The sequence below is a fragment of the Citrobacter sp. JUb117 genome (assembly GCF_024809055.1).
GTDB lineage: Bacteria > Pseudomonadota > Gammaproteobacteria > Enterobacterales > Enterobacteriaceae > Citrobacter > Citrobacter gillenii.
This window is the reverse complement of sequence record NZ_JANUFB010000009.1, coordinates 57,672-173,014: the sequence shown is the minus strand read 5'-3', so window position 1 is coordinate 173,014 and position 115,343 is coordinate 57,672. Positions and strand designations below refer to the sequence as shown.

At 53.3% G+C, this 115,343-nt stretch carries 107 protein-coding genes and 5 tRNA genes (2 of these 112 cut by a window edge); 55 read left to right on the top strand and 57 right to left on the bottom strand.

Going from position 1 to position 115,343, the window contains the following annotated elements; all coding sequences use genetic code 11:
- The 5 genes in view from lapD to M2374_RS19415 are tightly spaced (at most 9 nt apart) and all read right to left on the bottom strand, a layout consistent with a single transcriptional unit that may run on beyond the window.
- Positions 1 to 934, bottom strand: partial view of a cyclic di-GMP receptor LapD gene (gene lapD, locus M2374_RS19435; protein ID WP_181631916.1) — the 5' portion only. It extends 1,001 nt beyond the left edge of the window; the window shows 934 of its 1,935 coding nt (coding positions 1-934); the start codon lies at positions 932 to 934; its stop codon lies beyond the left edge, outside the window.
- 9 nt (positions 935 to 943) lie between these two features.
- Positions 944 to 1,633 carry a cysteine protease LapG gene (gene lapG, locus M2374_RS19430; RefSeq protein WP_170974770.1) on the bottom strand — a complete coding sequence of 230 codons (690 nt, stop codon included), beginning with the start codon at positions 1,631 to 1,633 and terminating at the stop codon, positions 944 to 946.
- Between the two features lie 5 nt (positions 1,634 to 1,638).
- The gene (locus tag M2374_RS19425; RefSeq protein WP_096755939.1) at positions 1,639 to 2,532 is read right to left on the bottom strand and encodes a transporter substrate-binding domain-containing protein; all 894 of its coding nucleotides are present in this window, start codon (positions 2,530 to 2,532) and stop codon (positions 1,639 to 1,641) included.
- The gene (locus M2374_RS19420) at positions 2,516 to 3,448 is read right to left on the bottom strand and encodes a transporter substrate-binding domain-containing protein (protein ID WP_181688820.1); all 933 of its coding nucleotides are present in this window, start codon (positions 3,446 to 3,448) and stop codon (positions 2,516 to 2,518) included. Before M2374_RS19420 ends, M2374_RS19425 begins: the two co-directional genes overlap by 17 nt.
- Positions 3,441 to 5,633 carry a bifunctional diguanylate cyclase/phosphodiesterase gene (locus M2374_RS19415; protein WP_137399659.1) on the bottom strand — a complete coding sequence of 731 codons (2,193 nt, stop codon included), beginning with the start codon at positions 5,631 to 5,633 and terminating at the stop codon, positions 3,441 to 3,443. The genes M2374_RS19420 and M2374_RS19415 overlap by 8 nt, the downstream gene beginning before the upstream one ends.
- Positions 5,634 to 6,253: 620 nt before the next feature.
- Here M2374_RS19415 and M2374_RS19410 point away from each other — a divergent pair.
- From M2374_RS19410 to M2374_RS19370, 9 genes are all read left to right on the top strand, one after another.
- Complete coding sequence (locus M2374_RS19410; RefSeq protein ID WP_181624647.1) at positions 6,254 to 8,446, top strand: EAL domain-containing protein; 2,193 nt, start codon at positions 6,254 to 6,256, stop codon at positions 8,444 to 8,446.
- Positions 8,447 to 8,511: 65 nt separating this feature from the next.
- Positions 8,512 to 10,602 (top strand): Cache 3/Cache 2 fusion domain-containing protein, encoded by a 2,091-nt coding sequence (locus tag M2374_RS19405; protein ID WP_117343169.1) that lies wholly within the window; start codon positions 8,512 to 8,514, stop codon positions 10,600 to 10,602.
- The gene (locus M2374_RS19400; RefSeq protein ID WP_117343170.1) at positions 10,599 to 11,666 is read left to right on the top strand and encodes a chemotaxis protein CheB; all 1,068 of its coding nucleotides are present in this window, start codon (positions 10,599 to 10,601) and stop codon (positions 11,664 to 11,666) included. Before M2374_RS19405 ends, M2374_RS19400 begins: the two co-directional genes overlap by 4 nt.
- The gene (locus M2374_RS19395; RefSeq protein ID WP_181491035.1) at positions 11,663 to 13,075 is read left to right on the top strand and encodes a protein-glutamate O-methyltransferase CheR; all 1,413 of its coding nucleotides are present in this window, start codon (positions 11,663 to 11,665) and stop codon (positions 13,073 to 13,075) included. The genes M2374_RS19400 and M2374_RS19395 overlap by 4 nt, the downstream gene beginning before the upstream one ends.
- 11 nt (positions 13,076 to 13,086) lie before the next feature.
- Positions 13,087 to 15,213, top strand: coding sequence for a response regulator (locus M2374_RS19390; protein WP_259155705.1), 2,127 nt, complete (start codon positions 13,087 to 13,089; stop codon positions 15,211 to 15,213).
- A gap of 22 nt (positions 15,214 to 15,235) precedes the next feature.
- Entirely contained in the window at positions 15,236 to 15,592 is a 357-nt protein-coding gene (locus tag M2374_RS19385; protein ID WP_117343173.1) for a response regulator, read from the top strand.
- Positions 15,593 to 15,607: 15 nt separating this feature from the next.
- Positions 15,608 to 17,293 carry a diguanylate cyclase gene (locus M2374_RS19380; protein WP_181631919.1) on the top strand — a complete coding sequence of 562 codons (1,686 nt, stop codon included), beginning with the start codon at positions 15,608 to 15,610 and terminating at the stop codon, positions 17,291 to 17,293.
- Positions 17,290 to 17,814 carry a chemotaxis protein CheW gene (locus tag M2374_RS19375; protein ID WP_096755949.1) on the top strand — a complete coding sequence of 175 codons (525 nt, stop codon included), beginning with the start codon at positions 17,290 to 17,292 and terminating at the stop codon, positions 17,812 to 17,814. The genes M2374_RS19380 and M2374_RS19375 overlap by 4 nt, the downstream gene beginning before the upstream one ends.
- Entirely contained in the window at positions 17,798 to 18,157 is a 360-nt protein-coding gene (locus M2374_RS19370; protein ID WP_096755950.1) for a hypothetical protein, read from the top strand. Before M2374_RS19375 ends, M2374_RS19370 begins: the two co-directional genes overlap by 17 nt.
- A 74-nt stretch (positions 18,158 to 18,231) precedes the next feature.
- Here M2374_RS19370 and M2374_RS19365 read toward each other — a convergent pair whose 3' ends face one another.
- The 6 genes from M2374_RS19365 to sitA form a co-directional block, all read right to left on the bottom strand.
- On the bottom strand, positions 18,232 to 19,854 hold the full coding sequence (locus tag M2374_RS19365) for a serine hydrolase (RefSeq protein WP_181688823.1): 1,623 nt from the start codon (positions 19,852 to 19,854) through the stop codon (positions 18,232 to 18,234).
- A gap of 90 nt (positions 19,855 to 19,944) precedes the next feature.
- Positions 19,945 to 20,667 (bottom strand): cysteine hydrolase, encoded by a 723-nt coding sequence (locus tag M2374_RS19360; RefSeq protein ID WP_117343175.1) that lies wholly within the window; start codon positions 20,665 to 20,667, stop codon positions 19,945 to 19,947.
- Between the two features lie 171 nt (positions 20,668 to 20,838).
- Complete coding sequence (gene sitD, locus M2374_RS19355) at positions 20,839 to 21,690, bottom strand: iron/manganese ABC transporter permease subunit SitD (RefSeq protein ID WP_117343176.1); 852 nt, start codon at positions 21,688 to 21,690, stop codon at positions 20,839 to 20,841.
- The gene (sitC, locus tag M2374_RS19350; protein ID WP_048213040.1) at positions 21,681 to 22,544 is read right to left on the bottom strand and encodes an iron/manganese ABC transporter permease subunit SitC; all 864 of its coding nucleotides are present in this window, start codon (positions 22,542 to 22,544) and stop codon (positions 21,681 to 21,683) included. Before sitC ends, sitD begins: the two co-directional genes overlap by 10 nt.
- On the bottom strand, positions 22,541 to 23,362 hold the full coding sequence (gene sitB / locus M2374_RS19345) for an iron/manganese ABC transporter ATP-binding protein SitB (RefSeq protein WP_115257617.1): 822 nt from the start codon (positions 23,360 to 23,362) through the stop codon (positions 22,541 to 22,543). The genes sitC and sitB overlap by 4 nt, the downstream gene beginning before the upstream one ends.
- On the bottom strand, positions 23,359 to 24,276 hold the full coding sequence (gene sitA / locus M2374_RS19340) for an iron/manganese ABC transporter substrate-binding protein SitA (protein ID WP_181688824.1): 918 nt from the start codon (positions 24,274 to 24,276) through the stop codon (positions 23,359 to 23,361). The genes sitB and sitA overlap by 4 nt, the downstream gene beginning before the upstream one ends.
- Positions 24,277 to 24,462: 186 nt before the next feature.
- On the opposite strand from sitA, the gene M2374_RS19335 reads away from it, so the two are divergent.
- Positions 24,463 to 24,807, top strand: coding sequence for a nitrous oxide-stimulated promoter family protein (locus tag M2374_RS19335; RefSeq protein ID WP_181689108.1), 345 nt, complete (start codon positions 24,463 to 24,465; stop codon positions 24,805 to 24,807).
- A 78-nt stretch (positions 24,808 to 24,885) separates the two neighbouring features.
- On the opposite strand, the gene flhA is transcribed toward M2374_RS19335, so the two are convergent.
- The 6 genes from flhA to hypA all read right to left on the bottom strand — a co-directional run bounded on the left by flhA (position 24,886) and on the right by hypA (position 30,802).
- On the bottom strand, positions 24,886 to 26,964 hold the full coding sequence (flhA, locus tag M2374_RS19330) for a formate hydrogenlyase transcriptional activator FlhA (protein ID WP_117343178.1): 2,079 nt from the start codon (positions 26,962 to 26,964) through the stop codon (positions 24,886 to 24,888).
- A 131-nt stretch (positions 26,965 to 27,095) separates the two neighbouring features.
- Positions 27,096 to 28,106, bottom strand: a complete 1,011-nt coding sequence (gene hypE / locus M2374_RS19325; RefSeq protein ID WP_096755956.1) for a hydrogenase expression/formation protein HypE — start codon at positions 28,104 to 28,106, stop codon at positions 27,096 to 27,098.
- Positions 28,103 to 29,224 (bottom strand): hydrogenase formation protein HypD, encoded by a 1,122-nt coding sequence (gene hypD / locus M2374_RS19320; protein WP_096755957.1) that lies wholly within the window; start codon positions 29,222 to 29,224, stop codon positions 28,103 to 28,105. The genes hypE and hypD overlap by 4 nt, the downstream gene beginning before the upstream one ends.
- Positions 29,225 to 29,497, bottom strand: coding sequence for a hydrogenase 3 maturation protein HypC (gene hypC, locus M2374_RS19315; protein WP_096755958.1), 273 nt, complete (start codon positions 29,495 to 29,497; stop codon positions 29,225 to 29,227). It abuts the gene before it with no gap.
- Positions 29,488 to 30,360 carry a hydrogenase nickel incorporation protein HypB gene (hypB, locus tag M2374_RS19310; RefSeq protein ID WP_096755959.1) on the bottom strand — a complete coding sequence of 291 codons (873 nt, stop codon included), beginning with the start codon at positions 30,358 to 30,360 and terminating at the stop codon, positions 29,488 to 29,490. The genes hypC and hypB overlap by 10 nt, the downstream gene beginning before the upstream one ends.
- Before the next feature lie 85 nt (positions 30,361 to 30,445).
- Positions 30,446 to 30,802 carry a hydrogenase maturation nickel metallochaperone HypA gene (gene hypA, locus M2374_RS19305; RefSeq protein WP_096755960.1) on the bottom strand — a complete coding sequence of 119 codons (357 nt, stop codon included), beginning with the start codon at positions 30,800 to 30,802 and terminating at the stop codon, positions 30,446 to 30,448.
- 198 nt (positions 30,803 to 31,000) lie between these two features.
- On the opposite strand from hypA, the gene hycA reads away from it, so the two are divergent.
- From hycA to hycI, 9 genes are all read left to right on the top strand, one after another.
- Positions 31,001 to 31,459 carry a formate hydrogenlyase regulator HycA gene (gene hycA, locus M2374_RS19300; protein WP_096755961.1) on the top strand — a complete coding sequence of 153 codons (459 nt, stop codon included), beginning with the start codon at positions 31,001 to 31,003 and terminating at the stop codon, positions 31,457 to 31,459.
- Positions 31,460 to 31,603: 144 nt separating this feature from the next.
- A complete protein-coding gene (gene hycB / locus M2374_RS19295) occupies positions 31,604 to 32,215 on the top strand; it encodes a formate hydrogenlyase subunit HycB (RefSeq protein WP_096755962.1) in 612 nt (203 codons plus the stop codon).
- Positions 32,212 to 34,038, top strand: coding sequence for a formate hydrogenlyase subunit 3 (gene hycC / locus M2374_RS19290; RefSeq protein WP_117343180.1), 1,827 nt, complete (start codon positions 32,212 to 32,214; stop codon positions 34,036 to 34,038). The genes hycB and hycC overlap by 4 nt, the downstream gene beginning before the upstream one ends.
- 2 nt (positions 34,039 to 34,040) lie before the next feature.
- Positions 34,041 to 34,964, top strand: a complete 924-nt coding sequence (locus M2374_RS19285; RefSeq protein WP_181688826.1) for a respiratory chain complex I subunit 1 family protein — start codon at positions 34,041 to 34,043, stop codon at positions 34,962 to 34,964.
- A 17-nt stretch (positions 34,965 to 34,981) separates the two neighbouring features.
- Positions 34,982 to 36,691, top strand: a complete 1,710-nt coding sequence (gene hycE / locus M2374_RS19280) for a formate hydrogenlyase subunit HycE (protein WP_096755965.1) — start codon at positions 34,982 to 34,984, stop codon at positions 36,689 to 36,691.
- A gap of 9 nt (positions 36,692 to 36,700) precedes the next feature.
- Positions 36,701 to 37,243, top strand: a complete 543-nt coding sequence (gene hycF, locus M2374_RS19275) for a formate hydrogenlyase subunit HycF (protein WP_115257624.1) — start codon at positions 36,701 to 36,703, stop codon at positions 37,241 to 37,243.
- Entirely contained in the window at positions 37,243 to 38,010 is a 768-nt protein-coding gene (gene hycG / locus M2374_RS19270; RefSeq protein ID WP_115257625.1) for a formate hydrogenlyase subunit HycG, read from the top strand. The genes hycF and hycG overlap by 1 nt, the downstream gene beginning before the upstream one ends.
- Positions 38,007 to 38,417, top strand: coding sequence for a formate hydrogenlyase maturation HycH family protein (locus M2374_RS19265; RefSeq protein WP_135911522.1), 411 nt, complete (start codon positions 38,007 to 38,009; stop codon positions 38,415 to 38,417). Before hycG ends, M2374_RS19265 begins: the two co-directional genes overlap by 4 nt.
- Complete coding sequence (gene hycI, locus M2374_RS19260; RefSeq protein WP_259155697.1) at positions 38,410 to 38,880, top strand: hydrogenase maturation peptidase HycI; 471 nt, start codon at positions 38,410 to 38,412, stop codon at positions 38,878 to 38,880. Before M2374_RS19265 ends, hycI begins: the two co-directional genes overlap by 8 nt.
- A gap of 67 nt (positions 38,881 to 38,947) precedes the next feature.
- Here the strand turns inward: hycI and M2374_RS19255 are convergent, their stop codons facing one another.
- The 3 genes from M2374_RS19255 to ascF all read right to left on the bottom strand — a co-directional run bounded on the left by M2374_RS19255 (position 38,948) and on the right by ascF (position 42,283).
- Positions 38,948 to 39,187: a SymE family type I addiction module toxin gene (locus M2374_RS19255; protein WP_115257628.1), complete on the bottom strand. Its 240-nt coding sequence runs from the start codon at positions 39,185 to 39,187 to the stop codon at positions 38,948 to 38,950.
- Between the two features lie 194 nt (positions 39,188 to 39,381).
- A complete protein-coding gene (locus M2374_RS19250; RefSeq protein WP_117343182.1) occupies positions 39,382 to 40,806 on the bottom strand; it encodes a 6-phospho-beta-glucosidase in 1,425 nt (474 codons plus the stop codon).
- A gap of 22 nt (positions 40,807 to 40,828) precedes the next feature.
- A complete protein-coding gene (ascF, locus tag M2374_RS19245; protein WP_181688827.1) occupies positions 40,829 to 42,283 on the bottom strand; it encodes a PTS cellobiose/arbutin/salicin transporter subunit IIBC in 1,455 nt (484 codons plus the stop codon).
- A 263-nt stretch (positions 42,284 to 42,546) separates the two neighbouring features.
- On the opposite strand from ascF, the gene M2374_RS19240 reads away from it, so the two are divergent.
- The 3 genes from M2374_RS19240 (at position 42,547) to hypF (ending at position 46,627) form a co-directional block, all read left to right on the top strand.
- Positions 42,547 to 43,560 (top strand): LacI family DNA-binding transcriptional regulator, encoded by a 1,014-nt coding sequence (locus M2374_RS19240; RefSeq protein ID WP_115257631.1) that lies wholly within the window; start codon positions 42,547 to 42,549, stop codon positions 43,558 to 43,560.
- 144 nt (positions 43,561 to 43,704) lie between these two features.
- Complete coding sequence (gene hydN, locus M2374_RS19235) at positions 43,705 to 44,250, top strand: electron transport protein HydN (protein ID WP_096759340.1); 546 nt, start codon at positions 43,705 to 43,707, stop codon at positions 44,248 to 44,250.
- 142 nt (positions 44,251 to 44,392) lie between these two features.
- Positions 44,393 to 46,627: a carbamoyltransferase HypF gene (gene hypF, locus M2374_RS19230; RefSeq protein ID WP_181688828.1), complete on the top strand. Its 2,235-nt coding sequence runs from the start codon at positions 44,393 to 44,395 to the stop codon at positions 46,625 to 46,627.
- Between the two features lie 117 nt (positions 46,628 to 46,744).
- Here the strand turns inward: hypF and norW are convergent, their stop codons facing one another.
- On the bottom strand, positions 46,745 to 47,878 hold the full coding sequence (gene norW, locus M2374_RS19225) for an NADH:flavorubredoxin reductase NorW (protein WP_096755975.1): 1,134 nt from the start codon (positions 47,876 to 47,878) through the stop codon (positions 46,745 to 46,747).
- A complete protein-coding gene (gene norV / locus M2374_RS19220; RefSeq protein ID WP_181688829.1) occupies positions 47,875 to 49,323 on the bottom strand; it encodes an anaerobic nitric oxide reductase flavorubredoxin in 1,449 nt (482 codons plus the stop codon). Before norV ends, norW begins: the two co-directional genes overlap by 4 nt.
- A gap of 191 nt (positions 49,324 to 49,514) precedes the next feature.
- Here norV and norR point away from each other — a divergent pair, with 191 nt between their 5' ends.
- The gene (norR, locus tag M2374_RS19215; protein ID WP_117343185.1) at positions 49,515 to 51,038 is read left to right on the top strand and encodes a nitric oxide reductase transcriptional regulator NorR; all 1,524 of its coding nucleotides are present in this window, start codon (positions 49,515 to 49,517) and stop codon (positions 51,036 to 51,038) included.
- Here norR and gutQ read toward each other — a convergent pair.
- The 7 genes from gutQ to srlA form a co-directional block, all read right to left on the bottom strand.
- Positions 51,035 to 52,000, bottom strand: coding sequence for an arabinose-5-phosphate isomerase GutQ (gene gutQ, locus M2374_RS19210; protein ID WP_096755978.1), 966 nt, complete (start codon positions 51,998 to 52,000; stop codon positions 51,035 to 51,037). The two genes, norR and gutQ, sit on opposite strands and share 4 nt — an antisense overlap.
- Positions 51,993 to 52,766: a DNA-binding transcriptional repressor gene (locus tag M2374_RS19205; protein WP_115257634.1), complete on the bottom strand. Its 774-nt coding sequence runs from the start codon at positions 52,764 to 52,766 to the stop codon at positions 51,993 to 51,995. The genes gutQ and M2374_RS19205 overlap by 8 nt, the downstream gene beginning before the upstream one ends.
- A gap of 206 nt (positions 52,767 to 52,972) precedes the next feature.
- On the bottom strand, positions 52,973 to 53,332 hold the full coding sequence (gutM, locus tag M2374_RS19200; protein WP_115257635.1) for a transcriptional regulator GutM: 360 nt from the start codon (positions 53,330 to 53,332) through the stop codon (positions 52,973 to 52,975).
- Between the two features lie 101 nt (positions 53,333 to 53,433).
- Positions 53,434 to 54,213, bottom strand: coding sequence for a sorbitol-6-phosphate dehydrogenase (srlD, locus tag M2374_RS19195; protein ID WP_115257636.1), 780 nt, complete (start codon positions 54,211 to 54,213; stop codon positions 53,434 to 53,436).
- 17 nt (positions 54,214 to 54,230) lie between these two features.
- Positions 54,231 to 54,593, bottom strand: coding sequence for a PTS glucitol/sorbitol transporter subunit IIA (gene srlB, locus M2374_RS19190; protein ID WP_096755982.1), 363 nt, complete (start codon positions 54,591 to 54,593; stop codon positions 54,231 to 54,233).
- 13 nt (positions 54,594 to 54,606) lie between these two features.
- Complete coding sequence (locus M2374_RS19185) at positions 54,607 to 55,578, bottom strand: PTS glucitol/sorbitol transporter subunit IIB (protein WP_137399671.1); 972 nt, start codon at positions 55,576 to 55,578, stop codon at positions 54,607 to 54,609.
- Positions 55,575 to 56,138, bottom strand: a complete 564-nt coding sequence (gene srlA / locus M2374_RS19180) for a PTS glucitol/sorbitol transporter subunit IIC (protein ID WP_096755984.1) — start codon at positions 56,136 to 56,138, stop codon at positions 55,575 to 55,577. Before srlA ends, M2374_RS19185 begins: the two co-directional genes overlap by 4 nt.
- Before the next feature lie 262 nt (positions 56,139 to 56,400).
- Between srlA and mltB the strand changes: the two genes are divergently transcribed.
- The 18 genes from mltB (at position 56,401) to M2374_RS19090 (ending at position 73,589) form a co-directional block, all read left to right on the top strand.
- Entirely contained in the window at positions 56,401 to 57,480 is a 1,080-nt protein-coding gene (mltB, locus tag M2374_RS19175; protein ID WP_096755985.1) for a lytic murein transglycosylase B, read from the top strand.
- A gap of 192 nt (positions 57,481 to 57,672) precedes the next feature.
- Complete coding sequence (gene pncC / locus M2374_RS19170) at positions 57,673 to 58,170, top strand: nicotinamide-nucleotide amidase (protein ID WP_096755986.1); 498 nt, start codon at positions 57,673 to 57,675, stop codon at positions 58,168 to 58,170.
- A 92-nt stretch (positions 58,171 to 58,262) separates the two neighbouring features.
- Positions 58,263 to 59,327 (top strand): recombinase RecA, encoded by a 1,065-nt coding sequence (gene recA, locus M2374_RS19165; protein ID WP_115257638.1) that lies wholly within the window; start codon positions 58,263 to 58,265, stop codon positions 59,325 to 59,327.
- A 68-nt stretch (positions 59,328 to 59,395) separates the two neighbouring features.
- Complete coding sequence (recX, locus tag M2374_RS19160) at positions 59,396 to 59,896, top strand: recombination regulator RecX (protein WP_181517900.1); 501 nt, start codon at positions 59,396 to 59,398, stop codon at positions 59,894 to 59,896.
- Between the two features lie 128 nt (positions 59,897 to 60,024).
- A complete protein-coding gene (alaS, locus tag M2374_RS19155; protein ID WP_181624633.1) occupies positions 60,025 to 62,652 on the top strand; it encodes an alanine--tRNA ligase in 2,628 nt (875 codons plus the stop codon).
- 238 nt (positions 62,653 to 62,890) lie between these two features.
- Positions 62,891 to 63,076 (top strand): carbon storage regulator CsrA, encoded by a 186-nt coding sequence (gene csrA, locus M2374_RS19150; RefSeq protein WP_000906486.1) that lies wholly within the window; start codon positions 62,891 to 62,893, stop codon positions 63,074 to 63,076.
- Positions 63,077 to 63,455: 379 nt separating this feature from the next.
- Positions 63,456 to 63,548: transfer RNA gene (locus M2374_RS19145), tRNA-Ser, on the top strand.
- Positions 63,549 to 63,551: 3 nt separating this feature from the next.
- Positions 63,552 to 63,628, top strand: a tRNA-Arg gene (locus tag M2374_RS19140).
- Positions 63,629 to 63,719: 91 nt separating this feature from the next.
- A tRNA-Arg gene (locus tag M2374_RS19135) sits at positions 63,720 to 63,796 on the top strand.
- A gap of 41 nt (positions 63,797 to 63,837) precedes the next feature.
- Positions 63,838 to 63,914, top strand: a tRNA-Arg gene (locus tag M2374_RS19130).
- 41 nt (positions 63,915 to 63,955) lie between these two features.
- A tRNA-Arg gene (locus M2374_RS19125) sits at positions 63,956 to 64,032 on the top strand.
- 268 nt (positions 64,033 to 64,300) lie between these two features.
- Positions 64,301 to 64,867: a fructose-1-phosphate/6-phosphogluconate phosphatase gene (gene yqaB, locus M2374_RS19120; protein ID WP_096755991.1), complete on the top strand. Its 567-nt coding sequence runs from the start codon at positions 64,301 to 64,303 to the stop codon at positions 64,865 to 64,867.
- Complete coding sequence (locus M2374_RS19115) at positions 64,864 to 65,292, top strand: YqaA family protein (protein ID WP_181688830.1); 429 nt, start codon at positions 64,864 to 64,866, stop codon at positions 65,290 to 65,292. The genes yqaB and M2374_RS19115 overlap by 4 nt, the downstream gene beginning before the upstream one ends.
- A 77-nt stretch (positions 65,293 to 65,369) precedes the next feature.
- Entirely contained in the window at positions 65,370 to 66,926 is a 1,557-nt protein-coding gene (gene gshA / locus M2374_RS19110) for a glutamate--cysteine ligase (RefSeq protein WP_115257643.1), read from the top strand.
- Positions 66,927 to 67,075: 149 nt separating this feature from the next.
- Positions 67,076 to 67,591, top strand: a complete 516-nt coding sequence (gene luxS / locus M2374_RS19105; protein WP_135911530.1) for an S-ribosylhomocysteine lyase — start codon at positions 67,076 to 67,078, stop codon at positions 67,589 to 67,591.
- Positions 67,592 to 67,920: 329 nt separating this feature from the next.
- A complete protein-coding gene (locus M2374_RS19100; RefSeq protein WP_181688831.1) occupies positions 67,921 to 69,279 on the top strand; it encodes a glycoside-pentoside-hexuronide (GPH):cation symporter in 1,359 nt (452 codons plus the stop codon).
- A gap of 83 nt (positions 69,280 to 69,362) precedes the next feature.
- Positions 69,363 to 70,733 carry a carbohydrate porin gene (locus tag M2374_RS19095; RefSeq protein WP_115257646.1) on the top strand — a complete coding sequence of 457 codons (1,371 nt, stop codon included), beginning with the start codon at positions 69,363 to 69,365 and terminating at the stop codon, positions 70,731 to 70,733.
- Positions 70,734 to 70,811: 78 nt separating this feature from the next.
- Positions 70,812 to 73,589 (top strand): glycoside hydrolase family 3 N-terminal domain-containing protein, encoded by a 2,778-nt coding sequence (locus M2374_RS19090; RefSeq protein WP_181688832.1) that lies wholly within the window; start codon positions 70,812 to 70,814, stop codon positions 73,587 to 73,589.
- Between the two features lie 50 nt (positions 73,590 to 73,639).
- Here the strand turns inward: M2374_RS19090 and emrB are convergent, their stop codons facing one another.
- The 14 genes from emrB to M2374_RS19020 form a co-directional block, all read right to left on the bottom strand.
- Positions 73,640 to 75,178, bottom strand: coding sequence for a multidrug efflux MFS transporter permease subunit EmrB (gene emrB / locus M2374_RS19085; RefSeq protein WP_115257648.1), 1,539 nt, complete (start codon positions 75,176 to 75,178; stop codon positions 73,640 to 73,642).
- 16 nt (positions 75,179 to 75,194) lie between these two features.
- On the bottom strand, positions 75,195 to 76,367 hold the full coding sequence (emrA, locus tag M2374_RS19080; RefSeq protein ID WP_096755997.1) for a multidrug efflux MFS transporter periplasmic adaptor subunit EmrA: 1,173 nt from the start codon (positions 76,365 to 76,367) through the stop codon (positions 75,195 to 75,197).
- Positions 76,368 to 76,497: 130 nt separating this feature from the next.
- The gene (gene mprA, locus M2374_RS19075; protein WP_096755998.1) at positions 76,498 to 77,028 is read right to left on the bottom strand and encodes a transcriptional repressor MprA; all 531 of its coding nucleotides are present in this window, start codon (positions 77,026 to 77,028) and stop codon (positions 76,498 to 76,500) included.
- 90 nt (positions 77,029 to 77,118) lie between these two features.
- Positions 77,119 to 77,454 carry an L-valine transporter subunit YgaH gene (ygaH, locus tag M2374_RS19070; RefSeq protein WP_096755999.1) on the bottom strand — a complete coding sequence of 112 codons (336 nt, stop codon included), beginning with the start codon at positions 77,452 to 77,454 and terminating at the stop codon, positions 77,119 to 77,121.
- Positions 77,444 to 78,181 (bottom strand): AzlC family ABC transporter permease, encoded by a 738-nt coding sequence (locus M2374_RS19065; RefSeq protein ID WP_115257649.1) that lies wholly within the window; start codon positions 78,179 to 78,181, stop codon positions 77,444 to 77,446. The genes ygaH and M2374_RS19065 overlap by 11 nt, the downstream gene beginning before the upstream one ends.
- 122 nt (positions 78,182 to 78,303) lie before the next feature.
- A complete protein-coding gene (locus tag M2374_RS19060) occupies positions 78,304 to 79,488 on the bottom strand; it encodes an MFS transporter (protein ID WP_181491048.1) in 1,185 nt (394 codons plus the stop codon).
- A gap of 200 nt (positions 79,489 to 79,688) precedes the next feature.
- Positions 79,689 to 80,684, bottom strand: a complete 996-nt coding sequence (gene proX / locus M2374_RS19055) for a glycine betaine/L-proline ABC transporter substrate-binding protein ProX (protein ID WP_181688833.1) — start codon at positions 80,682 to 80,684, stop codon at positions 79,689 to 79,691.
- 69 nt (positions 80,685 to 80,753) lie between these two features.
- Positions 80,754 to 81,818: a glycine betaine/L-proline ABC transporter permease ProW gene (gene proW / locus M2374_RS19050; protein WP_146717380.1), complete on the bottom strand. Its 1,065-nt coding sequence runs from the start codon at positions 81,816 to 81,818 to the stop codon at positions 80,754 to 80,756.
- On the bottom strand, positions 81,811 to 83,013 hold the full coding sequence (gene proV / locus M2374_RS19045) for a glycine betaine/L-proline ABC transporter ATP-binding protein ProV (protein WP_096756003.1): 1,203 nt from the start codon (positions 83,011 to 83,013) through the stop codon (positions 81,811 to 81,813). Before proV ends, proW begins: the two co-directional genes overlap by 8 nt.
- A 354-nt stretch (positions 83,014 to 83,367) precedes the next feature.
- Positions 83,368 to 84,327: a class 1b ribonucleoside-diphosphate reductase subunit beta gene (nrdF, locus tag M2374_RS19040; RefSeq protein ID WP_135911535.1), complete on the bottom strand. Its 960-nt coding sequence runs from the start codon at positions 84,325 to 84,327 to the stop codon at positions 83,368 to 83,370.
- 10 nt (positions 84,328 to 84,337) lie between these two features.
- Positions 84,338 to 86,482, bottom strand: coding sequence for a class 1b ribonucleoside-diphosphate reductase subunit alpha (gene nrdE / locus M2374_RS19035; protein WP_259155688.1), 2,145 nt, complete (start codon positions 86,480 to 86,482; stop codon positions 84,338 to 84,340).
- On the bottom strand, positions 86,455 to 86,865 hold the full coding sequence (gene nrdI, locus M2374_RS19030) for a class Ib ribonucleoside-diphosphate reductase assembly flavoprotein NrdI (RefSeq protein WP_135911537.1): 411 nt from the start codon (positions 86,863 to 86,865) through the stop codon (positions 86,455 to 86,457). Before nrdI ends, nrdE begins: the two co-directional genes overlap by 28 nt.
- On the bottom strand, positions 86,862 to 87,107 hold the full coding sequence (gene nrdH, locus M2374_RS19025) for a glutaredoxin-like protein NrdH (RefSeq protein ID WP_115257654.1): 246 nt from the start codon (positions 87,105 to 87,107) through the stop codon (positions 86,862 to 86,864). Before nrdH ends, nrdI begins: the two co-directional genes overlap by 4 nt.
- Positions 87,108 to 87,332: 225 nt before the next feature.
- Complete coding sequence (locus tag M2374_RS19020) at positions 87,333 to 87,764, bottom strand: carboxymuconolactone decarboxylase family protein (protein ID WP_117343197.1); 432 nt, start codon at positions 87,762 to 87,764, stop codon at positions 87,333 to 87,335.
- Positions 87,765 to 87,854: 90 nt separating this feature from the next.
- Here M2374_RS19020 and M2374_RS19015 point away from each other — a divergent pair, with 90 nt between their 5' ends.
- Both M2374_RS19015 and M2374_RS19010 read left to right on the top strand, forming a co-directional pair.
- Positions 87,855 to 89,189 (top strand): PLP-dependent aminotransferase family protein, encoded by a 1,335-nt coding sequence (locus M2374_RS19015; RefSeq protein WP_174361368.1) that lies wholly within the window; start codon positions 87,855 to 87,857, stop codon positions 89,187 to 89,189.
- Between the two features lie 123 nt (positions 89,190 to 89,312).
- Positions 89,313 to 89,663 (top strand): DUF2002 family protein, encoded by a 351-nt coding sequence (locus tag M2374_RS19010; RefSeq protein ID WP_096756010.1) that lies wholly within the window; start codon positions 89,313 to 89,315, stop codon positions 89,661 to 89,663.
- 35 nt (positions 89,664 to 89,698) lie between these two features.
- Here M2374_RS19010 and alaE read toward each other — a convergent pair whose 3' ends face one another.
- Positions 89,699 to 90,148, bottom strand: a complete 450-nt coding sequence (gene alaE / locus M2374_RS19005; protein WP_096756011.1) for an L-alanine exporter AlaE — start codon at positions 90,146 to 90,148, stop codon at positions 89,699 to 89,701.
- Positions 90,149 to 90,636: 488 nt separating this feature from the next.
- Here alaE and stpA point away from each other — a divergent pair, with 488 nt between their 5' ends.
- Entirely contained in the window at positions 90,637 to 91,038 is a 402-nt protein-coding gene (gene stpA / locus M2374_RS19000) for a DNA-binding protein StpA (RefSeq protein ID WP_115257656.1), read from the top strand.
- Positions 91,039 to 91,073: 35 nt separating this feature from the next.
- On the opposite strand, the gene M2374_RS18995 is transcribed toward stpA, so the two are convergent.
- The 3 genes from M2374_RS18995 to M2374_RS18985 all read right to left on the bottom strand — a co-directional run bounded on the left by M2374_RS18995 (position 91,074) and on the right by M2374_RS18985 (position 92,170).
- Positions 91,074 to 91,253, bottom strand: a complete 180-nt coding sequence (locus tag M2374_RS18995; protein WP_115257657.1) for a hypothetical protein — start codon at positions 91,251 to 91,253, stop codon at positions 91,074 to 91,076.
- 80 nt (positions 91,254 to 91,333) lie between these two features.
- The gene (locus M2374_RS18990) at positions 91,334 to 91,861 is read right to left on the bottom strand and encodes a rhodanese family protein (protein ID WP_181688835.1); all 528 of its coding nucleotides are present in this window, start codon (positions 91,859 to 91,861) and stop codon (positions 91,334 to 91,336) included.
- A 9-nt stretch (positions 91,862 to 91,870) separates the two neighbouring features.
- A complete protein-coding gene (locus M2374_RS18985) occupies positions 91,871 to 92,170 on the bottom strand; it encodes a helix-turn-helix transcriptional regulator (protein ID WP_096756015.1) in 300 nt (99 codons plus the stop codon).
- A gap of 184 nt (positions 92,171 to 92,354) precedes the next feature.
- Here M2374_RS18985 and M2374_RS18980 point away from each other — a divergent pair, with 184 nt between their 5' ends.
- Positions 92,355 to 92,513, top strand: coding sequence for a YqaE/Pmp3 family membrane protein (locus tag M2374_RS18980; protein WP_015585265.1), 159 nt, complete (start codon positions 92,355 to 92,357; stop codon positions 92,511 to 92,513).
- Here the strand turns inward: M2374_RS18980 and csiR are convergent.
- The 7 genes from csiR to M2374_RS18945 all read right to left on the bottom strand — a co-directional run bounded on the left by csiR (position 92,510) and on the right by M2374_RS18945 (position 100,701).
- On the bottom strand, positions 92,510 to 93,202 hold the full coding sequence (csiR, locus tag M2374_RS18975) for a DNA-binding transcriptional regulator CsiR (protein ID WP_135911541.1): 693 nt from the start codon (positions 93,200 to 93,202) through the stop codon (positions 92,510 to 92,512). The two genes, M2374_RS18980 and csiR, sit on opposite strands and share 4 nt — an antisense overlap.
- Before the next feature lie 45 nt (positions 93,203 to 93,247).
- Positions 93,248 to 94,648 carry a GABA permease gene (gene gabP / locus M2374_RS18970; RefSeq protein WP_096756017.1) on the bottom strand — a complete coding sequence of 467 codons (1,401 nt, stop codon included), beginning with the start codon at positions 94,646 to 94,648 and terminating at the stop codon, positions 93,248 to 93,250.
- 144 nt (positions 94,649 to 94,792) lie between these two features.
- Positions 94,793 to 96,076 (bottom strand): 4-aminobutyrate--2-oxoglutarate transaminase, encoded by a 1,284-nt coding sequence (gene gabT / locus M2374_RS18965; RefSeq protein ID WP_117343199.1) that lies wholly within the window; start codon positions 96,074 to 96,076, stop codon positions 94,793 to 94,795.
- A gap of 24 nt (positions 96,077 to 96,100) precedes the next feature.
- The gene (gene gabD / locus M2374_RS18960; protein ID WP_096756019.1) at positions 96,101 to 97,549 is read right to left on the bottom strand and encodes an NADP-dependent succinate-semialdehyde dehydrogenase; all 1,449 of its coding nucleotides are present in this window, start codon (positions 97,547 to 97,549) and stop codon (positions 96,101 to 96,103) included.
- Between the two features lie 23 nt (positions 97,550 to 97,572).
- Entirely contained in the window at positions 97,573 to 98,841 is a 1,269-nt protein-coding gene (lhgO, locus tag M2374_RS18955; RefSeq protein ID WP_096756020.1) for an L-2-hydroxyglutarate oxidase, read from the bottom strand.
- A gap of 19 nt (positions 98,842 to 98,860) precedes the next feature.
- Positions 98,861 to 99,838, bottom strand: coding sequence for a glutarate dioxygenase GlaH (gene glaH / locus M2374_RS18950; protein ID WP_181688836.1), 978 nt, complete (start codon positions 99,836 to 99,838; stop codon positions 98,861 to 98,863).
- 260 nt (positions 99,839 to 100,098) lie between these two features.
- Entirely contained in the window at positions 100,099 to 100,701 is a 603-nt protein-coding gene (locus tag M2374_RS18945) for a short chain dehydrogenase (RefSeq protein WP_115257664.1), read from the bottom strand.
- 98 nt (positions 100,702 to 100,799) lie between these two features.
- Between M2374_RS18945 and M2374_RS18940 the strand changes: the two genes are divergently transcribed.
- On the top strand, positions 100,800 to 101,690 hold the full coding sequence (locus M2374_RS18940; RefSeq protein WP_181688837.1) for a LysR family transcriptional regulator: 891 nt from the start codon (positions 100,800 to 100,802) through the stop codon (positions 101,688 to 101,690).
- Positions 101,691 to 101,786: 96 nt separating this feature from the next.
- Here the strand turns inward: M2374_RS18940 and M2374_RS18935 are convergent, their stop codons facing one another.
- From M2374_RS18935 to M2374_RS18925, 3 genes are read right to left on the bottom strand one after another with little or no spacing between them, the layout of a single operon-like run.
- Positions 101,787 to 103,301, bottom strand: a complete 1,515-nt coding sequence (locus tag M2374_RS18935) for a tripartite tricarboxylate transporter permease (RefSeq protein ID WP_096756024.1) — start codon at positions 103,299 to 103,301, stop codon at positions 101,787 to 101,789.
- A 10-nt stretch (positions 103,302 to 103,311) separates the two neighbouring features.
- The gene (locus tag M2374_RS18930; RefSeq protein WP_181688838.1) at positions 103,312 to 103,746 is read right to left on the bottom strand and encodes a tripartite tricarboxylate transporter TctB family protein; all 435 of its coding nucleotides are present in this window, start codon (positions 103,744 to 103,746) and stop codon (positions 103,312 to 103,314) included.
- 14 nt (positions 103,747 to 103,760) lie between these two features.
- Complete coding sequence (locus M2374_RS18925) at positions 103,761 to 104,738, bottom strand: tripartite tricarboxylate transporter substrate binding protein (protein ID WP_096756026.1); 978 nt, start codon at positions 104,736 to 104,738, stop codon at positions 103,761 to 103,763.
- A 152-nt stretch (positions 104,739 to 104,890) separates the two neighbouring features.
- On the opposite strand from M2374_RS18925, the gene tctD reads away from it, so the two are divergent.
- From tctD to M2374_RS18880, 9 genes are all read left to right on the top strand, one after another.
- Complete coding sequence (gene tctD / locus M2374_RS18920) at positions 104,891 to 105,565, top strand: transcriptional regulator TctD (RefSeq protein WP_115257666.1); 675 nt, start codon at positions 104,891 to 104,893, stop codon at positions 105,563 to 105,565.
- Positions 105,552 to 106,964: a sensor histidine kinase gene (locus tag M2374_RS18915; protein WP_096756028.1), complete on the top strand. Its 1,413-nt coding sequence runs from the start codon at positions 105,552 to 105,554 to the stop codon at positions 106,962 to 106,964. Before tctD ends, M2374_RS18915 begins: the two co-directional genes overlap by 14 nt.
- 297 nt (positions 106,965 to 107,261) lie before the next feature.
- On the top strand, positions 107,262 to 108,677 hold the full coding sequence (locus M2374_RS18910) for an undecaprenyl-phosphate glucose phosphotransferase (RefSeq protein WP_115257667.1): 1,416 nt from the start codon (positions 107,262 to 107,264) through the stop codon (positions 108,675 to 108,677).
- Complete coding sequence (locus M2374_RS18905; protein WP_137399095.1) at positions 108,667 to 109,953, top strand: outer membrane beta-barrel protein; 1,287 nt, start codon at positions 108,667 to 108,669, stop codon at positions 109,951 to 109,953. Before M2374_RS18910 ends, M2374_RS18905 begins: the two co-directional genes overlap by 11 nt.
- A 1-nt stretch (position 109,954) precedes the next feature.
- Positions 109,955 to 110,512, top strand: a complete 558-nt coding sequence (locus M2374_RS18900; RefSeq protein WP_096756031.1) for a polysaccharide biosynthesis/export family protein — start codon at positions 109,955 to 109,957, stop codon at positions 110,510 to 110,512.
- Between the two features lie 2 nt (positions 110,513 to 110,514).
- Positions 110,515 to 112,644 carry a tyrosine-protein kinase domain-containing protein gene (locus tag M2374_RS18895; RefSeq protein WP_181689109.1) on the top strand — a complete coding sequence of 710 codons (2,130 nt, stop codon included), beginning with the start codon at positions 110,515 to 110,517 and terminating at the stop codon, positions 112,642 to 112,644.
- Positions 112,641 to 113,852 carry a capsular biosynthesis protein gene (locus tag M2374_RS18890; RefSeq protein WP_115257669.1) on the top strand — a complete coding sequence of 404 codons (1,212 nt, stop codon included), beginning with the start codon at positions 112,641 to 112,643 and terminating at the stop codon, positions 113,850 to 113,852. The genes M2374_RS18895 and M2374_RS18890 overlap by 4 nt, the downstream gene beginning before the upstream one ends.
- Positions 113,849 to 115,231: a capsular biosynthesis protein gene (locus M2374_RS18885; protein WP_181688839.1), complete on the top strand. Its 1,383-nt coding sequence runs from the start codon at positions 113,849 to 113,851 to the stop codon at positions 115,229 to 115,231. The genes M2374_RS18890 and M2374_RS18885 overlap by 4 nt, the downstream gene beginning before the upstream one ends.
- Positions 115,224 to 115,343, top strand: partial view of a glycosyltransferase gene (locus M2374_RS18880; RefSeq protein WP_115257671.1) — the 5' end (the start) only. Its footprint extends 870 nt past the window's final position; the window shows 120 of its 990 coding nt (coding positions 1-120); the start codon lies at positions 115,224 to 115,226; its stop codon lies beyond the right edge, outside the window. The genes M2374_RS18885 and M2374_RS18880 overlap by 8 nt, the downstream gene beginning before the upstream one ends.

Sequence of the window (115,343 nt, the reverse complement as noted above, 5' to 3'; positions counted from 1 at the left end):
TGCTGTCGAGCGGCGCGTATTTGGCTTTGTGTGCATTCAACAGGTTGGCGATATTCAGCAACAGCTTATCGGTATGTGGACCGCCAAAACGCTGGTTCAGCCCCCCCAAATCCTGAACGCGAACCAACATCAAATAGCCCGGTGCGGTATCCGCATCGCTCAGTCGCGCCTGCAACTGCATATCAAATGCGCGGCGGTTGGCAATACCGGTCTGGCTGTCGAGATAGGCCTCATTGTGCAGGCGCTCGCTGTAGATAGCCTGCTCTTCAAAGAGTGATTTCAGCTTGGTCGCCATCAGGTTCATGGCTGCGACGACCCGGCGCAGTTCCGGCGTTTTTGGCAGTTCAGGCAGCGTCAGGAATTCGCGACGGGTAATCGCTTCTGATTGTTTCGCCAGATAGTTAAGCGGGCGCAGCAGTTTACGCAACAGCATAACCCCCGCCAGCAGGCAGGCCAGACTACAGGACAGCATCCACACCAAATTGCCTACAGTGCTGCTCCACAAACGTTGCACCGCAAAGATGGGGTCACTGGTGACCTCCACGCGGGCGGCCTGCTGCCAACCGCGCATAATGGTGGCATTGCCCGTTTGCGGGACCACATCCACCAGATCAACAAACCAGCCGGGTACATCCGGGATTGACGCCGCCGCGTGACGTTCCAGCATCGTTGTACCGTTGGTCAGATCGACGATGCGGATTTTTTGATAGTAACCACTATCAAAAATAGAGCTCACCATCAGCTCGATCATCGCCGGATCGTTGACGTTCGGTGTGAGTGAAACCCCCAGAGCCGTTGCCGCATCCTGGGCATGCGCCAGCAGCTGGTTGTTGTATTGATGGCGGGAGCTTTCCAGCGTCACAATAAAACTGCCGCTGAAGACAATCATCATGAAAAGAGAAATAGAAAAAAGTAACTGTTTAAAAAGTGACACTGACGTTCCCTATTTATCTATCGGGAAGCCTTCTTCCCGCATTTTGGTGAATACTTGCTGCCAGCGAGAAAGTCTCTTGCTGTCTCCAATACGTTTTGTGTTCTGGTTGCCCGGCAGCCACAGGCCGCTATCGTTAAATGAGTACACCGGTAATAAATCCTGACGCTGGCTGGCCGGTGAAAGGGTGTTTGTCAGACTATCGAGAACCAGAGGGATGGCGTCAGGCGTGGCATACCAGGTCAGTACCATATGTGCGCGGTTTAAACGTAGGGCTTTAACGTAAGTGATACGCAGCTTCTCTTCGGAAACGCCCAACTGCCGCAGCGTGAAATATTTCGCGATGGCGTAGTCTTCGCAGTCCGCTTTACCCTGGCGCAGGGATTCCACCGGCGTCGCCCAGTAATCGACGTTGTGCCAGACGTCGCTATCCTCGGCGTAACGGAGCTGGGTATTAAAAAACAGATTTACCGCGCGCAGCTGTGTTTGCTCATCGGCATGGCGCAGTTGAATTAAGAGCTTTTGCCAGGCGTTGATGCGCTGTTGTGCCGCAGCGCTGGCGGGGCCATAGAGGACATCGGACTTCTGCATGATGGTGGCAAAATCCCACGCCGCGCGCAGCGAATTGACCATCAATAGCAACAACAGCGCCCCAGGGATCTGCCAGAGGCGAAGTAAGCGAGTGAGTGAACAGACGCTTATTTTTTTCAAGGGTGATGCTGACACGGTGTAGGAGGTTGATTTCCCGTATGTTTACAGGCATAAGGCGCCAGCCATTTTTTGCGCAGCTGTACATTAATAGGGGAAGCGAAAATGGTTTTCAGTGAACTGTCGATGAACGCCACAAACTGCGGATCGTTTTTGCGCATCATAATGGCATAGTGCATATCCGCGCCGATGGTTTCGGCTGACACGCTGAATGTGTCAGGCAGTTCACTCTGATTAATCAGCGGCCAGGCCAGGATATCATCGATAAACAGCGCTGCAGATTCATTCTGCGCCATTTTATTAAACGCCCCGTTTATCGTGGTAGTGGTTATTGTTGAAATATTAAGATGCTGTTCCCGGTTCGCCTTGTTGAATTCCAGCAAATCTTTTGAACTACCTGTCAGGCTAACCGTTCGTCCTTTTAAGTCAGCCAGGGAATGGATATTATTTTTACGTAAAGAGATGATGCGCATTTTCGCGATGTAGTAGTTAACGGAAAATGAAACGCTGGAGGTCCGCTCTGGCGCGTTAGTATTTACGCCACAGTCCATGTCTATTTTACGTGTTTTTAATGCAGAAAAGCGTTCCGCAAAATTCACCGGAATATAATGAATGGTTAAGTTATTGAGCTTGAGATACTGCCGCAGTTTGTCCGCAATCAGGTTACACACCGCAATGGTATACCCCGTTACCTTGCCGTTTTGGTCGGTAAAGGAAAACGGCGGCAGCTGGCGATAACCCACGTTCAGTACGCTGCTGATTTGTATGTGTTCCAGCGTGGCGGCATTCTGCTGCGCCATCAACACAGGGGACACGGTGAGGCCAGCCAGTAAAATCAGCCCCTGCGCCACACGTTTTATCCGGGCCATCTCATGCTTAATTATATTTTTCATAATCAAAACCGATCTTCTTTTTTGCTGACGTTAATGCTTTCAGATTATCTGACATGGGAATATTTAAATTGATGGCTTTCGGCGGTATTGGAGACTGAAACCATTTATTGTACAAGGTCGTAAACTCACCGCTGGTCATCAGAGAAGATAACGTGTCATCCACAAAAGCTTTAAATTCTTTATCGTGTAAAGGGAGCAGCAGCCCCGCCGGAAGTGGCGCACTGAGCGCAATACGGGATAGCATATATTCATCCGGGTTGGCGGCCTGCGCAATCATCCCTTTTAATAATACAGTGCTGGAAATCAGCGCCGGATAGGCGCCGCTCTGAACGCCATTGAAGGCGACGTTGTTGTTAGTATCCAGCTCAATATTAATGTTAAGCGCGTTGGCGGTATTAATTTTCTGTAGTTGCTCAACGTAAACTGTGCCGCTTTTTACCAGCACGCTGTGCCCGGAAAGTGCTTGTAGATTGCCATTATAATCATTCCTACGCATCACATAGCGAGTGCTGGAAAAGTAAAATGGTAATGAGAATTCGCTAATGCTGTGGCGACCCTTCGAATAAAAAGCCGGAATGCACATGATATCGGCCATGTGTTTTTTAATGAGCACAAACTGAGATGCCGAGTTTGCGCGCACCCATTGCGTTTTCAATGTTTTAAGCTGCAGTTTGGTTTTCAGCGCAGCGACGATATTTTTACAGATATCAATGGAATAGCCAGCAGGTGACGTGCCTTCCTGGTACGAGAAAGGAAAGGCATCATCCTGGTAACCGAGGGTGATAGTTTTCATACTGGCAATCTTCTCCAGCGTGCGCTGCTCGGGCGAAACATCCGTCGCGCAGCGTGCAGAGAAGGGGATTAACAGCGCAGCGGCAAGCACAATACGCGTTGTCAAACGCAGGCGATTAGTCATGCATAACCTCTTCTGCAAGGGCTTCATCGGCAAAAGCAGACAACACGTCACGCTCGCGCAGCGGATAGCTGAAGAAATATCCCTGCACATGTTGGCACTTAATTTTGCGCAAAATGTTGCGCTGGAGCGGTGTTTCCACCCCTTCCGCGGTGACGGAGATATTGTACTTTTGCGCGAACTGGATAAGCATCACAATCAAGTACTGGCTGGCATTATCCTGCTCTAATTTATCGATAAGCGTGCGGGCAATCTTGATGCGCGTGAAGGGGTAGACCAGCAAATAGTCCAGCGCGGCGTAGCCTGTTCCCAGATCGTCCATTGCGATGTCGATCCCCATCGCGCGGATCTCTTTCAGTACCGGGAGGGCAATAGACTGATCCAGTTTCTCGGATTCGGTGATTTCAATTTCGAGTCGATTGGCTGACAGTTGGCTGGTGCGTAACGCTTCTTTGATGACGTCGACCAGCCCTGGGCTGTGTAGCTGGTTGGCTGACACATTGACGGCAATGCGGATGTGTTCCGGCCATTTTGCGGCGACGGCGCAAGACTGGCGAATGACCCATTCACCTAAACGCACAATCAGGCCCGAGCTTTCAGCAATATTGATAAAGTAATCCGGGTAAATCAGCCCTTTCGTCGGGTGATTCCAGCGGATCAGAGATTCGTAGCCGTGAACCGTTTCATCCTGCAGATTAACGATGGGCTGGTAGTAAAGTTCGAACTGCTCGTTATCAATACCATCAATAATTTCCTGATTAATGAACAGGCTGTGGCTCTGTTTCATCACCATGCCGTCTTCGAAGAAATGGAAGCAACCGCGGCCATGGTGCTTGGAGGCATACATGGCCAGATCGGCATTGATCATCAATGTTGAGGTATTATTGCCCTGATAAGGTGCGCTGGTAATGCCAATGCTGCAACTGATAGAGAACGTGTGGGTGCTCCAGCTAAACGGTGTGCTCAGCGCGCGGAGAATACGTTTCGCCAGCCGGTTCGCCTCTTTAACGGCGTTGTCGCTGACCTGTTGCAGAATCGCAAACTCATCCCCGCCCAGACGTGCCGCCATATCGTTTGGCCCCAGCAATAATTGCAGGCGCTGCGCCACGTTGATTAACACTTCATCGCCGGCTTTATGGCCGAAGGTGTCGTTTACCGGCTTGAAGTTGTCGAGGTCAATCAACAGCAGGTTGAACGGTTTCTCTGCCTGCTGGACTTCACTGACGCGTTTATCCAGCGCCAGTCCGAAAGAGACGCGATTGGGTAAGCCTGTCAGCGAATCATGATGGGCCATATGCTCCATTTTTTGTGACATCTCATGCATACGCTGTAGATAGCCGCGTTCTTTCATCGCGACGCGCAATTTTTCAATGGCGCTGGCGAGATGTCCAATCTCATCATCCTGGTCAAGATAGGGGGTGACAGAGTCGGTTTCTTCGCGGGCAATGCGGGTAATGGAGTTAATCAGCAACGGAACCGGGCGGAACAGACGGCGCATGAACAGCGTCACCAGCGTCAGCGTTGCCAGTAAAATGAGGACGAAAATGATACTGCTTTTTTTCAACATCGCATCATAGGCAGCGTACAGATCACTCTTCTTACCAATGCTGCTTATCAGGCTGCCGAGGATTTCACCTGAGGGCGTCAGAACAGGGACGGCGCTGATGAAGCACGCTTCGCCGTTGATCTGGGCAAATCCGATATAGTCGTTGACCAGCACATCGCGTGGCAAACGCCCGGCGAAGGAGATTACCCCGTCGCCCTCTTCCGACTTATTGTTGATGCCCACGAAACCTTTATCGGGCGTATACAGGAACATCCAGGTGGGATTGTGCGTTTGCGCTGAGGCCAGTGCCAGAACGTCTACCGGGTTATAGCCGGTCTGAATAATGGAGTCGGTATCGCCAAGCTGTCTGTCCGAGACAATACGGGATATTTGCCCCGTGTCGCGGGTTTCAACCGAAACGGTGGTATACACGCTGCGGATGATGTAGGTCATGATCTGGGCGTTGGCTTCTGCTCTCTGTACCCACTGCTGATAAGAAAAGTTGTCGATCAGGCTCCAACTGGTAAAGGCACCAGCACCAAACGCAATAATGATCCCCGCCAGCAAAAACTGTGTTATTTTGCCGGTGATCGAATGTTGCCATCCTTTTATTGCCTTTAGGGAAAACAGAGACGTGGCCACGGATTCTTTTTAATTCCTGAAAATACACATATATGCTGAATTAAATTTTTTTATGACTTAATGAAATAACAGTATGGGTATTTTTGTTACAAGTAAGTAGATGAAAGGTGTGAAACTCTCAGGTACAACATTTAATTAACACTGGAGCTGAATGGCTAACGATAAAATAACGGTGTATAAATATAAGGATCGCTGTACATTTCGTCAACAGGTAAAAATGTACATTAAAACACAATTTCATTCAGTGGTGATGTGTCATATTAATGTTGACATTAATACCTGTAAGGAATGTTTTTTGTACACACGTTAAAGATGTGCGATGGATACGCTGACGGCGCTGTATTTTTACACTATTAATCAATTGATTAGGTGGCTTATTAACTGGTGAGATAAAAATAAAAATATCATGATATGTCCATTTTTATCTATAAATGATGGTTTATTTTCTGATGCGATATGAATAAGATGCACGCTTCAATGTAGAACCTTTTTTATTTTCTCAGTGTGCGGTTAATGTCATCAATTTTACAATGGTTAATGACTGGCCCAAATGGATTTGTTTGCGACATTAGAATCTGGATTAAAGTCCTATTGGTATAGTGTATAGCGGATAAATTGATTTGGACGCAATAATAAATACAAACACTGCAAAAATCACTCGTGAATGGTGTCTGCCGCTTGCTATTCCTGGCCTTTTTTATCCACTGGCACACTATCTTAACGGTTACTGCATTCTTAATAATACTCTATTAACCGTTTACGATCTCAAATTAGCCGTATTTTCCGCCGCATTGGTTCTCTTTGGTTATCGGGTTCTGCCGGGGATAATGCTGTTTCTGGCGGTGATGTTTTGGGTTGGTCCTGCAGGCGAACACGTGGATGCGTTGTGTCTGACGGCGGCATCGACGCTGAGCTATGCCATTTATCGTAAAGTGACGGGCAGACGCAGTAGCGCCAGCTTTAGCCGGATCACCATCAGCCTGAATCGTATGATTTGGCTCTGCGGCTACAACATTTTGCTGTATCTGCTTTTCAGCAAAATTTTCGCCTTTGTGGTTCCCCACAGTCAGCGATCGGATGTGGCGAACCTGCATATTATGAGTCTGGAAATGCTGGTGCGTGTCCAGGGACTTGCTAACGGTTGCCTGACGGGGATCCCCTTTTTCTACAAAGCATTTCGCATCCTGCGCCGACCGTCCTGGTTGTTTACCTTTATTAAGTCGATCGGCGAACAATGCAAAGGCAATGTCACGGTATACGGCGTCATGGCGTGGTGTACCGTGCTTATTGGTCTGATGCTATGTTTAACGTCGCCCTATAACTCGAATATTTTCTTCTCATTCTACAGCCTGATCCTGCTTTTCCCGTTGATGCTGTGGGGAGCTATTAAGATTGGCCACTCATTTACGATGCTGGTGTGGACGGTGGTATTAATTATTCTGGGCAAGCATAACGATAATTATATCGCCAGCGATGAGAGTTTCATGCTGCACCAGGCTATGGTTTCAACGCTTATTTTTATCTTTTCACTCACCATTGTGATTATGGGCGCGCTGGCAAAATTTACCCGTCAACGATTTAGCCAGGCGCTGATATTAGGTCTGACCGACCCGATGACGGGCATGGCAAACTTGCGTGCGCTGAAGACGGAGCTGTTTACGACCGAGCATGCGACGGTGTGCCTGATTCAACTCCCCGAACTGGAGCTTTTTTCCCGTCGCTACGGTTTTCATTTTCGTACCCGTTATCAGAAAATTTTGGCTGAGCATTTGCAAAAGCACTTGGTCGAAAGTGAGAAGGTCTATTATCACGCCGGTTATGATCTGCTGATCAGGCTGGAAAATTGTACCTGGGAGCGGTTGTGTGATTTATACCAGGCTGCTAACGGTTTTCGCCTTTTTCATAATAATCAGCGGCTGGGGTTTCGCAGTGGTTTGGGCTATTGCCTGATTCACGATGTGAGCGATGACATCTATCAGTTGGTGGGGAAACTGGGCATGGTCGCGGGGTTGTCTCTGACCAACGGCAGACCCGAAAACTTGGAAACGCAACATAGCCGCATGCTTGGCAACCATATTGTGGATAAAACCGATATTCGCACGGCGTTGCAAAATGCGTTGGATAACAATGCGTTTGTGCTGATGGCCCAGCCTATTGTCAGCACCCAGGGCGAAGAACACTATCATGAAATATTGATCCGCATGTTAAACGATAAGGGTGAGTTTATTTCGCCAAACAGTTTCCTGCCGGTGGCGCATGATGCGGGGCTGGCACCGGAAATCGATTTATGGGTCATCGAAAATACGCTCAAAGCCATGTGTCACCATCCACAGCGTTGCTTTTCTATTAACCTGGCACCGGTGACGGTGTGTCGTTCAAATATTGTCTCGAAGATCACCCAGCTCTTACAGGAATACGCCGTCGCGCCGCAGCGAATTATTTTTGAGATTACCGAAGCGGATACGCTGTCCGATAAACAACAAACCGTAGAAACGCTGCGTTTAATTCGCCAATTAGGCTGCCGAGTGGCGATTGATGATTTTGGTACCGGGTTCGCCAGCCATGCGCGTTTGATGAATATCGAGGCGGACATTTTGAAAATTGATGGCTCGTTTATTCGGCGGATCACGGAAAGTGAAATCAGCTACTACATCGTTGAATCATTCTGCCGCGTTGCCGAAATGAAAAACATGCAAGTCGTCGCCGAATTTGTGGAAAACGCCAGTATTCAGGCATGCCTGGAGCAAATGAACGTGGGGTGGTTGCAGGGATATCACATTGGTAAGCCGACACCGCTGCTCACGCTGAAATAGCGTGGCGCCAGCACAATTCTGACTCAAAAAAAGAACAGCGCCTTCTCAGACAGAGAATAAAAAATATGAGTGACATGATTAAAGTAAAAGAACGCCCGGCGGCCATATCTTCAGACGGACCCACTGCACGAGTGCTCGCCTGGCTGCACAGTATTCACCTGGGTGTCGCGATGAAACTCGGCATGATTCTGGTGGTGTGCATTGCCACGCTGCTGATTGGCGCCTCTTTTATGTTATCGAATTATCTGTCCAGCGAGCTGCAGGTTAATGCGCTGGAAATGATCAAAACCAACACCCGTATTTTCCACAACAATATCTCTAATGAGTTTCAACGGGTTACCCGGGATGCGGAACATTACAGCAATGTTTACATTAATAATTATCAGAATGTAGCCAATAAGCCACTGCGCTCTATGGACGCGTCTGAACTAAAAGCCGTTTTGAGTAACCCCAATACAAACGACCATTTCACCGAATTAACCAGCGTCTTTGCCAGTACCTTTATTCTGCAGGGCGAGCAGTTTGTTCGCGTCAGCAGCACGTTGCTGGCCAGTTCCGGTAACACGGCGACGGCAACGGTATTGGGGCGCGATAATCCGGCATTGCCATTACTGCTGAAAAATAAACCGTTTTCTGGCGTGGTCACGCTGTTTGGTAAGCAGTTTATTAGCCACTATGAGCCGATTGCCGATAAATATGGTCAGGTGATTGGTGCCGTGGCGGTCGGGTTTGATGTCAAACAGACCCTGCAACCGATCATCAGGCAGTTATTGGATGTGCATATTGGTAAAAATGGCTACGCCTACGTGCTGGATGCCGGGTTCGACCCCGGGCGTATGTTGGCACACCCTTCGCTGGCTAACCAGCAGGCGGTGAATATTACTGATGCCAACGGTTATAAGCTGTTTGCCGATATCCTCGAACATAAAAATGGCATCACCTACTACAACTGGGTGAGTGGTTATGGTGTCGCACCTAAGACCAAAGTTGCCGTCTATGAGTACATTGAAGGGATCAACTGGATCATCGCCACCACCAGCTATGTGGATGATGTCGCCAAGAGCAGCAATCTTGTGCGCAATGGCCTGTTGCTGTTCACCGCGTTGCTGTTACCCATCATTTTATTGCTGATTGCGATTGCCAGCCGCTTCCTGATTTCACGCCGTCTAAACCGTGTGCTGAGAATTGCGCAGACCATCGCGGAAGGTGACTTAACGGTGGATGTGCAGGTCGATCATCCTGATGAAATTGGCGAACTGCTCGGCGCGGTAGAAATGATGCGCCAGCGCCTGCACTCGCTGGTGGGGGATATGGTGTCTCATGCGAACTCAGTGCACCAGGCATCATTGCACATCACCGAGGCGGTAGACGGCCAGGCCTCAACCAGCGTGGAAACCTCATCTTCAGTGGCTGAAATTACCTCCACCATGGAAGAGCTGTCGGCCTCTTCCACCCAGATAGCCGAGCATTCGCGGGCGGTGGTCGATATTGCCAACCAGACGCTTGAGGATTGCAATAAAGGATCGGATTCGATGTCGCAGCTGCTGATGCGTATGACGGATATCGACAACGATAACCAACAAAACATGCGTGAAATCATGATGCTCGGCAACAAGTCGACGGAAATCAGCCGCGTGATGGTGATCATTAACAGTGTGGCGGATCAAACCAAACTGATCGCCTTTAACGCCGCGCTGGAAGCGGCCAGCGCCGGAGAAGCCGGGAAACGTTTCTCCGTGGTGGCGGCTGAAATCCGTCGTCTGGCGGATTCAGTCACCGAATCGACGGTTGAAATCGAGAATAAAATTAGTGAAATCCAGAACGCGATTAATCGCCTGGTGCTGAACGCGGAAAAAGGTGGCGAGAGCATAAAATCGGGGACGAGGGCGTGTCAGCTGAGCGCTGAGCACCTGAATGATATCGTCGTTACCGCAGAGCAAACCTCTACGGCGGCGCTGCAGATCTCGCTGTCTACCCAGCAGCAGAAAACCGCCAGCAATCAGGTGGTCATGGCGCTGCGTGAAATTGTTGTCGCCAGTAACTACACGTCGCAGTCGATCAAAGACATTCTGATTGTGAGTCAGGATATGACACAGCTGTCGAAGGCGCTGAAAGAGGCCTCTGCATCATTCACCCTGATGGATATGGATGCATGAGTAGCCGCGGTATTCGGGTACTGATCCTGGATTTGGGCAGCGTGTCGCGCAACCAACTGGTCAAGCAACTGGAAGATCATCCACATATTTCGGTGGTTGGGCAGGCGGCCCATCGCCGCCAGGCAATGCGGTTGTTGCAACAGTTAGGGCCTGATCTGCTGATCCTGACGCTGGAAACGTCGACCGCCGATAACGTCGAGATCGTCGAAACCATCATGGCGACCAGCGCAATCCCTATCCTGGTCATGCATTTTGGTGGTGAAAATGCAGGCGATGAGGATTACATCTCTCGCGGGGCGCTGGCGGTGTTGCACTATAACTACGACTCCCCACTCGCCATCCGTACACTGCATCGACAGGTGGAACTGCTGGTGGGCGTGAAGGTCATCCGTCATATCAAGGGGTTACGCTACCCTGCAGAACCGAGTGTGTCGGGCACGCGATTGGCAATGGAAACGGTTGAGACCACGGCCGACTGGCCCTATGTGCTGGCGATTGCCTGTTCGACCGGTGGGCCGCAGGCACTGAGCAAACTGTTGCAGGATTTACCCGGTACGTTCCCGTGTCCGGTACTGATTGCCCAGCACATTGCCGATGGTTTCGCCAAGAACATGGTGCACTGGCTGGACAGCGTAACCGATCTGAAGGTACGGCTGGCGCAGGATAATGACCCGGTGGAGGCCGGAAATGTCTATATCCTGCCACCGGAACAGCATCTGATCGTCAAAAGTAACCAACGGCTGGCGACGGTTCCACGACAAGAAAGCGACGTGTATCACCCCAGCTGCAATCTGTTACTGGAGTCGGTCGCTGAGGTGTTCCGCGAAAAAGCGGTTGGGCTGATCATGACCGGAATGGGCAGCGATGGATGTCGCGGCATCGAGCTTATCGTCCAGCGAGGTGGACGAACGCTGGCGCAAGATGAAGAAAGTTCGGTGGTCTTTGGTATGAACAAGAACGCGATTGATAAGCAGCTCATACACCGCACGATCCCGCTGAATGGCCTCGCGAAGGTGCTGCTTTCGATGGCAGGTCACGGGCATTTCGAGAGTACATTGCCATGATACCCAACCTTCCAGAATATGCCCGCTTGATCAAAGAACGGGTGGGTTTGCACTTTGATAATGCGATGGAAGCGCTGCTGAAATCGGCGCTGAGTCAGCGCATGGCTGAGCGTAATATCACTGATTATTATGAATACTATGAAAAACTGCGGCTGTCGCAGGATGAGTTTGATCGCTTTATTACCCTGATTACGATTAACGAAACGTATTTTTTCCGTGAAAGCGACACGCTGGATTTAATCTGCGAAAAATGGGTGCCGCGCATCATGCAACAGCGTAGCGGTCCGGTGCGTATTCTTAGCGCAGGGTGTTCATCAGGGGAAGAAGCCTACTCGCTGGCCATCAAACTGCATGAAAAGTACCAGGATGGGATGGCGGAACGGGTTGAACTCTACGGCTGTGATATTGACCCGGCAATTCTCGCGAAAGCCAGAAATGCCAGCTATTCCAGCTACTCGTTTCGTGGCGTCGATCCGTTAATTCAGCAGCGCTATTTTACCCGTACGGGAAACCAGTTTCGGCTGCATGACGTCATCCGTGAAAAAGTGTCATTCCACCGCACCAACATCATCAAAGAGCAACTGCTGCCGGAAGTGGACATTATTTTGCTGCGCAACGTGTCTATCTATTTCGACACGCCGACCCGCCGCGAGCTGCACGCAAATTTGCAAAAGATGCTGCAGCCGCACGGCGCTCTGTTCTTCGGCAACGCAGAAACGCTGGCGAACAATTTCGATATCCTGAAGCTTGAGCAGGAAGAGAGCATTTTCTATTTTTGCCACCACGCTGAATCTCCTCGGGTTGTGCCAACACCACGGGCTACGCCGCGCGTGACCGTTACCGCCCCCGTTGTTGCCGTCGAGCCTGCCGCACCCGCGACGCTTAAGTCTGACGACTGGCTGAAAAAGGCGCGTGCCTGCCTCGATGAAAAACGTTTTTCCGATGCTGAAAAGTGTATCGCCTGCGTATTACGCAGCGATCCAGGCCATCAGGATGCGCTGCTGATTCAGGGCGTGATTGCGCTTGAGCAGCGAGAGTTCTCGCAGACCACCGGCAATGCGCAAAAGATCCTCGCCCAGGATGAATGGTCGGCAGAGGCAAAAATGTTGCTCGGTCTGGCGATGATGTGGCAGCACCAGACGCAGCAGGCGATTGCCTGGTTCAAACAGGTGGTTTATCAGGAACCGGGTTACTGGCCCGCGCATTATTATCTGGCCGAAATGTATCGCCAAAGTGAACTTCACCAGCCCGCGCAGCGGACTTATCGCGTGGTGATGCAATTACTTAACGATGAAATCAACAATCCTTCAACGGTGTGTCGTCTACGTTTGCCGATGGTCTTTCCCGGCACGACGTTTCGCTTTCTGTGTGAACATCAACTGGCGCAATTCGCCCATCAAAGCGGGTAATAAGAACGATTATGGCTATCGATCTGAAAAAATTCGTTCTGCGTTTTATTGATGAAGGGAGAGGTCATTTGCAGACGCTCAGCGAGGGGGCCTTTCTGCTCTCCGCTGGGGAACATACTGATGCCGGGATCGGTGAGATGTTTCGCGCCGCGCATACCCTGAAAGGGGGCGCTCGGATGCTGAAACTGCAAAGTATCGCCGATGTCACGCATCACCTGGAGGACGTCCTGAGCGAACTGCGGGAAAAAAAACTGACGCCGGACCGGGCGCTGGGCAACCTGATTCATGAAGCGGTGGAGTATCTCTCAAACCAATTGACCCAGCTTTTTGTTAGCGCAGGGGATAACCAGCTGCCGCCTGCGGATGTGGGGCTGTGTGAACGTCTTGCCTATGCGAGCCGTGGTGAAGCCGCTACGTTGGCGGTGGAGGCGGTTATTCACGCGGACAAACCCGCGCCGTCGGCGGCGTCGATTACCGTGGACGGTGGCATTAAGCAGGCTGACTTCGTGCGCGTCAAGCTCAACAAGCTGGATGATCTTATCGACATTCTGGGGGAAGTGGTCGCCGGTCATGACCGCCTGGAACAGCAGATACAGAACCTGAGTCACATTGTGCCGCGGCTGTTAGGGCTAAGCGCAGAGCAACTTCGTCAGCAGATCCGCGATTTCAGCGCCCAGTTAAAAGAGAGCGTCCAGGTTCAGCATTTGCAGATGTTTGAACTGTATGACGTGGCGGCGCGGATCCGCATGCTCCCGCTTTCCACGCTCTTTGAGCCGATTTCATTGCAGGTGAGTGAGCTGGCCTCCACGCTGAATAAGCAGGTGGTCTGCCGCTTTGTGGGCGGGGAAGTGGAGATTGACCGCCAGCTTATTGACCGGCTATCGGAGTCGCTGACGCATCTACTGCGCAACGCGGTCGATCACGGCATTGGTGACATTGATGAGCGGTTGGCGCTCGGTAAATCCACGCGCGGTACGATCACCATCACTACCCAGCAGGATGGCAGCGGAATATTACTGCGGGTGGAAGATGATGGCCGTGGGCTGAACTATCCGGCCATCAGCGCGAAGGCGGTCAGTAGAGGACTGGTTCCCGCGTCGATGGCCGGGCAGCTCTCCGAGCAGGAGTGCAATGAACTTATTTTTCATCCCGGTTTTTCAACCAGCAAAATCGTTTCTGAACTGTCCGGTCGCGGCGTCGGTCTTGATGTGGTGCGCAAAACGGTGGTAACCGATTTGCAGGGGGATTTGCAGGTGTACAGTCGGCAAGGTGTCGGAACGAGTTTCACGCTGCGTCTGCCGGTATCACTGACAATGATGCGTATCCTGCAATTTGAAGAGCAGGGACACCTGTTTGGGTTGCCCGCTCAGTACGTGGTTGAGGTGGTGGAGTACACCCCGGAAGGGATCAGCGATATTGCCGGACGCCCGGCCATTATTTTGCATAACGAGTTTATTCCGGTGGTTTGCGCAGGCCTGCTACTCGGTATACACGCACGTCAGGGAAGCCGTTCTCCGGCGGGGCAGCGCTTAATCATTGTGCAGAATCAGTACAGCAAGATGGCGCTGCGGGTCGATAAGTTGCTCGATGAGCGCAAGATGATGATCAAACCGCTACCGAAGCATATGCAACAGCAATCGCTGGTATCCGGAATGGTCCAGACGCCGGAGAACCAGCTGGTCAGTATTTTACAAGTTCCGGCGTTGATGGCGATGGCGCAGCAATCGCGACAAACCAGTACGCCCGTAAAACCGGTGAGTGTGGCGCAAAACGCCTGGCATGTGCTGGTGGTTGATGACTCGCTGAATACCCGCGAGATAGAAAAAAATGTACTGGAAGCGCACGGCTATCAGGTGACGCTAGCGGAAGATGGGCTGTCAGGCTTGCAGAAAGCGAAACTGACCCAGTTTGATGCGGTCCTGACGGATGTCGAAATGCCGTTTATGGATGGTTTTACCTTCACAAAATCGCTGCGTGGCGAGAAAAACTACCAGCACACGCCGATTATTATCGTGACCTCCCGCGCCAAGGAAGAAGACCGGCGGCGCGGTATTCAGGTAGGCGCGGATGCCTATATTGCCAAGGGCGATTTCGAGCAGGACAGCCTGATAAAAACCTTAAAAATGCTGTTGTGCTGAGGGCACAACACCGAGAGAGACGATGCGAATTTTATTAGTTGATGATGATCTTTTTGCCGCTGAACTGGCATCCGTCTTCCTGGAAATGGACGGCTACGAGGTGGTGATTGTGGAAAGTGCCATCTCTGCCTTAGCGTGCCTGGATTCGGATAAAACACTCGATCTGGTGATTAGCGACCTGCATATGCCAGAGATCAGCGGACTGGATCTGCTGGCGCTGCTGCGTGCCCAGGGCTGGTCTAAACCGTTTATTTTGCTGAGCGCCAATGAAGTGACGGCCAGCGATGTGCCGTATGATCGCTGGGTGAAAAAAGATGAAAATCTGGCGGAAAAACTCGGCGCCGCGGTCAATGCGCTGCTGCAGCCTGCTACTGAATAAGTCAAAAACCTCACGATGAAACAAGAAAATAAGCACCTTGCTATGGCTGCCGCTCAGGAAAAAATCTCACGGCTGAGACAGGGGTTTTTACGCCGCATTCCCGATATGCTGGCACAAGCGGACAGGCTATTGGTGCAACTGGTCGCCGAACCCAGCGAGGTTTGTCGTAAACAGCTGCATATTTTGCTGCACAGTATTCACGGGTCTGCCGGGTCTTTTGGCTTTGCTCCGCTCGCTACTGCCTCCGCGGAAGGTGAGCGATTACTCACCGAGCCGGATCAATGCACATTACATTGCGATGAGCTGCGGAGGATCCTCCGTTGGCTGTATACCCTGACGCAAGAACAGCTCAGTCTTGAGCATCGTATCAGCGACACAGGCTTCAAATTACCGAACCCTGAGGAGCGTCCAGAGGAGGCGTTTGTCCGCCGTACCAGTAAACCGATCTACCTGTGCGATGATGACCTCGATCAGGTTGAGCTGCTCGCCACCCAACTGCGCTGCTTTGGTTTTACCTGCCATGTCTTTGCGAATACCGAGGACTTTACCCAGGCCGTACTGGCGCAACCGCCTTCCGTGGTGATCATGGATGTCAGCTTTCCGGACAACGCCTACGGCGGCCCGCTGACCATGTCGGATCTGAAAAAGAAAGTTGGCACCGCTTTCCCGGTGCTGTTTCTCTCCTGTCACAGCGACTTTACGGCGCGCATTAACGCCATAAAATCGGGCTGCGACGGCTACTTTGTTAAACCGGCGTCTATCACCGACTTAGTGCAGGAGCTTCACCGCTTAACCCAGCCGTCGCTAAAGAAACCCTATCAGATCCTGTTGATTGACGATGAGCCAGCGGTCGCGGAATACAACGCGGAAATGCTGCGGATGGCGGGAATGGACGTGCATGTGCTGGAGAAACCTCAGTATTTGCTGCATGTGCTGAACGCCCAGCCGATTGATCTGGTACTGATGGACTACCACATGCCTGAGTTTAGCGGCGTGGATCTGACCAAACTGATCCGCCAGATCCCGCAGCACATTGGCCTGCCGATTGCCTATCTTTCCAGTGAAACTAATAAGACGGCGCAGTTTGGCGCCATGAGTATTGGTGCGGAGGACTTTATCCTCAAACAGGCCGATCCTCAGGGATTGATCCATGCCGTGTCGATCCGAGCGGAAAGAATGCGCACCCTGCGCGCCCGGATGTCGCAGGACAGTTTGAGTGGGTTATACAACCACTCGACGACCACCCACTTTCTTAAAAGCGCGATCGCCGAATCTAACTACAGCGGTAAACCGTTCTGCATGGTGATGGTGGACCTGGATCATTTTAAAAATATTAACGATACCTACGGCCATGTCGTCGGAGACCAGGTGATTGTCGGCATCTCGCAGCTGTTTTCCCATCGTTTACGCAGCACCGACATCGTGGGCCGCTACGGCGGGGAAGAATTCGCCATCATCATGCCGAATACCACCAGCGAAACGGCAGCCCTGGTAGTGGAACGTTTACGCAAGGATTACGAGCAGGTCGCGTTCTCCGTTAATGATACCTATTTTCACAGTACCTTCAGCGCTGGTATCGCGCAGTGGCAGTTTGGCGATCGTATTGAAACGCTGCGTGAGCGTTCCGATCAGGCGCTGTATGCCGCCAAGCAAAAAGGCCGCAACACCTTCTGTATCGCTGAAGAAAAGGAGAGGGCATGAGTCCACAACTGGAGCAGATCCTGGCGCTGAATCATGGTGAGAAACCCGAGTGTGAAAGCGTCGATGAGCCGCAGTGCACGCTGGTGTTATTTCAGCTGGCGGATAAAAACTTTGCTTTCTATGGCGCGCAGATAAGAGAGATCCTCGCAGAACGTCCTATCTCGTGGGTACCCTGTTGTCCGCCGATGCTTGAAGGCGTGATCAACTATCGCGGGCGTGTGGAGTCAGTCATGAGGCTGGACGGCCTGATTGACAACCCCGTGGCTAACGCCCTGGGAAAACGGACTATCCTGATTGGCTGCGGTGAGAGGATGCAAAGTGGCATCCTGATTGACAGATTGATTGATGTTCTTGAGGTGGTGGAAAGCCAGATTCATTTACCCGGTGATTCGCTGCCTCCGGCGCTACAGCCGATTGCGGTCGGGGTGGTCAAGGTGGGCGACACCTGGTTCACCCTGCTGGATCTGAATCTGGTATTTGACCGTTATCAGGAGACCTGTGGTGATGACGCAACCCGTTAACCTGGCGGCCGTGCGCATCCGCATGGGAACGCAGGAGTTTTACATTCCTGCAAGCCAGGTCCGTAACTGCTCGCGGGTGACGCACGTTTCACCGGCTATCCCGCGCTTTAGCCAGTGGCTGGGCATTGCCGATGAACCGCCAGAGGGCGGACATTTGCATTTTTTTGTTCCGCCAAGTGGTGTTGATACTGGCTGGTACTTATGGGGGCAACTGGAGAATGTCATGCTCTCCAGCGACATCATTTTTGCGCTGCCTCCGCTGCTGGCTCACAGCTGTCGCCTGCCCGCGTTACGGGCGCTGGTGGGGCGCGAAGCGCTCAGCCCGCTGTTGAGCTGGGGCTGATAAATTAGCGCTTTATATGCTGCGGGGCAGGTTCTGACCTCGCAGCGTGGGGGCGTTGAGAATACTAAATCCAGTTACTGGATATAAACATCTACAGACCGACTGACCAGATTAGTCATGAAATTATCAAGACTATCAACGGTCTTTTGGTCCTGGATACCATAAATTTTTGCCACGTCATCAAGGTTTTCATAACTAACCCAAACCCGACCAATCTTATCCTGCCAGACGGAAACACGTAACGGCAGATCAAGCGATATGCCCTGTTTATCCTGCATCAGTTTTGTACCGACTTTAGGATTACCAAATACCAGGACTTTCGTTGGTCTGAGGTTCATGCCAGCGCCCTCGGCATTTTTCTCATGATCAATCTCGGTGAATAACGGAACACCTTCACTATTCAGAATGGTCTTCAGTCGGGAAATAGTCTCATCGACAGAGTATTTACTCTCTTGATTTTTGATTTTCTCTGAATTTAAACCAGAATTCAGTCCGGTTTTGTAGGCTTCGGCAATATCACGTGCCACCTGGGTCATGTCGACACCTTCTTTGTTGGTCAGTATCGTCACGCAAACCAGTTCATCACCGGCGGTAAAGCGGCTCAGATAGGCGCTGAAACCAGCGGTCGTTCCTTTGATTTCAAGGAAACCAGGATGACGGGTAAATTCCCAGCCAGCCATAGCGGGCACGACTTTGCCGTTTTTCAGTTTTGCGGGGCTGTAGATAATATCGCGCAGCTGTTTATCTTTAACTAGCGTGCTGCCTGCAAGACCGATGTCCCATTTACTGATGTCTTCAGCTGATGACCACAAGCCGCCGTACGCGTACAGGTTATCGGTGGCGATAGCGCTGACCGGCTCCAGTTTTTCACCCGCGGCGACATAACCGGTTGCGGGTTCAACCGGGTTGATGTAGGCGATTTCTGCTTTAAATTTAGCGTGTTGGTTGTGTTGTTTGTCGGGTGTTGGGCGATCCAGATAGGCTTTCGTTGGCATATCCTTCGCGAACTGTGTGCTTTGCAGGCCTAATGGTTCAATTTGGTATTTGATAACGAAGTCTTCATAACGCATCCCGCTGACGTTTTCGATAGCCATCCCTAACAAAATAAAGTCGGTCGCACTGGCGTTGATATCAGTACCGTTTTTAAATTCGAGTGGTTTATTTTTGACAAGATCAACCAGCTGCGCAGGTGTATATTTCTGCGCTTGTTTATAGCCGAAGGATCTGAAGTCGGGGATCCCGGAAGAGTGTTGCATTAACTCCAGTATCGTAATGTTATGCCAGCTTTCCGGTAAGCCGGGTATATACTTGCTTACTGGGTTATTAAGATTTAATTTTCCTTGCTCTACCAGCTGCATGACCGCTACGGCGGTAAAAGCCTGAGTGATTGGCCCGATACCCCACATAGTTTTGGTCGAAGCCAATTCATCATTGGTGAGTGTTGCCAGTCCATATCCAGCTGAGCGCGGGATATACGGAGCCTGAACGATCGCCATGGATAAACCGGGCAGATTATTTTTCGCCATCACCTCGGCAATCATCTGATCGATATATTTACCGTTTACTTTTAACTGTGGGTTACCACGATTAACTAAGTAGGTTGTCTCGTTAGAATTAGGGGCGGCAATCACCACGGAGGTTGAAACGGACATGGAAAGTAAAATACATGCCGCAATCACCTTTAACTTAAGCTTCATGGAGGGGTTCCGTTTTATTGATTTTTCTGTGCAGTTGTTGGCGATAACTGCACAGCAATTAGATAATGATATGAAAGGTGCCGATAGTCGTTACTTAGCTGCGGCTTTTACTGTTTCAATCGTCTTTTCAGTGTCCCATAAATCATTAGCAATAATACGGTAGTTGGTGAGTGCGGCGAGATAACCGTCACCTTCCGGAATTCGTGGCCCTGCCGTGGCGTCTTTAACTACGACAACCTCAAAGCCTTGCTCAATCAATTCACGCAAATGGGATTCAATGCACAGATTGGCGGCCATACCTGCCAGAATGACCTGGGAGATGCCACGTTTTCTGAGTTGCAGCACCAGATCGTTGGTTTCTGGTCCAAAAATTTTATGCGGTGATGTAATGACCGTTTCGCCGTCATAAATATAGGGTTTAAACTGCGGCATAAAGTCAGCACCTGAATTTTCGAAATTATCCACGTTCAGCGGTCCCTGACGATCAAACATTCCCGTGCTGTGCATAAATGTTTCGCCTGGTGCGGTCGATACCCATTTATGATCATGTGGGAAATAATAATGTGGAGAGACAAATACAGGAAGATGCTGTTCTTTTGCCAACTTAAACAGCGCTTCCAGGTTTTCTACGGTATTGTTTTCGGTGATGCTGTCTTTAAATACTTCCCAGCCAATTCCCTGCGGACTTAGAAAATCAACTTGTGGATCAACTACCACCAATGCAGCAGTCTTGCTATTAAGTGTAATACCTTTACGCGGTAATCCGTAGGCTTCTGGTTCAGAATATATTTCGGACATGCTCATCTTGCTCATAAAAATTTACCTGTTTGTATTTATTTATATCTGATGTGATAGTTACTATCGTCGCGATAAATAACGTCGGTAAATATGGCATGGTTTCAGAGGGAGTGAGTTGCTCAATACGCTGATAAAATTGTCATTGCGTATTCTAATAACGAAAGTGGGCATCTGAGTGCCCACACGTTAGAGATCGTATTGCTGGCGTCGCCGTTCTAAACGGCGATCGCGCAGGGTGGAATAAATAAAGGCGATAACAAATAGCAGGGAGAATAAGACGACGATGGTCGGGGCCGGTGCGCTGTCGATGAAAAATGACAGGTACACACCCATAAATGATGTGGCCATCGACATGACGACGGCGAGTATCAGGGCGTGGGAAAACTGGCGCGTGAGTAAAATTGCAATCGCGCCCGGCGCAATTAACAACGAGATCGACAGAATAATACCCACCGACTTCAGCGTGGCGACGATGGTGAGCGCGATCATACACAGCAGACCATAATGCAGCAGGGTGGTGTTCAGCCCGCAGGCTTTTGCCTGGTGCGGATCGAAGGCGTGCAGCAACAGATCTTTCCACTTTAACCCGATGACAAGGGCAATCCCCAGCGCAATAACCGCCGTTTGTGCGATATCCCCCAGCGAGACACCGAGCATGTCGCCGAACAGAATATGGTCCAGATGAATCTCAGACTGGATTGAGACGTACAGCACCAGTCCTGCGCCAAACATGCCGGAGAAGACGATACCCATCAGCGTGTCGCGTTTGATGCGGCTGTTATCATCGAGATAGCCGGTCGCCACCGCGCAGAACAGCCCAGCGATAAACGCGCCAATGGCCAGCGGAATGCCCGCGATGTAAGCCAGTACGATCCCCGGAAATACCGCATGGCTCATGGCATCGCCCATCAAAGCCCAGCCTTTAAGCACCAAAAAAACCGACAACAGCGCGCAGGGTATGGCGACGATAACGGAGATGGTCAGCGCGTTCACCATAAAGCTGAACTGAAAGGGTTCCAACAGGGCGGTTAAGAACATGAGGACTCCTTATTCACCTGGCGGGCGCGGCGACGGTTGGCCAACAGACCGTGTTTTGGCGCGAAGACAAACGCCAGCAGAAACAGCAGTGTTTGCAAAACGACAATGATTCCGCCGGTCGCGCCGTCCAGCCAGTAGCTTAGCCAGGCACCGAAAAAGCTGGTCAGGCTACCGATAGCGACGGCGATAGTGAGCAGCCGGGGAAAGCGATCGGTCAACAGCCAGGCCGTGGCACCGGGCGTCACTACCAGGCAAATCACCAGAAATGCGCCGACAGTTTGCAGCGCCGCAACGGTGGAAACTGAGAGCAGCGTAAAAAATAACAGCTTCAGGCGGCCTGGGTTCAGACCGATAGAACGCGCGTGGTTCTCATCGAAAAAAACCACCATCAAATCTTTCCACTTCAACAGCAGAATGGTGAGTGAGATGACGCCGATAATCGCCAGTTGCAGAATATCTTCCGGTGCAATCGCCAGCACATTACCGAGAATAATGGTCTGAATGTTCACCGACATCGGATTGAGCGACACCATAAACAGCCCGATGCCGAAGAAAGAGGAAAAAATCAGCCCAATGATCGCATCTTCCTTCAGGCGCGAACGCTGGTTAAGAAACAGCATACTGCCCGCTGCCAGCCCACCAGAAAGAAACGCGCCAAGCGCAAAGGGGAGCCCTAACATATAGGCCCCGGCAACGCCCGGCACAATCGAGTGTGACAGTGCATCGCCAATTAACGACCAGCCCTTGAGCATTAAATAGCAGGAGAGAAACGCGCACAGGCCGCCGACCATCGCCGAGACCCACATGGCGTTGAGCATATACTGGTAGCCAAACGGTTCTGTCAGCCAGTTCATGGTGATTCCCCCTCGTTAGGCGTACGTCGAGAAATAAACGGCCGTTCATCATCGGTGATTACGTGCTGCTCACCGCCGCTTAGCTTCACATGGCGCAGGACGCCGCTGAACGCCAGCTCGAGATTCTCAGGGGTAAAGGTGGAGTCGGTCGGGCCGCTCGCCAGCACCGTCCCTTTGATCATGACTGTGTAATCACAAAACTCGGTCACCGAACCCAGATTGTGAGTAGAGACCAGCATCGTGCGCCCCTCATCGCGCAGTTCGCGCAGCAGGTCGATGATGCGGGCCTCGGTTTTCACGTCTACGCCGGTGAACGGTTCATCCAGCAAAATGACCTGTCCGTCCTGGGCGATGGCGCGCGCCAGAAAAACACGTTTTTTCTGCCCACCGGAGAGTTCGCCGATCTGCCGATGGCGGTATTCCAGCATATCGACCCGCGCCAGCGCCGCATCCACGCATTGATGGTCGCGCGCGGTTGGTCGTCGCAGCCAGCCCATATGGCCAAAGCGTCCCATCATCACCACGTCTTCCACCAGCACCGGAAATGACCAGTCCACCTCTTCCGACTGGGGAACGTAGGAAATCAGATTCTGTTTTAGCGCCTTGCTGACCGGCTGCTGCAGAATGGAAATTTCGCCCTGCGCCAGGCGGACAAACCCCATCAGCGCTTTAAACAGCGTTGATTTCCCGGAGCCGTTGACCCCGACCAGCGCGGCAATCGAACCACCCGGTACCTGAAAGGTGGCATCGCGCAGCGCGGTGTGTCCGTTGCGATACGTCACCGTCACCTGATTGACGGAAATCGCTGAATGACTCATGGCTGGCTCCCCAAACCTGCGTTAATCCCGCTGACAATGGTTTCCGTTGTCACGCGCAGTAAATCCAGATAGGTCGGTACAGGGCCATCAGCAGCGCTCAGCGAATCGACATACAGCACGCCGCCGTAATGTGCGCCGGACTCACGCGCCACCTGACGGGCAGGCTTGTCGGACACCGTGCTTTCGCTAAATACCGTCGGGATCTGATGAGTTCTGATCGCATCGATCACTTTGCGCACCTGTTTGGGTGTGCCTTGCTGATCGGCGTTGATCGGCCACAAATACAGCTCTTTCAAATCGTTATCGCGCGCCAGATAGGAGAATGCGCCTTCACTGGTGACCAGCCAGCGTTTATCGGCCGGGATTTTTGCCAGCGCCGCATGCAGGGGATCGAGCGTCTGACGAATTTTTGTTTTATAGCGCTCTGCATTGTTCTGGTAGATGGTGGCATTGTCCGGATCGTACTTCATCAGCGCATCGCGGATGTTATCGACGTAAATCAGCGCGTTCTCAGCTGACATCCAGGCATGGGGATTCGGCTTGCCGTTATAGGGGCCTTCGCTGATGCCCATCGGCTTCACGCCGTCAGAGACCATCACCTCCGGCACGCCGGATAAATGCTGGTAGAAGCGGGCAAACCACAGTTCCAGATTGAGACCGTTGGAGAGGATCAGCTGTGCGCCCTGCGCGCGTTTAATGTCGCCCGGCGTGGGCTGATATTCGTGAATTTCAGCCCCCGGCTTGGTAATGGAGCTGACCTCGGCTGCGTCACCCGCTACGTTGCTCGCCATATCGGCAATCACCGTAAAGGTGGTGACCACCTTAAATTTTTCTTGCGCCGATGCAGGCGACAGCGTCAGCGGCGTCAGGACGCAGGCAAGGAGAAACGATTTCAGATGGGGCAGGCGCGGCATAGTATCCCTCACAAGAAAGTGGTTAATTTATCATCGAATATAGCCTTTGCTATGTTATATAGCACAAGGCATGATAAATGAAAATAATTCTTATTTACGTAGGGTGCTAAGGATGTATCACCTTCAGGTAATAGTGCCGCGGATTACTAAGGTGTATTATGCATGCAACTTAAATGTGGAGGCATCATGTCCGGCAAACGTATTGCACGTGAAAAAATGACGATCCAGAAAATGATCTCGCTGTATGAGAGCCAGTGCCCGCAGGCTTCAGACGAGCCGGGGCATTACGATACGTTGTTTGCCTATGCGCAAAAACGACTGGATAAGTGCGTATTTGGTGAGGAGAAACCAGCTTGCAAACAGTGTCCGGTGCACTGTTATCAACCTGCAAAACGCGAAGAGATGAAGCAGATTATGCGCTGGTCCGGGCCGAGGATGCTCTGGCGTCATCCGATCCTGACCGTGCGTCATCTGATTGATGACAAACGCCCGGTACCGGAATTGCCAGAGAAATTTAAGCCTAAGAAGTAATGTTGCGGTGTGCCGGATGGCGGCTGCGCCTTATCCGGCCTACAAAGGCATACGCATCTGCGCCATCAGCCACAATCGTTAAACCAGCGCATCCTTATCAATACCCAGTCGCTTCATGCGTGAGAGCAACGTTGTGCGTTTCAGTCCCAGCCGCTGTGCTGCGCCTTTTGGACCGGCGACCACACCGTTGGTCTCTTTCAGCACGCGCATAATCAACTGGAATTCATCTTCGCCTTCCTGCGCAACTTCGGTCGCCACCGGCGGTGTGCACGGCGCCGGCGTGATGATATCCGGCAGGGACAGTTGCAGCACGTTGCCTCTGGTCAGCAGGACCGCACGTTCCACCACGTTTTCCAGTTCGCGCACGTTACCCGGCCACTCCATGCCGCTCAATGTGCGCAGCGCTTCAGCCGGAATGCTGTCGATATTGCGCCCCATCCGGCGGGCAATTTTAAAGGTGAAGGCTTTCACCAGCAGTGGGATATCTTCCGGGCGCTCGCGCAGCGGCGGCAGATGGATCGGGAAGACGTTCAGGCGATAGTACAGATCGTTGCGGAATTCGCGATCGGCCACCATTTTTTTCAGATCGCGGTTGGTGGCGGCGATCAACCGCACGTCGGTCTGGATCAGCTTGTTGCTGCCCAGGCGTTCAAATTCCTGCTCCTGCAGAACGCGCAGCAGCTTAGGCTGTAGCTCCAGCGGCATGTCGCCAACTTCGTCGAGAAACAGCGAGCTTTTATCGGCCAGTTCGAAACGCCCGATGCGCTGCGTACTGGCACCGGTAAACGCGCCACGCTCATGACCAAACAGGTCGCTTTCCAGCAGTCCGGCAGGCATCGCCGCACAGTTCATCTTCACCATCCGACGGGCATTACGTCCACTCAGATTGTGAATAGCCCTGGCAATCAGCTCTTTACCCGTTCCTGTCTCGCCCAGAATCAGCACGGTGCTGTCACTTTGCGCCACCATCTCGACCTGTTTGAGCACGCTGTACATGGCTTCGCTGCGGCCAATGATTTCACCAAACTCACTGTCCACGTTATTGAGCTGCTCGGTCAATGCCAGGTTTTCATCGACCAGCCGTTCTTTCAGGCGGTGGATCTCCTGGTAGGCGAGGGCGTTATCGACAGCAATGGCCACGCGTTCGGCAATCTGGCGCAGCAGCTTGAGATTGGCGGTAGTGAAGACTTTTTCTTCGCACTGGGCCAGCTTGAGGACGCCAAGCATCGTGTTGCCGGACATCAGCGGCAGCAGACACAGGGTTTGTAGCTGGTTGCCCCAGGTGTCAAACAGCATGCGTTCGTAAGGCGCCAGCGCATCACGTTCGCTCAGGTTAATCAGCAGCATCTCTTTGCTTTTGAATACCCGCTCAGAGAGCGTGCCCGCTTCGTCAACTTCGCTCTGCTCGTGCGCCGGATGATGCTCATCCAGATAGTGGGTGGAATAGATGCTCAGCTTATTTTTGCGATCGCTGCGCAGCACGATGCTGATGGCGTCGATATCGAAGTAGTGGTGGATCTCTTTGGCGACTTCGCTGACCAGCTCATCAATGTCCAGGCGGGAGAGCACCGCATTGGTGATGGCGACCAGGATACGAAAGTTGTCACGCTCACGACACAGCAGATCGTAGTCGACGTTGTTGCTGACCCGGTTCTGGATCTGTTCGGCCACGACGCCGACGATCTGGGTAAAGGTTTGCAGGCGGTTGTACTCTTTTTCACTCCACGGGCTGTCTTCGTGGCGGATAAATTCACAGCCGCCGAAGATGCGCCCATCGGCCGCCAGCGGCAGCAGACAGTAGTGACCAAATTGGGAGTACAACCCGCCGGATGCCAGCTGCGGCCAGGTTTCACTAAACTCATGGTAGCTGCAGTGCAGGGCATCGGGACGAGACAGAATGCGGCGCACCGGACCGTGTGCCAGCACCGTTTCGTCTTCATAATCGATGGGTTTACCATTTTCACGCGTCGCGAAGTAACGCGCACGCTGCGTCTGCGCCTGCCATAACACAATAGCCGCACTGTCGGCCAGCGCCGAACGCTTGACCAACTGAGAAAGCGCCTCACTGAGAGACTGAAGATCGGGCTGCTGTAATAATGTACGAGTGATATCGAACAAGCCTTGCTGTCCGAGGTCGCTCATCGGTGTATACGACATATTGCTTTTCCAGGAAGCACCAACGGTGCAAAAACGGTAAATGAATTATAGGTATAAGTTGAAAATTATTGTCGGATGGCCAGGGTACGCCATCCGTAGGCCCGGTAAGCGAAGCGCCACCGGGCAATATATCAGCATATGCGTGGGAGTGGTTCGGCGTGTGGTAAATCAAGAGTTCGCTTCACGCCGTACAGTCCGGCCAGACGAACGCCTTTACGTTCCACCACTTCACCAATCAGCGCCGCATCGCGGCCCAACGGATGCGCGCGTAGCGCGGCAAGCACGCTTTCTGCGGCCTGGCGTTCCACGGCGATAACCAGTTTGCCTTCGTTGGCAAAGTTGAGTGCATCCAGACCGAGCAGTTCGCAGACGCCACGTACCGCTGGCTTCACCGGCAGGGATGATTCGGACAATTCAATGCCGAAGCCGCAGGCCGCCGCAAACTCGTGGGTGACTGCATTCACGCCGCCGCGAGTGGCGTCGCGCAGCGCTTTCACGCCGGGGATGTCACGCAGCGTCTGAATCAGCGGCGTTAACACCGCGCAGTCGCTGACCAGTTCACCGTCCAGCCCCAACTGCTCGCGCAGGTTAAGGATGGTTGCGCCGTGGTCGCCGAGCGTTCCGCTGACCAGCAGTACATCGCCTGGGCTCAGGGTTTGTGCACCCCAGTGGATATTAGCGGGGATCGCGCCCATTCCGGCGGTGTTGATAAACAGTTTGTCCGCCGCGCCGCGCTGCACCACCTTGGTGTCGCCGGTGACGATGGCAATGCCCGCTTCGCGCGCGGTGGCCGCCATGCTGTTGACCACGGTTTTCAGCGTGTCCATCGGCAGACCTTCTTCGAGGATAAACCCGCAGGAGAGGTAGCGAGGGATCGCACCACTGACGGCGACGTCGTTAGCCGTACCGCAGACAGCCAGCTTGCCGATATTGCCGCCAGGGAAGAACAGCGGATCAATCACGTAGCTGTCGGTCGAAAATGCCAGACGGTCGCCTTCAGCCATCAGTTGCGCCAGATCCAGACGCGCCTGATCTTCTTGTTCCGCCAGCCACGGATTCGCAAATGCTTCCATAAACAGGCTATTGATCAATTGTTGCATAGCCTGACCGCCGCTACCGTGGGCGAGTTGTACGCTGTTCATGCTTCACACTCCTGCTGACGATACTGATACCAGGCGGCACACGCGCCTTCGGAGGAGACCATCAGGGCGCCAAATGCGGTCTCCGGATTACAGGTTTTACCAAATAACGGGCACTGATGCGGTTTACATCTACCGGTCAGCACCTCGCCGCAGCGCGCGCGCGGGTCGTCATACACCTGCTGTGGCGCCGGTTTGAAATGTGCTTCGGCATCAAAACGTTGGTAGTCAGGCGTCAGATGAACGCCGGAAGATTCGATAACGCCCAGACCGCGCCATTCGCTGTCGCCATCGACGCAGAACACCTCGGCGATAGCCTGCTGCGCCAGGGCGTTACCGGCATCCGGCACCACGCGACGGTACTGGTTCTCAACCTGGCTGTGGTCGGCAATTTTCTGCTCAATCAGCATTACCACGCCTTGCAGCAGATCGAGCGGTTCGAAACCGGCGACCACCAGCGGGCGATGGAAATCGGAGGCGATGAAATTATAGGCATCGGTGCCAATGACCATGCTGACGTGACCCGGTGCTAAAAAGGCGTCAATACCGTTATCTGGCTGTTCCAGCAGGCTACGCAGTGTTGGGATCAGCGTAATGTGCTGACAGAAAAAGTAGAAGTTTTGCACGTCACGCTGTCTTGCCTGCTGGAGCGTGATAGCGGTCGTCGGCATGGTGGTTTCAAAACCCAGACCAAAGAACACGACTTTGCGGGTCGGGTTTTCCTGCGCCATCTTCAGGGCATCCATCGGCGAATAGACGATACGGATATCTGCGCCACGCGCTTTGGCCTGCAGCAGCGAACCCTGTTTTCCCGGGACGCGCATCGCGTCGCCAAAGGTGCAGAAAATCACTTCCGGGTGGCTGGCAATTTCTACGCAGCTGTCAATTCTGCCCATCGGCAGCACGCAAACCGGGCAGCCGGGGCCGTGAATAAACTCCACGTTTTCAGGCAGCAGTTGGTCAAGACCGAATTTGAAAATAGCGTGGGTATGACCACCGCAGACTTCCATAATGCGCAGCGGACGTTCAGCGGTGTAGGGGAGGTGAGCGGCACGTTCACACAGGTGGTCAATCAACTGCATCACCTGTTCTGGTGCGCGATATTCGTCAACGAAACGCATTTATTTTTCCTCGCCGTACAGCAACGCGCCGACATCCGGCTCAACGTCAAACATGTTTTGCAGCGCCTCGAGCGTGTCGCGCGCTTCAGCCTCATTAATGATGCTCATGGCAAAACCAACGTGCACCAGGACCCATTGTCCCAGACGTGGTTGACCGTGCTCATCACAACTACCGACCAGCGTCAGGTCGACGTCGCGCTGAATACCGCAAACATCGACCTTGGCCTGGTTTCCCTCAATGGTGCGGATTTGACCCGGAACACCTATGCACATCGCTGCGTCTCCAGCCAGGAGAGCCATTGATCCATGCCTTCACCGCTGGTGGCGGAAATCAGGATGATCTCAATTTCCGGGTTCACTTCCCGGGCGCTGGCGATGCATTGTTCAACATCAAAATTGAGGTACGGCAGCAGGTCGACTTTGTTGAGTAGCATCAGCGAGGCGGCGGCAAACATATGCGGGTATTTCAGCGGTTTGTCTTCGCCTTCGGTAACGGAAAGCACCGCCACTTTATGACGTTCGCCGAGGTCGAAGCTCGCCGGGCATACCAGGTTACCGACGTTTTCAATGAACAGAATACCGTTGTCTGCCAGCGGCAGTCGTGGCGCGGCATCGGCAATCATTTGTGCATCAAGATGGCAGCCTTTACCGGTGTTCACCTGGATGGCGGGTGTACCGGTGGCGCGAATACGCGCGGCATCGTTAACCGTCTGCTGGTCGCCTTCGATCACCGCACACGGCACGCTGTCTTTCAGCTTCATCAATGTTTCGGTTAACAGCGTTGTTTTACCTGAACCGGGGCTGGAGACCAGATTCAGCACCAGATGCTGACGGGCGGCGAAGCGGGCGCGGTTACGCTCGGCCAGACGGTTGTTCTTGTCCAGCACGTCAATTTCCACTTCCAGCATACGGCGCTGGCTCATGCCTGGCGCGTGGGTGCCGGCTTCACCATGACCGTAGTGTAAATCGCCTTCTTCAGTTTGGCTCGGGGTGAAACTGGCGGTCTTCACACCGGTAATATTCAGCGCCGGACGAGCGGCCGGGGCAAATGGCGCGCTGCGAAACGCCGAGTGGGGGTTATGTTCATCACCCTCTATATAAAGGTTGCCTTCAGCGCAACCACATGTCGTACACATCGCTCACTCCTGATCTATTGCTTGTTACTCGCTTTTTGCCGGATGGCGACGCTAACGTCTTATCCGGCCTACTTTGTCACCAGCTTTAATCTTCAGCATCGCCTATTTCAATTCGTCGAATCTGCAGGCCGTCATCGGCCACGATTCTTAGCATGTCGCTGTGACATTGCGGACAACGGCGCACGCGCTGGGTCAGTAAGGTGACGTACTGCTGGCATGTTTCACACCAACATTCGGCTTCTTGTTCTTCGAGGTGGAGTTTACAACCTTCTGCAAGGGTGCCACGGCATACCAGATCAAAACAAAAGGCGAGAGCGCTGGTTTCTACGCAAGAAAATGCGCCAATTTTGAGCCAGACCGCAGTAACCCGTTTTGCACCGTGTTGCGTAGCCTGTTGTTCAATCAATTCCAGTGCCCGTTGGCAGAGGGTTATTTCGTGCATATCGCCTCCCATGTTGTTATCGGGATAAAAGCAAAAAACATGCCAAACTGAATTTTTTCACCCGTGACAATGACGACGATGACGAAATGACATGTCGTCACGACCAGTAATTTATTTATCCATATGAAATATAAGCAATTAAATATTGGCATGAAACGTGCTTAACGCAGAATGTCTCTGCTAAACGGGTAACCTGACATGACTATTTGGGAAATAAGCGAAAAAGCCGATTACATCGCTGAACGGCATCGTCGCCTACAGGACCAGTGGCGTATTTATTGCAACTCGCTGGTACAGGGGATCACCCTGTCGAAAGCGCGTTTACATCATGCGATGAGCTGCGCGCCGGACAAGGACCTGTGCTTTGTCTTGTTTGAGCACTTCGTTATCTACGTCACGCTGGCGGACGGCTTTAACAGCCATACCATCGAGTACTACGTTGAAACGAAAGATGGCGAAGATAAGCAGTTGATTGCACAGGCACAACTGTCTCTCGACGGCAAGGTCGATGACCGTATCAGCAACCGCGATCGGGAACAGGTGCTGGAGCACTATCTCGAAAAAATCGCCAGCGTCTACGACAGCCTGTACACCGCGGTTGAAAACAATATGCCAGTGAATTTAAGCCAACTGGTAGAGGGTCATAGCCCGGTTTAAGCCTCGGGTGTGTCCACGTAAGTCATGATGCGGTGCGTATGCTGCGTCACGACAGTTTAGGGAATGGGCATGTCGATAAGTGTCGAAAATGACATTTGATAGACATGTTTTCGTCAAAAATGACTATCACCTGAGGAATGCCTGGTGAATCGTTTTGTAATTGCTGACTCCACTCTTTGTATCGGCTGCCACACCTGTGAAGCCGCCTGCTCAGAGACACATCGCCAGCATGGCCTGCAGTCAATGCCGCGCCTGAAAGTGATGCTAAATGAAAAAGAATCTGCGCCGCAGCTTTGCCACCAGTGTGAAGATGCGCCTTGTGCCACCGTTTGTCCGGTCAATGCGATTAACCGTGTCGACGGCGCCGTACAGCTGAATGAAAGCCTGTGCGTGAGCTGCAAACTGTGCGGGATCGCCTGTCCGTTTGGGGCCATTGAGTTTTCAGGCAGCCGTCCGCTGCATATCCCGGCGAACGCCAACACGTCAAAAGCGCCTCCTGCTCCGCCAGCGCCAGCTCGCGTCAGCACGCTGCTGGACTGGGTGCCGGGTATTCGCGCCATTGCGGTGAAATGCGACTTGTGTAGCTTTGATGAACAAGGTCCGGCCTGCGTGCGTATGTGCCCAACGCAAGCCCTGCATCTGGTGAGCAATATGGACATCGCCCGCGCCAGCAAACGTAAGCGTGAGCTGACGTTCAATACCGACTTCGGCGATCTCACCTTGTTTCAGCAGGCTCAGAGTGGGGATGCAAAATGAGCGCAATTTCACTGATTAACAGCGGCGTGGCCTGGTTTACGGCGGCGGCGGTTCTGGCATTTCTGTTTTCGTTTCATAAGCCGTTAAGCGGCTGGATCGCCGGTGTCGGCGGTGCGGTGGGTAGCCTCTGTACGGCGGCTGCGGGGTTCCTCGTACTGACCCGCGCCGTTGCGGTTAGCGGCGTGATGCCGTTTATCGGTCATAGCCTGCAAATGTCGCCGCTGAACGCTATTTGGCTGATTACGCTGGGTCTGTGCGGCCTGTTCGTCAGCCTGTACAACATCGACTGGCACCGTCACCCGCAGGTAAAAGCCAACGGACTGCTGGTTAATCTGCTGATGGCGGCGGCGGTGTGCGCCGTGGTTGCCAGCAACCTCGGCACGCTGGTGGTGATGGCGGAAATCATGGCGCTGTGTGCGGTGTTCCTGACCGGGTGCAGCAAAGAAGGCAAGCTGTGGTTTGCGCTGGGTCGTGTCGGTACGCTGCTGTTGGCGATCGCTTGCTATCTGGTGTGGCAGCGCTACGGTACGCTGGAACTGCGCTTGCTCGACCTGCGCACTCAGCAACTGCCGCTCGGTGCTGACATCTGGCTGTTGGGTGTGGCGGGCTTTGGTCTGCTGGCCGGGATTATCCCACTGCACGGTTGGGTGCCACAGGCACACGCCAACGCCAGTGCACCGGCGGCGGCGCTGTTCTCTACCGTGGTAATGAAGGTGGGTCTGCTGGGTATTCTGTCCCTGTCGCTGCTGGGCGGTAATGCACCGCTGTGGTGGGGCGTTACGCTACTGGTGCTGGGGATGATCACCGCGTTTATCGGCGGCCTGTATGCCCTGATGGAGCACAACATCCAGCGTCTGCTGGCGTACCACACGCTGGAAAACATCGGCATTATCCTGCTGGGTCTGGGTGCTGGCGTGACCGGTATTTCCCTTAACCAACCGGCACTGATCGCACTTGGCCTGACCGGCGGTTTGTATCACCTGGTCAACCATAGCCTGTTCAAAAGCGTCCTGTTTTTGGGCGCAGGCAGCATCTGGTTCCGCACCGGTCACCGTGATATCGAGAAACTGGGCGGTATCGGTAAACGTATGCCGGTGATTTCTCTGGCGATGCTGGTTGGCCTGATGGCGATGGCCGCGCTGCCGCCGCTGAACGGCTTTGCCGGTGAGTGGGTTATCTATCAATCCTTCTTCAAGCTGGGTAACAGCGGCGCGTTCATCGGTCGTCTGTTAGGACCGTTGCTGGCTGTCGGTTTGGCAATTACCGGTGCGCTGGCGGTGATGTGTATGGCGAAAGTCTACGGTGTGACGTTCCTCGGCGCACCGCGCACGAAGGAAGCGGAAAACGCCTGCTGCGCACCAATCCTGATGAGCGTGAGCGTGGTTGCGTTGGCTATCTGCTGCGTGATTGGCGGCGTTGCTGCCCCGTGGTTGCTGCCGCTGATTTCTGCCGCTGTTCCGCTACCGCTGGAAACGGCGAATACCACCGTATCTCAGCCGATGATCACGCTGCTGCTGATCGCGTGTCCGCTGCTGCCGTTCATCATCATGGCTATTTTCAAAGGCAACCGCCTGCCGTCACGTTCACGCGGTTCCGCGTGGGTGTGTGGTTACGATCACGAGCAGTCAATGGTGATCACTGCGCACGGCTTTGCCATGCCGGTTAAAGAAGCCTTTGCTCCGGTACTCAAACTGCGTAAATGGCTGAACCCGGTATCCTGGGTTCCGGGCTGGCAGAACGCGGCGGCACCGGTGTTGTTCCGTCGCCTGGCGCTGATTGAGTTGGCGGTGCTGGTGGTGATTGTGGTTTCACGAGGAGCCTGAGAATGAGTGTTTTGTATCCGTTAATTCAGGCGCTGGTGCTGTTTGCCGCGGCGCCGCTGTTGTCCGGTATTACCCGCGTGGCGCGTGCGCGTTTGCATAACCGCCGCGGTCCGGGCGTGTTGCAGGAATATCGCGACATTATCAAGCTGCTGGGCCGTCAGAGCATTGCGCCAGCGGATTCCAGCTGGGTCTTCCGCCTGACGCCGTTTGTGATGGTGGGCGTTATGCTGACTATCGCTACCGCGCTGCCGGTGGTGACCGTGGGCTCGCCGCTACCGCAACTGGGTGATTTGATCACGCTGATTTACCTGTTTGCCATTGCCCGCTTCTTCTTTTCTATCGCCGGTCTGGATACCGGTAGCCCGTTCACCGCTATCGGCGCCAGCCGTGAAGCGATGCTCGGCGTACTGGTGGAGCCGATTCTGCTGCTGGGCTTGTGGGTGGCGGCGCAGGTTGCTGGTTCGACCCACATCAGCAACATTGCCGATACCATTTATCACTGGCCTGCCGCGCGTAGCATCCCGTTGATTCTGGCGCTGTGCGCCTGTGCCTTCGCCACCTTTATCGAAATGGGCAAGCTGCCGTTCGACCTCGCGGAAGCCGAGCAGGAGTTGCAGGAAGGTCCGCTGACCGAATACAGCGGCAGCGGTTTTGCGGTGCTCAAGTGGGGTATCAGCCTCAAGCAACTGGTCGTTTTGCAAATGTTTGTCGGCGTGTTCCTGCCGTGGGGGCAGGTGGAAACCTTCACTGCGGGCGGGCTGCTGCTGGCGCTGGTGATTGCTGTCGTTAAGCTGGTCCTCGGCGTGCTGGTCATTGCCCTGTTTGAAAACAGCATGGCGCGTCTGCGTTTTTGCGCCACTTCACGCGTGACCTGGGCCGGTTTTGGGTTTGCGTTTTTAGCCTTCGTCTCCTTGCTGGTGGCGTGATTTAAGAGAGTTTGAACATGTCTGAAGAAAAAGTAGGTCAACACTATCTCGCCGCTCTGCACCAGGCCTTCCCGGGCGTGGTGCTGGATGAAGGCTGGCAGACCAAAGATCAGCTGACCATCACCGTGAAGGTCAACTATCTGCCGGAAGTAGTTGAATTTCTCTACTACAAACAGGGCGGCTGGTTGTCGGTGCTGTTTGGTAACGACGAACGTCAGCTGTGCGGTCATTACGCCGTCTACTATGTCATGTCGATGGAGCAGGGCACCAAGTGCTGGATAACCGTTCGCGTAGAAGTCGACGCCAATAAACTGGAGTTCCCGTCCGTGACGCCGCGCGTACCGGCCGCCGTTTGGGGCGAGCGTGAAGTGCGCGACATGTACGGCTTGATCCCGGTAGGGTTACCGGACGAACGCCGTCTGGTACTGCCGGATGACTGGCCGGACGAACTCTATCCGCTGCGTAAAGACAGCATGGATTACCGTCAGCGCCCGGCGCCGACTACCGATGCTGAAACCTACGAGTTCATCAACGAACTGGGTGACAAGAAAAATAACGTGGTGCCGATTGGCCCGCTGCACGTCACCTCTGATGAACCAGGTCACTTCCGCCTGTTTGTTGATGGCGAAAATATCATCGACGCCGACTACCGCCTGTTCTATGTCCACCGCGGCATGGAGAAACTGGCGGAAACCCGTATGGGTTATAACGAAGTGACGTTCCTGTCGGATCGCGTATGCGGTATTTGTGGTTTTGCCCACAGCACGGCGTACACCACCTCCGTGGAAAATGCGATGGGGATTGTGGTGCCGGAACGCGCGCAGATGATCCGCGCCATTCTGCTGGAAGTGGAACGTCTGCACTCGCACCTGCTGAACCTTGGCCTGGCGTGCCACTTCACCGGCTTTGACTCCGGCTTTATGCAGTTCTTCCGCGTGCGTGAAACGTCGATGAAAATGGCGGAGATCCTCACCGGGGCGCGTAAAACCTACGGCATGAACCTGATCGGCGGCATCCGTCGTGACCTGCTGAAAGAGGACATGATCCAGACCCGTCAGCTGGCGCAGCAGATGCGTCGTGATGTACAGGATCTGGTCGACATGCTGCTCAGTACGCCGAACATGGAACAGCGCACCGTCGGCATTGGTCGTCTGGACCCGGAAATTGCTCGTGACTTCAGTAACGTCGGCCCAATGGTGCGTGCCAGCGGCCACGCGCGTGATACCCGCGCGGACCACCCGTTCGTCGGTTACGGTTTACTGCCGATGGAAGTGCACAGCGAGCAGGGCTGCGACGTTATTTCCCGTCTGAAAGTGCGTATCAACGAAGTCTATACCGCGCTGAACATGATCGACTTTGGTCTGGATAACCTGCCGGGCGGCCCGCTGGCGGTGGAAGGCTTTACCTATATTCCGCACCGCTTCGCGCTGGGCTTTGCCGAAGCACCGCGTGGCGATGACATCCACTGGAGCATGACCGGCGATAACCAGAAGCTGTATCGCTGGCGCTGCCGTGCGGCCACCTACGCCAACTGGCCGACGCTGCGTTACATGCTGCGTGGTAACACCGTCTCCGATGCCCCGCTGATTATCGGTAGCCTCGATCCTTGCTACTCCTGTACTGACCGTATGACCGTGGTCGATGTACGTAAGAAGAAAAGCAAAGTCGTGCCGTACAAAGAACTTGAGCGCTACAGCATCGAGCGTAAAAACTCGCCGCTGAAATAAGGAATCGCCATGTTTACTTTTATCAAAAAAGTCATCAAAACCGGGGCACCAACGTCGTCTTACCCGCTGGAGCCGATTGCGGTTGATAAAAACTTCCGCGGTAAGCCGGAACATAATCCGCAGCAGTGTATTGGCTGTGCGGCCTGTATCAATGCGTGCCCATCTAACGCGCTGACAGTAGAAACAGATCTGGTCACCAATGAGCTGGCGTGGCAGTTCAACCTCGGTCGCTGTATTTTCTGTGGCCGCTGTGAAGAAGTCTGCCCGACGGCGGCGATCAAGCTATCGCAGGAGTATGAGCTGGCGGTATGGAAGAAAGAAGATTTCCTGCAGCAGTCTCGTTTTGCGCTGTGTAATTGCCGCGTCTGTAACCGTCCTTTTGCGGTGCAAAAAGAGATTGATTACGCCATTGCGTTACTGAAGCACAACGGTGATTCCCGTGCGGAAAATCACCGTGAAGGCTTTGAGACCTGCCCGGATTGTAAGCGCCAGAAATGCCTGGTGCCGTCTGACCGTATTGAACTGACTCGCCATATGAAAGAGGCCAGCTGATGAGCAATTTATTAGGCCCACGTGATGCCAACGGAATTCCGGTCCCGATGACCGTGGATGAATCCATTGCCAGCATGAAAGCGTCATTGCTGAAAAGCATCAAGCGTTCAGCGTACGTTTACCGCGTCGACTGTGGTGGCTGCAACGGTTGCGAAATCGAAATCTTCGCCACCTTGTCCCCGCTGTTTGACGCCGAACGTTTTGGCATCAAAGTGGTTCCGTCGCCGCGCCATGCGGATATTCTGCTGTTCACCGGTGCGGTAACCCGCGCGATGCGTTCTCCGGCACTGCGTGCCTGGCAGTCTGCCCCGGACCCGAAAATTTGTATCTCCTATGGGGCCTGCGGCAACAGCGGCGGTATCTTCCACGACTTATACTGCGTATGGGGCGGCACCGACAAAATTGTTCCCGTGGATGTGTATATTCCCGGTTGCCCACCGACGCCTGCCGCCACGCTGTACGGCTTTGCGATGGCGCTTGGCCTGCTGGAGCAGAAAATTCACGCACGTGCACCAGGCGAACTGGACGCACAGCCTGCGGAAATTTTGCACCCGGATATGGTTCAGCCGCTGCGTGTGAAGGTCGATCGCGAAGCACGTCGTCTGGCGGGTTATCGCTATGGTCGTCAGATTGCCGATGACTATATGAATCAGTTGGGGCAGGGTGAGCAACAGGTGGCGCGCTGGCTGGAAGCGGAAAACGATCCGCGTCTGACCGAGATCGTCACGCATCTTAATCATGTTGTAGAAGAGGCGCGTATCCGATGAGTGAAACGGTGGTGTTCAGTCAACTGAGCCGTAAGTTTATTGATGAGAACGATGCAACGCCCGCCGAGGCGCAGCAGGTTGTCTATTACAGCCTGGCGATTGGTCACCACTTAGGCATAATCGACTGCCTGGAAGCGGCGTTAACCTGCCCGTGGGATGACTATCTGGCGTGGATTGCCACGCTTGCCGAAGGAAGCGAAGCTCGCCGTAAGATGGAAGGCGTGCCGAAGTACGGTGAAATCGTCATCGATTTTAACCATGTGCAGATGCTGGCGCGCGCGTTTGATGACGCGCTCGCCGTGCAGACACCGCAACAGCAGGAATGGAGCAAGCTGGTGCTCAGCATGCTGCATGACATTCACCAGGAAAGCGCCATCTATCTGATGGTGAGGAGACACCGTGACTGACGTTTTATTGTGTGTCGGCAACAGCATGATGGGTGACGACGGTGCGGGTCCGCTGCTGGCAGAAATGTGCGCGGCTGAGCCTAAAGGCAACTGGGTGGTCATCGACGGCGGAAGTGCGCCAGAAAATGACGTCGTCGCGATCCGCGAACTGCGCCCGGAACGTCTGCTGATTGTTGATGCCACTGACATGGGCCTCAATCCCGGCGAGATCCGCATTATCGATCCCAATGATATTGCCGAGATGTTCATGATGACCACCCATAATATGCCGTTGAACTATTTGGTTGATCAGCTCAAAGAGGATGTTGGCGAGGTGATTTTCCTCGGCATTCAACCGGATATTGTCGGCTTTTATTACCCGATGACACAGCCAATCAAAGAGGCGGTCGAGACCGTGTATCAGCGATTAGCCGGTTGGGAAGGCCATGGCGGATTTGCTGAGTTAGAAGCGCCAGAAGAGTAAGCATTCCCAGCGCCGGATGTCAGCCACGCGCGGCATCCGGCCTGTTCCGCCTTTACATATCCAGCCGTTATTCAGTTGCCTGCTCAATAATTAATTTCCCCTGCATCACCGAAACATTCACCTCTGTGCCGGTCGGAAAACCCGCCTGTTCCAGCCAGTCGCCATTCAGCGTTAATGAGGCGTGTCGACTGATACGCAGGGTGAATCCGGTACGGCGATCTTCGTAGCGTCTTCTGACGTAACCCACTTTTAAACGACGCACGGGTTTGGCGATAATCATTGGTGTTTGAACATTATCAGTAGACATGAACGTTTCCTTGTTACGAACGGTGAAAAGTAAAAACTACTGAATAAAATGCCAGTAATAATGCGCGACAGCAAACCGCAGAATGGAATGACGATCCAGAAAAATGAATGTAAAAAATGAAACGGGAAGGAAGGGAGGATGTTTGTGGCGGGTGATCATGTGGGCCGGATAGCAAGCGCCATCCGGCCCGACGATCAGTCCAGATCAGCCCCGTTGCTGGCGATCACTTTTTTATACCACCAGAATGATTTCTTGCGAGTCCGCGTCAGCGTGCCATTGCCTGCGTCATCGCGGTCGACATAGACAAAACCGTAGCGTTTGCTCATCTCGCCGGTGGAGGCGGAAACCAGATCGATACATCCCCAGGTGGTGTAACCCATCAGCGGCACGCCGTCTTCAATGGCGTCTGCCATGGCGCGAATATGGTCGCGTAAATAGCGGATGCGATAGTCATCGTTGATCTCGCCGTTGGCATCGATTTCATCTTTTGCCCCCAGTCCGTTCTCCACCAGAAACAGCGGTTTCTGGTAGCGGTCATACATCATGTTTATGGTGATGCGCAGACCCAGTGGGTCAATGCCCCAGCCCCATTCGCTGGCTGCAATGTACGGATTGCGCAGCGACTTCACCACGTTGGCGGCGCTGGTGTTGCCGGTGTTCATTTCTGCCGAGGCGCAGCGCGAGGCGTAATAGCTGAAGGAGACAAAATCGACGGTATTTTTCAGGATGTCGTCATCTTCCGGGGCTTTCTCAATCACTACACCCTTGTCACGAAACACGCGGGCTGAGTAGGCGGGATAAGCACCACGCGCCTGTACATCAATAAAGAACAGGTTTTCACGGTCCTTTTCCAGCGCGGTCCACACATCTTCAGGTTTGCACGAGTAGGGGTAAAAGTTTCCACCCGCCAGCATGCACCCGACCTGGTTGTGCGGATTGATTTCATGGGCGATTTTGGTTGCCAGTGCGCTGGCAATCAGTTCGTGGTGCGCGGCCTGGTATTTCACCTGATCCTGATTTTCACCCGCTTCAAACACCAGTCCCGCGCCGGAAAAAGGGCTGTGCAGCAGGATGTTGATTTCATTGAACGTCAGCCAGTATTTCACCAGACCATCAAAGGCCTCGAAGCAGGTACGGGCGTAGCGGGTGAAAAACTCCACCATTTTGCGGTTACGCCAGGAGCCATACTCGGTGACCAGGTGCATCGGTACATCAAAGTGGCACAACGTCACCAACGGCTCAATACCGTACTTTTTGCACTCGGCAAACACCGAGCGATAAAAATCAATGCCTTCCTGATTTGGCGTCAGTTCATCCCCGTTCGGATAGAGCCGACTCCAGGCAATTGAGGTACGAAACACCGTGAACCCCATTTCTGCCATCAGGGCGATATCGTCTTTATAGCGATGATAAAAATCAATCGCTTCATGGCTGGGATAAAACTCGTCATCCCGCAGTTGAACGCGCTTTTCCTGACCCAGTTTAACCGGCATTCGATGTGCGCCGTGGGGGATCATATCCACGGTAGTCAGCCCTTTGCCGCCTTCCCGATACGCCCCTTCAGACTGGTTGGCGGCCAGTGCGCCGCCCCATAAAAATCCTTGCGGAAAAACAGACATAATAAACCTCAGTTAGTATCCGTCAGATGCTGGCGCCATTGATATTTCCCGGCTGCAAAGCCTGATTTTTTCTGGCCTGCGCGGCCGCATCTTCGACGGGAATATCCTCAAAGCCGAGCAGCAGCGTTAAGACAAACGACAGCACTACCGCCAGCGCCATGACGCCAAATACCCAGACAATGGTCATCGGATTGGCCGGGTCAAAAAACTGTACGCTGGTGAACAGACCTGGTGCAGCCATCGAGTGGCTTGCCAGTCCGGCCATCCCGGCTACGGCACCGCAGATAAAGCCGCTGATAAGACTGGCAATCAGCGGACGTTTCAGGCGTACCGCCACGCCATACAGCGCCGGCTCGGAAATCCCTGCCATAATGGCGGAGGCCGCCGCGGCTAACGCTGTCTGACGCAGTTCCGGGTTTTTAGTTTTCCAGGCGACCGCTAAAGAAGAGCCACCCAGCGACAGGTTGGCGCCAATTTCAGACGGCATAACCATGCCTTCTTTACCGGTTTCGGCAATGGTTTGAATAATGGTGGGGGTAAAGACGCGGTGCATGCCGGTCATCACCAGAAGCGGCCACAGTGCGCCCATAATGGCCACCGACAGCCAGCCCAGATAACCGTGAATGGTGTACACCAACGCGGAGATCGCGCTGCCGATCCAGATGCCAATCGGGCCAATTAAGACGATGGCGAGCGGGGCGGCGATCAGCACGATCAGCATTGGTTTCAGGAAGTTTTTGGTTACGGCTGGCGTAATGCGATCCACCCACCGTTCGATGTACGACAGGCACCAGGTCATGACCAGCGCCGGGATCACCGTGTAGGTGTATTTCACCGCCGTGACCGGGATCAGCGCGAACTCAACGTGCTCGCCCTGTGCGGCCTTAGCCATCAGATCAATAAAGCTCGGATGCACCAGTACGCCCGCAATAGCAATAGCCAGCGACATGTTGGTTTTGAATTTAATGGCGGCAGAGGCGGCGACCATCAGCGGCAGGAAGAAGAATGCGCCGTCGCCAATCACTGTCAGGATCGTCAGCGTCGAGGAGCCTTTTTGCAGCACGCCGGTCATTTCGAGGATCATTGCCAGCAGTTTCAGCATCGATCCACCGATAATCGCCGGGATCAGCGGTGACATAGTGCCGATCAGCGCATCAAGGATCCCTGCCCCAATACGCTTGAGCGTCAGTTTGGGTTTGCCTGCGGGTTCGCTGGGCTGCATATCGCCCGGCAGCAGGCTGACGACCTCGCGATACGCCTGGGACACGGTATTACCAATAATCACCTGGCACTGATTGTCGCTACGCACTACGCCGAGTACGCCATTAAGCGTTTTTAACGTGGCGCTGTCGACCTGCGAATCATCTTTGATAACGAAACGTAAACGGGTCATGCAGTGGGTTACTGCGGTGATGTTCTCGACGCCGCCCAGAGCCGTCACAACCGAGCGCGCCAGCGCTGCATAATTTTTAGACATCGGATTTAATCCTGTTTTATCAGTAGGGTAGGTAATGTCTTACCGTTTATTTTCGTCTCATGTTGGTGATGATGAAACATTGATAGGAAACCGGTTCCACAAAATCATGTTTAATTTATACTATTTATACAAGATTATATTTTGATCATTTTTTGTATTTGTGACTACGATCACCAGATAACGCGTTCTGCGATTGAGCAGCAAGGACAGCGGTGAAACGGTGCAGTACACTGCGTCACATTGCGTGAAAAGGGATGAGTAAGATGACCACGATGTTGGAAGTGGCGAAGCGTGCTGGCGTGTCGAAAGCTACGGTTTCCCGGGTGCTTTCGGGGAACGGCTACGTCAGCCAGGAGACCAAAGACCGCGTGTTCCAGGCTATTGAAGAGAGTGGCTATCGTCCCAATTTGCTGGCGCGCAGCCTGGCGGCGAAGAGCACGCAGACGCTGGGTCTGGTAGTGACCAACACCCTGTATCACGGCGTTTATTTTAGCGAGTTGCTATTTCACACTGCGCGTATGGCGGAGGATAAAGGACGCCAGCTTCTGCTTGCCGACGGTAAACATAGTGCCGAGGAAGAGCGTCAGGCGATTCAATATCTGCTCGACCTGCGCTGTGATGCTGTCATGATCTATCCGCGTTTTCTCAGTGTGGATGACATCGATGAGATTATCGATGCACACGCCCAGCCCATTATGGTGCTTAACCGACGCCTGCGTAAAAACACCAGCCACTGCGTCTGGTGCGATCAAAAACAGACCAGCTTTAATGCCGTCACGCAGTTGATTCGCGCCGGGCATACCGAGATTGCTTTTATCAGTGGCTCAATGGATTCGCCCACCGGCGTGGAGCGACTTTCCGGTTATAAAGACGCGCTGGCGCAGCACGGCATTCCGTTGAATAATGATTTGATTGTGAAGGGTAAATGGACGCCAGCCTGTGGCGCTGAAGGCGTTAAAACCTTACTTTTACGCAAGGTGAATTTCACCGCGCTGGTGGCCAGCAATGATGATATGGCGATTGGCGCGATGAAGCAGTTGGACGAGCAGGGCATTAATGTTCCCGCGCAGGTGTCGGTGATTGGTTTCGATGATATAGCCCTTGCGCCGTACACCATTCCGGCACTTGCCAGCGTCAAAATCCCGGTCACGGAGATGGTCCAGGAAACCATAGGACGCCTGATCTTTATGTTGGACGGCGGAGCCTTTACGCCAGCGAAAAACTTTACCGGCGAGCTTATCCCTCGCGCCTCTCTTGCCCCGACACTTTCACGCTGATGCTGTCATTTGTCATCGTCACTAGTGACGATGACAGGCATTTTTGCAGCGGAGTAAAATAAAAAACCTTTAATAACAGTGCATTAAATTCTGGCACGATTTATGAATGCTTAGGCAGATAATCTGTCATTGCTGGAGAATTTGATGAACCGTTTCATCATTGCAGACGCCAATAAATGCATTGGTTGCCGTACCTGTGAAGTGGCCTGCGTGGTATCCCATCAGGATAACCAGGACTGCGCATCGCTGACCCCTGAAACCTTTTTACCGCGCATTCACGTGATCAAAGGCGTTAACGTCTCTACCGCGACGCTGTGCCGTCAGTGTGAAGATGCGCCGTGTGCCAACGTCTGCCCGAACGGTGCAATTAGCCGCGATAAAGGCTTTGTCCACGTGATGCAGGAACGCTGCATTGGCTGTAAAACCTGCGTAGTCGCTTGTCCTTATGGCGCAATGGAAGTGGTTGTCCGTCCGGTTATTCGTAACAGCGGCGCGGGTCTGAACGTGCGTGCTGAAAAAGCCGAAGCCAACAAATGCGACCTGTGCCACCATCGCGAAGCCGGTCCTGCCTGTATGGAAGTCTGCCCGACGCATGCGCTGATTTATGTCGATCGCAATAAACTGGAGCAGCTGAGCGCGGAAAAACGCCGTCGTGCGGCACTGGACTCCACCGCATCTTTGCTGTTCTGATTGTCCAAAATCCGCGTAAAATACCTGCGCTAATAGCGCTACGCTTATCAGGCCTACAGGGCAATAACACGTAGGCCGGATAAGGCGAAGCCGCCATCCGGCAAAGGGATATTTCAGGGATACACGATCGCGGGAATTCAACATGATACTAAGCAACCACTCCGGTGTAGAGCTGCGCATTCGCGGTAAGGTACAGGGCGTTGGGTTCCGACCCTTTGTCTGGCAACTGGCGCAGCGGCTACAGCTGCATGGCGACGTCTGTAACGACGGCGACGGGGTGGTGGTGCGTTTGCTCGAAGACGCAGCGCAATTTATTGCCGAACTGCATCAGCACTGCCCGCCGCTGGCGCGGATTGATAGCGTCGAGAGTGCGCCGTTTGTCTGGCAACAACGACCTGCAGATTTCTCCATCCGCCAAAGCGCTGGCGGAACGATGAATACGCAGATCGTACCGGACGCTGCAACCTGCCCTGAATGTCTTGCTGAAATGAACACCCCCGGTGAACGCCGTTATCGTTACCCTTTTATCAACTGTACCCACTGCGGCCCGCGCTTCACCATTATTCGCGCAATGCCGTATGACCGTCCGTTTACCGTCATGGCTTCATTCCCGTTGTGCCCACAATGCGATGCTGAATATCGCGATCCGTATGATCGTCGTTTTCATGCCCAGCCTGTCGCCTGCCCGGCGTGTGGCCCGCATCTGGCGTGGATAAGCGCAGACGAGCGAGCGGAAAAAGAACCGGCGCTACAGGCGGCGGTTACGCGGTTGAAAGCAGGTGGCATTGTGGCGGTTAAAGGCATTGGCGGATTTCATCTGGTCTGTGATGCGCGCAACGACGCTGCTGTGGCGCTACTCCGTCGGCGTAAACATCGCCCGGCTAAACCGCTGGCGGTAATGCTGCCGGGGGATGACGGACTGCCAGAAGCGGCACGGCGTTTGCTGACTACGCCCGCTGCCCCCATCGTGTTGGTCAATAAACAGTATGTGGTTTCACTGTGCGAAGGGATTGCGCCAGGACTTACCGAGGTCGGCGTCATGCTGCCTGCCAACCCGTTACAGCATTTGCTGTTGCAGGAGATGAAGGGGCCGCTGGTGATGACCTCCGGCAACCTTAGCGGCAGGCCGCCAGCCATTACTAATGCGCAGGCGCTGGACGATTTGCACGACATTGCCGACGGCTTTTTGCTGCATAACCGCGAGATTGTGCAGCGCATGGATGACTCCGTGGTGCGAGAAAGCGGGGAGATGTTGCGTCGCTCCCGAGGCTACGTGCCAGATGCCGTGGCGCTGCCGCCAGGTTTTCGCGACGTGCCGCCGATGCTGTGCTTAGGCGCTGATCTGAAAAATACGTTCTGTCTGATCCGGGGGGAACAGGCGGTGATTAGTCAGCATCTGGGCGATCTGAGCGATGACGGCATTCAGCATCAGTGGCGCGATGCGCTGCATCTGATCCAGAACATTTATGATTTTACCCCGCAGCGTATTGTCTGTGACGCACATCCTGGCTACGTTTCCAGCCAGTGGGCCCGTGAGATGACGTTGCCAATTGAAACGGTGCTGCACCATCATGCGCATGCTGCGGCCTGCCTGGCTGAGCACGGCTGGCCATTGAACGGTGGCGATGTTATTGCCCTGACGCTGGACGGTATCGGCATGGGCGAAAACGGTGCGCTGTGGGGCGGCGAGTGCCTGCGGGTGAATTATCGCGAATGCGAATACCTGGGTGGCTTGCCCGCGGTGGCGCTGGTGGGGGGCGATCTGGCGGCAAAACAGCCGTGGCGCAATCTGCTGGCGCAGTGTCTGCGCTTTGTGCCTGACTGGCAGCGTTATCCGGAAACAGCGTTTGTGCAGCAGCAAAACTGGAGCGTACTGGCTCGTGCCATCGAGCGTGGGATCAACGCGCCGTTGGCATCATCGTGTGGACGCTTGTTTGATGCCGTTGCCGCCGCACTGCAGTGCGCACCGCAATCCCTGAGCTATGAAGGTGAGGCCGCCTGTGCGCTGGAGGCGTTAGCGTCACAATGTGCAGGCGTTGAACACCCGGTCACCATACCACTTAACAACAACCAGTTGGATTTGGCGGTTTTCTGGCAGCAGTGGCTGAACTGGCAGGCGACTCCCCCTGAACGCGCCTGGGCTTTCCACGATGCGCTGGCGCGTGGGTTTGCCACGCTGATGCGCCAACAGGCACAGTTACGCGGTATTACGACGCTGGTATTTAGCGGGGGCGTGATGCATAACCGTTTGCTGTCAGCCCGTCTGGCGTTTTATCTGCATGACTTTACGTTACTGTTCCCGCAGCGTTTACCGGCTGGGGATGGAGGATTGTCGCTGGGGCAGGGCGTGATTGCCGCGGCGCGGGCATTGCCGTAGAAATAAAAAAAGCCCCGGGACTGGCGGGGCAAGAAAAGCAAGTCGGGGCATACCGACAAGTGGCAACGCACATCCGTGTGCGTGAGGTTAATAAAACAAGCAATGGCACAACATTGTTTACACGGGCAGTGTTTTCAGCAGCGCGAAGGCCTCCTTCATACGATCTTCGCTCACCACGAAGGCACACAGTTGGCCTTCGCTGTTCATTCCTCTGGCGACCATACCTTCTGCTTCAGCCGCAATATGCCAGTTCAGATCGCGACGCTGGGTTTCCCCTGCCAGGTGTAATGGCAGCTCCGGCGTTTTGATTTTTACCAGCATGGCTGGCAGCTTCAGCGGGGCATTGCCGCCGAGCAGGTTTTTCGCCAGATACATCGCGCTGAGCTGAATCGGCTGCAGGAACGGCAGGACCTGACCATTAATTTCTGCGCAGTCACCGAGGGCGTAAATATCCGGGTGGCTGGTTTGCAGATAGCTGTCAACGCAAACGCCGCGATTGATGGTTAACCCGGCGCGACGCGCCAGCGCGGTTTCTGCACGCAGACCGGTTGCGGCAATTACCGCATCAACGTCTACACTGCGGTTACGATCGAGCGTGGCGCGAATACCGGTGCTGGTTTTCTCCAGACTCTGCAACTGTGATTTCAGCAGCAGGTGTACGCCCATATCGGTCAGACGATGCTGTAAACGGCTGCTGACTTCTGGCGGCATTAACGAGGCCAGAATGCTGGCGGCGTTATCGATAAGCGTCACCGCTTTACCGGCACGGCAGAAATCCATCGCCAGCTCGCTGCCAATCAAACCTCCGCCAACAATCAGGACTCGCTGCGCATCGCGCAGTTGCGTTTCACAGGCGCGATACTCCTGCTGGCTGTTCAGTGTGAGCATTAACTCACGTCCGGTTACCGGCGGTACAAAGGCTGATGCCCCCGTAGCCAGCACCAGCTTGTCATACTGCCACTGCTTGTCCTGGCTTTTCACTACGTGAGCATCGGCATCGATGTCGGTCACCCAGGTGTGCGGGAACAGGCGCAAATTAAACTGTTCGGCAAACTCCCCCGCCGACTGGCGGGTGAGGTCGTCGGCACGCTGTGCCTGGCTGATAACATGGCTGAGATCGGGCTTGTTATACTCATCGATGCTGTCAGCGGCAATCAGGGTCAGCGGGACAGTCGCATCCTGCTTACGGATATTTTTGACTAACTGGCGGGCGGCGAAGCCCGAACCAATAATGACAATTCCGCGGCTCATTTTGCCTCCGTAGCCAGTACGTCGAAGACGTCTTTGCCTAATGAACATTCCGGGCACAGGAAGTTTTCCGGCACGTCGCTCCACGGTGTACCCGGTGCGACATCCTGCAGCGGCTCGCCTTTCTCTGGATCGTAGACCCACTGGCAAACGCTGCACTGCATGCAAGGTCCAAGGTCAGCGGCCGCGGCGGCGGCACAGGCGCACTCTTCCTCTTTGGTTGCGGCTTTGACGCTGGTTTCCGGCAGTGGAGCGAGCGCCCACTGACGTGCAATTTCACGACCGTGCTGACGGCACAGTTCCAGCGCATCCAGATCCGGGCGCCATTTGGCTTTCAGGCTCAGGGACATTTCAAAACCGGCATCCTGCAGACGCGTGGACAGACGGTCTACCGCACCGCCGCTCCAGCCGTGGGAGCCGAAGGCGCTGGCGCGTTTATTGCGAAAACGCAGGCCGGTCATCTCTTCGACCAGACCGGCGATCTTCGGCATCATCACGTTGTTCATCGTGGAGGTGCCGACCAGCACGCCTTTAGAGCGGAAGACGTTCGTCAGGACTTCGTTTTTATCGCTGCGGGCGACGTTAAAGATTTTCACTGCCACATTTGGGTCAACTTCGTTGATGCCCTGGGCAATGGCGTCGGCCATCATACGGGTGTTGTTGGACATGGTGTCGTAGAAAATGGTGATGCGGTCTTCCTGATAATCCGCCGCCCATTTCAGGTACATCTCAACGATCTGCGTTGGGTTGTCGCGCCATACCACACCGTGAGAGGTGGCAATCATGTCAACCGGCAGATTGAAGCCGAGGATTTCAGTGATTTTTGGCGTAACCAGGCGGCTGAACGGTGTCAGGATGTTGGCGTAGTAGCGCTGGCACTGTTCGAACAGTTCAGTCTGATCTACTTCGTCGTTGAACAGACGTTCGTCACAGTAGTGCTGACCAAAAGCATCGTTACTGAACAGCACGGCGTCACCGGTCATGTAAGTCATCATGCTGTCCGGCCAGTGCAGCATCGGGGTTTCAACGAAGATCAGCTGTTTGCCATTACCGATATCCAGTGAGTCACCGGTTTTTACCACGTTGAAGTTCCATTCCGGGTGATGGTGGTGGCCGGTGATGGAGTCAATAGCGTTAGCGGTGCAGTAAATCGGCGTGTCCGGGATGCAGGACATCAGCTCGGTCAGCGCACCGGCGTGGTCTTCTTCTGCATGGTTAATGATGATGTAGTCAATATCTGCCAGGTCAATTTCATTGCGCAGATTCTGCACGAATTCACGGCTAAACTTGTGGTCTACTGTATCGATCAGGACATTTTTTTCTTCACGGATAAGATAGCTGTTGTAGCTGCTACCGCGCAGCGTTTTGTATTCGGTCCCGTGGAAATCACGAACTTCCCAGTCACGTTGGCCAACCCAATGAATGTTATTTTTAACCAGAATAGACATAGCAACCTCAGTAATTAATTTAGCGTGTTTCTAAAAAAGATGTTTTGCTTATTGCAGGTTGCGTGCCAACTTTTTATTTGATTGATTTATAACGGTTTTATGTTTTACCCCTCTAAGTTGGCTGTCAAAATGACTATGCTTTTTGTTGTCAATATGACAATATGCATTGTCAAAATGACAATGAGGTAGCCATGAGTTTTTCCGTTGATGTGCTGGCGGGTATCGCCATTGAATTACAAAGCGGTATTGGGCATCAGGATCGTTTTCAACGCCTGATCACGACGCTGCGTCAGGTGCTGGAGTGTGATGCGTCGGCGCTGCTGCGCTATGAATCACGACAGTTTATTCCGCTGGCGATCGACGGGCTGGCGCAGGATGTTCTCGGCAGACGTTTTACGCTGGAGGGGCATCCGCGTCTGGAAGCGATTGCCCGCGCCGGGGACGTGGTGCGTTTTCCAGCCGACAGCGATTTGCCCGATCCGTACGATGGGCTGATCCCCGGCCAGGAAAGCCTGAAGGTCCATGCCTGCATTGGGCTGCCGCTGTTTGCCGGACAAAATTTGATTGGCGCGCTGACGCTGGATGGTATGGAGCCAGATCAGTTCGATGTCTTCAGCGATGAAGAGCTTAGGTTGATTGCCGCACTGGCGGCGGGGGCGCTGAGCAATGCGCTGCTGATTGAACAGCTGGAAAGCCAGAATATGCTGCCGGGTTCGTCCACCGCTTTCGAACAGGTGACGGAAACGCAGATGATTGGCCTGTCGCCTAATATGATGCAGCTGAAAAAAGAGATTGAGATTGTGGCAGGCTCCGATCTTAACGTCTTAATCAGCGGCGAAACGGGAACCGGGAAAGAACTGGTGGCGAAAGCAATTCATGAAGGCTCGCCGCGAGCGGTGAATCCGCTGGTGTATCTTAACTGTGCCGCGTTGCCAGAAAGCGTCGCGGAAAGCGAACTGTTTGGCCATGTGAAAGGCGCCTTTACCGGGGCCATCAGCAACCGTAGCGGCAAGTTTGAAATGGCGGACAACGGCACGCTGTTCCTGGACGAGATTGGCGAACTGTCACTGGCGTTGCAGGCCAAGCTGCTGCGCGTGTTGCAGTACGGTGATATTCAGCGAGTGGGTGACGATCGCAGCTTGCGGGTGGATGTTCGCGTGCTGGCAGCCACCAACCGTGATTTACGCGAAGAGGTGCTGGCCGGGAATTTCCGCGCCGACCTGTTCCACCGTCTGAGCGTCTTTCCCCTTTCGGTGCCACCGCTGCGTGAGCGCGGTGAAGATGTGGTTTTGCTGGCGGGTTATTTTTGCGAACAGTGCCGGCTGCGGCTGGGACTTTCCCGTGTGGTGCTAAGCCCTGGTGCGCGTCGCCATCTGCTGAGCTACGGTTGGCCGGGTAACGTGCGTGAGCTGGAACATGCTATTCATCGTGCGGTGGTGCTGGCCAGGGCAACAAGGGCAGGGGATGAAGTGGTGCTGGAGCCGCAGCACTTTGCCTTACAGGAAGAGGCGCATACTCCGCAGGCTGAAGCCGACGTCATGGCGGAGATCCCGCTGAATCACAATCTGCGCGAAGCCACGGAGTCTTTTCAGCGGGAGATGATCCGCCGGGCGCTGGCGCAGAATAACCATAGCTGGGCGGCAAGCGCGCGGGCGCTGGAAACTGACGTCGCCAACCTGCATCGGCTGGCGAAGCGTCTGGGACTGAAGGATTAGAGAATGCCCGCCTGATAAAAATCCTGCAGGTTAATTGCGCCGGTGAGTTTGCCGTTTTCATCCACCACCGGTGCGGCAGTGATTTTGCGCTTCATCAGAACCTCTTTGGCGTCAATCGCGCGGCTTTGTGCCTGCAGCGTGACGCCATTCGGGGTCATCGCTTCGCGTACTTCCGTGCTGAGTGCGCCGCCACCAACCAGCCAGCGACGCAGGTCACCGTCGGTAAAGACACCTTTCACCAGAGACTGCTCGTCGCAGACCGCCACCAGACCCAGACCGGTGCGGCTCAGTTCCAGCATGGCGTCCATAACGCTGGTAGTAAGCGTCACCTGCGGTACGGCGTCGTCGCGACGCATCAGGTGGTGCACCTTGTTTAACAGACGAGCGCCCAGTGCTCCGGCCGGATGAGAGCGCGCAAAATCCTCTTCGTTAAAACCGCGCGCTTGCATGACGGCAATTGCCAGCGCATCGCCCATCATCAGTGTGTTGACGGTGCTGGAGGTGGGTGCCAGACGCATCGGACAGGCTTCACGTTCAACCGAAATATCCAGTACGGCTTTGGCGGCCAGACCTAATGGCGAGGTGGGTTTTCCGGTCATCGCCAGCAGCGCGACGGATTTGTCTTCCAGACGCGGAATGATGAGATCCAACTCTTTCGCGCCGCCGGAGTAGGAGATGAAGAGCATCACATCGCGGCTTTCAATCATGCCTAAGTCGCCGTGCAGTGCTTCCGCTGGATGCACGAAGAATGCCGGGGTGCCGGTGCTGGCGAGGGTCGCGGCGATTTTTTTGCCAATATGGCCAGACTTACCAATTCCGGAGACAATTACTTTGCCTTCGCAGTGGATGATAGTATTGGCGGCACGAACAAAGTCATCGCCGAGGCGTTCTGGCAGTCGGCTGGCTTCCTGGAGTTCCAGCATTAACGTCTGACGGCCCGCGTTCAGTAGTGCATCACTCATTGGTTTCTCCGGTTATGATCACTTCTATCCCTTTTGCTTCCAGCGCCTGACGAAATGCAGGGTCGATGCCCGCATCAGTAATCAGCTTGTCGACGCTTTCCAGACTGCATACCACATTGGGGCTTTTGCGCCCGAATTTCGACGAGTCCGCCATCAGAATTACTTCGCGAGCGGCATTGCACATCGCCTTGCTGACGGTATAGACCTCATTAAAAGTGGTCACACCCGCATTCAGATCGATGCCGTCGGTCCCCATGAAGAGTTTATCAAAGCTGAACTGCTCGAAGGCATTTTCTGCCAGCTGTCCGTGAAATGACGCCGATTTTTTGCGAAATGTCCCGCCGGGCATCAGGATAGTTTGCTCGTTGTCCAGTTCCGAAAGGGCGTTAACAATGTGCAGGCTGTTGGTCATCACGGTGATGTTACTAAAGCGGGTGAGCATCGGCACCATCTGCAAAACGGTGCTGCCTGCGTCGAGAATGATTGAGTCGCCGTCGTGAATAAAACGCACGGCGGCTTCGGCAATTTGCGCTTTTTTATGCGTGTTGATTAGCGTTTTGTGATCGATGGGCGGGTCAGATTCGTCTTTGTTTAATACTACGCCGCCATAGGTGCGAATGACGGTGCCGGCATTTTCCAGAGTGACCAGGTCTTTGCGAATGGTCGTGCCGGTTGTGTCAAAGTAGTGGGCCAGTTCTTCAACCGAGCATTTTCCCTGCTTTTGCAGGTGCTCCAGTATGGCAGCCTGACGCTGACGAGGTTTCATAGGCGTGATTACCCTGACTTATGTATATACCCGTCATACTTCAAGCTGCATGTGCGTAGGCTTTATTCGGCCTTACGGCCTCACCCCTTCGGGGCCAGCGCAAGCGCTGTTCAAAACAGCCGAGGCGTTTTGTCCTGCAACTCGAATTATTTAGGGTGTAGGTTGCAAAATGATAATTTCGCAAGCTAATAGCATTCATAACGAAATTATCCATGTTTCAGTTTAAGCGCCAATGATAGTGCATTTTGGGAGAGAGGATCATGGGGAAAGATCACATCAGGCTGTAATTCATCAAGATGTTTGCCCATTATCGGGGCAATTTTGCCTGGTCTGGCGAATACGGTAAGACCTTTCATAAATAACGTATCAGTTACCCGCTGTTGCTCATCCAGAGCGATAGCAACCACAACGCGCGGTTTAAAACGTCCGCCGGAACGCCCGACGCCGACCCGACCCTGCTGACAAAGCTTGTCGAACGCGCGATTAAAGCGGGATATTTGCCAGCCGCCCAGCGCTAGCTGTAGGCACCAGGCGATGGCGGCGACGGTAATCAGTGCGGAAACCATGTTATTGCTCCTTGATTATATGCCGGGTGGCGCTACGCTTACCCGGCCTACAGGGAGGGCGTAGGTCGGATAAGGTGAAACCGCCATCCGGCAATTCAACATTAGAACATCACCTGACCGCCGGTGACGTTAATCGATTGTCCGGTGCAGTAAGACGCTTTCGGGCTGGCGTAAAACAGCAACATGTTCAGCACGTCCTGATAATCGCAGCCGCGCTTGAGTGGGACCTTATCCACATAGTACTGCTCCACTTCATCCGGTTTGAGGCCAAGCTTGGTGGCATACTGTGGTAACAACGACTGGAACATCGGTGATTTCAACAGATTACCGAGCATCAAGGAATGCACGGTAATCCCGTATTCCGCGAGATCCAGCGCCAGTGACTGGGTTAATCCCACGCCGCCGAATTTTGCTGCGCTGTAACCTGAGTTGTGTTTGCTGCCCACTTTGCCGGATTTTGAGTTGATCTGGATAATGCGCCCCTGCACGCCGTCGCGGATCATCAGGCGTGAGAATTCACGTGCACAGAGGAAATAACCGACCAGATTCACCTGCAGCGAGCGGTCGAAATCTCCAAGCTCAAAGTCGCTGATAAACGCCGCTTTGGCGATACCGGCACTGTAAACCAGCAGGTCGGCGCGACCGAATATCTCATCTACCCCGCGTGATAGCGCCAGCACGCTTTGTTCGCTGGTGGCGTCGGCACCAAAGCCGTAAGCGGTACCCTCACCAAACTCGGCATTAATTTCCTGCGCCACGTTTGCGGCTTTATCGCTTTGAATATCGACCACCGCAACGCGGTATCCCTCTGTCGCAAGCCCACGGCAAAGGAATGCCCCCAGGGTCTGGCCTCCACCAATGACAACGGCAACTTGATTCATTTTTCTCTCCTTTACGCTTAAGCAACAAACTTCAAAATACAGCCCGGCGCGATGGCGTCCGGTACCGGCCCCGCAACGTGTACGGTGCCAGGAAATTCCGCTTCACTCTGTCCGTCGAAGCGCAGGGTGATATGCCCCAGTTCACGCAAGTTCATTTCTGCAACACTACCCACGGCGGTGACCGGGTAGCGATGCTGGCCCAGCTCAAACTGAATACCCGCCTGCAGAACGCCATTTAGCTCGCCGTGGCAGTGGATGAAACAAAACTCTTCGATATCCGCAGGCGCGCCTTCACGAAAGGTAATCAGCATCTGGTCACAGAGTGCATCCGGTGCGCTCTGGCCAATGCGGGTGATGGTGGTTTGATAGATCACGGTCATCTTTGAGCGCCTCTTATTGATAAATAAAGCCGGAAACAAACCAGGCGATGAGAACGGTAGGCGCGCCGGTCAGGAAGCGGCTTACCAGTACGGACGGCACGCCGACGCGCACGGTGTCCTGACGGGCTTCTGCCAGTGATAATCCCACAGGGATGAAGTCACAGGCGGCCTGGGCGTTGATCGCGAATAGCGCAGGCAGCGCCAGATGTGGAGGGATGTTGCCCAGACCAATCTGCACACCAATCAATACGCCGATAACCTGAGCGATTACCGCGCCTGGGCCGAGAAACGGCGACAGCAGCGGGAAGGAACAGATTAATGCCAGCGTCACGAGCCCCAGCGGATGGCTGGCCAGCGGCGCCAGGCCGTGGGCGATCCAGTCACCCAGACCGGAGGCCATGATGATGCCGATCAACGCCGAGACGAATGCCATAAACGGCAGAATGGTTTTCAGTACGGTATCAATCGTGTCTCGCCCGGACTGGAACAATACCGCCACGGCGGAACCCATGCCCATGCCGACTTTCGCCAGCAGGCCATCGCTCTGTTCAGTGATCTTTTTACTGGTGTCGTAGTCGCGACCCGCCGTGGTGCCTGCCGGTGGTGGCGTCGCGGCGGCTTCACCGACTGCGGTAATGTTGTCTTCTTTGACGCCGGAGACATAAATATCTTCGGTAATGTACTGCGCCAGTGGGCCGGACTTCCCGGTGGAATGAATGTTAATTGTCGGAATCCGGCGTTTCGGGTAAATACCGCAGCGTAGCGTGCCGCCGCAGTCGATGATGGCTGCGCCGATTTCGTCTTCTGCAGGCTCGCCCTCTTTAAAGCCATCAATAGCCTGCCAACCGGTTAATTGCGCCAGCTTGTCGACAATCGCCGGGCGTGTTCCTGCGGTGATATAGACAATTTTCTTACCGGGGGGGGCGTCCAGTTCAAGCGGGCCACCCCAGCCACCGGTACCTCTTTCAATACGAATACGCCTCATGATGTCGCTCCCGCCAGATGGACTTTCTGCTCAAGTTGAATGCCCATTTTCTTTTCGAAGATGGAGGTGGTGAGGTCGGTCACCCAGCCGCGGAAGAAGTTTGTCACCAGGCCAACCAGCAGATAGCTCACCGCGAGTGGACCGAGCGGCAGGCCAAGCGTGGTCAGGCCGCTGGCGATCCCCAGATAGACAAACAGTTCGCCGGGATTGATGTGTGGAAACAGCCCGTTCATTGAGTGGCAGCTATAAGAGGCTGCCGCGTAGTAACTGGGTTTGTACTTCTCGGGCATAAACCGGCCCAGACTCAACGTCATCGGATTACAAAAAACAAAGGTGCCGATGCACGGCAGCAGTAGATAGCGAGACAGCGGGTTTCCGGCACAGCGTTGAGCAAAACGTTCAATTCGCTGCTGGCCAATAAAGTTAATGAGCGCGTTCATGATGACCAGCAGGCTAATTAACAGTGGAAGAATCCCGGTGACCATGCTGGTGAACACTTCTCCGCCTTTCTGAAACAGCCCGATGAACCACTCTGCGCCCAGGGTGATGGTGTCGATCATTATTCTCTCCTGTAGGGGGTTGGGAATTTGCTAGAACGTGGCTTATTTTAATCACAATGAAAGATTTTAAAGTGTTATTTTGATCGCAAAATGAAAGATAAATATTTTATTGTGAAAGTTATTGCGTGAGGGATCGCAAATGGGGTGGTAAACGGTGAAAGGGGCGGTAAATTCTGCGAAGGAGCGCGACTACCGCTTCCTTGTGTGGCGGTGGATGCTTTACCATACTTCTCTCTGGCTGAATCTGTTTAATGGATGTCTCATGTTCAAGCGTCGTTATGTAGCATTACTTCCCCTTTGTGTGTTGCTTGCTGCCTGTAGTAGCAAACCAAAACCTTCAGAGACTCAAACGACAACGGGTACGCCTTCTGGCGGCTTCCTGCTTGAGCCGCAACACAACGTCATGCTGTCGGGCGGCGACTTCGCCAATAATCCGAATGCGCAACAGTTCATCGATAAAATGGTGAGCAAGCACGGCTTTGACCGTCAGCAGTTGCAGGAGATCCTGTCGCAGGCCAAACGTCTGGACTACGTTCTGCGCTTGATGGACCGTCAGGCACCGACAACGCAGCCGCCAGCCGGGCCTAACGGTGCATGGCTGCGCTATCGCAAGCAGTTCATCACGCCAGATAACGTACAAAATGGCGTGGCGTTCTGGAACCAGCATGAAGATGCGCTGAAGCGCGCATGGCAGGTCTACGGCGTACCACCGGAAATTATTGTTGGCATTATCGGTGTCGAAACCCGCTGGGGCCGCGTGATGGGTAAAACGCGTATTCTGGATGCGCTGGCGACGCTGTCGTTTAACTATCCGCGTCGGGCGGAATACTTCTCCGGTGAGCTGGAAACCTTCCTGCTGATGGCTCGAGATGAAAGCGATGACCCGCTGGACCTGAAAGGCTCCTTTGCCGGTGCAATGGGCTACGGGCAGTTCATGCCGTCCTCTTACAAAGAGTATGCGGTTGATTTCAATGGCGATGGGCACATCAACCTGTGGGATCCGGAGGATGCCATCGGCAGTGTGGCAAACTACTTTAAAGGTCACGGTTGGGTGAAAGGCGATACGGTGGCGGTGCCGGCAAATGGCCAGGCGCCAGGGCTGGCAAACGGGTTTAAAACCCAGTACAGCATTTCTCAGCTTGCGGCTGCAGGTCTGACGCCACAGCAGTCGTTGGGTAACCATCAGCAGGCCAGCCTGCTGCGTCTGGATATTGGCACCGGTTACCAATACTGGTACGGGCTGCCGAACTTCTACACCATTACCCGCTACAACCACAGCACGCATTACGCGATGGCCGTCTGGCAATTAGGTCAGGCTGTAGCGCTGGCGCGCGTACAGTAATTACCCGCAACCGGTCTACATGAGGAAACCTCTTGTAGGCCGGATAGGATGCCTGGCAGCGCCATCCGGCAGATCTTCTTGACGCGACGGATCTATTTCCGGAATCCCCCTCGTAAATTACTCTCCTCATCCCCACATTTGTTTTGAAAGTGCTATCTTGTCCGGCATATTTTTTAACTGACAGAGGCTGAAATGACCGACAGTGAACTGATGCAGTTAAGTGAACAGGTAGGGCTGGCATTGAAAGCGCGCGGCGCGACGATGACCACCGCAGAGTCCTGTACCGGCGGTTGGGTAGCGAAAGTCATTACGGATATCGCCGGCAGTTCCGCCTGGTTTGAGCGCGGATTTGTGACCTACAGTAACGAAGCCAAGTCGCAGATGATTGGTGTGCGAGAAGCGACGCTGGCACAGCATGGCGCGGTGAGTGAACCGGTGGTTGTTGAAATGGCCATTGGCGCGCTAAAAGCGGCCCGTGCTGATTTCGCCGTTTCTATAAGCGGAGTTGCCGGGCCGGATGGAGGCAGTGAAGACAAGCCGGTTGGGACCGTCTGGTTTGCCTTTGCCAGCGTAAGCGGCGAGGGGATCACGCGCCGGGAATGCTTCAGCGGCGACCGCGATGCGGTGCGTAGACAGGCGACCGCCTATGCGTTACAGACTCTGTGGCAACAATTTCTACAAAATACTTGATACTGTATGAGCATACAGTATAATTGCGTCAACAGAACATCATCTTTCACGATTCTTGGTTCAACCCGAGAGTGGCATGACAGGAGTAATTAATGGCTATCGACGAAAACAAACAGAAAGCGTTGGCGGCAGCGCTGGGCCAGATCGAAAAGCAATTCGGTAAAGGCTCCATCATGCGCCTGGGTGAAGACCGTTCCATGGACGTGGAAACCATCTCCACCGGTTCGCTTTCTCTGGATATCGCATTGGGTGCAGGCGGTTTGCCGATGGGGCGTATCGTCGAAATCTACGGGCCAGAATCCTCCGGTAAAACAACCCTGACGCTGCAGGTGATTGCTGCCGCACAGCGTGAAGGTAAAACCTGTGCGTTCATCGATGCAGAACACGCGCTTGACCCTGTTTATGCCCGTAAGCTTGGTGTTGATATCGACAACCTGCTGTGCTCTCAGCCAGATACCGGTGAACAAGCGCTGGAAATCTGTGACGCACTGGCGCGTTCCGGTGCCGTAGACGTTATCGTTGTTGACTCCGTTGCCGCGCTGACGCCGAAGGCGGAAATCGAAGGCGAGATCGGTGACTCTCACATGGGCCTCGCGGCACGTATGATGAGTCAGGCAATGCGTAAACTGGCGGGTAACCTGAAACAGTCCAATACGCTGCTGATTTTCATCAACCAGATCCGTATGAAGATTGGCGTCATGTTCGGTAACCCGGAAACCACGACCGGTGGTAACGCACTGAAATTCTACGCCTCTGTTCGTCTGGACATCCGTCGTATTGGCGCGGTGAAAGAGGGCGATAACGTAGTCGGTAGTGAAACCCGCGTTAAGGTCGTGAAAAACAAAATTGCTGCGCCGTTTAAACAGGCCGAATTCCAGATCCTTTACGGTGAAGGCATCAACTTCTACGGTGAACTGGTTGACCTGGGCGTGAAAGAGAAGTTGATTGAAAAAGCCGGCGCATGGTACAGCTACAACGGTGAAAAAATTGGTCAGGGTAAAGCGAACGCAACCAACTGGCTGAAAGAAAACCCGACTACCGCAAAAGAAATTGAGAAAAAAGTTCGCGAGTTACTGCTCAATAACCAGGATTCAAAACCGGACTTCTCCGTTGATGACAGCAGTGAAGGCGTAAAAGAAACGAACGAAGATTTCTGATAATCTGATTTTATCGTATAAAAAGGGCTGCATATGATGCGGCCCTTTTCCATTTCTGAAGGTGCACTATGACAGATTCAACGTCTCGCCGATCCGCGTATTCTCGACTGCTTGACCGCGCTGTGCGCATACTTGCCATGCGCGATCACAGTGAGCAGGAACTGCGACGGAAACTGGCAGCCCCGGTTATGGGAAAAAATGGACCGGAAGAAATTGATGCTACGCCAGAGGATTACGATAAGGTTATTGCCTGGTGTATAGAAAGCCGCTACCTGGATGACGACCGTTTCGTACAGCAATTTATCGCCAGTCGTAGCCGTAAAGGCTATGGCCCCGCACGTGTGCGCCAGGAGTTGGGACAGAAAGGTATTTCCCGCGAAGCCATTGAACGCGCGATGCGTGAATGTGAGATTGACTGGGCGCAGTTGGCGCGAGATCAAGCCATCAGAAAATACGGTGAGCCCTTGCCGGTGGATTTTGCAGAAAAGGTGAAGGTCCAGCGTTTTTTGCTCTATCGCGGCTATCTGATGGAAGATATTCAGACAATATGGCGAAATTTTGACGATTGAGCGCATACGGGATTTTACTTCCCCGTGAAGAAAACTTATCTTATTCCCACTTTTCGATTGCCAGCGGCGCTGTTTACGTGCCTGTGCTGGTGATGACATTTCGTTAGCTTGATTTCTTCAGGATAATTATGAGCAAGAGCACTGCTGAGATCCGTCAGGCGTTTCTCGATTTTTTCCACAGTAAAGGACATCAGGTAGTTGCCAGCAGCTCCCTGGTTCCAAACAATGACCCTACTTTGTTGTTTACCAACGCCGGGATGAACCAGTTCAAGGATGTTTTCCTTGGTCTCGACAAGCGTAATTATTCCCGCGCAACCACTTCGCAGCGTTGCGTACGTGCGGGCGGTAAACACAATGATCTGGAAAACGTCGGCTACACTGCACGTCACCATACTTTCTTCGAAATGCTGGGTAACTTCAGCTTCGGCGATTACTTCAAACACGACGCCATCCAGTATGCATGGGAACTGCTGACCGGTGAAAACTGGTTTGCCCTGCCGAAAGAGCGTCTGTGGGTAACCGTTTACGAAACTGACGATGAAGCCTTTGAAATCTGGGAGAAAGAAGTCGGTATTCCGCGCGAACGTATCATCCGTATTGGTGATAACAAAGGTGCGGCCTATGCCTCCGACAACTTCTGGCAGATGGGTGACACCGGTCCTTGCGGTCCGTGCACCGAAATTTTCTACGATCACGGCGACCACATTTGGGGTGGCCCTCCGGGAAGCGCAGAAGAAGATGGCGATCGCTACATTGAGATCTGGAACATCGTCTTCATGCAGTTTAACCGTCAGGCTGACGGTACTATGGAACCGCTGCCGAAGCCGTCCGTAGATACCGGTATGGGTCTGGAGCGTATTGCAGCTGTGCTGCAACACGTTAACTCCAACTACGATATTGACCTGTTCCGCGCGCTGATTGAATCCGTGGCGAAAGTCACCGGTGCTACCGATCTGAGCAACAAATCGCTGCGCGTGATTGCCGACCATATCCGTTCCTGCGCGTTCCTGATTGCCGATGGTGTTGTGCCGTCGAATGAAAACCGTGGCTATGTGCTGCGTCGTATCATTCGTCGCGCGGTGCGTCATGGCAACATGCTGGGCGCGAAAGACACCTTCTTCTACAAGCTGGTGGGGCCGCTGGTTGAGGTGATGGGTTCTGCGGGTGAAGAACTGAAGCGTCAGCAGGCACTGGTTGAGCAGGTTCTGAAAACTGAAGAAGAGCAGTTTGCCCGCACGCTGGAGCGTGGTCTGGCTCTGCTGGATGAAGAACTGGCAAAACTGTCCGGCGATACGCTGGATGGCGAAACCGCCTTCCGCCTGTACGATACCTACGGCTTCCCGGTTGACCTGACGGCAGACGTTTGCCGTGAGCGCAACATCAAGGTTGACGAAGCGGGCTTTGAAGCCGCAATGGAAGAACAGCGTCGTCGCGCGCGTGAAGCCAGCGGTTTTGGTGCCGACTACAATGCGATGATTCGCGTTGAGGGTACCTCTGAATTTAAAGGCTACGAGCATCTGGAACTGAACGGTAAAGTTACCGCGCTGTTTGTAGATGGTAAAGCGGTAGACGCAATTAACGCAGGCCAGGAAGCTGTTGTCGTCCTTGACCAGACGCCGTTCTATGCGGAATCAGGTGGTCAGGTTGGCGATAAAGGCGAACTGAAAGGTGCGGGCTTTGCGTTTGCGGTTAGCGATACGCAAAAATATGGCCAGGCAATTGGTCACATCGGCAAACTGTCTGCGGGTTCTCTGAAAGTGGGCGATGCCGTGCAGGCTGACGTCGATGAAGCGCGTCGTGCGCGTATTCGTTTGAACCACTCCGCAACGCACCTGATGCATGCGGCGCTGCGCCAGGTTCTGGGCACGCACGTGGCACAGAAAGGCTCACTGGTTAACGATAAAATTCTGCGTTTCGACTTCTCCCATACCGAAGCGATGAAACCGGTTGAAATTCGTGCTGTTGAAGATCTGGTGAATGCGCAAATTCGTCGCAACCTGCCGATTGAAACTAACATCATGGATCTCGACGCGGCGAAAGCCAAAGGCGCAATGGCGCTGTTTGGCGAGAAATATGATGACCACGTGCGCGTACTGAGCATGGGGGATTTCTCTACCGAACTGTGTGGTGGTACTCACGCTAGCCGTACCGGTGATATCGGCCTGTTCCGCATCGTGTCTGAGTCCGGTACTGCAGCGGGTGTGCGTCGTATCGAAGCTGTAACCGGCGAAGGTGCTATCAATACCGTGCGTGCTGAGAGCGACCGCTTAAGCGAGATAGCGCATCTGCTGAAAGGTGATAGCCAGAATATCGGTGACAAAGTGCGTTCCGTACTGGAGCGTACGCGTCAGCTCGAGAAAGAATTGCAGCAATTGAAGGAACAGGCCGCCGCGCAGGAGAGTGCAAATCTTTCCAGTAAAGCGGTTGATATCAACGGCGTGAAACTGCTGGTCAGCGAACTGACCGACGTTGAACCTAAAATGCTGCGTACCATGGTTGATGATCTGAAAAATCAGCTGGGGTCTACCGTTATCGTACTGGCAACGGTAGTTGAAGGTAAGGTTTCTCTGATTGCGGGCGTGTCTAAGGATGTGACTGACCGTGTGAAAGCAGGGGAACTGATTGGCATGGTCGCTCAGCAGGTAGGCGGTAAGGGTGGTGGTCGTCCGGACATGGCGCAAGCCGGTGGTACGGATGCCGCAGCTCTGCCTACAGCGTTAGCCAGTGTGAAAGGCTGGGTCAGCGCAAAACTGTAATAATTATAAGCGTAATCCAACGCTGCGGAGGTCAATCTGCAGCGTTTGCATCAACGCTATCGACAACGATAAAGTCAGGTTGAAGTTGTGTATATCGGCTAAACTTAGGTTTAACAGAATGTGATGCCGTGACTGCTTACACTTAGGTGTTTGTCATCGCTTACTTTTTGGCGTTATATGATGGATAATGCCGGGATACAGAGAGACCCGACTCTTTTAATCTTTCAAGGAGCAAAGAATGCTGATTCTGACTCGTCGAGTTGGTGAAACCCTCATGATTGGCGATGAGGTCACCGTGACAGTTTTAGGGGTGAAGGGCAACCAGGTACGCATCGGCGTAAACGCCCCGAAAGAAGTTTCTGTCCATCGGGAAGAGATCTACCAGCGTATCCAGGCTGAAAAATCCCAGCAGTCCAGTTACTAAGGTTTTCGCGTCTCACCTTTCTGGTGAGGCGCAACCTGATTTAGCGCCTCTCTTTTCCTGTTTCTGTTACTTTTCCTTTTCGCTTTACCTCCTGACACCCATCTTGTTCTTCTGATTTCACGCTGTTTTCACTGCTGCACTGCACTTTTTGCCTTTTCCTCAATTTTTCTGTTTGCCCGCCCCCCCGAGAAAACGCCAATTTATCTGTTGATAAAACACTCTTTTTGCCGTTTTTGCAGACTAATTGCGCGTGAAATGTGCAAACGATAAAAGCACTGGAAAAATTGTTTGACTTATAAGTACCAGAAAGTAATATGTGCGCCACGCAGCGACGATGAGCAGAAACAAGTTCTTCGAAGCACTCGCAAGAGGCGTTGTTGGTGAGGTGGCCGAGAGGCTGAAGGCGCTCCCCTGCTAAGGGAGTATGCGGTCAAAAGCTGCATCCGGGGTTCGAATCCCCGCCTCACCGCCATTTGCATCCGTAGCTCAGCTGGATAGAGTACTCGGCTACGAACCGAGCGGTCGGAGGTTCGAATCCTCCCGGATGCACCATATTTTCTGTTTCTTCAGCAATGAAAGAATGGATAATCGATACGGCCTTAGCAGCGGTATCAAAAATCTGCACTAAAGTAGTTTCCCTGATGCATCCGTAGCTCAGCTGGATAGAGTACTCGGCTACGAACCGAGCGGTCGGAGGTTCGAATCCTCCCGGATGCACCATATTCTCCGCAGTATTAATTGTAAATCAATAGTTCCCTGATGCATCCGTAGCTCAGCTGGATAGAGTACTCGGCTACGAACCGAGCGGTCGGAGGTTCGAATCCTCCCGGATGCACCATCTTCTCCGAAGTATTAGTTGTAAATCAATAGTTCCCTGATGCATCCGTAGCTCAGCTGGATAGAGTACTCGGCTACGAACCGAGCGGTCGGAGGTTCGAATCCTCCCGGATGCACCATCTTCTCCGAAATAACAGCTAAACCGTTATTTCATGGTCTGCGAGACAGTCGCAAGCACCAGGGAGGATAACGTTGCTTCAGCAACGGCCCGTAGGGTGAACGCCAGTGAGTAATCCTCCCGGATGCACCATCTTCTCCGAAATAATCCCCAGCACCATCTCTCTTTTTCTGAATCAAACTTCTAAAACAATCCTCAATTCGCTGTCAGCGACAAAATCAATCAATTACGATAAAGTAACGTCTGGTCATTCGGCTTGTGAGAAGACGATGTACGAACGTTATGCGGGTTTGATTTTTGATATGGATGGCACCATTCTCGATACCGAGCCAACGCACCGTAAAGCGTGGCATGAGGTGTTAGGGCGTCATGGGCTCCGTTTTGACGAGCAGGCCATGGTCGCACTCAACGGTTCCCCAACGTGGCGTATTGCACAGTCGGTCATTGAACTGAATCATGCCGATCTCGATCCCCACGCGCTGGCGCGTGAAAAAACCGACAGCGTTAAAAGCATGCTGTTGGATAGCGTTCAGCCATTGCCGCTTATTGATGTTGTTAAAGCCTGGCATGGTCGTCGGCCTATGTCGGTCGGTACCGGGAGCGAAAGTGCCATTGCAGAGGCGCTGCTCGCGCATTTAGGGCTACGTCACTATTTTGATGCCGTCGTCGCAGCTGACCACGTACAACGCCATAAACCCGCACCTGACACGTTTTTACTGTGTGCCGAGCGTATGGGCGTTGTCCCGACTCAATGCGTGGTATTTGAAGACGCTGACTTCGGCCTGCAGGCTGCACGTGCGGCCGGTATGGATGCCGTGGATGTCCGGTTATTGTGAGTGATGGACTGTCACTCCTGTCACTGTTTGCCAGCAGTTTCTTCAGCGCCACGCTGTTACCTGGAAATTCTGAAGTTGTTTTAGTGGCTCTGCTGGTTTCCGGGGTGAGTCATCCCTGGGTCTTAGTCTTAACAGCAACAATGGGTAATAGCCTTGGAGGGTTAACTAACGTTATCCTTGGGCGTTTCTTCCCGTTACGTAAAACGTCACGATGGCAAGAGAAAGCGATGGGGTGGCTGCAGCGCTATGGCGCTGTCACACTATTATTAAGCTGGATGCCGGTTGTGGGGGATTTGCTGTGCCTGCTAGCGGGATGGATGCGCATCTCGTGGGGGCCAGTACTCTTTTTTTTATGCCTTGGCAAAGCGTTGCGTTATGTTGTGGTCGCAGCGGTTACGACGCAGGGCATTATGTGGTGGCACTAATTGTGTTGTGGAAATGCCTGTAGGGTAACCAATACTATGATGCTAATTAAAACGATTTTGACAGGCGGGAGGTCAATTTGATCCCGGACGTATCACAGGCACTGGCCTGGCTGGAAAAAAATCCTCAGGCGTTACAGGGGATTCAACGTGGTCTGGAGCGCGAAACGCTGCGTGTTAATGCTGATGGCTCATTGGCGACGACAGGCCACCCGGATGTGTTAGGCTCAGCGCTGACGCATAAATGGATAACAACGGATTTTGCCGAAGCGCTGCTGGAGTTTATTACTCCTCCGGGCGACGACATCCAGAAAATGCTCACGTTTATGCGTGATCTGCATCGCTATACCGCCAGAAATCTGGGCGACGAGCGTATGTGGCCACTGAGCATGCCTTGCTATATCGCTGAAGGTCAGGATATTGAACTGGCGCAATACGGTACCTCGAATATTGGTCGTCTGAAAACGCTCTACCGTGAAGGTCTCAAAAACCGTTACGGCGCGCTGATGCAAACGATTTCCGGCGTTCACTATAATTTCTCGCTGCCGATGGCATTCTGGCAGGCGAAATGTGGCGTAACGGACGATGAAGATGCCAAAGAGAAAGTGTCTGCTGGCTACTTCCGCCTGATCCGCAACTATTATCGTTTTGGTTGGGTGATCCCGTACTTGTTTGGCGCATCTCCGGCGATTTGTTCTTCTTTCCTGCAAGGAAAGCCGACAACTCTACCGTTTGAAAAAACGGACTGTGGTATGTATTACCTGCCGTACGCGACATCGCTGCGCCTGAGCGATTTGGGTTATACCAATAAGTCGCAAAGCAATCTCGGTATTACGTTTAACGATTTGCATGAGTATGTGGCAGGATTAAAACGCGCGATTAAAACCCCTTCCGAGGAGTACGCGGCGATCGGTCTGGAGAAAGACGGTAAACGTCTGCAAATTAACAGCAACGTACTGCAGATTGAAAATGAACTGTATGCGCCTATTCGCCCGAAACGGGTAACCCGTAGCGGTGAATCGCCGTCAGATGCGCTGCTTCGCGGCGGCATTGAATACATTGAAGTGCGTTCGCTGGATATTAACCCCTTCTCACCCATCGGCGTAGATGAGCAGCAGGTACGTTTCCTCGATCTGTTTATGGTGTGGTGTGTCCTGGCGGACGCTCCGGAAATGAGCAGCGATGAACTGCTCTGCACGCGTACCAACTGGAATCGTGTGATTCTGGAAGGACGTAAGCCGGGCCTGACGCTAGGCATTGGCTGTGAAACCGCCCAGTTCCCGCTGCCGAAAGTGGGTAAAGATCTGTTCCGTGACCTGAAGCGCGTGGCGCAAACGCTGGACAGCATCCATGGAGGAGAGGAGTATCAAAAAGTCTGTGACGAACTGGTTGCCTGCTTTGATAATCCTGAACTGACATTCTCCGCGCGGATCCTGCGGTCAATGATTGATACGGGCATTGGCGGCACGGGCAAAGCGTTGGGCGAGGCTTATCGCAATCTGCTGCGTGAAGAGCCGTTAGAGATCGTGCAGGAAGAGGCGTTTATTGCTGAAACAGCGGCTTCAAAGCGTCGTCAGCAGGAGATTGAAGCGGCGGATACTGAGCCGTTTGCCGCGTGGCTGGAAACGCACGCTTGATACAAAAGAAAAAGGCCACTCGGGAGTGGCCAAAATTTCATCTCTGAAACCAGGGATGATGATAACAAATGCGCGTCTTTCATATACTCAGACTCGCCCCGGAACAAAGAGTTCAGATTATTTTTAAAAATTTTATCGGAGGTGGCTAAATGCCGTTGTTAGATAGTTTTACTGTCGATCACACCCGGATGGAAGCTCCCGCAGTCCGGGTTGCAAAAACGATGAACACCCCGCATGGCGACGCCATCACCGTGTTTGATCTGCGTTTCTGCATTCCGAACAAAGAAGTGATGCCTGAAAAAGGGATCCACACGCTGGAACACCTGTTTGCCGGGTTTATGCGTAACCACCTTAACGGTAATGGCGTTGAGATTATCGATATCTCTCCAATGGGCTGCCGTACTGGCTTCTACATGAGCCTGATTGGCACGCCGGACGAACAGCGCGTGGCTGACGCCTGGAAAGCGGCGATGGCTGACGTGCTGAAAGTGCAGGATCAAAATCAGATCCCGGAACTGAACGTCTACCAGTGTGGAACGTATCAAATGCATTCGCTGAGCGAAGCGCAGGAAATTGCCCGTCATATTCTGGAACATGACGTACGTGTTAACAGTAATGAAGAGTTGGCGCTGCCGAAAGAAAAATTGCAGGAACTGCATATTTAGTCTGGTTTATTACGTTTTCCTGTTATTCGAAAACCCCGGCCTGCAACCGGGGTTTTTTATTATCATTTTCCCTTAGCCATAAAATATTTATATTACATTTGTTTGGTGAATATTATTTTGTGTTAATAACTAACAAGTTCGCAACGAATAAAACGTGAGCGAAGAAACAAAAATAAGGGCCAATAAGTAAACCTACCTCGCTGCGATCACATAAAGAAAAAAACATAAACAGTTAACAGAAAAACATAATGGATTAGGCCAGATAAGATGTTTTAAAAATACCCTACGACAGAAACCGGTTACATTTTTGTATTGGCAAAGGAGTTTGTATGTCTACAGGGGACAAGATATCGATCAGGGAAAAGGTGGGGTACAGTCTGGGTGACGCGGCCAGCCACATCGTTTTTGACTCTTCGGTAGCAATTCTTGCGTATTTTTATACTGATATTTATGGTTTACCGCCTGCGGTAATGGGAACGATGTTTTTACTGGTCCGCTTGCTGGATGCGATTACCGATCCCATTATGGGGGCGATTGCCGATGCAACCTCCACGCGCTGGGGACGTTTTCGCCCATGGCTAATGGCGATTTGTGTACCCTTTGCCGTCAGCTGTGTGCTGGTTTATTCCATTCCTGATTTTTCCGACAGTGGAAAAGTGGTCTATGCGGTGGCGGCATATATCTTTATGACGCTGATGTATACAGCCATTAATATTCCTTACTGCTCACTGGGTGCTGCGCTGACGTCCGACCCGCGTGAAAACCTGTCCTTGCAGTCATGGCGTTTTGCGATTACGCCAATCGGCGGTGCGCTGGGAACAGCGTTAATTTTACCGCTGGCAGATTATCTCTATCCTGGTGATAGAGCGACGGGGATTCAGGTTTCAATGGCTATCTTCGGCGTCATTGGTTGTCTGATGTTTATCATCTGTTTTTTAACCACCAAAGAACGTGTGCAGCCGATCAAAGAGGAAAACCTCAATATTACCCGTGATGTAAAAATTTTATTCAAGAATGAACAGTGGCGTATTTTATCTGTTTATAACTTTATGATGCTGGTTGCGGTGGTGCTGCGCGGTGGGGCAGTCGTTTACTACGTTAACACGGTGCTGAACAAAGGTGCTGATATTATTACCGTCTTTATGCTGGGTAGCATGTTTGCCTCAATGCTGGGGTCGATACTTGCTAAACCCTTTGGTACCCGGTTCTGTAAAATCAAACTCTCTTTTTGGGTTAACTTACTCACAGCCGTATTTGGTGTGCTGTGCTTCTTTGTGCCGGTTCAGTATTGGATAGTTGTGCTTGCGGTTCATATTATTATTTCCATTATTCAGGGCGGTAATGGTGCTCTGCAATGGTCGATGATTACCGATGCGAATAATTACGGTGAATGGAAAACGCACCGTCGAATTACCGGAATGAACGTCGCAGCAAATATTTTTGTCATCAAATTGGGTGTTGCCGTTGGTGGTGCTATTTTGGGCTGGGTACTCGCAGCATTTGATTATGCCTCAGGTAGTGCTGTGCAGTCCGCGTCTGCCGTACAGGGCGTTACGTTATTATTTACCATTATTCCTGCAGTGTTTTATATTCTGACGGCATTCTCTATTAAATTCTATGGATTAACAGAAGCAAGAATGAATGGCATTGTCACCGACCTTAAAAGCGGTAAGTTTGCGCATTCCTGATAATAACCAAAATATTGTAATAGCAGGAGGATGAGATGTTTACGACATCTCATCTGGTATACATCAAACTTTAGGGATGAATAATGAAAGCGAAATATTTGGCGCTGATGATCGGTGCTTGCTTATCTCAAAACCTGTGGGCTGCAAATAATAGTACCATTGAGCAACGTCTTGCTGAACTGGAGCAGCGTGTTATTCGCGCAGAACAGCGGGCAACTGACGCCGAGTCGCAGGTTCAGTCGCTACAGCAACAACAGGTAGCGGCAGCACCTACGGTGAAAGTTGAATCAGCCGAACCCGTCGCAGCAGGCGCTAACCCACCAAAACTGACGTTATCCGGATTCAGCGATATTAAATTCTACGGTGACGTGGAGTTTAATATGGATGCTGCCAGTCGTTCCGGTAGCCTGACATCAATGCGCACCTCCGCCAACAAAGACTGGGCGCCGGGAACCAATGAGCGCTGGGATATCAACGGACGTCTGCTGCTGGGATTTGATGGCTACCAGCGGCTGAACAACGGTAACTTTGCCGGTTTCTCGGTCCAACCGCTGGCTGATCTGACCGGCAAAATGAATCTCGATGATGCGGTCTTCTTCTTTGGGCGTGAGAACGACTGGAAAATTAAGGTCGGGCGCTTTGAAGCCTATGATATGTTCCCGCTGAATCAGGATACCTTTGTTGAGTATTCGGGGAATACGGCGAATGACCTCTACAGTGACGGCTACGGCTACATCTATATGATGAAAGAGGGGCGTGGACGTAGCGACAGTGGCGGTAACTTCCTGCTGAGTAAAACCATCGATAACTGGTATTTTGAAGTGAATACGCTGCTGGAAAATGGCAGTACGTTGTTCTCCGAGAAGCAGTATCACGGCATGGATTTAACCAGCGATAAAAATGTGGCCTATGTTCGACCGGTTATCGCCTGGCAAAATGGCCGCTTCTCCACGGCGCTGGCGATGGAAAGTAATGTCGTGAATAACGCCTATGGTTATTACGATAACGGCAAGTGGATCGATCAGTCAGATCGTACGGGCTATGGTTTTACCATGACCTGGAACGGACAAAAAACCGATCCTGAAGAGGGGGCTGTCATTAACCTCAACACGGCGTATATGGATGCGACCGATGAAACCGACTTTACTGCCGGGGTGAATGCGTTATGGCATCGCTTTGAACTGGGTTACATCTATGCGCATAACAAAATTGAAGCGTTCAACGCGACCAATATTGATGCCGTGTGTGAAGATGACTGCTGGATCACCGATCCAGGCAATTATGATATCCACACCATCCATGCTTCATATTTATTCCCCAACGTGATGGATATGAAAAACTTTAATATCTATCTCGGTGCCTATGCCTCATGGGTCGAGGCCGATCCACATAACGGCGACAGCAGCGAAGATGCGCGTTACGGCGGACGTCTGAGATTCAAATATTACTTCTGATAATAACAAGGCCCATCAACGATGGGCCTTGTTTTATTTCAGTACAGAATAAGGCAATGGACACAGGGCTTCTCAATTATGCATTTGAATTTTATGGGTAAACCGCTTGACGGGTTTAGCGAGTTTGCCACGATTGTTGCGGCACAAGGGGCGGTACTACTTAAAAATGATCATGCGGTGCTTCCCCTGCGCCCTGAGGATACTATTGCGCTGTTTGGGCGCACGCAGATTGATTATTACCGCAGTGGGACAGGGTCGGGCGGGGCCGTTAACGTTGTCGCGCAATGTCACTTACTACAGGCTTTGCGCGAACGCTGTTCTGCACGGTTAAACCCCGTGCTGGCGCAGAAGTATGAGCAATGGGTCGGTGAAAATCCGTTTGATAACGGCGGCGGCGGTTGGGCACAGGAACCCTGGTTTCAACAAGAGATGCCGCTGCAGGAAGGCGAAGTGGCGCAGGCGAAGACGATATCGCAAAAGGCCGTTGTGGTTATTGGTCGAACCGCTGGAGAAGATAAAGACAATGCCGATGTTGCTGGCGGATATCGACTGACCCCTGACGAATTTTCTCTGCTGGCCTGCGTCTGTCGTCACTTTAACGATGTGATAGTCGTACTCAATATTTCTTCTATTATCGACATGTCGTGGGTTGAGACCCCGGAATTACGCGGGCGAATTGGGGCGATACTATGCGCCTGGCACGGTGGTGCGTTTGGCGCACAGGCCGTCGCCGCGTTATTGTGCGGCGAGATCACGCCCTGCGGAAAACTGACCGACAGTATTGCGTACTCACTGGAGGATTACCCCTCTGCCTCCTGCTGGGGAAGCGACAGACAGAATATTTATCAGGAAGATATTTATGTCGGTTATCGTTATTTCGAAACGTTTTGCCCTCAGCGCGTGCAGTATCCCTTTGGCTTTGGGCTTTCCTATACGTCATTTACCCTTGAGGTTATCTCTGCGGAGGTGATTACCGATCCCCTCAGCTTTCAATTAAGCGTTGCGGTGCAGAATACGGGCGAAACCTGGGCGGGGAGTGAGGTTGTTCAAGTCTATCTGCAAGCACCGCAAGGCGCGCTGGGTAAGCCCTCGCGCGTGCTGGTTGCCTTTGGTAAAACCCATCTCCTGCAACCGGGAGAGCGTGAAATTATTGGTCTGGCGATCCCTGGCGAGCGTCTGACATCGTGGGATGACAGCGGGGATAGCGGTCATCCGCACTGTTGGTTACTGGAAGCGGGCGGGTATTGTTTGTTCGTCGGTAACAGCGTGCGTGACCTCCAGCCGGTTAGCTTCGCGGGGCGTGAAGAGCTCATCGTGCCATCCGTCCAGGTTTTCTCCCGCCATGAACAGGCGCTGGCGCCCAGCGTGGCGTTCTCCCGCCTACGGCCTGGTCGTCATCAACAGGGGAGCTGGTTAGAGGCATGGGAGGACACGCCGCGCCGCTCTTTCTCCTTACGCGATCGTATCTTATCGCGTTTACCTCCCGCGCAGCCGTTGACCGGCAACAAAGGCATCCATTTCAGCGATGTTGTGCAAGGCCATCGTTGTCTGGAGACATTTCTGGCCCAGCTTTCCGTGGAGGAATTGGCCTGTCTGGTGCGCGGAGAGGGGATGTGTAGTCTCAAAGTGACGCCCGGCGTGGCATCTGCATTTGGCGGAGTGACCGACAGTCTGCGAGAAAAAGGGATACCCGTGGCGTCTACGGCGGATGGTCCATCGGGTATCCGCATGGATAATGGCGCAAAAGCCACGTTGCTTCCCAGTGGGACGTTGCTGGCCTGCACATGGGATCCGGTGCTGGTTGAGCGCCTGTATATGATGGAAGGAAAGGAGCTACAGCAAAATCACATTGATGTTCTGCTGGGGCCGGGTCTGAATATTCACCGTCATCCACTGAACGGGCGCAACTTTGAATATTATTCGGAGGACCCTTTAGTGACAGGCATGATGGCTGCTGCGATGACGCGAGGTATTCGCGCTGGCGGGGGCATTGCGACGCTGAAACATTTTGCCTGTAACAGTCAGGAGTTTTCCCGCGCCCAGGTTGATGCGGTGGTCTCGGCCAGGGCGTTACGTGAAATTTATCTGAAGGGATTTGAATATGCCGTCAAACACGGTGGCGCGAGTGCGGTGATGACCGCCTATAACCCCGTCAATGCGCACTGGTCTGCTGCGAATTATTGCCTGAACACGACAATATTACGCGACGATTGGGGATTTCAGGGCATTGTGATGACGGACTGGTGGGCAAAAATGAACGATCCTGTCACTGCGGGGGAGGCGAGTGTTAACAACACGGCGGCGATGATCCGCGCGCAAAATGACCTCTATATGGTGGTCAATAACAACGGTGCGGAGATTAATGCCGGTGATGACAATACGCTCTCAGCGCTGGAGGACGGAACGCTGACGCTGGGGGAACTGCAACGTTGTGCCCGCAATATTCTGAGTTTTCTCCTGTCTACGCAGGTAGCTAAACGGGGAGACGTGCCGCGGGTAACCAGGGCTAAATTCCATGCGGATGCTATGCTGGCGGATAGGGGAGCTATCAAGGTAGCGTCGGTATCACGGCTGCGCTACAGCGGAGAGAGGGTGATTAGCCTTGAGAAGGATGCGACCTACGATCTGCTGCTCAGCGCGTCATCGGCGGGGCTGGCGTTAGCCCAGACTGGATGCAACTTACTGCTCAATGGCTGCGTGGTCGCCACGATCCAGACCCACGGGGCGCTGGGGAAGCAGATTACGCAGAAGCTATGCCGCATCGATATGACGGCGGGTAACTATCTGTTGCAGTTTGAGGCGACCAAACCGGGCATGGTGATCGACTGGCTTGAGTTCAGACAGGTAACGGATTAGCAATCTGGTATGTAATAAAAAGGGATCCGCAGATCCCTTTAAACATCGAGTTAGTGCGCTCCACCGCCGCCGCCGCCCGCGCCGAATGGCGGTTTGGCGAACCACACCAGGCTGAGCAGTAGGATGAATATCCCCGCCGACATCCAGAAGATTTCGTTGGCGGAAATTATCAGCCCCTGGTTGGTAATTTGCTGCGCTAGCCAGCCGGAGGCCTGCTGCTGGGTCATCCCAAGATCCTGCAACTGGCTATACATCGCCTGTGCATTAGGATTGTAGGGGTTTACTGACTCCGTCAACTGCGCGTGATGTAGCGACTCACGGCTAGTCCACATCGTTGTGGTAATCGATGTGCCGATTGAGCCTGCCAGCGTTCGCGTAAAGTTAGACAAGCTTGACGCCGCTGCCAGACGCTCAGGCGGTAAGCCAGACAGCGTGATGGTGGTCAGTGGCATAAAGAAGCAGGCTACGGCGAACCCCTGAATAAATTGCGGCCAGGCCGATGCGCCAAAATCCATACCGGGTTCGAACGTCCACGCGCGCCAGTAGAAACAGACGGCATACATAATAAAACTAAACGTGACCAGCCGACGCATATCCAGCTTGTGGGCGAAACGACCAATAATCGGCGACAGGATCACCGGAATTATCCCCACCGGTGCGGAGGCCAGGCCTGCCCAGGTCGCTGTATATCCGTAGACCTCCTGCAACAACTGCGGCAGCAGGACGATAGCGCCGAAGTAGAGCATATAGGCCAGGCTGATACACAGGCAGCCGATGGTAAAGTTTCGCGACTTAAACAGCGAGAGATCGACAATCGGGTTATCGTCGGTAAGCTCCCAGACAATCAGGAAGCTAATGGCTACCACGGCGACGACCGTCAGGATAATTATCTCCTGCGAGGCGAACCAGTCCAGCTCTTTACCGCGATCGAGCATAATCTGCAAACTGCCGATACCAACAACCAGCAGCGCCAGACCAATAGCGTCAATGCGTCGCTGTTCGGTACGGGTTTCCCGGCCGCGCAGGGTTTGTAGCGTCATCAACACCACCACCGCCCCGATCGGCACGTTAATGAAGAATATCCAGCCCCAGTGATAGTTGTCGCTGATATAGCCTCCGAGAATCGGGCCACAAATAGGGGCGACAATCACCGTCATCGACCACAGCGCGAGGGCGATAGACCGTTTGGCGGGCGGATAGTTATTCAGTAACAGGCTTTGTGAAAGCGGAATTAATGGACCGGCGACAATCCCCTGAATCACGCGGAAGAAAATCAGCATGGTCAGGCTGTTGGACATCCCACACGCCCAGGACGCAATGACAAAGCCGATGGTGGACCACATGAACAGCTTTACTTCGCCAAAGCGTTTGGCCAGCCAGCCGGTGATCGGAATGGAGATAGCATTCGCCACCCCGAAAGAGGTGATCACCCAGGTCCCCTGGCTCAATGAAGAGCCAAGGTTCCCGGCAATAGTGGGGATCGCCACGTTAGCAATGGTGGAGTCCAGCACCTGCATGAATGTCGCCAGTGACAACGCGATCGTCATAATGACGAGCTGCGCGCCTTCCAGCGGTTTTTGCTGTTGCATCACACGCACCTTTGAATTAGCCCGCGTTGGCCCGCACGATCTCTTCGATCATTTTATTGACCGGAGCAAGGTTGATTTCTCGAGCATTACTTTCTGCAACCGGCGTCGTACGCACCTGGCTTGCCAGAATCTGTCCGTCACGATTTTGGGTATCGACCGTTACCAGCGTAGACAGGCCAATACGCAGTGGATGTTGCGCTAACTGCTGGGCATCCAGTTCAATACGCACGGGCAGACGCTGGACGACTTTGATCCAGTTACCGGTTGCGTTCTGTGCTGGCAGCAGCGAGAAGGCGCTACCGGTCCCCATATCGAGGCCGACAACCTTACCGGTGTATTTCACGTCATCGCCGTAAATATCACTGATCACCGTTGCCGGTTGGCCGATGCGCATATGCGCAAGCTGGGTTTCTTTGAAGTTGGCGTCCACCCACAGGTTGGTGGCAGGGACAACGGCCATCAGCGGTGTGGTTGGGCTAATCTGCGCGCCAGGCTGCACGGCACGACGGGACACGTAGCCGGTCATCGGGCTAACAATTTTGGTACGTTCCAGCGCCAGCCAGGCATTACGCACTTCGGTGGCCGCTTGTTGCACGGCAGGCTGGTCTTCAAGCTTACTGCCGAGGATCATCGCCTGGTTGGCATTGTATTGCTGTATTGCGACATCAAGCTGAGCCTGCGCGCTGGCAACGGCATCACGCGCATGTTGCAGTTCTTCGCGACCGATCAGGTTAGCATTTCCCAATGGGACGCGGCGATTAAAGTCGCTTTGTGCCTGCGCCAGGGCGGTTTTCTGCACCTCAATGCTGGCCTGAAGCTGCTTGCTGTTGATCATCAACTGGTGCGTCTGGCGCACGCTGGAGGCCAGAGCGGTCTTGGCTTTTTCAAGCGCCTGCTTAGCGTCCGTCTGGTCGAGGGTCACCAGCACGTCGCCTTGTTTGACATAGTCAGTGTTATCAGCCCAGACTTTCGTCACGCTGCCTGATACCTGCGCCATGATTTGAACCTGGTTCCCTGCCACGTACGCATCGTCTGTCTCTTCGACATGACGCAGTACTAAAAACCAATAAATCCCATATGCCACGGCAATGATAATAAAGAGCAAGGTCAGAAGCAGCAGCATACTTTTACGTTTGCCATTCTTCTTGACCGGTTGCTGCGGGGTTTGAGTCTCCGCATTTGCGCTCATGTTGTTCTCCACGATCTTATTTTTTTTCACATCGGCTGAGCCGACCTGTTTATCAGAAAGGCCAGCAGGGTGACCTGCTGGCCTGTCGGTTTTTCATTTATCAATCTGGATTTTTGAGCGTGTCGGCGCGTTAACGCAGCGCGTCGAGTACCGTGCCATCCTGTTCCATCTGATCAAGACGGGTCAGAAGCTTGCGGGTGATGTGCTCAAGCTGATCTTTTTCTGTGGTGCTAAGAGATGACCAGAGCTGATGCAGACAGTTATGCTGAGGCGGTAATACCTCTTGCAAGAATGCATGGCCTTTCTCGGTCAACTGTAGATGCAGGCAGCGGCGATCGTTATCGCTTTCGCGACGCTCGATCCAGCCACGTTTTTCTAACTCATCCGCGATACGCGTGGCGTTAGTCCGCGACGAACCCAGTGCGCAACTCAGTTCAGAAGGCTGAATACTGTGGTTTTCCTGAGACTCCAGCGTAATCAACGCCATAAACAACGTCTCGTTAATCCCTTGAGCTTTCAGCATTTTATTGCGGTTTTCCAGCAGCTTGCCCTGCATGTGCATGCAAAGACGAGTCAGAAGAACTTCCTGGTAAGGGAATTCTTCGTAGCGGCTGGCGCGAAATTTTAGCATTTGTTCAATGGGCGTAAACGAACTATCCATTTGGGTATAACCTCATTAATTTCAGCCGATATAGTAACGACAGTGACAAATAAAGTAAATGTATTATTTATTTAAAATGATTATTTTTACCTATAAAACAACCCACATTTTCCAGGCTAATCCGTAGCCCAGAGCACTCAGCAATGTCGGAATGATGATGCTGCGGGTCTTAAAATAGCTTGCGCCCAGTACAACAAACCCCACCAACGTTGGCACAAACCGACGAGCGTCGTGCATAACTTCAGGTGCGGTAGACACCACCAGTAGGGCGCAAATTGATGCTATGCCAATGGTGTCGAGTAAAATGCCGGTTGCGCCGCGTTTTGTCGGGCGAACATTTCCCACCCCCAGACGCAGCGGTAAATAACGAAAGCAGTAGTTGACGCCGCCAACCAGCAGGCCAAGCAGCAGAACCTCATAACTCATCAGGCGCCCCCTGCCAGAATGACTGGATAAGCGCCGTCAGACATCCGCAAACAATGCCAGCGAGTATGGCGGCAGGAATAGAAAAAAACGTCACGCCCGCCAGTGCTCCGCCGAGTGCCGCGGTCACACACAGCGACTGTTTACGCTGAAATGACGCGAGCAGAAAACTCATAAACAGCGCCGGGAGCATAAAACCTAGCGCCGCTTCGACCGCCGGAAAATCCTTCAGTAAGCCACTGCCGGAGAATGCGCCAATAATCGTACCGAATACCCAGGAAATCCAGGCACATAGTGCGATCCCCATCATCCAGTTCTCACTCCAGCGGCGATTGTCCCGCACCAGCTTCGCCGTTGCGGCGGCAAACACTTCATCAGTGAGGCCAAAGGCCCACACTGCGCTTTTAGGTTTACTGAGTCGTTGGGCGATGCGGCTGCGCAGGGAAGGGCCATACAACACATGGCGTACGTCCATGGCCATCACGGTGAGCGCGGCGACCCATAGCGAACTGCCCGCGGCAAGCATGGTAGTGATGACGAACTGGCTGGCACCGGCATAGATAATGCAGGAGAAAAAGACGCTTTCGACGGGCGTAAAGCCCAGACGAGTGGCATTGAGACCAAATGCAAAGGCGACCGGAATATAGCTGATGACGATCGGCAGACTGTCTTTGAATCCTTCCGTTAAGGTTGCCGGGCTGGGGTCTGACTGGGGAACAGGGCTTTCCATAGGATTATAGGCTTCATTACCGAAATTTAAATAACCTGGCTCAATGAGTTATAACCTTAGCAGACTGATGAGCTCCTTAACACCCTGAGGAGCTCAATCAGCGGCAAACACGCGCGATACGCTTAAATTACGGCTTCCTGGCGGTGAAAACCTCGCCACCAGACCAGCAGGTTGAGTACGGCAACGGTCGATCCTGCCAGACAAACGCCAGCCCAGCCGGCATGCTGCCAGGCAGAGGCTGAAATCAGTGAACCTGCCGCCCCGCCAATAAAATAGCTGGTCATATAGCCGGCGGTCAGTCGGTTACGCGCATCCGGGTGAATGCGGTAAATAACCGTCTGGTTGGTGATATGCACGCCCTGAACGGTGAGATCCAGTACCAGAATGCCAATTATCAGCATCGGTACTGACGTATGACCCAACCAGATTGCCAGCCAGGAGAGCAGCAGTAACAACAGACCTAATGTCGTGGTGAGATGGGATTTGCCCTTATCAGCAAATCCACCTGCAGGACGAGCGCCGAGCGCACCGGCGGCACCGGCCAGACCAAACAGGCCAATCATGCCTTCTGAATAGTTAAACGGCGGTGCCGCTAGCAAAAATGCCATTGATGTCCAGAGAATACTAAAGTTGGCAAACGTCAGGCAGCCCAGCATCGCCCGGGTACGTAGCAGTTTATCGTGGATAAACAGGCTGAAGACCGAGCCTAACAACTGTGGATAGTTGAGATGGGTTTCTGATTTCATCTTCGGCAGTCCGCGCCATAGCGCGATAGCCATTAGCGCCATCAGCACCGAGGCGACCCAAAATACCGTGCGCCAGCCGCCGAGATTCGCCAGCAGCCCGGCCACGGTACGAGCCAGTAAAATCCCCAACAGCAGACCGCTCATAATGGTGCCGACAACTTTGCCGCGTGTCTCCGGCGTGGCGAGTGTGGCCGCCAGCGGAACCAATATTTGTGCTACGACGGAAAACAACCCGGTCAGTGCCGTGCCGAGGATCAGCATGCCCAACGACTGGCTGCTGGCGGTAATCAACATGCCGCCAGCGGCGAGTAACGTCATGGACACGATAAGCCCCCGCCGCTCAAACATATCGCCAAGTGGTACCAGAAACAGTAGGCCCGCGGCGTAGCCAAGCTGTGCCGCGGTGACGATAAAGCCTGCGGTACTGGCAGATAATGAGAAGTTGCGCGCGATGGTATCGAGCAGCGGCTGGGCGTAATAGTTACTGGCGACGGCGAGACCCGTGGCGATGGACATGAGCAGGATCAGCGATCGGCTAAGTCCCTGAGAGGAATTTGTCATTGTTTTCAGCTGAATAATGGATTTCTGAAACAATCATAACGGAAGTGGATAAATGTTGCTGATTTGTTAGGTGATGGATTGTGCGGTTTCGGGCGGGTGAAGAGCTGCGTGCCGGATAAGGCGCATTGCGCCACCATCCGGCATTGGTGTGGTTACTTACTGTGTCTGATGGCGCTACGCTTATCAGGCCTACGAGTGGGTTATTTCTGCGCAGCTAACGCGTCTTTTACCCAGCCGTCGAACTGCTGCTGGTGGGCTTTGATCCAACCGTCAACGTGACCCTGCACATCGGCTTCGGAAGCTTTGCCCTCATGCATCATCGCGTTCTGTGCGTTGATGTCCGCCAGTGGCAGCTTGATGATGGCAAACAGCTTCGCCGCGGCCGGGTTTTTCTCTGCCCATGCCTTGTTGGCAACGATATGCATGGTGTTGACCGGGAAGCCGTAGTTCGCGCCGTTTGGCAGCTTGGTGTCAATGTCTTTCTGCTCACCCGGCAGGGAAGAGAACGGCACCTGCAGCCAGACCACGTCTTTGCCCGGCTTCATCACGTCGCTCACCCAGTATGGTGTCCAGGTGTAGTAGAGAATCGGTTTGCCTTCTTTAAAGCGCGTGATGGTGTCAGCCATCATCGCCGCGTAGTTGCCGTGGCTGACGTCGACCGTTTTTTCCAGATCGAAGGCTTTATTCTGGTGGTTTATGACCGCTTCGCAGCCCCAGCCTGGTGAACAGCCCATCATGTCAGCTTTACCGTCGCCGTTGGTATCAAAGATTTTGGCAATCTTTGGGTCTTTCAACTGGGCGATATTGGTGATTTTGTACTGCTCAGCGGTTTTTTTGTCGATCAGATACCCCTGTGCAGCCCCCGTCACGAATACCCCTTCGCGATAGAACTTTTTGTCTCCGCCCGCGGCGGCGTACATGTCGTCATGCAGTGGCTGCCAGTTCACGGCGGTAAAGGTGGCATCGCCAGAAGCAATAGAGGTGTAGCCGACGTTGTAATCAACTTCGCTGGCTTTGTTGACGGTATAACCCAGTTTTTCCAGCGCACGAGCGACCAGCTGTGTCTGGAACGATTCTTCAGAGATCGTGCTCTGGATAGGTTGCACGGTAATGCCTTTGCCCGGCAGGTCGGCAGAGAAAGCGCTGGTGGAGACAAGGGTGGCAAACGCTGTGGCAAAAAGTACGGTATGTCGCATCGTTATTCCTTTAATTATTGGAGGGACGTGCAGGCCCGGTAAGCGCAATACCACCGGGCAACAGATGAATTACTTAGTGAAAGGGCGGGTGATAAGCCCAACAGGGCCGGTGGTGTACCAGCGACGGTTACCCCGGCTGCGCGAGTCGCGACCGACGGCCTGCGTCAGGCGGTCCAGAATGATGGCGAGGATCACAATCCCAACCCCGCCAACGGTAGCCAGCCCCATATCGAGGCGCCCGATACCGCGCAGTACCATCTGACCCAATCCACCGACGGCGATCATCGAGGCGATGACGACCATGGAAAGCGCCAGCATCAGCGTCTGGTTAACCCCCGCCATAATGGTGGGCATCGCCAGCGGCAGCTGGACTTTAAACAGCATCTGACGCGGGCTGGCACCAAAGGAGCGAGAAGCTTCAATCAGATCGGCTGGCACCTGGTTAATACCCAGAATGGTCAGACGCACAATCGGTGGCAGGGCGAAGATAATCGTCACCACGACGCCCGGCACGTTACCAATGCCGAATAACATCACAATCGGCACCAGATAGACGAACGCAGGCGTGGTTTGCATGGCATCGAGCAGGGGACGAACGATCTTTGCCGCACGCGGACTGCGCGCCAGCCAGATCCCCATCGGTAAACCGATTAGCACACAGAACAGCAGCGCGGTCAGCACCAGCGCCAGGGTGATCATCGCCTGTGACCAGGCGCCAATCGCGCCAATCGCGACCAGTGAAATCAGCGTGGCAACGCCCATCCCGATGCCGGAAATCTGCCAGGCGATTAAAGCGAAAAGAATAATCGCCACCGGCGCAGGCATCCCCAGCAGCAGTTGCTGGAAGCCGTTGAGAATGTAATCTACCGGGACACGAATGCCCTGGAAGACGGGACGAAAGTGGGTCACCACCCAGTCGATCCCTTCGGTGACCCAGCTATCGAGCGGGATCAGCGTTTTATGGAACGGATCCATAATATTGAAATGCTCAGGTGCTGGCGCGGGCGCGCTGGTCAGCCAGTCTGCGCTACCGCCGTCGGCAGGCGCGCTTGACGCGGTGCCCCAGGCATCAGCGGATTGTGCAGCGCTATCGGCTGCTGGTGTCGTGTCCCACGGATTTGTTTGATCAGTCATTGTTTGCCCCCTCGCGATCTAAAGCCTGTAGCAGCATGCGTTTGGAAATAATGCCCACATACTGATGTTCCTCATCGACAACCGGTACCGCGCACGGTGCTTGCCCGACATGAGAAAGCAGCTCGCTCAGCGGCGTTTTCGCCTCTACGGCTAACGGTTCGTCGATCAGTGCGGCTTCAATACCCTGCGCCTGACGTAAGGCGGTTTTTAATGAGTCGATGGAGACCACGCCAACAAACTTGTTTCCGCGTTCAATCACGTAACCAAATTCACGATCTTTATCCTGCAATAATTGCAGTGCCGAACGTGGGCCAATCCCTGGTGTTTTACGAATTAAGCCTTCAGGGCTACGACGGGAAATATCTTTCGCGCTGAATACCTGGCTAATATCAACACCACGGAAGAAGGTGCGCACATAATCATTGGCCGGGTTATTCAGGATTTCATCCGGGGTACCGACCTGCACCACTTCACCATTTTGCATAATAGCGATGCGATCACCAATGCGCATGGCTTCGTCGAGATCGTGGGAAATAAAGACCACGGTTCTCTGATGCTTTGCCTGCAGTTTTACCAACTCATCCTGCATCTCGGTACGAATTAAAGGATCGAGCGCAGAGAAGGCTTCATCCATTAATAAGATGTCAGGGTTAATGGCTAATGCGCGGGCGAGACCGACACGCTGGCGCATACCACCGGAGAGTTCATCCGGGTATCCGTGAGCGTAATTCTCAAGCCCAACCTGGCGGAGCGCATCCAGCGCTTTTTCACGACGTTCATCCGCAGCAATACCGGCTAACTCCATACCGAAGGCCGTATTGTCGAGTACCGTCATGTGCGGCATTAGGGCAAAGGACTGGAATACCATCGCAATCTTTTTTCTGCGCACCTCGCGAAGCTCGGCATCGGATATCCTGGCGATATCCACGCCGTCAATCAGTACCTGCCCGCGGGTGGGTTCAATCAGGCGATTGAGAAGGCGTACCATTGTGGATTTACCCGAACCGGATAATCCCATGATGACAAATATCTCGCCTTCTTCAATGGCCAGACTGGCGTCTTTAACGCCAAGCGATAGCCCTGTTTTTTCCAGAATCTGCTCTTTTGAAAATCCTTTTTCAATATATTTGAACGCTCTCTGGGGATGCTCGCCAAATATCTTATAGAGATTTTTAACTTCTAATTTAATTGCCATGCAATAGAATTATTCCTGTTATTTGTTTATATCGATATAGTACCTGGTGAAAATAGTTATCTTTTTCTACCCTAACATACTGAGAATCTGAGACAACCCTGAATTTGGTTGTGGCATGAATATTGCCAAAGGCCAGATGGCGAGATTTCCCGTGATATAAGGGCTGAGCGTGGATGAAACTTCTTTGATATTTTTTGTAAATGGCAGTAAAAAGTCGCCTGAATTGTTGAAACTCAGGCGAATAATGCGGCTAATATTGAGTGTAGATCACACAATGATATTTGTGTGATAAAAATGTGATCCCGTTAAAATATTAACGCGAAAAGTGTAGGGTATTTTCCGCGAAAATGAGATCTAGAAATTCCAGTCGTCGTCTTCAGTTTCGACGGCTTTCCCCATCACGTATGACGAGCCTGAACCGGAGAAAAAATCATGGTTTTCATCGGCGTTGGGCGACAGCGCGGCAAGGATTGCTGGGTTAACATCCGCCATTTCCACCGGGAACAGGGCCTCATAACCCAGGTTCATCAAGGCTTTATTGGCGTTGTAACACAGGAACGCTTTCACCTCGTCGGCCCAGGCGGTTTCGGCATACAACACTTCCGTGTAGTGAACTTCGTTATCGTACAAATCCATCAGCAGATCGAGGGCAAAATTCTTCAGTTCCTCACGAGCAGACAGTGAAATATGCTCCAGCCCCTTTTGATATTTATAACCAATGTAATAACCGTGAACTGCTTCATCACGAATAATCAGACGGATGAGATCGGCGGTATTGGTCAGCTTACCGCGGCTGGAGAAATACATCGGCAGCCAGAAGCCGGAATAGAACAGGAACGATTCCAGAAATACGCTGGCAATTTTCTTCTTCAGTGGATTATCGCTGGCGTAATGCTGCAAAATAATCTGCGCTTTGCGTTGCAGCGCGGCATTTTCCTCACTCCAGGCGTAGGCCGCATCCACATCTTTGGTCTGGCAAAGGGTGGAGAAAATAGAGCTGTAGGAACGAGCGTGCACCGCTTCCATAAAGCTGATATTTGACAACACCGCTTCTTCATGTGGGGTTAATGCATCCGCCATCAGCGCGGGCGCGCCGGCAATATTCTGAATGGTGTCGAGCAGAGTCAGCCCGGTAAAGACGCGAATGGTGAGCTGCTGCTCGGCGACGCTCAGCGTTTGCCAGGCGGGAATATCATTCGACAGCGGGACTTTTTCCGGCAACCAGAAATTACTGGTCAGCCGGTTCCACACCTCCAGATCTTTATCATCCTCAATTTTGTTCCAGTTGATGGCGCTCACGCGGTTTAGCTTCATCCTGCTCTCCTTACAGCGCGCATGACACGCAGCCTTCAATTTCAGTACCTTCCAGCGCCAGCTGGCGCAGTCGGATGTAGTACAGCGTTTTGATGCCTTTTTTCCACGCGTAGATTTGCGCTTTGTTGATATCGCGGGTGGTGGCGGTGTCCGGGAAAAACAACGTCAGCGACAGCCCCTGATCGACGTGTTTGGTTGCCTCGGCGTAGGTATCGATGATTTTTTGCGGGCCAATCTCGTAGGCATCCTGATACAGCGCCAGATTTTCGTTGGTCATAAACGGGGCAGGGTAATACACACGCCCCGTTTTACCCTCTTTGCGAATCTCCACCTTAGACACAATCGGATGAATACTTGAGGTGGCATGGTTGATGTAGGAGATGGAGCCGGTTGGCGGCACCGCCTGTAAATTCTGGTTATAAATACCGTAGCGCATTACATTCTCACGCAGCTGTGACCACATTTCACGCGTCGGCAGCGTCACACCGCGGGTGGCAAACAGCGCGCGGACTTTCTCGGTTTTTGGCTGCCAGTCGCCGCTTAAATAGCGATCAAAATACTCGCCACTGGCGTAGCGCGACTGGTTGAATCCGGCAAAGGTCTGGCCACGCTCTTTGGCCAGCAACATGGAGGTATGCAGGGCATGCCAGGTGACGGTGTAGAAATAGAGATTGGTGAAATCCAGCCCCTCCGCTGAACCATAGGCAATACCTTCGCGCGCCAGATAGCCATGCAGGTTCATCTGCCCCAGCCCAATCGCGTGCGAAGCGCTGTTCCCGGCTTCAATCGATGGAACGCTGCGGATGTGGCTCATGTCGGAGACGGCGGTTAAGCCGCGAACCGCTGTTTCAACGGTGCGGCCAAAGTCCGGCGAATCCATGGTGTGGGCAATGTTCAGCGAGCCGAGATTGCAGGAGATATCGCGTCCAATCTGCGCGTAGTCGAGGTTTTCATCGTAGGTTGAGGCGCTGTTGACCTGCAAAATTTCCGCGCACAGGTTGCTCATGTTGATGCGACCGGCAATGGGGTTGGCGCGGTTCACCGTGTCTTCAAACAGGATGTAGGGGTAGCCGGACTCAAACTGGATTTCCGCCAACCGCTGGAAGAAGTCACGGGCGTTAATGTACCGCTTGCGCACGCGTGCGTCGGCGAGTAACTCGTCATAGCGTTCGCTGACGGCGATGTCGCTAAACGGTTTCCCGTAAATACGCTCCACGTCATAGGGGGAGAACAGCGCCATCTGTGCATTCTCTTTTGCCAGACGGAAGGTAACATCCGGGATCACCACGCCGAGTGACAGCGTTTTAATGCGAATTTTTTCATCGGCGTTTTCGCGCTTGGTATCGAGAAAGCGCAGAATATCCGGATGGTGCGCGTGCAGATACACCGCGCCCGCGCCCTGTCGCGCGCCCAGTTGGTTGGCATACGAAAACGCATCTTCCAGCATCTTCATCACCGGGATCACCCCGGAAGACTGATTTTCAATACGCTTAATCGGTGCCCCGGCTTCGCGCAGGCTGGAGAGCAGAAACGCCACGCCGCCACCGCGTTTGGAAAGCTGCAGCGCCGAATTTACCGCCCGACCAATGGACTCCATATTGTCTTCAATACGTAACAGGAAGCAGGAGACCAGCTCGCCGCGCTGGGCTTTGCCGCAATTAAGGAAGGTTGGCGTGGCGGGCTGAAAACGCCCGGCGAGCATATCCTCGGTGAGTCGCAGGGCAAGCGTCTCATCACCCTGTGCCAGCGTCAGCGCCACCATCGTCACGCGATCGGCAAAATCCTCGAGGTAGCGTTTACCGTCAAAGGTTTTCAGCGTATAGCTGGTGTAATACTTCCATGCGCCGAGAAAGGTCTGGAAGCGAAACCCGCTGGCGTGAGCGTGGGCAAACAGCTTCACCACGAAAGCGCGATTGTAACGGGTTAAAACGCTTTCGTCGTAATAACCTTCGCTTACCAGCGTATCCAGACGCGCGTCCTGGCTGGCAAACACCACCGAGTTGGGCTGCACGTGATTTGTCATAAACGCGTCCACCGCCTGATGGTCTTTCTCAAACTGAATACGCCCGGCGTTATCGTACAGATTCAGCATGGCGTTAAGTGCGTGATAATCCAGCGTGGGCTGAACTACGCGTTCTGCGGTTGTTGTTGCCAAAATTCGCTCACTCCTTTTCGCACGTTGTCGATGTCGCCTGGCGTCCCCATCAGCTCAAAGCGATAGAGCCACGGCACGGCGCATTTTTGTGAAATTACGTCACCCGCGCGGCCGTAGGCGTCGCCGAAATTACGATTGCCAGCGGCGATGACGCCGCGAATTAACGCCCGATTGTGGGGATCGTTTAAAAAGCGGATCACCTGTCGCGGGACCGCGCCTGCCGTACCGCCGCCGCCGTAAGACGGCACGACTAAAATGTAAGGTTCGTCTACCTGGATCCGCTCGCGTTCGTTAAGCGGAATTCGCACGGCGGGCAGCCCCAGACGCTGTATAAAACGATGGGTATTTTCAGAGCTGCTGGAGAAGTAGACGAGGGTGCTCATGTGTTGGCCACATGGGGCTGCGGACGCAGACGATTGATCATGTCCGGGCGAAATCCTGACCAGCGGGTTTCCCCTGCTACCACCACCGGTAATTGGCGAAACCCCTGCTCGCGCAGGGTTTCTGCCAGCTCGGGTGCCAGATCGACATTGATCATCTCGACGTCAAGCCCACGGCCTTCCATCGCCCGTTTCGTGGCGTGGCACTGAATACAGTTATTGCGAGTGTAAATAATAATACGCATGATTCGTATTTCCATTTGTGGGTGTAAAAGCGGCGCTATAATGGCGTCGGGTTGTGTGTGTCGTGATGTAATCAATACTAGATGTAGTTTATAAAAGATTCAACCATACAAGATATGGGATTTTAGAGTGGTAAGGGGCCGGGAGATGAGTGTGGCGGAGGGCGGGGTATGTAGCATTACGGGTTGCCGGATAAGGTGTTTCCGCCGCCATCCGGCACCACAGAATTACATGCGCATGCCTACTGCCAGACGGTTAAAGCAGTTCATCAGGCTAATGGCGAACGTCAGATCGCTTATTTCTTTGGCGCTAAAATGGTTCAGCAGCGGCAAATAAACGTCGTCTTCGGCGTGCGTCGAGGCGATGTGGGTAACGGATTCGGCCCATGCCAGCGCTGCGCGTTCCTGATCACTGAAATGGTGGCTGACGCGCCATCCTGCCAGCGCATCCAGTTTGGCCTGCTCTACGCCAGACTTACGCAGGGCTTTACTGTGCATTTCCAGACAAAACGCGCAGCCGTTGATTTGCGAGACCCGCAGGTAAATCAACTCCGTCAGTGTAGGCTCCAACGCGCAGTTTTCCAGCGCTTTGCTGGCCTGAACCAGAGCGTTATAGATTTCAGGGCTAAGTTCATAATAGGGCTGGCGTAACATCGTCATGGTATTTCTCCTCGTTTGGATGACCCGCAATGTAGCACTATAATGGTCTGCTAAAGAGAGCCATATTGTTATCAAAAAAGCAGACCATAAATGCCACGCTACCAGCAAATCGCCCGTCAGTTAAAAACCGCTATTGAGAAAGGGGAACTTAAGCCTGGCACACGCTTGCCGTCCAGCCGCACCTGGTCCCAGGAACTGGGCGTTTCACGCTCGACGGTGGAAAACGCCTACGCAGATCTGGTGGCGCAAGGCTGGCTGGAACGACGCGGGCAGGCCGGAACGTTTGTCAGTCAGCAACTGCGGCTGGACACTTCGCCCGTCGCACCAACGGTCTTTGCCGGAGAAAACCCTACACCGCAACTTTTTCAGATGGGATTACCGGCGCTCGATCTCTTTCCCCGCGAAGTCTGGGCGCGGGTGATGGGGCGGCGTTTACGCACGCAGACACGTTCCGATCTCGCCTTGGGTGATGTCAGCGGCGAACTGTTGCTACGCCAGGCGATCGTTGATTATCTGCGCGTATCCCGCAGTATTGAGTGCCTGCCAGAGCAGATTTTTATTACTTCGGGCTATGCGGCCTCCATGACCTTAATCCTGCGGGCGCTGGCAAATCCCGGCGCAGGAATGTGGGTAGAAGATCCCGGTTTTCCGCTGATCCGCCCCGTTATAACGCAGGAACAGGTTGAACTGCTGCCCGTCCCGGTCGATGGCGAGGGTCTGGATGTGAGCGCCGGGATCCGCGACTACCCGCAGGCGCGTTTTGCCCTCCTCACGCCAGCCCATCAAAGCCCGTTGGGCGTTGCTCTCTCGCTTGACCGTCGACACCAATTGCTGGAGTGGGCCGCCCATGCGCGGGCATGGATCATTGAAGATGACTACGACAGCGAGTTTCGCTACCACGGAAAACCGCTGCCGCCGCTAAAAAGCCTGGATGCGCCGCAGCGGGTGATTTATGCCGGTACCTTCAGCAAATCATTATTTCCGGCTTTACGTACAGCCTGGCTGGTGGTACCGGTGACGGAGGTCGCGCGCTTTCGCCGCCAGGCGGCGCTGACGGCTTGTCACGTGCCGCTGTTATGGCAGCAAACGCTGGCGGATTTTATTCGTGATGGCCATTTCTGGCGGCACCTGAAAAAAATGCGCCAACACTATGCCCAGCGGCGTCAGTGGATGGAAAGTGCGCTGACGGAATACGGCTTTACCGTTGTACCTCAGCAAGGCGGAATTCAACTGGTGATATCGGTGAGCGGCGAAGATACGGCGTTGGTGCGCAAAGCGAATCAGGCTGGCCTGGCGGTTCAGGCGTTAAGCCAATGGCGAATAACTTCAACGGGAGAGGGCGGTATATTACTGTCATTTACCAATATCCCGTCGGTGGAAATGGCCCGGCAGGCCGCCCGTCAACTTCGGCTGGCAATAACCTGATCCAGCGCCATGCTTAAGATAGCCGCCTCACTCTCTTCATGCGTTTATGGACTTTTCTGAAAGCGTTGCTAATGCTGAATCAGGTAAGGTAAGCCCGCGGTAAAAGATAACGAGGAAAAATATATGTATTTAAGACCCGATGAGGTGGCGCGCGTACTTGAGAAAGTAGGCTTTACCGTGGATGTAGTGACGCAGAAAGCGTACGGTTATCGACGTGGCGAAAACTATGTGTATGTTAATCGTGAAGCGCGTATGGGACGCACAGCATTAGTGATCCACCCCACGTTAAAAGAACGAAGTTCTTCGTTAGCGGATCCGTCAACGGATATTAAAACCTGCGATCACTATCAGCAATTCCCGCTTTATTTAGCCGGAGAAACCCATGAACATTATGGTATTCCACACGGCTTCAGCTCGCGTATTGCGCTGGAACGTTATTTAAATGGGTTGTTTGGTGACGTGAGTACAAACTAAAGACGCGACTGGCGGGGCCAGTCGCGAAGAGACGTTTAGGCTTTCGCCTGATGATAGCTGCTGACTTTAAACAGGCGGCGGCAATAATCAAGGAAGTAGCCGTACACTGCACCCATCAACATTGAAACCACGATGTTGGAACTGACGGCCGCCGTGATCTGGTGCCAGTCTGCGCCAACCGTGAGCAGAATGACCACATACACCGGTGACTGGAAGGTCACGTATGCCAGCACATCCGCCAGATTTTTTGCCCATCCCGCCGGTGTGGCTTTACGCGCTGCACGCATAAACAGATCGCGGTACATACCGTAAGGCCAGGCGATCAGAATGTTGACAGGAATCGCCACCAGTCGGGAAGAGAGCGACTGCTCAAAGGTCATTCCGGAAAGGAATACTTCAATCAACATGTTCACGACAGAACAGTAAACAACCATCGCGAACGTGTCTGCTACAGCATGACGCAAGCGTGACTGCGGAGAGAACATGTTAATGCTCCTTGTAAGAAGAGGTAAAAAGGTATCGTATACCTTGTTTCTAGTGATTTGTTTTGCTGCTTTCGCGTTTCAATAGGATATCTGCCTGCATAATAACTATCAACTAGCTTAAAATTTTTATTTATTGTCTTTTTGTCGATAAAATGCTCTGTAATGGTCTGTTTTTTGTTCGTTTTGGCATTTTCGTTGTCATGTTGATTAAATGTCTTTCAAATCATTATGTTATATTGATTTGTTTTTCTGGTTTTTTTACGAACTTTTCTAGATGTTTTTGAATATTACGCCGACATATTTATTTTTATTATCGGGTCATTACAAAATTGCATTGCAGGATGCCCCTGCGATGGGGTGATAAATATTAAGGTAACGTTTTGATTAATAGCTCGAGATCGACAGGGGCTGGAAATAGAATAATCAATCGAATATAATTTTTGCTGTAATACCATTTTTGCTTTATGCGTTAAAGAGGTTTTATTAATATGAGTTCAATGTTAAAAAACTTAAATAATATCCGCTCGCTGCGTGCAATGGCTCGTGAATTTCCGGTCGATGTACTGGAAGATATGCTGGAAAAATTCAGGGTGGTCACCAAAGAACGACGTGACGAGGAAGAACAGTTACAGCGCCAGCGTGCAGAACAGCAGGAAAAAATTAATACGCTGCTGGCGCTGATGAAAGCAGATGGGATTGAGCCAGAAGAGTTGCTAAGCATGACGACGGTGACGTCGCGAGCAGTTAAAAAACGTCAGCCGCGCCCGGCAAAATATCGTTTTACCGATCTCAATGGTGAAGTGAAAACCTGGACTGGACAAGGCCGCACGCCAAAACCTATTGCGCAGGCGCTGGCTGCTGGTAAATCACTCGATGATTTTTTGATCTAATTAGCAAGGCGGTGAGAGTGTCTCACCGCTTATTTTCAGCAAACGCCAAAATCGCCGTCTTCGCTATATCGGGTGACATCTGCTGCTTTCAGGGTGAATTTTTCACCGCTTTCATTACTGGCCTGCACGGCCACAATCTGCTCGTCATTTACTTCAACAACTTTCAATTTTGGTCCGCCCATACGCGGTTGAACCAGATCGCCGGGTTTAAACATGCTGTCCTCCGTTCTTGATGGCAAAACCCACCATAGATCAGGGCCATCGGCGGGTACAGCGCTGTTTCACTGATTACCGCTTAATGAGTACGCCGATTCCAGGGCATTTTATCCAGCAGCCGCGCCATGCCGCAGAAGCCGGTAACGCCTGCCAGGATAAGCCCCGCGCCGACAAAGCCGCTGAGCAGAAAGAAGGTGCTGCCAACGGCGTAACCGAGAACCACGCCGAGTAAGATAAGACTGCCTGCGGCAATCTGCACCTGGCGCATCAGCGGTAACGGCTGTGATTTATCTTCTACGACCGGCAAACCTGCTGCCTTCCAGCCGTCGATTCCCCCCTCAAGCAGCCAGGACTGGGCTGGTGCAGCAATTGCACTCAGTTTTGTGGCCGCATTTTGTGTGCGCTTACCCGACTGGCAGTGAAAAATAATGCGATCAGCGCGTAAGTTATCCGGCAATAACCCCTGGTCGAGCGCGGACAACGGTGCCAGATGCGCCTGCGGAATATGTTCGCGCAGATACTCATCGGCATCACGAATATCAATCAGTTTGGCTCCTTGCGCTAACAGCGTCTGCGCCTCGCGCGGGGAAATCGTCCCAATGGTCATGTTGGCTCCTTACGGGCAATACAGTGTTTTTAATGTGGCGATGAGGGAATTCACCGCCGCATTTTTGATGAAGTAGAGAATGCGCTGGGCATCACGTTGGCGGTCTATTAATCCTTCTTCGCGCATCCGCGCCAGATGCTGGGAGGTGGCAGAGGGGCTGAGTCCGGTGATCCGTGCGAGCTCACCCGCGCTGGTCCCCGGCGACCCGCAAAGCATGCACAAAATGAGCAACCGCTTCGGGTTGCTCATTGCTTTTAGCAAGCTGGCGGCCTGTTCAGCGCTGGCCTGGAGTTGTTCGAGTTCAGTCATATTTATTTAAGTAATTGCTAAATTAAGAATAGTCTAAAATAAAGAGACAGCTTACGCCAGCGTCAAGAGCGTAAAGGAGGGTAAAACAGCAGGGCGAGACGGGTGGAGTTAGCTACACTGATTATTCTTAGAGATAAAATCTCTTTCTAAACAATGATTAATTTTTTGCTTGTAGGGAGTATGTATGGGTTTCTGGAGAATAGTTTTAACGATCATTTTACCTCCGCTTGGCGTGCTGCTGGGCAAAGGTTTTGGCTGGGCGTTTATCCTCAATATTGTGCTGACGCTGCTGGGCTATATCCCAGGTCTGATCCACGCTTTCTGGGTACAGACCCGTGATTAAACTTTTTCTGCCAGCTGTTTGCCGGACATCGCCTGCTGAATAATCGGAATCGGCGTCAGCAGGTGCTGGCGCATTAATTCGCTGGCGCGTACGGCATCGCGCGCCAGAATTGCGTCGGTCAGCGTCTGATGCTGATCGTGTTTATCTTCCAGCATTTCCACCGACAGCACCGTTTTACGCAGCCAGATAAACCGGTAGCGCGCCGCCAGAGAGAACAGCCGTTCACGCATTTGCAGCAGATACTGCGACCCACAGCCGGCAACAATCGCCGTATGAAACGCCTGATGGCGCTGATCCCATTCATCCAGCATCTCTTCGCTGGCATCAACGGCTTCCAGTTTGCTGAGCATATGCGCGCGCGCCAGAATTTCCGCTTCCCAGGCGTCGTCGCCGCGTTCGATAGCCAGACTGACCAGCATGGCTTCCATATTGGCGCGGGCGTCAAAAATATCCAGCAGCTCCTGCTCAGACATTGACGCCACACGATACCCTTTCTGATTGACCACCGTGACCAGTCGCTCCGCCACCAGTTGCGAAAGCGCCTCGCGCAACGGTCCTACGCCGAGTTCATAGCGTGACGTCAGCAGACTCATTCGCAATTTTTCATCGGGCTGAAACACCCCGCGGATAATGTCGTTCTTGAGCCAGCGGTATCCATCAATGGCCGTCGGTTGGGAAATGGCGGTCATGGTCTTACTCCTGAAAAGGTGTCCCGGCCTGCGCCGGGAACAGGTTTAGCGTGTACTGTGCAACGGTGCTTTTTGCCACGATAGCAGTTTTTTCCAGCGCGCCATAATCGGCACGGTGCAAATGATCGCGATGGCGAGCAGCCCGGTTGAGATGACTTCCAGCTGTTGTGCCGGACGAAACAGCATCGCCACCAGTACAAAGCCAATAAAACCGATCACCAGCCACGTCAGCCACGGATAGAGCCACATTTTCATCTTGATATCTGCACCTTCCGCCAGCAGGATTTTGCGCATCCGCAATTGGGAAACAGCAATGACCAGATAGACCAGCAGCGCGATGGCACCAGAGCTGTCGATGAGAAATTTAAACACTTTTGCCGGTGCGTAATAATTCACGATCACGGTGAGAAACGCCGCCCCGGTGGAGAGTAGCACGGCGACATAAGGCGTTTTGCTGCGGTTGAGTTTACCCATAAAAGCCGGGGCATCACCGCGACGGCTCAGGGAATACAGCATACGGGAGGAGGTATACAGCGCTGAGTTCAGACAGCTGGTGACTGACAGCAAAATGACACAGTCCATGATCAGCTTAGCGTGCGGGATATGCAGTAACTCCAGCACCGAGCGGTAAGAGCCCACCTCTTTCAGCCCCGGCATATTCCAGGGGATCAGCGCGACCACCACAAAAATGGAACACAGATAGAAAATGGAGATACGCCAGATGACCGAGTTCGTGGCGCGCACGATGTGTTTATCCGGCGTGTCGGACTCGGCGGCAGCAATGGTGACAATTTCTGCGCCCATAAAAGAGAACATGGTGATCAGCATCGCGCTCAGCACTGCGCCAAAACCGTTGGGCATAAAACCGCCCTGATCCCATAGCCTTGATACTCCGCTGACCTCGGCGTAGGGATAAAACCCACTAATCGCCGCCGCCCCGAGGGCAATAAATGCCAGGATGGCAATCACTTTGCACAGTGCCAGCCAGAACTCAAACTCGCCGTAATTTTTGACGCTTAGCAAATTACTGCCGGTTAACGCCAGCGTGATAACCAGGGAAAATAACCAGATGGGCACGCCCGGGATCCAGGAATGCAGAATGATGGCGGCAATGTTGGCTTCCAGCGGAATAACCAGCACCCAGAACCACCAGTACAGCCAGCCAATGGTATACCCAGCCCACGGGCCGATGGCCTTATCGGCATAGGTGGAAAACGATCCGGTATCCGGCGTGGCGACGGCCATTTCGGCCAGCATGCGCATAATCATCACCACCAGTAACCCGGCGAACAGATAGGCCAGTAGCACCGCAGGACCGGCTTCTGCAATCGCTACGCTTGAACCGACAAACAGGCTGGCGCCGATAACCCCGGCAATAGACAACATGGTGACGTGGCGTGATTTCAGCCCGCCCCCTAAATCATGTGATTGTGACACTTGCCCCATCTTTTAACCTCGTTATTGTTATTGACGTCGCTTCCTGCACCTTACCCGTAGGCCCGGTAAGCGGAGCGCTACCGGGCATCACAATATTGCCGGAGGCGGCGCATGCGCTTTATCCGGCCTACAATCCCCGCTCAGATACGGGGTTTAGCCTTGCTTCGCCTCGGCAAAACACTCGGCGATAATGTCCAGCCCCTGGCGGATTTGCCCGTCTTCAATGGTCAGTGGAACGAGGATGCGCAGCACGTTGTAGTACGGTCCGCAGGAGAGCAGGATCAGCCCTTTATCACGGGCGCGGGCGACAATTTCGGCGGTCAATTTCGCATTAGGCTTATGGCGATCGCCGTCTTCGAACAGTTCAATCGCAATCATCGCCCCCAGGCCACGTACGTCACCAATCTCACGGTGGGTTTCGGCAATCGCCAGCAGGCCGTTGCGCAGGGTGTTGCCGAGGTCATTGGCTTTTTGCAGCAGATTTTCCTGCTCGAAGATGTTCAGCACCGCCAGCGCGGCGGCACAGGCAATCGGGTTCCCGGCATAGGTGCCGCCCAGACCGCCCGGTGGGATCGCGTCCATCACCTCGGCGCGTCCGGTTACGCCCGCCAGCGGGAAGCCGCCGGCAATTGATTTGGCGAACGTGGTGATATCCGGCGCGACGCCCATTTGTTCCATCGCGAACAGCGTGCCGGTACGGCCCGCGCCGCTCTGGACTTCATCGGCAATCAGCATGATCCCATGCTCGTCACAAATGGCGCGCAGGCGCTGCATAAAGGCAGGGGAGGCGGCATAGAAACCGCCTTCGCCCTGGATAGGTTCAATGACGATGGCGGCAATGTCTTCCGGTGCGGCATCGTTTTTGAAGATGCGGTGGATACTGGCGATGGCATCGTCTTCGCTGATGTCATGCAGCGCACAAGGATACAGGGCGCGATAAACATGGCCCGGCATCAGCCCCATACCGGCAGAGTAAGGGTTTACCTTTCCGGTTAGCGACAGGGTGTAGTGAGTTCGGCCATGGTAAGCGCCGCTAAAGGCAATGGTACCGCTGCGTTTGGTGGCGGCGCGGGCAATTTTTACCGCGTTCTCCACCGCTTCGGAGCCGGTGGTTACCAGCAGGGTTTTCTTGGCGAAATCGCCCGGCACCTTTTGGTTCATGATTTCACACAGTTCGAGGTACGGCTCGTAGGCCAGCACCTGGAAGCAGGTATGCGACAGCTTTTTCAACTGCGCTTCTACCGCAGAGACAATCTGTGGGTGCAGGTGGCCGGTGTTCAGCACCGCGATGCCGCCAGCAAAATCAAGGAATTCACGCCCTTCAACGTCCCAGACCCGGCAGTTTTCTGCACGTTCGGCAAAAATCGGGTGGATCTGTCCTACGCCACGTGGAACTGCGTTGCTACGACGTTGCATGAGTTCTTTATTGGTGCTCATCAGGTGTTCTCCAGTATTGTTTTATTAAAGTCCGATACACATGTATTTGATTTCTAAATAGTCTTCGATGCCGTATTTCGATCCTTCACGGCCAAGACCGGAGGCTTTGATGCCACCAAAGGGAGCGACTTCGTTGGAGATAATGCCGGTGTTAATGCCGACAATGCCGTACTCCAGCGCTTCACCGACGCGGAAGACGCGGCTCAAATCACGGGCGTAGAAATAGGCGGCCAGGCCGAACTCGGTATCGTTGGCCTGCGCGATGACGTCAGCTTCGTCTTTAAAGCGGAACAGCGGTGCCAGCGGGCCGAACGTCTCCTCTTTGGCAACTTTGGCATGGTTGGGCACGTCGACGAGGATGGTTGGCTGGAAGAAATTACCGCCCAGCGCGTGAGCCTTACCGCCGCTGATAATCCGGGCGCCTTTATCCAGTGCGTCGGCAATGTGTTCCTCTACTTTGGCGACTGCCTTTTCATCGATCAGCGGTCCGGTGGTGACGTCAGGTTGCAGGCCGTCACCGAGGTGCAGCTTGCTTACGGCTTGCTGAAGTTTTTCGGCAAAGCGCTCATACACGCCATCCTGGACGTACAGACGGTTGGCGCAAACGCAGGTCTGCCCGGCATTGCGGAACTTCGAGGCCAGCGCACCTTCGACTGCTTTGTCGAGATCGGCATCGTCAAAAACGATAAACGGCGCGTTGCCGCCCAGCTCCAGCGACACTTTTTTGATGTCTTTGGCACACTGCTGCATGAGCTGACGACCAATTTCAGTGGAGCCGGTAAACGACAGCTTGCGCACCAGCGGGTTGCTGGTGAGCTCATTGCCGACCGCGCCCGCCGAACCGGTGACCACGCTGAAGACGCCTGCTGGGATCCCGGCGCGGTTAGCCAGTTCTGCCAGCGCCAGCGCGGAGAACGGCGTCTGGCTGGCGGGTTTAAGCACCATGGTGCAGCCTGCGGCCAGCGCCGGACCAGCTTTGCGGGTGATCATTGCCGACGGGAAGTTCCACGGCGTAATTGCGGCGGTGACACCAATGGGCTGCTTAATGACGATCAGGCGTTTATCGGCCTGATGGCCGGGAATGGTGTCGCCATAAATGCGTTTACCTTCCTCGGCAAACCATTCAATAAAGGAGGCGGCATAGGTGATTTCGCCTTTGGCTTCCGCCAGCGGCTTACCTTGTTCGAGTGTCATCAGGCGGGCGAGATCGTCCTGGTGCTCAATCATCAGGTTGAACCAGCGGCGCAGAATCGTCGCCCGCTCTTTGGCGGTTAGCGCACGCCAGGCAGGCAGTGCACGGTTAGCTGCCTCAATGGCTTCACGGGTTTCATCCGCGCCCATTTTCGGTACGCTACCCAATTGCTGACCGTTGGCGGGATTGGTCACCGCGATAGTTTCGCCGCCGTTGGCGTCGCGCCAGTGGCCGTCAATCAGCGCCTGCTGGCGAAATAAGGTGGGATCGTTAAGTTGCATAATAGCGTCCTGTCGTAAAAGGGTTAACGGGTAAAGGCGGCGTGTAATGTCTCCACGCTACGTGCCGCACGCAGCGTGCGTCCGGGATTGCTCTGGTTTTCCAGTAGCGCATGAACTTTGCTGACGATATGCGCCCCGATGGGGAGAGCCGACGTCGCCGCCGGAGAAGGCGCGTTGCAGGTGTGAATCGAACGCGGCGTGGTGACAAACAGGAAGTCGTCAATCAGTTTGCCATCCGGTGATACCGCCTGTGCCCGCACGCCCGCAGGCCAGGGCTGCAGGTCTTTTAGCGTCAGGCTCGGGCAGTATTTTTGTACCCGGCGCAGGTAGCCGCTTTTGCACAGCGAGTTTTTCATCTCGCTTAAGCCGGAACGTAAATTGTTTTGCAGCACCCGACGGATGCCGGAAGAGCCGAGGATTTCCAGCGTGTCACTCAACGAAATATCACGTTTACGATAGCCTTCACGCTTAAACGCCAGCACCGCGTTGGGGCCGACCGTGACGCTGCCGTCAATCATGCGGGTGAGATGTACGCCGAGAAACGGCATTGCCGGATCGGGGATCGGGTAGATCAGGTGGTTGACGATGTGGTTATGTTCCGGCGCCAGACGGAAGTATTCCCCGCGAAACGGACAGATGATAAAGCCCGGCTCAACGCCGAGCATTTTCACCAGTCGGTCAGCCATCAACCCGGAGCAGCTAATCAGCGTAGCACCCTCATACTCCTGGCCCTGGCGGGTGTGTACGATAACGCCCGCTGCGTGTTCTTTCAGGCCGCTGACTTCGGCGTTGTAAACAATCTCGCCGCCTTTGGCCTGGAAAATTCTCGCCATCGCGGCGGTGACGTCGCGGTAGCTGACAATCCCGCTTGATGGCACAAAAATCCCGCCCAGCCCGGTGATGTTAGGCTCGCGCTCGTGCAGTTCTTCGGCATTGAGCCATTCGCGCTCAAGACCGTTGGCGGCGGTGCGATCCCACAGGGCGCGCATACGCTCCATTTCAAGCGTTGAGGTGGCGACCAGCATCTTTCCACAGACGTCATAGCGGATGCCGTTTTGATCGCAAAAGGCTTTGGTGGCGAGATTGCCGGCCAGACAAAACTTCGCCTTCAGGCTGCCGGGGGTGTAATAGACCCCGGCATGGATCACTCCGCTGTTGTGGCCCGTCTGATGACAGGCCGGACCGGACTCTTTTTCCAGCAGAGCAATTCTGGCGTCCGGGTAGACATCAATCAGCTGCATGGCGGTCGACATGCCGATAATGCCGCCGCCAATAATCACAAAATCATACATCCGCTTAATTCCTTCGCGCTTACTGATGCGTCTGGTAGTGGTTTGTAGCGTAGGCAAAGTAACCACGCTGGCGCATCAGTTCGCGGCGCAGGTCCGGATGCGACGTAAAGCGATCGCGCCCGTGCAGCCAGAACAGGTTGTTGATCAGCAGGAATTTACCGACCGAAACCGGAACGGACAGGATGCTTTTGCTGGTCTCCAGCGCATCGGAGAGCGCGCTTAGCCAGACACCCTCTTCATAATCTTTTGGCTGGACGAACTGGTCGATGTAGCGCATTACCGGGCGACCCTGCTGGTCGACGTCAAACACCGGATGAAACACGTCCTGGCTGACGTTTTTGCTTGGCGGCGCGGCAAAACGCATTGGGCGGCGGGCCAGCGGATGGGTGAAGTAGTTCTCCAGATGTTCCCAGTCGTCGAGGTGCAGCAGCAGCGAATTGCCGCCGGTCATGTTCTGCTCATCGATTTTCATCATCAGCACGTAGTCGGTGATCTCTTCGAGGTAGGTGCCGTCGTTATGCAGCTCCATCACGCGGTGTGGCTGGCGCAGGTAGCTGTCGGAGTTATCGACGTTTTTCACCACGAAACGCGCGTAGAACTGACCGCTCATCGCATCAAAGTTGGAGCGGCCGATCAGATGCGCCACTGCCGTTGCCAGTTTGACCATCTCCTCTGCCTGCGCCACGTCATCGACACCTTCCGCGTTGATCAGCAATGCACCTTCGGCGCGATCCAGCAGCGTTTTTAGCAGCAACGGTTGCAGCTGATTGCCGCAGAAGTCGTCGAGGATGTTTGCCACTTTGAAGCGCAGGAAGGATTTGTATTCCAGCGCCTGCACCGGCCATTGCGCTACGGCCTGCAGAAATTGCTCAGCGGTTTGGGCAGAAAATGTCAGCTCCAGCAAGCGTGGTGACTGCGCTGACGGTTTCAGCGTGAAGCCACGGTAGTGCTGGGCTGGATCTTCAGCGTTCGGTTGTACGGCAGTCAGTGCGTTCATCAGAATCGATCCTCTCAGTAGATTGTCAGGGAGACATGGCGCTGCTCGTTTCGTAGCCATAAATTAAAAATATCTACATTTTTGGAAAACGCGCACAGAATGAACTTGTTTGTTTATTATTTGTGATCAAAGGCAACAAATATTTAACATTATAAAAGGTGAGGGTAATTACGCGGAGCGGGAGGATATACGGAGAAGGATCTTTTAAAACAGAGGGTTAATCAGGCTGCCGCTGGCGGAGCGCCGCGACAGCCACAATATCAGTAGCCGACTTTGTAAATACGACCGGTTTGAATGCCTTCGACGCTGCGGCGATAGGCGTTAGCGACCGTGGCGGCGGGGACGCTTTCAAAGCCGGGGAAGAAACCGTCATACGCCGCAGCGGATTCACTCAGCACGGTGGGGCTTATCAGGTTAATGCGTATGCCGCGCCCTAATTCGCAGGCTGCGGCGCGTACAAACCCTTCCAGTCCGGCGTTGACCGTTGCCGCGCTGGCCCCTTGCGCAATCGGCTCATGGGCGATAATGCCGCTAATCAGCGTAATCGAGCCGCCCTCGTTAAGGTAATGCTGCCCGGTCAATGCCAGCCGCACCTGGCCTAGCAACTTATCCTGCAACCCCTGATTAAACTCGCCGTCGGTCATGGTCGACAGGGGGCCAAAGAACAGGCTACCGGTGGCGGAAACGATGGCATCTACCCGACCGATTTTTTCAAACAGCGCCTGCACGCTGTGCTGTGAGGTGATATCGACCTGGTAATCACCCTGCGTGCGGCCCACGCGAACAATCTCATGTTTGCGACCCAGTTCTTCTGCGACTGCGCGGCCGACGGTACCGCTGGCACCAATAATGACGATTTTCATAACCACCTCCGCAATTGTGTGAGCCGCTATTCTTTAATGAAAATGAAATCGGATAAACTGGCTAAAAGTTAGATGATTACTAACCATAGGTTTGTAATATGGATAAGCTTCGCGGCATGGAAACGTTTATCGCCGTGGTGGAAAGCGGCAGCTTTGCCGGGGCGGCAACGCGGCTGGAAATGTCGGCGGTGATGGTAGGGAAATATATCGCACTGCTGGAAGCGCAGCTCGGTACACGGTTACTGGAGCGCAACACCCGTCGCCAAAGTCTGACCGACGCCGGGCGCGTCTATGTTGAGGAAGCCCGGCGGGTGCTGGAACAGGTGTCGATAGCCGAACGCTCGGTTGAACGACTGCGGTTGGCACCGGCGGGGACGCTGCGCATCAGCGCGCCCACGTCTTTTGGCGCCTGTGTCGTTTCGCCGCTGGCCGCGGCTTTTTTACAACGCTGGCCCGAGGTGCGTATTGAACTGGATCTGACTAACCGGATGGTGGATTTGGTGAACGAGGGGGTCGATCTGGCGATCCGCATTGGTGATATTCACCAGACGGATGTGGTGGCGAAATATCTGTGCCCGTACCGTATGGCGATCTGCGCGTCAGCGGACTATCTGGCGCGTTACGGTACGCCCCGGACGCCTGCAGATCTGGTGGACCATCTGTGCTTGTCCCACACGGTGTGGACGGCGCGTAACGAATGGACGTTGCCGGGTATGGAAGGTGAAGTCAGATGGAAACGCGATGCGATCCTGCGCTGTAACGATGGTCACGGTCTGCGCATGGCGGCAGTGGCGGGCGCGGGGTTGCTGTTGCAGCCGGAAGTGTTGCTGGCGGACGAGCTTGCCAGCGGCAAACTGGTTCGAGTGCTGGAGGGCTTTACGCCACAGCCGCGACCGATTCATCTGCTGTGGCGTCAGGATTTACGCCCCTTGCCGAAACTGACGCAGTTTGTCGAGCAGATGCTGGAAGGCACGCAGGGGTTACGCTGAAAATAAAAATGCCGGATGGCGCTGCGCTAATCCGGCCTACGGGAGGTAGCTATTGTAGGCCGGACTAGACGCGTCAGCGCCCCATCCGGCCTATTATTAGCCGATATCCACCTGCGGTTTGCGGTTGCGCTTGCGGATCAGGCGCAGCACCGGTGGGATCACGATAACCATCACCGCCATCGCCAGCAGGACTTTTGCCACGCCGCTGGCCCACAGAATATCCATACTGCCGTTGCTGATCGACAGCGCGCGGCGCAGGTTCTGCTCCAGCATTTCGCCCAGTACAAAGCCCAAAATCAACGGCGACATCGGGAAGTGCATTTTACGCAAAATGTAGCCGAAGACGCCGAGCCCGACCATCAGCACCAGATCGAACGTCGTACTGTGTACCGCGTACACACCGACAGCGGAGACCGCCGCGATGGCCGGCACCAAAAACCACAGCGGGATGGTCAACATGCGGGTAAACAGACCGATCAGCGGGATGTTCATCACCAGCAGCATCACGTTGGCAATCAGCAGTGCCGCAATCAATCCCCAGACGATGTCCGGTTGCTCGGTAAACATCGCCGGACCCGGCGTGATGTTGTACAGCGTCAGCGCGCCCATCATCACCGCCGTGGTGCCGGAGCCAGGTACGCCGAGCGTCAGCATTGGAATAAACGAGCCGCAGGCCGAGGCGTTGTTCGCCGCCTCCGGTGCGGCAACGCCGCGAATATCCCCTTTACCGAAGCTGTCGCTGTTACCGCTGAGCTTTTTCTCGGTCATGTAGGTGATGGCGCTGGCGATGGTCGCCCCGGCGCCAGGCAACACGCCGACAAAAAAGCCTATCACCGACGAGCGCAGCGTCGCGCCCACGCATTGCGCACCTTCTTTGGCGTTGAACATCATGCGGCCGGTTTTACGTACCAGCGCCTGACCGCTGCTGGTATGTTCCAGCATTAACAGGATTTCTGAGACAGAGAACAGCCCAATCACCACCACGATAAACTGCACGCCGTCGGAGAGATGAACACTGTCAAAGGTGAAGCGATATACCCCGGTGTTGGCGTCTACGCCGACGGTCGCAAGGCCAAGACCGATCAGCGCTGCCAGAAAGGATTTCAGCGGGTTTTGCGCCATCATGCTGCCGAGGCAAGCAATGGCGAAGACCATTAAGGCAAAGTATTCTGCCGGACCGAAGGCCAGCGACCATTGAGCCAGTGCCGGAGCAAACAGAATGATGCCGCCGATGGCGATCAGCGAGCCAAAGAAAGAGCTGACCGCCGAGATAGAGAGTGCCACGCCGCCGCGTCCTTGCTGCGCCATCGGGTAGCCGTCGAGGGCGGTCATAATAGCGGCGGCATCGCCGGGCACGTTCAGCAAAATCGACGAGATTCGCCCGCCGTATTCGCAGCCGATGTAAACGGTCGCCAGCAGGATCAGTGCGGACTCTGCGGGCAGGTGCAACGCAAAAGCCAGCGGCAGCAGGATCGCCACGCCGTTAATGGGGCCTAGCCCCGGCAACAGCCCGACAATGGTGCCAACAAAACAGCCGATCAGCGCAATGACCAGGTTTTCAGGCGTCATCGCCACCGCAAAACCCTGAGAAAGATATATCCAGGTATCCATCGTTTCTCCGTTAACTCAGCCAGGCGCCGAGAGGTAAGGTGACGTCAAGCAGCCGATCGAAGGCATACCACAGCAGAATGCCAAGAACCGACCCGGAAATACCCGCCGCCGGGATGGTGGCCCCGAACAGCAGGCCAATCACCACGGTGAGAATGGCGGTGGCAATGGGAAAGCCCAGCCACTCGAATCCCCAGGCGTACATAAACAGAATAATCACCATCGTCAGCAGCTTTTGCAGTACGTGGCGACGAGGCCAGCTGATGGTGTCCGGGTGGCGCAGGAGTAACGCCACGGCGCACAGCAACATCAGGCCGATAATGCCCAGCGGAAAGGGACGCGGGCCGACCGGCTCATAGCTGTATTCGCTGGTTATTTGCCAGGCCACGAACAGCCCGGCTACACAGAGCAACAGCCAGATACCCGCAAAAATACGATCGCTCATCATTGTTGCCCCTGCGCTTATTTAGCCAGACCGAAGGCTTTTGCCTGCTCACGATAATCGGTGACCTGCTTCTTCACGTAGGCGTCGAGTTGTTGCCCACTCATGTTGAATTCAAACAGACCGCGAAGATCGCGTTGCTTTTTAAATTCATCGGTTTGTTGGAGTTTGGCAAAGGCGTCCACCCACCATTGATACTCGGCGTCGCTGACTTTGGGTCCGACGTAGAAGCCGCGGATAATCGGCCACACGAGGTCATATCCCTGCTCTTTGGCGGTGGGCACATTGGCTAACTGACCCGGTAAACGCTGGTCGGAGAACACCGCCAGGACGCGGATTTTGTCGCCGTTGAGGTAGGGCACCATCTCGCTGAGATCGCCGGAGACCACCTGCACGTGATTGCCCATCAGCGCCGTGACCGGTTCACCGCCGCCCTCAAACGCCACGTAACGCATCTTATGCGGATCGACGTTGGCTTTTTGCGCCAGCAGCGCCGACTTCATCCAGTCCTGACTGCCAATAGAGGCACCGGCGCCAATCACTACGCTGTTGGGATCTTTCTCCATGGCCGTCAGCAGGTCTTTCAGCGTTTTCCATGGGGCATCGTTGCGCACGGCAATCATGCCGTAGTCGGTGCCGACGCTTGCCAGCCAGCGCACATCGTCGACGCCGTAACGGCCAAATTTACCCTGCGACAGGTTCAGCAGCGACCCGCCGGAGAAGGCCACCACGGTGCCTGCTTCGGCAGGGCGTTGGGCGACGATGGCGTTATAGGCGACCGCCCCGACGCCGCCAGGCATATAGGTCACGCGCATCGGTTTTTCGATGGCGCCGGTTTCCATCATGCTCACCTGAATCAGCTTACAGGTGAGGTCAAAACCGCCGCCGGGTTTTGCCGGGGCGATACATTCGGTGCGTGAAGGCGCTTGTTCCGCCAGAACAGAGGTACTCATCAGTAACATGCTTGCAGTAAGGGTACGAAGTAATTGTTTTTTCATTATTTATCCTCACGCCGGATGACCGGATTTCGGGTACGGAAGATTATTTTTGTGATTATGTGAGCCGATGTGTAGCAGTTCGGTTGCGTGATTGTTAAAACATTAACCTTTCAATTCCCTTTCAATGCGGCAGAAACTTTACAGGATGTGATATGCGTCTCTTATTAGCGGAAGATAACCGTGAGCTCGCTCACTGGCTGGAGAAAGCGCTGGTGCAAAACGGTTTTGCCGTTGACTGCGTGTTTGATGGTCTGGCGGCCGATCACCTGTTACACAGTGAAACCTATGCGCTGGCGGTGCTGGACATCAATATGCCTGGGCTGGACGGTCTTGAGGTGGTTCAGCGGCTGCGTAAGCGCGGGCAAACACTTCCCGTTTTGCTGCTGACAGCACGTAGTGCGGTGGCGGATCGGGTAAAAGGGCTTAACGCCGGTGCGGATGATTACCTGGCAAAACCGTTTGAGCTTGAAGAGCTGGATGCCAGGCTGCGGGCGCTGCTGCGGCGTAGCGCGGGGCAAGTGCAGGGTATACAGCAACTCGGTGAGCTGGCGTTTCATGATGAGGGTTATTTTCTGCTGCAGGGACAACCGCTGGCGCTGACGCCGCGCGAACAGGCGCTGCTGACGGTGCTGATGTACCGACGGTTGCGTCCGGTCTCGCGCCAGCAGTTGTTTGAACAGGTCTTCAGCCTGAGCGATGAGGTCAGCCCCGAAAGTATTGAACTTTACATCCACCGTTTGCGTAAAAAACTGAACGGCAGCGACGTGCGTATCGCGACCCTGCGCGGCCTGGGCTATGTGCTGGAGCGCAGTGATGAAGTGGGTTAAGCCGCAGTCGCTGTATCTGCAACTGCTGATGTTCCTTGGCTTACCGCTGCTACTGCTGTGGGGGCTGTCGGCGTTTAACAGCTATGTCAGTGCCCTGCAGGCAGCGACCCAGGCGTATGACCGGACGCTGCTCTCATCGGCGAGAACGGTATCCGAGCGGCTGGTGGTGCGCAATAAACGCCTGGAAGTCAACGTACCGTGGGTGGTACTGGACAGCTTTGAGCTGAACATGAACGATCGGCTGTACTACAAGGTGGTGGATCCGACGGGGAAGGTCATTTCTGGCTATGACGATTTGCCGGCGATGCCGCCTTCCACCTCGCGCACCCGGCTATACCCGGCGCTGGCGTGGTTTTATCATACTGAATATCGCGGGGAGGCTATTCGTGTGGCACGCCTGCTCCAGCCGGTGAATGAAGGCGGGATTGTCGGTATGGCGGAGATTTATGTCGCCGAAACGCTGCAATCACGACGCTATCTGGCGCGACAGCTGCTGTTCTCATCCTGGGTATCCCAGGGGTTGCTGGTACTGCTGACGCTGGTGCTGGTCGGCTGGCTGCTGCGACGGGTATTACGCCCGATGCGCCAGCTGTCATCATTGATGGTACGCCGCGAGCCGGGGCTGCTGACGCCACTGCCGGAGCTGCTGCCGTGGTCGGAAACTCGTTTGCTGATCGTGGCCTTCAATCGCTACATTGACCGGCTACGCGCACTGATATCGCGCCAGGAGCGGTTCAGCGCAGATGCTTCTCATCAGTTAAAAACCCCGCTGGCGGTGCTAAAAACGCAGGCTGCGGTAGCCCTTGCTAGCCCGCAGCCGCAGCAGTGGTATGAGAGTTTACAGGCCATGAGCACTACGCTCGACAGCACCATTCAATTGACGGAGCGATTGTTACAGCTTTCTGCCGTGAAGCGCAAAGAGCAGGGAGAAAGACACTTTTCACCGGTCAATCTGTTTGAGGTGGTGCAAACCAGCTGTTTTACCCGCCTGGCGCAGGCGCGCAGCAAAGCCATCGATCTCGGCTATGAAGGGGAACAAGAGGCGGTGTGGATTGAAGGGGATGATGTTTTGCTCGGTGAACTGTGCGGAAATCTGCTGGATAATGCGCTGAAATACACGCCTGCACAGGGGATGGTCACCGCCCGCCTGCTGCGTGAGGGAGAAAGCGTGGTGCTGGTGGTTGAAGACAGTGGCCCCGGTATTGATGACGATCGGGTGCATCAGGCGCTGTTACCGTTTCATCGCCTGGATAATGTGGACAATGTACCCGGGGCGGGGATTGGGCTGGCGCTGGTCAATGATATTGCTCGCCTGCACCGCACGCACCCACAACTGTCGCGCAGTGAAACTCTGGGAGGGTTAAGCGTGCGGGTGCGGTTTTTATGCGTCGCGGGTTAAAGCAGCTAAAAATAATCAGGTATAACCTATTTTGCTAGTCGACGAATGGTTAACTGTCAATAATATATTTTTCGCAGGTAATCATCTTTTCTAATAATAAAAAATAAATGTTATAAAATTTAATATGCAATAAAATCATAATGATGTAAATTTCACTTGCGATCATTGTCACATTTTGTAATATTTATTTTTACATTTACTGACAGTCCAACATTGCGATTTTTAAGCTTGTGATATAATTAACAATATGAAATGAGAAAAAAAACAATTAAAGATCAACCGATAATAGGCTGAGATATGCTTAAGAATTCGCTAAAGATTAGCAGTCAAGGATATCCAGTCTTTTTAAAACTGGTCGATTTCCTTGTCATCAATATTACGTTAATTTTTAGCGCGCATCTGCTAGGCATAGTGCCGTTTTCGACGATTGTTATCCTCAGTGTGATCTTCTCGCTGATGTTTTTGTTGTTTGCTGAATACACTAAAATGTATCAGCAAAAGATAAAAACCATTGGTTTACGTAATCAGAAACGGCTGATTTCGTGCACGCTGCTGGCTATTTTTTTTAACGAACTGCTGAGCATGACGGTAGCTGAACCTGAGTCACTGGGATACCTCGAGCCTCTGGCACCTCCTTTTTGCTCTGCCATCATCTACTGGTATTTTATTCCACTGCCTTTTCTCTATTCTATTCGTTTTTTTCTTTTTAAATATTCAACAAAAAAATATGTGCGTGTTGCCGTTATTGGCCTGACTGAGAATGGTCTGGCGGCGGAAAATGCGTTGACTACGGAATACGCCAACATCAAGTTAGACCTGGCATTTTATGATGAGCGCAGTCCAGATCGTTGTGGCGATGTGGTTGATAAAATAAAAAGCCCCTTTCGCGGCTCGGTCATTAATTTAGTTGAAGAAGCCAAAAATGGGAATATAGATGAGATCTATATTGCGCTACCGATGGTGGCGTTACAGCGCATTCGTCATTTTTTGGCGATGATGTCTGATACCACGGTCGATACCTATATTGTGCCTGACTTTTATACCTACAGTAACAATATGTCCAAGCTGCGCTCGATCCACAACCTGCAAACCATCGGCATTTTTAGCTCGCCGTTTGAAGGTGCAGGATCGTTTATTAAGCGGACTGAAGATCTGGTACTCGGGAGTCTCATTATGGTGATGATCTCCTCACTGATGCTAGTCATCGCCATTGGGATCAAACTCACCTCGCGCGGCCCGGTATTTTTCAAACAAGACCGCTATGGTCTGAGTGGGCAAAAAATTAAGGTCTGGAAGTTTCGCTCAATGCGGGTGATGGAGAATTCTGACACCGTTATTCAGGCTACGAAGAACGATCCACGGGTGACGAAATTCGGTAGTTTTTTACGTCGCACCTCGCTCGATGAACTGCCGCAATTTATTAATGTGTTGCAGGGAAGTATGTCGATTGTCGGTCCCAGACCGCATGCAGTTACGCATAACGAGCAGTACCGTAAGCAGGTCGAAAATTACATGATCCGCCATAAAGTGAAGCCAGGGATCACCGGTCTCGCGCAGATTAATGGGTTTCGTGGGGAAATCGATGCGCTCTATAAGATGGAAAAACGAGTCCAGTATGACATTGAATATATTCAAAACTGGTCATTATGGTTGGATATAAAAATTATTATTAAAACTATTTTCAAAGGATTTGTCGGTAAGAATGCATACTAAAATACTCGTTATTACCGGGATCGTGATATCGCAGTCCGCATGGGCTGATCTGACACCGAAATCACACATTGGCTTTGCGGGGATCGACTTCCAGGGCAAGGTTGCTGTGGATTATGGTTATGATGATAACGTGACATATCAGCCACATAACCGTGATGCGAAAGGTTCCGCCTTTCAGAGTGCTGCGCCCGTGTTGAGTATGATCGGTGAGCGCGGTCAGGATACGTATTTGCTGATGTATTCGGGGGATTATCGCCACTACTCCAGCGATTCTGCGGATAACTACAACGATCATTTTTTCCGTTTTAACGGTGCCTGGCGTTACGGGCGAATGCACGGCTTAACCCTAAATCTGGAAGATTCGCTTGGGCATGAAGATCGTGGTCGCGATATTACTGAGGGCTTTTTGCCGAGTCAGTTTCGCCAGTATGGGATTAAATCTCCACTGACGACCAATTTTATCAACAGCGAACTGCGCTACAGCTACGGCGCGCCGGATGGGCGCGGTAAAGCGGAACTGGCGTTGTTATATAAAAAGCTGACGTTCGGTAATACGTCGGATGTTCAGGATACCAGTAAAGAATTTTATACCTACATTCAGCAGCAGGAATGGCATGAGAATAGCCTGGTTGCGGAGATATTTGACCAGTACACGTCGAGAACACGTTTTCGCTATAGCTTTATTACTAACCAGCGTCATTACGATAACAACTCAGAAAAAGACAGTAATGAATACTATTTGCTTTACGGCCTGAAATCGCAGTTGACGGGTAAAACGAATGTCGACATGAATATTTCATGGTTATACAAAACATTTGAAAACGATCCAAACTCGCATGATTTTAATGGTCTAAACTGGGATGTAAAAGGAGAGTGGAAACCGTTACAGCAGTCAGTTTTCACCGCGCGGACGTCACAAAGTATTAAAGACCCATCGGAAGTTGGGGGCTATATTTTAGTTACTGAATATGGGATTTCTTACCAGCATTTTTGGTTGGGTAATCGCTTTTCTACCCTTCTCGACTATGCATACACCATGGAAGATTATAAAAAACAGAACAAAGATCGCCATGATAAAAATGGTGTATTTAGCGTAACGATGAGCTATGACTACACGCCGTCGGTGAATTTTGCGATTAAATATCAGGTAGATACATTGAATTCTAATAAGGATACTGACTCGTTTTATATCGGTCCCAACGACAAATATAAAGTCATCAGAACGCTAGGTTATGATAATTCTATGATTATGCTTACAGCTAAGGTTCAGATCTAAAATGAAAATAATAGAACTGTGCGCGTTTTTTCTATTCAGTATCCTGTTGGTCGGATGCGCAACGTCCAGGCCACCATTAACGGACGACCCTGCGGCAAGCGCAGAGGATTACCGTCTTGGTGCGGGGGATACGGTCAATATTGTGGTTTACGGCGAACCCGAGATGACCATGAAATTTATCGTCGATAAAAGCGGAACCATCAATTTCCCTTATATTGGCACGCTCGCATTAAAAGAGAAAACGCCGGACCAGGTGACTGCGGAATTAACGCAACGCTTGCGTAATGGATATATGGTTAATCCCATGGTGACGGTTAGCGTCGCTGAATTCCGTAAATACTACGTATCAGGCGAAGTGAAAAGCCCTAATGCTTTTGCGTATGAGCCGGGGCTTACCGTGGAGAAAGCGATCGCTCAGGCGGGCGGATTTACCGATCGCGCTGACCGTAAAGATATCAATATTCGCCAGGCGGGCAGTCATCAGCTGCTGGAGAATGTGGATTTAACGCACTCGGTGCGTCCAGGTGACGTTGTGATCATTGGCATGGGGTTCTTCTAATGATGAAACTCTCTATAGTGGAAAACGGCAAAAAGCGAGAAAACGCAGTCGAACTCTCCCGCTTTGCCAAAGAACTTAAAAAGAACGCCTGGAAAATTGCGCTAACCGGAATTATCGCCGGAGTAGTGGCGTATCCCTTGATCAGCATGATGTCAGCAAAGTATGTCTCGACGGCGACGGTGCTGATTAAGGCACAAGCCGATAACGTTTCGCCGTTTCCACAGGTGGATGGTTTTGATTCAACGCGTAGCGGATATTACGAAACGCAATACGCGCTGATGCAGTCACGTATTATTCTCGAGCAGGCGGTACGCGACCTGAAGTTGGATGAAAATCCCGATTTTACCGGCACTAAATTGGCCGTAGCGGGGGCTAATAGCGGGGATAATCAACAACAGAGAGTCGACCAGGCGCTGAAGACCTTATCACAACATCTGAAAGTCATCGGCATTCGCACGACCAATCTGGCCTCTATTTCCTATGAATCACCTTCAGCACAGCAATCGGCTGAAATAGCCAACGGCGTCGCGCAGGCTTTCATCAACTATACGGTTGAGCAAAAACGGCAGAAAGTGGAGGACGCGAAGGCGCTGAATGCGGAAAAGATGGCAGAGCTACAGGCTGCGATCGTGAAGCAAAAAGAGACGATGGATGGCTACCTGAAAAATGCCGGCCTGCTGACCTTTCGCGGTATTGATGGCTTTGAAACCGAGCAGCTTAGTATTGTGACTAATCGTCTGGCCGATGCGACCCAGCGTCGGGTTGCGGCGGAGTCGGTCTATAACGAAGTGAATGGCCGGGGGAGAACCCTTGAGAGCATCATTTCTTTGCCCTCTGTTTCTGACCACGCCCAGATTCAGGACTTACGTATCGCGTTGATTCAGGCGCAGCGCGCGCTGTCGGAACAGCGAAAACTGTATGGGCCGAAACACGCGACGATTTTAAAAGCGGAAGCCGACGTTCAGTCGATCCAAAGTCAAACCGGGCGGGTGCTGGGCGAACTGAAAGTTGGCTTACGTCAGCAATATCTGGCCGCGCTGGCGGATGAAAAGAATTATCAGCAGCAGGTGGCGCAGCAGAAAGACATCTTCCAACAAATGGCGTCCAAACGAGATGGCTATAACAGCCAGAAACTGTCGTTAGACAAAATGGAAGACCTGTATAAATCGCTGTATCAGCGCACTCAGGAACTGTCGTTGTCCGGTGTCAATGCAGATGCCGTGCTGTACGATCCTGCAGTGCCACCGTTAAAACCGGTAAAACCGAATAAGTCATTGCTGTTGATGATGGTGGTCCTGATGGCGGTGGTGTTTAGCATCATGTACTTCATCGTCAAAGCAGCAATGGACAATTCCATTCGCACCCTGAGCCGTATGAGTCAACGCCTTAACGTCACCCCACTGGGTGAAATCCGCCGGTTTAGCGGGACAACCGGGCGCGCGCAGGTACGGGATATGATTTTGAAGAACCCGCTGAATGCCGACATTATTCACGGTATTCGTACCCGGATAATGCTGGATAGCCGGCCATTACAGACGGTTGCGGTGGCGTCTGCCGGGCACGGTGAAGGGCGTTCCCTGCTGGCAAATTTGCTGGCAAGCTCCTTTAGTTTCGATCAGAAAACGCTACTCATTGATGCAGACTTCTTTAATAACGATGGCCTGACGAATGAACTCGCCACGCCGGCATCTGCGGGCATGGCGGAGCTGCTACGGGGCGAAATCGTGCTGGAGAACGCGCGGATGACGATACATGAGAATCTTGATTTTATCCCGCGAGGTAAGTCCACTATCTCCTCTTTACTGATGCTGTCGTCGGAAAATGTAGAGCCTTTGATGCGCGAGCTGAAGTCGCGCTATCAGCGCATTATTATTGATGTGGCGGCGGTGAATCAGAGCCAGGATATTCAGCTGATTAAGCGCGCTGCCGACGGGGTTATTTTCATCGTGAAAGCCGGTGTGGGGACGGCACAGACGATCGCCAGCGCGCTGGATAAGATTGAGGATAATCAGGGGGTGGTAATTGGCGCGGTGTTGAACGGGGTGGAAGAAAAAAACCTCGAAACGCAAGAAGGGCTGCGTTCACTGAACTTCAGCACTGACCAACTGTTGACGACACCAGGCCGCGTATGAGTCTACTGAAGAGCGCATCCACGATAGCTGGCTCATCAATCATCTCGCAGTTGATTGGTGCGCTGTCTATCTGGTTGATCTCACATAAGTATGACATGGCCGAAGTTGGGCTTTATGCGCTTAACTACAGTATTGCCGTGGTGGGGGCGCAGGTTTGCACCTTTGCCTCACAGCTGTTAATTCCTAAGCAGCAGGACGACAGTCTCGCGCAAAATGTGGTGTTTTGCCTGCTGCAAAGCACGCTGATTGCGTTGCCCTACGCTGTACTGACTGCGTGGTTGTTTCACCAGAATATCCTGTTTCTCTATTTATTGACGCTCTCTACGGCGTGGGCGTTAATCTCAGAAAACTTATCGCTGCGCACGGCCAATTTTTATTTTCTGATTTTTCAGCGTATTTCGGTTTCGGTAGTGGTGGTGCTCTCGGTACTGCTCACGCATCAGGTACAGACCTTTTACTGGTCGTGGGCGTGCGCGATGATCCTACTGACATCGAGCTGTATTTTGCATTCGTTTGATATCCGCTCGGTGACGTCTGGGCATCTGCATCCATTGAATAACTGGAGATTTTTTAAGCAAAACATTCATCACATCAGCAAGGTCGGCAGCGCTGAGGTGCTGGCGATGGCCAGCAGCAACTTACCGATTATGCTGATTAACTTCTGGTTCTCGGCGCTGACGGCGGGCTATTTTTCCGTCGTCAGTCGGTTCTGTCTGGCACCTGTGGTGATCATCGGCAATGCGGTGCGCAATACCATTTTCTCCAAGTGGTCTATTGATTTCAGAAATAACACCTTTAATTATCAGGAATATACAAAGGTGCGTTTGCTGCTGTTAGTGCTTGGGGTGGTTTGTACGCTCGGGGTGTTTATTTTCTATCCCATCGTGATGCGGCTGGGGTTTAGCGAGGACTGGATTAACTCCATTGAGACATCCCGCTATATGCTGCCCTATTTGTTCCCAGCGCTGGCAATCAGCCCACTCACGGTAATTGAACTTATTTTTGGCTCCCATCGCTATTTTTTGCGTATTCAGCTCGAACAGCTGGCGATTGTGTTAGTCGCTTTTGTGGTGGTGCCCTATTTTTATAAAGACTATGCCACGTCAGTCATCTTGTTCTCTGCGCTGACATTTATTCGCTATGGGTTTATTTATTTCAAAATGAACCAGCGCGCCAATCTGCTGAAAGACAAGCCGGTGATATTATGACCCTGAATACCGGATATTATTTACAGGCCTATACCTTTATCACGCTGATCCTGTGTGGACTGGTGCAATATTTTACCGGTATGCAATCGGTGCTGTGGATCCCGTTTTTCCTGACGCTGCTCATGGTCGGATTAATGGTGATGCAAACGCGTGAGAGCCCGCTGCATCTGGATACCCAGGAGACCATTATTCTTGCGCTGTATTTCTCTTTTCTGCTGTTGGCTGGGGCTTCAACCCTGCTGCAGGGCGGGGTAACCGTCGCGATTGTGGCCTTTAAAAACGAGATAGCACTGTCGCTGGTGATGATCTGTTTACTGCTGGGATTCTGCCGGGAATCACAGATTTATCGGGCAACACGCTATCTGTATTGGGTGTTTTACGCCCAGGTCCCGGTGATGATTTATCAGGTATTACTGGTGGTTCCCCAGCGCGTGGCGCAGCGCGGCGAAGAGGAAAAATGGGACTCGGTGGTCGGGACCTTCGGGGGCGACCCAATGGGCGGCGGTAATACGGCGGCAATGGGGTTATTTTGCCTGCTGATTATGTTGCTTAAGCTCTCGGAATATAAACACGGGCTGACGACGTTTAAATCGATGGCGCTGCATATTATTCTTGGGTTTGGGCTGTGTATTATTGGTGAAGTGAAGTTTGTCATCTTGCTTTCACCGCTGTTCCTGGCCTGGGTGTGGATTTCGCCGAGCTATGTTAAAGACGTCAGTAAAATTAATCTCAAAACGTTATTGCTGATTGTTATTGGCATGCTGGTACTCATCGGTCTGTCGGTGATGATTCTGGCCTGGTACTATTCGTCTGCTTTTGGCGGCGATCCGACCAAAAGCGCCTTTAGCGTTTTTATCGATTCACTCAGCTATATCTTTGATCCCAACTACATCATGTCGACCGGTGAACTGGGCCGCTTCACGACGTTTCTGTTCTGGCTTAAAAATAACGATCTGTGGGGACTGTCCGGTACGCTATTTGGCTACGGCCTGAATGCGACCAACAGCGGAAGTTCGGTATCACCTGGGTTTTTGAATATTGTTTATAACCTGATCCTGGACTCCACGTCGCTGAGTATGCTGCTGTGGGAAATTGGCGTGATTGGCACGCTGCTGTTTATCGGTCTGTTTATTTATATTCTAAAAGTGTGTCAGCCGAAACCGGTACTGGCGCTTGAACAACTGGACGCGCAGGATCTGCAACTGTTGAGCTTTGCGCCAGCGTATAACGCTTTTGCGATCGCGTGTTTAGTGAGCTTACCTTATAGCCAAATCCTGATGATAACGCCGATGCTACAGTTCCTGTTTTATTTATCGCTCGGTTCAAGCTTAGTGATTCGTCGCACCGTTCTTCGCAGCGCAGGAGGAGGGTATGGATAATATCCCGTTTATCTCGGTGAGTATTAAAACGCTCAACGAAGCGAAAGGTATTGAGAAAACCATCGACAGCATCCGCCGACAGCTGGTGGGATATCCGCATAAAATTATTGTG

Coding starts and splice junctions, on each gene's coding strand:
- M2374_RS19365 (WP_181688823.1), bottom strand. CDS start 19,854: ATGAAGCTTAAGTTAAAGGTGATTGCGGCATGTATTTTACTTTCCATG.
- gabD (WP_096756019.1), bottom strand. CDS start 97,549: ATGCAACTTAACGATCCCACCTTATTTCGCCAGCAGGCGCTGATTGAC.
- M2374_RS19020 (WP_117343197.1), bottom strand. CDS start 87,764: ATGACGATGTTACGCCAGCCCTATTATGAACTTAGCCCTGAAATCTAT.
- srlA (WP_096755984.1), bottom strand. CDS start 56,138: ATGATCGACACCATCACCCTGGGCGCAGAGTGGTTCATCGGGCTGTTT.
- M2374_RS19095 (WP_115257646.1), top strand. CDS start 69,363: ATGAAAGCGAAATATTTGGCGCTGATGATCGGTGCTTGCTTATCTCAA.
- hycC (WP_117343180.1), top strand. CDS start 32,212: ATGAGCGCAATTTCACTGATTAACAGCGGCGTGGCCTGGTTTACGGCG.
- M2374_RS19380 (WP_181631919.1), top strand. CDS start 15,608: ATGAAACAAGAAAATAAGCACCTTGCTATGGCTGCCGCTCAGGAAAAA.
- ygaH (WP_096755999.1), bottom strand. CDS start 77,454: ATGAGTTATGAGGTTCTGCTGCTTGGCCTGCTGGTTGGCGGCGTCAAC.
- hypE (WP_096755956.1), bottom strand. CDS start 28,106: ATGAACAGCGTACAACTCGCCCACGGTAGCGGCGGTCAGGCTATGCAA.
- hypB (WP_096755959.1), bottom strand. CDS start 30,360: ATGTGTACGACATGTGGTTGCGCTGAAGGCAACCTTTATATAGAGGGT.
- norW (WP_096755975.1), bottom strand. CDS start 47,878: ATGAGCCGCGGAATTGTCATTATTGGTTCGGGCTTCGCCGCCCGCCAG.
- luxS (WP_135911530.1), top strand. CDS start 67,076: ATGCCGTTGTTAGATAGTTTTACTGTCGATCACACCCGGATGGAAGCT.
- hycF (WP_115257624.1), top strand. CDS start 36,701: ATGTTTACTTTTATCAAAAAAGTCATCAAAACCGGGGCACCAACGTCG.
- sitC (WP_048213040.1), bottom strand. CDS start 22,544: ATGAACTGGCTGACAGAACCGTTTGGCTACCAGTATATGCTCAACGCC.
- stpA (WP_115257656.1), top strand. CDS start 90,637: ATGAGTTCAATGTTAAAAAACTTAAATAATATCCGCTCGCTGCGTGCA.
- M2374_RS18895 (WP_181689109.1), top strand. CDS start 110,515: ATGAAACTCTCTATAGTGGAAAACGGCAAAAAGCGAGAAAACGCAGTC.
- M2374_RS18945 (WP_115257664.1), bottom strand. CDS start 100,701: ATGAAAATCGTCATTATTGGTGCCAGCGGTACCGTCGGCCGCGCAGTC.
- emrA (WP_096755997.1), bottom strand. CDS start 76,367: ATGAGCGCAAATGCGGAGACTCAAACCCCGCAGCAACCGGTCAAGAAG.
- M2374_RS19360 (WP_117343175.1), bottom strand. CDS start 20,667: ATGAGCAAGATGAGCATGTCCGAAATATATTCTGAACCAGAAGCCTAC.
- csiR (WP_135911541.1), bottom strand. CDS start 93,202: ATGACCGCCATTTCCCAACCGACGGCCATTGATGGATACCGCTGGCTC.
- recX (WP_181517900.1), top strand. CDS start 59,396: ATGACAGATTCAACGTCTCGCCGATCCGCGTATTCTCGACTGCTTGAC.
- norV (WP_181688829.1), bottom strand. CDS start 49,323: ATGTCTATTCTGGTTAAAAATAACATTCATTGGGTTGGCCAACGTGAC.
- M2374_RS19015 (WP_174361368.1), top strand. CDS start 87,855: ATGCCACGCTACCAGCAAATCGCCCGTCAGTTAAAAACCGCTATTGAG.
- M2374_RS19385 (WP_117343173.1), top strand. CDS start 15,236: ATGCGAATTTTATTAGTTGATGATGATCTTTTTGCCGCTGAACTGGCA.
- lhgO (WP_096756020.1), bottom strand. CDS start 98,841: ATGTATGATTTTGTGATTATTGGCGGCGGCATTATCGGCATGTCGACC.
- tctD (WP_115257666.1), top strand. CDS start 104,891: ATGCGTCTCTTATTAGCGGAAGATAACCGTGAGCTCGCTCACTGGCTG.
- M2374_RS18890 (WP_115257669.1), top strand. CDS start 112,641: ATGAGTCTACTGAAGAGCGCATCCACGATAGCTGGCTCATCAATCATC.
- M2374_RS19100 (WP_181688831.1), top strand. CDS start 67,921: ATGTCTACAGGGGACAAGATATCGATCAGGGAAAAGGTGGGGTACAGT.
- M2374_RS19250 (WP_117343182.1), bottom strand. CDS start 40,806: ATGTCTGTTTTTCCGCAAGGATTTTTATGGGGCGGCGCACTGGCCGCC.
- emrB (WP_115257648.1), bottom strand. CDS start 75,178: ATGCAACAGCAAAAACCGCTGGAAGGCGCGCAGCTCGTCATTATGACG.
- mprA (WP_096755998.1), bottom strand. CDS start 77,028: ATGGATAGTTCGTTTACGCCCATTGAACAAATGCTAAAATTTCGCGCC.
- M2374_RS19090 (WP_181688832.1), top strand. CDS start 70,812: ATGCATTTGAATTTTATGGGTAAACCGCTTGACGGGTTTAGCGAGTTT.
- M2374_RS18900 (WP_096756031.1), top strand. CDS start 109,955: ATGAAAATAATAGAACTGTGCGCGTTTTTTCTATTCAGTATCCTGTTG.
- proW (WP_146717380.1), bottom strand. CDS start 81,818: ATGACTGATCAAACAAATCCGTGGGACACGACACCAGCAGCCGATAGC.
- gutQ (WP_096755978.1), bottom strand. CDS start 52,000: ATGAGTGATGCACTACTGAACGCGGGCCGTCAGACGTTAATGCTGGAA.
- M2374_RS19010 (WP_096756010.1), top strand. CDS start 89,313: ATGTATTTAAGACCCGATGAGGTGGCGCGCGTACTTGAGAAAGTAGGC.
- M2374_RS18940 (WP_181688837.1), top strand. CDS start 100,800: ATGGATAAGCTTCGCGGCATGGAAACGTTTATCGCCGTGGTGGAAAGC.
- M2374_RS18885 (WP_181688839.1), top strand. CDS start 113,849: ATGACCCTGAATACCGGATATTATTTACAGGCCTATACCTTTATCACG.
- M2374_RS19420 (WP_181688820.1), bottom strand. CDS start 3,448: ATGACTAATCGCCTGCGTTTGACAACGCGTATTGTGCTTGCCGCTGCG.
- M2374_RS18995 (WP_115257657.1), bottom strand. CDS start 91,253: ATGTTTAAACCCGGCGATCTGGTTCAACCGCGTATGGGCGGACCAAAA.
- sitA (WP_181688824.1), bottom strand. CDS start 24,276: ATGCCGCGCCTGCCCCATCTGAAATCGTTTCTCCTTGCCTGCGTCCTG.
- hypC (WP_096755958.1), bottom strand. CDS start 29,497: ATGTGCATAGGTGTTCCGGGTCAAATCCGCACCATTGAGGGAAACCAG.
- sitB (WP_115257617.1), bottom strand. CDS start 23,362: ATGAGTCATTCAGCGATTTCCGTCAATCAGGTGACGGTGACGTATCGC.
- nrdH (WP_115257654.1), bottom strand. CDS start 87,107: ATGCGTATTATTATTTACACTCGCAATAACTGTATTCAGTGCCACGCC.
- gutM (WP_115257635.1), bottom strand. CDS start 53,332: ATGGTTTCCGCACTGATTACCGTCGCCGCCATCGCCTGGTGCCTACAG.
- M2374_RS19205 (WP_115257634.1), bottom strand. CDS start 52,766: ATGAAACCTCGTCAGCGTCAGGCTGCCATACTGGAGCACCTGCAAAAG.
- sitD (WP_117343176.1), bottom strand. CDS start 21,690: ATGTTCTTAACCGCCCTGTTGGAACCCTTTCAGTTCAGCTTTATGGTG.
- yqaB (WP_096755991.1), top strand. CDS start 64,301: ATGTACGAACGTTATGCGGGTTTGATTTTTGATATGGATGGCACCATT.
- flhA (WP_117343178.1), bottom strand. CDS start 26,964: ATGTCGTATACACCGATGAGCGACCTCGGACAGCAAGGCTTGTTCGAT.
- nrdI (WP_135911537.1), bottom strand. CDS start 86,865: ATGAGCACCCTCGTCTACTTCTCCAGCAGCTCTGAAAATACCCATCGT.
- M2374_RS19335 (WP_181689108.1), top strand. CDS start 24,463: ATGTCCGGCAAACGTATTGCACGTGAAAAAATGACGATCCAGAAAATG.
- M2374_RS19425 (WP_096755939.1), bottom strand. CDS start 2,532: ATGAAAAATATAATTAAGCATGAGATGGCCCGGATAAAACGTGTGGCG.
- M2374_RS19240 (WP_115257631.1), top strand. CDS start 42,547: ATGACCACGATGTTGGAAGTGGCGAAGCGTGCTGGCGTGTCGAAAGCT.
- recA (WP_115257638.1), top strand. CDS start 58,263: ATGGCTATCGACGAAAACAAACAGAAAGCGTTGGCGGCAGCGCTGGGC.
- glaH (WP_181688836.1), bottom strand. CDS start 99,838: ATGAACGCACTGACTGCCGTACAACCGAACGCTGAAGATCCAGCCCAG.
- M2374_RS19285 (WP_181688826.1), top strand. CDS start 34,041: ATGAGTGTTTTGTATCCGTTAATTCAGGCGCTGGTGCTGTTTGCCGCG.
- M2374_RS19185 (WP_137399671.1), bottom strand. CDS start 55,578: ATGAGGCGTATTCGTATTGAAAGAGGTACCGGTGGCTGGGGTGGCCCG.
- M2374_RS18930 (WP_181688838.1), bottom strand. CDS start 103,746: ATGATGAGCGATCGTATTTTTGCGGGTATCTGGCTGTTGCTCTGTGTA.
- M2374_RS18985 (WP_096756015.1), bottom strand. CDS start 92,170: ATGACTGAACTCGAACAACTCCAGGCCAGCGCTGAACAGGCCGCCAGC.
- gabP (WP_096756017.1), bottom strand. CDS start 94,648: ATGGGGCAAGTGTCACAATCACATGATTTAGGGGGCGGGCTGAAATCA.
- M2374_RS19060 (WP_181491048.1), bottom strand. CDS start 79,488: ATGACAAATTCCTCTCAGGGACTTAGCCGATCGCTGATCCTGCTCATG.
- M2374_RS19265 (WP_135911522.1), top strand. CDS start 38,007: ATGAGTGAAACGGTGGTGTTCAGTCAACTGAGCCGTAAGTTTATTGAT.
- norR (WP_117343185.1), top strand. CDS start 49,515: ATGAGTTTTTCCGTTGATGTGCTGGCGGGTATCGCCATTGAATTACAA.
- srlB (WP_096755982.1), bottom strand. CDS start 54,593: ATGACCGTGATCTATCAAACCACCATCACCCGCATTGGCCAGAGCGCA.
- M2374_RS18915 (WP_096756028.1), top strand. CDS start 105,552: ATGAAGTGGGTTAAGCCGCAGTCGCTGTATCTGCAACTGCTGATGTTC.
- hypD (WP_096755957.1), bottom strand. CDS start 29,224: ATGCGTTTCGTTGACGAATATCGCGCACCAGAACAGGTGATGCAGTTG.
- alaE (WP_096756011.1), bottom strand. CDS start 90,148: ATGTTCTCTCCGCAGTCACGCTTGCGTCATGCTGTAGCAGACACGTTC.
- M2374_RS19405 (WP_117343169.1), top strand. CDS start 8,512: ATGAGTGACATGATTAAAGTAAAAGAACGCCCGGCGGCCATATCTTCA.
- hypA (WP_096755960.1), bottom strand. CDS start 30,802: ATGCACGAAATAACCCTCTGCCAACGGGCACTGGAATTGATTGAACAA.
- M2374_RS18905 (WP_137399095.1), top strand. CDS start 108,667: ATGCATACTAAAATACTCGTTATTACCGGGATCGTGATATCGCAGTCC.
- M2374_RS19370 (WP_096755950.1), top strand. CDS start 17,798: ATGACGCAACCCGTTAACCTGGCGGCCGTGCGCATCCGCATGGGAACG.
- hycE (WP_096755965.1), top strand. CDS start 34,982: ATGTCTGAAGAAAAAGTAGGTCAACACTATCTCGCCGCTCTGCACCAG.
- M2374_RS18925 (WP_096756026.1), bottom strand. CDS start 104,738: ATGAAAAAACAATTACTTCGTACCCTTACTGCAAGCATGTTACTGATG.
- M2374_RS19395 (WP_181491035.1), top strand. CDS start 11,663: ATGATACCCAACCTTCCAGAATATGCCCGCTTGATCAAAGAACGGGTG.
- mltB (WP_096755985.1), top strand. CDS start 56,401: ATGTTCAAGCGTCGTTATGTAGCATTACTTCCCCTTTGTGTGTTGCTT.
- M2374_RS19375 (WP_096755949.1), top strand. CDS start 17,290: ATGAGTCCACAACTGGAGCAGATCCTGGCGCTGAATCATGGTGAGAAA.
- pncC (WP_096755986.1), top strand. CDS start 57,673: ATGACCGACAGTGAACTGATGCAGTTAAGTGAACAGGTAGGGCTGGCA.
- gabT (WP_117343199.1), bottom strand. CDS start 96,076: ATGAGCACCAATAAAGAACTCATGCAACGTCGTAGCAACGCAGTTCCA.
- M2374_RS18935 (WP_096756024.1), bottom strand. CDS start 103,301: ATGGATACCTGGATATATCTTTCTCAGGGTTTTGCGGTGGCGATGACG.
- ascF (WP_181688827.1), bottom strand. CDS start 42,283: ATGTCTAAAAATTATGCAGCGCTGGCGCGCTCGGTTGTGACGGCTCTG.
- csrA (WP_000906486.1), top strand. CDS start 62,891: ATGCTGATTCTGACTCGTCGAGTTGGTGAAACCCTCATGATTGGCGAT.
- M2374_RS18980 (WP_015585265.1), top strand. CDS start 92,355: ATGGGTTTCTGGAGAATAGTTTTAACGATCATTTTACCTCCGCTTGGC.
- M2374_RS19065 (WP_115257649.1), bottom strand. CDS start 78,181: ATGGAAAGCCCTGTTCCCCAGTCAGACCCCAGCCCGGCAACCTTAACG.
- hydN (WP_096759340.1), top strand. CDS start 43,705: ATGAACCGTTTCATCATTGCAGACGCCAATAAATGCATTGGTTGCCGT.
- hypF (WP_181688828.1), top strand. CDS start 44,393: ATGATACTAAGCAACCACTCCGGTGTAGAGCTGCGCATTCGCGGTAAG.
- hycG (WP_115257625.1), top strand. CDS start 37,243: ATGAGCAATTTATTAGGCCCACGTGATGCCAACGGAATTCCGGTCCCG.
- M2374_RS19400 (WP_117343170.1), top strand. CDS start 10,599: ATGAGTAGCCGCGGTATTCGGGTACTGATCCTGGATTTGGGCAGCGTG.
- M2374_RS19255 (WP_115257628.1), bottom strand. CDS start 39,187: ATGTCTACTGATAATGTTCAAACACCAATGATTATCGCCAAACCCGTG.
- srlD (WP_115257636.1), bottom strand. CDS start 54,213: ATGAATCAAGTTGCCGTTGTCATTGGTGGAGGCCAGACCCTGGGGGCA.
- M2374_RS18910 (WP_115257667.1), top strand. CDS start 107,262: ATGCTTAAGAATTCGCTAAAGATTAGCAGTCAAGGATATCCAGTCTTT.
- nrdF (WP_135911535.1), bottom strand. CDS start 84,327: ATGAAGCTAAACCGCGTGAGCGCCATCAACTGGAACAAAATTGAGGAT.
- M2374_RS18990 (WP_181688835.1), bottom strand. CDS start 91,861: ATGACCATTGGGACGATTTCCCCGCGCGAGGCGCAGACGCTGTTAGCG.
- proX (WP_181688833.1), bottom strand. CDS start 80,684: ATGCGACATACCGTACTTTTTGCCACAGCGTTTGCCACCCTTGTCTCC.
- alaS (WP_181624633.1), top strand. CDS start 60,025: ATGAGCAAGAGCACTGCTGAGATCCGTCAGGCGTTTCTCGATTTTTTC.
- M2374_RS19390 (WP_259155705.1), top strand. CDS start 13,087: ATGGCTATCGATCTGAAAAAATTCGTTCTGCGTTTTATTGATGAAGGG.
- proV (WP_096756003.1), bottom strand. CDS start 83,013: ATGGCAATTAAATTAGAAGTTAAAAATCTCTATAAGATATTTGGCGAG.
- hycA (WP_096755961.1), top strand. CDS start 31,001: ATGACTATTTGGGAAATAAGCGAAAAAGCCGATTACATCGCTGAACGG.